This window comes from Paenibacillus sp. 32O-W (genome assembly GCF_007679495.1).
Classification (GTDB): domain Bacteria; phylum Bacillota; class Bacilli; order Paenibacillales; family NBRC-103111; genus Paenibacillus_L; species Paenibacillus_L residui.
Genome location: NZ_VEGP01000003.1, coordinates 1 through 115,343, shown reverse-complemented (window position 1 = coordinate 115,343; position 115,343 = coordinate 1). Strand labels below are relative to the sequence as shown.

102 protein-coding genes and 1 pseudogene are annotated in these 115,343 nt (G+C 50.7%); 16 read left to right on the top strand and 87 right to left on the bottom strand.

What is annotated here, in order from left to right; all coding sequences use genetic code 11:
• Positions 1–77: 77 nt before the first annotated feature.
• From FS806_RS02210 to FS806_RS02165, 10 genes are all read right to left on the bottom strand, one after another.
• Positions 78–773: a hypothetical protein gene (locus tag FS806_RS02210; RefSeq protein WP_144932732.1), complete on the bottom strand. Its 696-nt coding sequence runs from the start codon at positions 771–773 to the stop codon at positions 78–80.
• An 841-nt stretch (positions 774–1,614) separates the two neighbouring features.
• Positions 1,615–3,153 carry an ABC-F family ATP-binding cassette domain-containing protein gene (locus tag FS806_RS02205; RefSeq protein WP_144932730.1) on the bottom strand — a complete coding sequence of 513 codons (1,539 nt, stop codon included), beginning with the start codon at positions 3,151–3,153 and terminating at the stop codon, positions 1,615–1,617.
• Between the two features lie 429 nt (positions 3,154–3,582).
• Positions 3,583–5,808 (bottom strand): glycosyl hydrolase family 95 catalytic domain-containing protein, encoded by a 2,226-nt coding sequence (locus FS806_RS02200; protein WP_144932728.1) that lies wholly within the window; start codon positions 5,806–5,808, stop codon positions 3,583–3,585.
• 124 nt (positions 5,809–5,932) lie between these two features.
• Complete coding sequence (locus FS806_RS02195) at positions 5,933–6,949, bottom strand: glycoside hydrolase family protein (protein ID WP_144932726.1); 1,017 nt, start codon at positions 6,947–6,949, stop codon at positions 5,933–5,935.
• Positions 6,950–7,491: 542 nt separating this feature from the next.
• A complete protein-coding gene (locus FS806_RS02190) occupies positions 7,492–9,480 on the bottom strand; it encodes an alpha-L-fucosidase (RefSeq protein ID WP_260981949.1) in 1,989 nt (662 codons plus the stop codon).
• 190 nt (positions 9,481–9,670) lie between these two features.
• Positions 9,671–11,314, bottom strand: coding sequence for an ABC transporter substrate-binding protein (locus tag FS806_RS02185; RefSeq protein ID WP_144932724.1), 1,644 nt, complete (start codon positions 11,312–11,314; stop codon positions 9,671–9,673).
• Positions 11,315–11,351: 37 nt separating this feature from the next.
• Positions 11,352–12,248 carry a carbohydrate ABC transporter permease gene (locus FS806_RS02180; RefSeq protein ID WP_144932722.1) on the bottom strand — a complete coding sequence of 299 codons (897 nt, stop codon included), beginning with the start codon at positions 12,246–12,248 and terminating at the stop codon, positions 11,352–11,354.
• Positions 12,249–12,282: 34 nt separating this feature from the next.
• A complete protein-coding gene (locus FS806_RS02175) occupies positions 12,283–13,251 on the bottom strand; it encodes an ABC transporter permease (protein WP_144932720.1) in 969 nt (322 codons plus the stop codon).
• Between the two features lie 85 nt (positions 13,252–13,336).
• Entirely contained in the window at positions 13,337–15,286 is a 1,950-nt protein-coding gene (locus tag FS806_RS02170; RefSeq protein WP_144932718.1) for a cache domain-containing sensor histidine kinase, read from the bottom strand.
• On the bottom strand, positions 15,286–16,305 hold the full coding sequence (locus FS806_RS02165) for a response regulator transcription factor (RefSeq protein ID WP_144932716.1): 1,020 nt from the start codon (positions 16,303–16,305) through the stop codon (positions 15,286–15,288). The genes FS806_RS02170 and FS806_RS02165 overlap by 1 nt, the downstream gene beginning before the upstream one ends.
• A gap of 653 nt (positions 16,306–16,958) precedes the next feature.
• On the opposite strand from FS806_RS02165, the gene FS806_RS02160 reads away from it, so the two are divergent.
• Complete coding sequence (locus tag FS806_RS02160) at positions 16,959–17,825, top strand: AraC family transcriptional regulator (protein ID WP_144932714.1); 867 nt, start codon at positions 16,959–16,961, stop codon at positions 17,823–17,825.
• A gap of 46 nt (positions 17,826–17,871) precedes the next feature.
• Here FS806_RS02160 and FS806_RS02155 read toward each other — a convergent pair whose 3' ends face one another.
• Together FS806_RS02155 and FS806_RS02150 are read right to left on the bottom strand one after the other, a co-directional pair.
• Positions 17,872–18,888, bottom strand: coding sequence for an HD domain-containing protein (locus FS806_RS02155; protein WP_144932712.1), 1,017 nt, complete (start codon positions 18,886–18,888; stop codon positions 17,872–17,874).
• 73 nt (positions 18,889–18,961) lie between these two features.
• Positions 18,962–19,867, bottom strand: coding sequence for an AraC family transcriptional regulator (locus FS806_RS02150; RefSeq protein ID WP_144932710.1), 906 nt, complete (start codon positions 19,865–19,867; stop codon positions 18,962–18,964).
• A gap of 240 nt (positions 19,868–20,107) precedes the next feature.
• Between FS806_RS02150 and FS806_RS02145 the strand changes: the two genes are divergently transcribed.
• The gene (locus FS806_RS02145) at positions 20,108–21,259 is read left to right on the top strand and encodes a Gfo/Idh/MocA family protein (protein ID WP_144932708.1); all 1,152 of its coding nucleotides are present in this window, start codon (positions 20,108–20,110) and stop codon (positions 21,257–21,259) included.
• Between the two features lie 178 nt (positions 21,260–21,437).
• Here the strand turns inward: FS806_RS02145 and FS806_RS02140 are convergent, their stop codons facing one another.
• Positions 21,438–21,557, bottom strand: coding sequence for a sporulation protein YjcZ (locus FS806_RS02140; RefSeq protein ID WP_144932706.1), 120 nt, complete (start codon positions 21,555–21,557; stop codon positions 21,438–21,440).
• Between the two features lie 277 nt (positions 21,558–21,834).
• On the opposite strand from FS806_RS02140, the gene FS806_RS02135 reads away from it, so the two are divergent.
• Positions 21,835–22,281: a hypothetical protein gene (locus FS806_RS02135; RefSeq protein WP_144932704.1), complete on the top strand. Its 447-nt coding sequence runs from the start codon at positions 21,835–21,837 to the stop codon at positions 22,279–22,281.
• Positions 22,282–22,419: 138 nt separating this feature from the next.
• On the opposite strand, the gene FS806_RS02130 is transcribed toward FS806_RS02135, so the two are convergent.
• Entirely contained in the window at positions 22,420–23,127 is a 708-nt protein-coding gene (locus FS806_RS02130; protein ID WP_144932702.1) for a glycerophosphodiester phosphodiesterase, read from the bottom strand.
• A gap of 5 nt (positions 23,128–23,132) precedes the next feature.
• Entirely contained in the window at positions 23,133–23,954 is an 822-nt protein-coding gene (locus tag FS806_RS02125; RefSeq protein WP_144932700.1) for a Cof-type HAD-IIB family hydrolase, read from the bottom strand.
• A gap of 352 nt (positions 23,955–24,306) precedes the next feature.
• Between FS806_RS02125 and FS806_RS02120 the strand changes: the two genes are divergently transcribed.
• Positions 24,307–25,068, top strand: a complete 762-nt coding sequence (locus FS806_RS02120; protein ID WP_144932698.1) for a DeoR/GlpR family DNA-binding transcription regulator — start codon at positions 24,307–24,309, stop codon at positions 25,066–25,068.
• Positions 25,069–25,085: 17 nt separating this feature from the next.
• Here the strand turns inward: FS806_RS02120 and FS806_RS26030 are convergent, their stop codons facing one another.
• From FS806_RS26030 to FS806_RS02105, 4 genes are all read right to left on the bottom strand, one after another.
• Positions 25,086–25,229, bottom strand: coding sequence for a hypothetical protein (locus FS806_RS26030; RefSeq protein ID WP_222126574.1), 144 nt, complete (start codon positions 25,227–25,229; stop codon positions 25,086–25,088).
• A 42-nt stretch (positions 25,230–25,271) separates the two neighbouring features.
• Positions 25,272–26,105, bottom strand: coding sequence for a carbohydrate ABC transporter permease (locus FS806_RS02115; protein ID WP_144932696.1), 834 nt, complete (start codon positions 26,103–26,105; stop codon positions 25,272–25,274).
• Positions 26,106–26,115: 10 nt separating this feature from the next.
• On the bottom strand, positions 26,116–27,051 hold the full coding sequence (locus FS806_RS02110; RefSeq protein ID WP_144932795.1) for a carbohydrate ABC transporter permease: 936 nt from the start codon (positions 27,049–27,051) through the stop codon (positions 26,116–26,118).
• 105 nt (positions 27,052–27,156) lie between these two features.
• Positions 27,157–28,464, bottom strand: coding sequence for an ABC transporter substrate-binding protein (locus FS806_RS02105; protein ID WP_144932694.1), 1,308 nt, complete (start codon positions 28,462–28,464; stop codon positions 27,157–27,159).
• A gap of 764 nt (positions 28,465–29,228) precedes the next feature.
• On the opposite strand from FS806_RS02105, the gene FS806_RS02100 reads away from it, so the two are divergent.
• Genes FS806_RS02100 through FS806_RS02090 form a run of 4 tightly spaced genes read left to right on the top strand, consistent with a single transcriptional unit; the run spans position 29,229 to position 32,983 of the window.
• Positions 29,229–30,323 carry a GerAB/ArcD/ProY family transporter gene (locus FS806_RS02100; RefSeq protein ID WP_144932692.1) on the top strand — a complete coding sequence of 365 codons (1,095 nt, stop codon included), beginning with the start codon at positions 29,229–29,231 and terminating at the stop codon, positions 30,321–30,323.
• Positions 30,320–30,856 (top strand): spore germination protein, encoded by a 537-nt coding sequence (locus tag FS806_RS26515; protein ID WP_260981948.1) that lies wholly within the window; start codon positions 30,320–30,322, stop codon positions 30,854–30,856. The genes FS806_RS02100 and FS806_RS26515 overlap by 4 nt, the downstream gene beginning before the upstream one ends.
• Entirely contained in the window at positions 30,765–31,829 is a 1,065-nt protein-coding gene (locus tag FS806_RS02095) for a spore germination protein (RefSeq protein ID WP_260981952.1), read from the top strand. Before FS806_RS26515 ends, FS806_RS02095 begins: the two co-directional genes overlap by 92 nt.
• On the top strand, positions 31,826–32,983 hold the full coding sequence (locus FS806_RS02090) for a Ger(x)C family spore germination protein (protein WP_144932689.1): 1,158 nt from the start codon (positions 31,826–31,828) through the stop codon (positions 32,981–32,983). Before FS806_RS02095 ends, FS806_RS02090 begins: the two co-directional genes overlap by 4 nt.
• A 116-nt stretch (positions 32,984–33,099) precedes the next feature.
• Here the strand turns inward: FS806_RS02090 and FS806_RS02085 are convergent, their stop codons facing one another.
• Both FS806_RS02085 and FS806_RS02080 read right to left on the bottom strand, forming a co-directional pair.
• On the bottom strand, positions 33,100–34,524 hold the full coding sequence (locus tag FS806_RS02085) for an MBOAT family O-acyltransferase (protein ID WP_144932687.1): 1,425 nt from the start codon (positions 34,522–34,524) through the stop codon (positions 33,100–33,102).
• Positions 34,525–34,539: 15 nt separating this feature from the next.
• Positions 34,540–35,619, bottom strand: a complete 1,080-nt coding sequence (locus tag FS806_RS02080) for an SGNH/GDSL hydrolase family protein (protein WP_144932686.1) — start codon at positions 35,617–35,619, stop codon at positions 34,540–34,542.
• Between the two features lie 210 nt (positions 35,620–35,829).
• Here FS806_RS02080 and FS806_RS02075 point away from each other — a divergent pair, with 210 nt between their 5' ends.
• Positions 35,830–36,234 carry a hypothetical protein gene (locus FS806_RS02075; RefSeq protein WP_144932684.1) on the top strand — a complete coding sequence of 135 codons (405 nt, stop codon included), beginning with the start codon at positions 35,830–35,832 and terminating at the stop codon, positions 36,232–36,234.
• Positions 36,235–36,407: 173 nt separating this feature from the next.
• Here FS806_RS02075 and FS806_RS02070 read toward each other — a convergent pair whose 3' ends face one another.
• The 8 genes from FS806_RS02070 to FS806_RS02035 form a co-directional block, all read right to left on the bottom strand.
• Entirely contained in the window at positions 36,408–36,839 is a 432-nt protein-coding gene (locus tag FS806_RS02070) for an OsmC family protein (protein WP_225312687.1), read from the bottom strand.
• A gap of 71 nt (positions 36,840–36,910) precedes the next feature.
• Positions 36,911–37,627: a prolipoprotein diacylglyceryl transferase family protein gene (locus FS806_RS02065; RefSeq protein ID WP_144932680.1), complete on the bottom strand. Its 717-nt coding sequence runs from the start codon at positions 37,625–37,627 to the stop codon at positions 36,911–36,913.
• A 13-nt stretch (positions 37,628–37,640) separates the two neighbouring features.
• Positions 37,641–38,186 (bottom strand): TlpA family protein disulfide reductase, encoded by a 546-nt coding sequence (locus tag FS806_RS02060; RefSeq protein ID WP_144932678.1) that lies wholly within the window; start codon positions 38,184–38,186, stop codon positions 37,641–37,643.
• A 170-nt stretch (positions 38,187–38,356) separates the two neighbouring features.
• On the bottom strand, positions 38,357–39,220 hold the full coding sequence (locus tag FS806_RS02055) for a M56 family metallopeptidase (protein ID WP_144932676.1): 864 nt from the start codon (positions 39,218–39,220) through the stop codon (positions 38,357–38,359).
• A complete protein-coding gene (locus FS806_RS02050; protein ID WP_370451772.1) occupies positions 39,217–39,645 on the bottom strand; it encodes a BlaI/MecI/CopY family transcriptional regulator in 429 nt (142 codons plus the stop codon). Before FS806_RS02050 ends, FS806_RS02055 begins: the two co-directional genes overlap by 4 nt.
• A gap of 175 nt (positions 39,646–39,820) precedes the next feature.
• The gene (locus tag FS806_RS02045) at positions 39,821–40,711 is read right to left on the bottom strand and encodes a glycine betaine ABC transporter substrate-binding protein (RefSeq protein WP_144932672.1); all 891 of its coding nucleotides are present in this window, start codon (positions 40,709–40,711) and stop codon (positions 39,821–39,823) included.
• 2 nt (positions 40,712–40,713) lie between these two features.
• Positions 40,714–41,547 (bottom strand): ABC transporter permease, encoded by an 834-nt coding sequence (locus FS806_RS02040; protein WP_144932793.1) that lies wholly within the window; start codon positions 41,545–41,547, stop codon positions 40,714–40,716.
• Complete coding sequence (locus tag FS806_RS02035) at positions 41,547–42,752, bottom strand: quaternary amine ABC transporter ATP-binding protein (RefSeq protein WP_144932670.1); 1,206 nt, start codon at positions 42,750–42,752, stop codon at positions 41,547–41,549. The genes FS806_RS02040 and FS806_RS02035 overlap by 1 nt, the downstream gene beginning before the upstream one ends.
• A gap of 343 nt (positions 42,753–43,095) precedes the next feature.
• Here FS806_RS02035 and FS806_RS02030 point away from each other — a divergent pair, with 343 nt between their 5' ends.
• The 3 genes from FS806_RS02030 (at position 43,096) to FS806_RS02020 (ending at position 46,497) form a co-directional block, all read left to right on the top strand.
• Positions 43,096–43,674, top strand: a complete 579-nt coding sequence (locus FS806_RS02030; protein WP_144932791.1) for a GbsR/MarR family transcriptional regulator — start codon at positions 43,096–43,098, stop codon at positions 43,672–43,674.
• A gap of 236 nt (positions 43,675–43,910) precedes the next feature.
• Positions 43,911–44,759: an AraC family transcriptional regulator gene (locus FS806_RS02025; protein WP_144932668.1), complete on the top strand. Its 849-nt coding sequence runs from the start codon at positions 43,911–43,913 to the stop codon at positions 44,757–44,759.
• Positions 44,760–44,985: 226 nt separating this feature from the next.
• Positions 44,986–46,497, top strand: coding sequence for a HEAT repeat domain-containing protein (locus tag FS806_RS02020; protein ID WP_144932666.1), 1,512 nt, complete (start codon positions 44,986–44,988; stop codon positions 46,495–46,497).
• 81 nt (positions 46,498–46,578) lie between these two features.
• Here FS806_RS02020 and FS806_RS02015 read toward each other — a convergent pair whose 3' ends face one another.
• The 11 genes from FS806_RS02015 to FS806_RS01965 form a co-directional block, all read right to left on the bottom strand.
• Positions 46,579–47,445: an amidohydrolase family protein gene (locus tag FS806_RS02015; protein WP_144932664.1), complete on the bottom strand. Its 867-nt coding sequence runs from the start codon at positions 47,443–47,445 to the stop codon at positions 46,579–46,581.
• Positions 47,442–48,269, bottom strand: coding sequence for an HAD family hydrolase (locus tag FS806_RS02010; protein WP_144932662.1), 828 nt, complete (start codon positions 48,267–48,269; stop codon positions 47,442–47,444). Before FS806_RS02010 ends, FS806_RS02015 begins: the two co-directional genes overlap by 4 nt.
• A gap of 487 nt (positions 48,270–48,756) precedes the next feature.
• Positions 48,757–49,347 carry a 50S ribosomal protein L25 gene (locus FS806_RS02005; RefSeq protein WP_144932660.1) on the bottom strand — a complete coding sequence of 197 codons (591 nt, stop codon included), beginning with the start codon at positions 49,345–49,347 and terminating at the stop codon, positions 48,757–48,759.
• A 94-nt stretch (positions 49,348–49,441) separates the two neighbouring features.
• Complete coding sequence (locus FS806_RS02000) at positions 49,442–51,274, bottom strand: SulP family inorganic anion transporter (RefSeq protein WP_144932789.1); 1,833 nt, start codon at positions 51,272–51,274, stop codon at positions 49,442–49,444.
• A 305-nt stretch (positions 51,275–51,579) separates the two neighbouring features.
• Positions 51,580–52,215 (bottom strand): DUF1266 domain-containing protein, encoded by a 636-nt coding sequence (locus FS806_RS01995; RefSeq protein WP_222126573.1) that lies wholly within the window; start codon positions 52,213–52,215, stop codon positions 51,580–51,582.
• Positions 52,212–53,072, bottom strand: a complete 861-nt coding sequence (locus FS806_RS01990; protein WP_144932656.1) for a J domain-containing protein — start codon at positions 53,070–53,072, stop codon at positions 52,212–52,214. The genes FS806_RS01995 and FS806_RS01990 overlap by 4 nt, the downstream gene beginning before the upstream one ends.
• Before the next feature lie 339 nt (positions 53,073–53,411).
• Positions 53,412–56,057, bottom strand: a complete 2,646-nt coding sequence (locus FS806_RS01985; RefSeq protein WP_186328155.1) for a winged helix-turn-helix domain-containing protein — start codon at positions 56,055–56,057, stop codon at positions 53,412–53,414.
• Positions 56,058–56,236: 179 nt separating this feature from the next.
• Positions 56,237–57,220, bottom strand: coding sequence for an ABC transporter permease (locus tag FS806_RS01980; protein WP_144932653.1), 984 nt, complete (start codon positions 57,218–57,220; stop codon positions 56,237–56,239).
• Complete coding sequence (locus tag FS806_RS01975; RefSeq protein WP_144932651.1) at positions 57,217–57,966, bottom strand: ABC transporter permease; 750 nt, start codon at positions 57,964–57,966, stop codon at positions 57,217–57,219. The genes FS806_RS01980 and FS806_RS01975 overlap by 4 nt, the downstream gene beginning before the upstream one ends.
• 11 nt (positions 57,967–57,977) lie before the next feature.
• Positions 57,978–58,916 carry an ABC transporter ATP-binding protein gene (locus FS806_RS01970; RefSeq protein ID WP_144932649.1) on the bottom strand — a complete coding sequence of 313 codons (939 nt, stop codon included), beginning with the start codon at positions 58,914–58,916 and terminating at the stop codon, positions 57,978–57,980.
• A 93-nt stretch (positions 58,917–59,009) separates the two neighbouring features.
• Positions 59,010–60,023: a hypothetical protein gene (locus FS806_RS01965; protein ID WP_144932647.1), complete on the bottom strand. Its 1,014-nt coding sequence runs from the start codon at positions 60,021–60,023 to the stop codon at positions 59,010–59,012.
• Between the two features lie 249 nt (positions 60,024–60,272).
• On the opposite strand from FS806_RS01965, the gene FS806_RS01960 reads away from it, so the two are divergent.
• Entirely contained in the window at positions 60,273–60,908 is a 636-nt protein-coding gene (locus FS806_RS01960) for an SAP domain-containing protein (RefSeq protein ID WP_144932645.1), read from the top strand.
• A gap of 219 nt (positions 60,909–61,127) precedes the next feature.
• Here the strand turns inward: FS806_RS01960 and FS806_RS01955 are convergent, their stop codons facing one another.
• The 3 genes from FS806_RS01955 to FS806_RS01945 all read right to left on the bottom strand — a co-directional run bounded on the left by FS806_RS01955 (position 61,128) and on the right by FS806_RS01945 (position 66,923).
• Positions 61,128–62,777, bottom strand: coding sequence for a SagB family peptide dehydrogenase (locus FS806_RS01955; RefSeq protein WP_144932643.1), 1,650 nt, complete (start codon positions 62,775–62,777; stop codon positions 61,128–61,130).
• A 226-nt stretch (positions 62,778–63,003) separates the two neighbouring features.
• Positions 63,004–64,950 (bottom strand): TOMM precursor leader peptide-binding protein, encoded by a 1,947-nt coding sequence (locus FS806_RS01950; protein ID WP_144932641.1) that lies wholly within the window; start codon positions 64,948–64,950, stop codon positions 63,004–63,006.
• On the bottom strand, positions 64,947–66,923 hold the full coding sequence (locus FS806_RS01945; protein WP_144932639.1) for a putative thiazole-containing bacteriocin maturation protein: 1,977 nt from the start codon (positions 66,921–66,923) through the stop codon (positions 64,947–64,949). Before FS806_RS01945 ends, FS806_RS01950 begins: the two co-directional genes overlap by 4 nt.
• A 246-nt stretch (positions 66,924–67,169) precedes the next feature.
• Between FS806_RS01945 and FS806_RS26025 the strand changes: the two genes are divergently transcribed.
• Positions 67,170–67,436, top strand: coding sequence for a hypothetical protein (locus FS806_RS26025; RefSeq protein ID WP_222126572.1), 267 nt, complete (start codon positions 67,170–67,172; stop codon positions 67,434–67,436).
• Between the two features lie 510 nt (positions 67,437–67,946).
• Here the strand turns inward: FS806_RS26025 and FS806_RS01935 are convergent.
• From FS806_RS01935 to FS806_RS01830, 22 genes are all read right to left on the bottom strand, one after another.
• Positions 67,947–68,381 carry a Fur family transcriptional regulator gene (locus FS806_RS01935; RefSeq protein WP_144932635.1) on the bottom strand — a complete coding sequence of 145 codons (435 nt, stop codon included), beginning with the start codon at positions 68,379–68,381 and terminating at the stop codon, positions 67,947–67,949.
• Between the two features lie 132 nt (positions 68,382–68,513).
• Positions 68,514–69,764 carry a metal ABC transporter substrate-binding protein gene (locus FS806_RS01930; RefSeq protein ID WP_144932633.1) on the bottom strand — a complete coding sequence of 417 codons (1,251 nt, stop codon included), beginning with the start codon at positions 69,762–69,764 and terminating at the stop codon, positions 68,514–68,516.
• Between the two features lie 69 nt (positions 69,765–69,833).
• Entirely contained in the window at positions 69,834–70,718 is an 885-nt protein-coding gene (locus FS806_RS01925) for a metal ABC transporter permease (protein WP_144932631.1), read from the bottom strand.
• Positions 70,664–71,371, bottom strand: a complete 708-nt coding sequence (locus FS806_RS01920; protein WP_144932629.1) for a metal ABC transporter ATP-binding protein — start codon at positions 71,369–71,371, stop codon at positions 70,664–70,666. The genes FS806_RS01925 and FS806_RS01920 overlap by 55 nt, the downstream gene beginning before the upstream one ends.
• Positions 71,372–71,750: 379 nt before the next feature.
• A complete protein-coding gene (locus tag FS806_RS01915; protein ID WP_144932627.1) occupies positions 71,751–72,764 on the bottom strand; it encodes a TIGR03943 family putative permease subunit in 1,014 nt (337 codons plus the stop codon).
• A gap of 57 nt (positions 72,765–72,821) precedes the next feature.
• Positions 72,822–73,844 carry a permease gene (locus FS806_RS01910; protein WP_144932625.1) on the bottom strand — a complete coding sequence of 341 codons (1,023 nt, stop codon included), beginning with the start codon at positions 73,842–73,844 and terminating at the stop codon, positions 72,822–72,824.
• Between the two features lie 201 nt (positions 73,845–74,045).
• Entirely contained in the window at positions 74,046–75,260 is a 1,215-nt protein-coding gene (locus FS806_RS01905; protein ID WP_144932623.1) for a GTP-binding protein, read from the bottom strand.
• Positions 75,261–76,378: 1,118 nt separating this feature from the next.
• On the bottom strand, positions 76,379–76,834 hold the full coding sequence (locus FS806_RS01900; protein WP_144932621.1) for an Hsp20/alpha crystallin family protein: 456 nt from the start codon (positions 76,832–76,834) through the stop codon (positions 76,379–76,381).
• Positions 76,835–77,542: 708 nt separating this feature from the next.
• The gene (locus FS806_RS01895; RefSeq protein ID WP_144932619.1) at positions 77,543–78,397 is read right to left on the bottom strand and encodes a CPBP family intramembrane glutamic endopeptidase; all 855 of its coding nucleotides are present in this window, start codon (positions 78,395–78,397) and stop codon (positions 77,543–77,545) included.
• A 108-nt stretch (positions 78,398–78,505) separates the two neighbouring features.
• Positions 78,506–79,420, bottom strand: coding sequence for a polysaccharide deacetylase family protein (locus tag FS806_RS01890; protein ID WP_144932617.1), 915 nt, complete (start codon positions 79,418–79,420; stop codon positions 78,506–78,508).
• Between the two features lie 10 nt (positions 79,421–79,430).
• Positions 79,431–80,720, bottom strand: coding sequence for an MFS transporter (locus FS806_RS01885; protein WP_144932615.1), 1,290 nt, complete (start codon positions 80,718–80,720; stop codon positions 79,431–79,433).
• Between the two features lie 279 nt (positions 80,721–80,999).
• Complete coding sequence (thpD, locus tag FS806_RS01880; protein ID WP_144932613.1) at positions 81,000–81,905, bottom strand: ectoine hydroxylase; 906 nt, start codon at positions 81,903–81,905, stop codon at positions 81,000–81,002.
• A gap of 136 nt (positions 81,906–82,041) precedes the next feature.
• A complete protein-coding gene (locus FS806_RS01875; protein WP_144932611.1) occupies positions 82,042–82,428 on the bottom strand; it encodes an ectoine synthase in 387 nt (128 codons plus the stop codon).
• 109 nt (positions 82,429–82,537) lie between these two features.
• Positions 82,538–83,830, bottom strand: coding sequence for a diaminobutyrate--2-oxoglutarate transaminase (gene ectB, locus FS806_RS01870; RefSeq protein ID WP_144932609.1), 1,293 nt, complete (start codon positions 83,828–83,830; stop codon positions 82,538–82,540).
• 17 nt (positions 83,831–83,847) lie between these two features.
• Positions 83,848–84,351, bottom strand: a complete 504-nt coding sequence (gene ectA / locus FS806_RS01865; protein ID WP_260981947.1) for a diaminobutyrate acetyltransferase — start codon at positions 84,349–84,351, stop codon at positions 83,848–83,850.
• Positions 84,348–85,223, bottom strand: coding sequence for an ectoine/hydroxyectoine ABC transporter ATP-binding protein EhuA (gene ehuA, locus FS806_RS01860; protein WP_144932605.1), 876 nt, complete (start codon positions 85,221–85,223; stop codon positions 84,348–84,350). Before ehuA ends, ectA begins: the two co-directional genes overlap by 4 nt.
• Positions 85,224–85,301: 78 nt before the next feature.
• Complete coding sequence (ehuD, locus tag FS806_RS01855) at positions 85,302–85,952, bottom strand: ectoine/hydroxyectoine ABC transporter permease subunit EhuD (protein ID WP_144932603.1); 651 nt, start codon at positions 85,950–85,952, stop codon at positions 85,302–85,304.
• 2 nt (positions 85,953–85,954) lie between these two features.
• Positions 85,955–86,608: an ectoine/hydroxyectoine ABC transporter permease subunit EhuC gene (gene ehuC, locus FS806_RS01850; protein ID WP_222126576.1), complete on the bottom strand. Its 654-nt coding sequence runs from the start codon at positions 86,606–86,608 to the stop codon at positions 85,955–85,957.
• A 29-nt stretch (positions 86,609–86,637) separates the two neighbouring features.
• On the bottom strand, positions 86,638–87,555 hold the full coding sequence (ehuB, locus tag FS806_RS01845) for an ectoine/hydroxyectoine ABC transporter substrate-binding protein EhuB (RefSeq protein WP_144932601.1): 918 nt from the start codon (positions 87,553–87,555) through the stop codon (positions 86,638–86,640).
• Between the two features lie 871 nt (positions 87,556–88,426).
• A complete protein-coding gene (locus FS806_RS01840; protein WP_144932599.1) occupies positions 88,427–89,095 on the bottom strand; it encodes a spermine/spermidine synthase domain-containing protein in 669 nt (222 codons plus the stop codon).
• Between the two features lie 155 nt (positions 89,096–89,250).
• Positions 89,251–89,523 carry a small, acid-soluble spore protein, alpha/beta type gene (locus FS806_RS01835; RefSeq protein WP_144932597.1) on the bottom strand — a complete coding sequence of 91 codons (273 nt, stop codon included), beginning with the start codon at positions 89,521–89,523 and terminating at the stop codon, positions 89,251–89,253.
• A gap of 142 nt (positions 89,524–89,665) precedes the next feature.
• The gene (locus tag FS806_RS01830) at positions 89,666–90,040 is read right to left on the bottom strand and encodes a c-type cytochrome (protein WP_144932595.1); all 375 of its coding nucleotides are present in this window, start codon (positions 90,038–90,040) and stop codon (positions 89,666–89,668) included.
• Positions 90,041–90,218: 178 nt separating this feature from the next.
• On the opposite strand from FS806_RS01830, the gene FS806_RS01825 reads away from it, so the two are divergent.
• Positions 90,219–91,010, top strand: a complete 792-nt coding sequence (locus tag FS806_RS01825) for a protein-glutamine gamma-glutamyltransferase (protein WP_144932593.1) — start codon at positions 90,219–90,221, stop codon at positions 91,008–91,010.
• Between the two features lie 33 nt (positions 91,011–91,043).
• Here FS806_RS01825 and FS806_RS01820 read toward each other — a convergent pair whose 3' ends face one another.
• The 6 genes from FS806_RS01820 to mug all read right to left on the bottom strand — a co-directional run bounded on the left by FS806_RS01820 (position 91,044) and on the right by mug (position 96,334).
• Complete coding sequence (locus tag FS806_RS01820) at positions 91,044–91,913, bottom strand: ROK family protein (RefSeq protein ID WP_144932591.1); 870 nt, start codon at positions 91,911–91,913, stop codon at positions 91,044–91,046.
• Between the two features lie 179 nt (positions 91,914–92,092).
• A complete protein-coding gene (locus FS806_RS01815; protein WP_144932589.1) occupies positions 92,093–92,803 on the bottom strand; it encodes a PIG-L deacetylase family protein in 711 nt (236 codons plus the stop codon).
• 41 nt (positions 92,804–92,844) lie between these two features.
• Positions 92,845–93,792: a GNAT family N-acetyltransferase gene (locus FS806_RS01810; RefSeq protein WP_144932587.1), complete on the bottom strand. Its 948-nt coding sequence runs from the start codon at positions 93,790–93,792 to the stop codon at positions 92,845–92,847.
• 73 nt (positions 93,793–93,865) lie between these two features.
• On the bottom strand, positions 93,866–94,966 hold the full coding sequence (locus tag FS806_RS01805) for a serine hydrolase domain-containing protein (RefSeq protein WP_144932585.1): 1,101 nt from the start codon (positions 94,964–94,966) through the stop codon (positions 93,866–93,868).
• Positions 94,967–95,280: 314 nt separating this feature from the next.
• Positions 95,281–95,787, bottom strand: a complete 507-nt coding sequence (locus tag FS806_RS01800; RefSeq protein WP_144932583.1) for a metallophosphoesterase family protein — start codon at positions 95,785–95,787, stop codon at positions 95,281–95,283.
• A 46-nt stretch (positions 95,788–95,833) separates the two neighbouring features.
• Positions 95,834–96,334 (bottom strand): G/U mismatch-specific DNA glycosylase, encoded by a 501-nt coding sequence (gene mug, locus FS806_RS01795; protein ID WP_144932581.1) that lies wholly within the window; start codon positions 96,332–96,334, stop codon positions 95,834–95,836.
• 344 nt (positions 96,335–96,678) lie between these two features.
• Between mug and FS806_RS01790 the strand changes: the two are divergent.
• Positions 96,679–97,353 (top strand): annotated as a pseudogene (locus tag FS806_RS01790) (MgtC/SapB family protein).
• 193 nt (positions 97,354–97,546) lie between these two features.
• Here FS806_RS01790 and FS806_RS01785 read toward each other — a convergent pair.
• The 16 genes from FS806_RS01785 to FS806_RS01715 form a co-directional block, all read right to left on the bottom strand.
• Positions 97,547–98,884, bottom strand: a complete 1,338-nt coding sequence (locus FS806_RS01785; RefSeq protein ID WP_144932579.1) for a purine/pyrimidine permease — start codon at positions 98,882–98,884, stop codon at positions 97,547–97,549.
• Between the two features lie 91 nt (positions 98,885–98,975).
• A complete protein-coding gene (locus FS806_RS01780; RefSeq protein ID WP_144932577.1) occupies positions 98,976–99,428 on the bottom strand; it encodes a YlbF/YmcA family competence regulator in 453 nt (150 codons plus the stop codon).
• Between the two features lie 40 nt (positions 99,429–99,468).
• Positions 99,469–100,953: a tRNA (N6-isopentenyl adenosine(37)-C2)-methylthiotransferase MiaB gene (miaB, locus tag FS806_RS01775; protein ID WP_144932574.1), complete on the bottom strand. Its 1,485-nt coding sequence runs from the start codon at positions 100,951–100,953 to the stop codon at positions 99,469–99,471.
• 179 nt (positions 100,954–101,132) lie between these two features.
• A complete protein-coding gene (locus tag FS806_RS01770) occupies positions 101,133–101,999 on the bottom strand; it encodes a 2-oxoacid:ferredoxin oxidoreductase subunit beta (protein WP_144932572.1) in 867 nt (288 codons plus the stop codon).
• The gene (locus tag FS806_RS01765; RefSeq protein ID WP_144932570.1) at positions 101,987–103,732 is read right to left on the bottom strand and encodes a 2-oxoacid:acceptor oxidoreductase subunit alpha; all 1,746 of its coding nucleotides are present in this window, start codon (positions 103,730–103,732) and stop codon (positions 101,987–101,989) included. The genes FS806_RS01770 and FS806_RS01765 overlap by 13 nt, the downstream gene beginning before the upstream one ends.
• A gap of 301 nt (positions 103,733–104,033) precedes the next feature.
• Positions 104,034–104,972: a dipeptidase gene (locus FS806_RS01760; RefSeq protein WP_144932568.1), complete on the bottom strand. Its 939-nt coding sequence runs from the start codon at positions 104,970–104,972 to the stop codon at positions 104,034–104,036.
• Between the two features lie 119 nt (positions 104,973–105,091).
• Positions 105,092–105,352, bottom strand: coding sequence for a stage V sporulation protein S (locus tag FS806_RS01755; RefSeq protein WP_006286829.1), 261 nt, complete (start codon positions 105,350–105,352; stop codon positions 105,092–105,094).
• Positions 105,353–105,468: 116 nt separating this feature from the next.
• Positions 105,469–106,263 carry a TIGR00282 family metallophosphoesterase gene (locus tag FS806_RS01750; RefSeq protein ID WP_144932785.1) on the bottom strand — a complete coding sequence of 265 codons (795 nt, stop codon included), beginning with the start codon at positions 106,261–106,263 and terminating at the stop codon, positions 105,469–105,471.
• Positions 106,264–106,336: 73 nt separating this feature from the next.
• Complete coding sequence (gene rny, locus FS806_RS01745) at positions 106,337–107,887, bottom strand: ribonuclease Y (RefSeq protein WP_144932566.1); 1,551 nt, start codon at positions 107,885–107,887, stop codon at positions 106,337–106,339.
• 388 nt (positions 107,888–108,275) lie between these two features.
• Positions 108,276–108,956, bottom strand: a complete 681-nt coding sequence (locus FS806_RS01740; RefSeq protein WP_144932564.1) for a regulatory protein RecX — start codon at positions 108,954–108,956, stop codon at positions 108,276–108,278.
• A 323-nt stretch (positions 108,957–109,279) separates the two neighbouring features.
• Positions 109,280–110,326: a recombinase RecA gene (gene recA / locus FS806_RS01735; RefSeq protein WP_144932562.1), complete on the bottom strand. Its 1,047-nt coding sequence runs from the start codon at positions 110,324–110,326 to the stop codon at positions 109,280–109,282.
• 639 nt (positions 110,327–110,965) lie between these two features.
• A complete protein-coding gene (locus tag FS806_RS01730) occupies positions 110,966–112,216 on the bottom strand; it encodes a competence/damage-inducible protein A (protein WP_144932560.1) in 1,251 nt (416 codons plus the stop codon).
• A 63-nt stretch (positions 112,217–112,279) separates the two neighbouring features.
• Positions 112,280–112,864 (bottom strand): CDP-diacylglycerol--glycerol-3-phosphate 3-phosphatidyltransferase, encoded by a 585-nt coding sequence (pgsA, locus tag FS806_RS01725; protein WP_144932558.1) that lies wholly within the window; start codon positions 112,862–112,864, stop codon positions 112,280–112,282.
• Positions 112,861–114,189, bottom strand: coding sequence for a 30S ribosomal protein S12 methylthiotransferase RimO (gene rimO, locus FS806_RS01720; protein WP_144932556.1), 1,329 nt, complete (start codon positions 114,187–114,189; stop codon positions 112,861–112,863). Before rimO ends, pgsA begins: the two co-directional genes overlap by 4 nt.
• A gap of 39 nt (positions 114,190–114,228) precedes the next feature.
• Positions 114,229–114,360: a hypothetical protein gene (locus FS806_RS26510; RefSeq protein ID WP_260981945.1), complete on the bottom strand. Its 132-nt coding sequence runs from the start codon at positions 114,358–114,360 to the stop codon at positions 114,229–114,231.
• Positions 114,361–114,459: 99 nt separating this feature from the next.
• Positions 114,460–114,951: a YajQ family cyclic di-GMP-binding protein gene (locus tag FS806_RS01715; protein WP_144932554.1), complete on the bottom strand. Its 492-nt coding sequence runs from the start codon at positions 114,949–114,951 to the stop codon at positions 114,460–114,462.
• Positions 114,952–115,343: the final 392 nt, after the last annotated feature.

The following is a 115,343-nucleotide window of genomic DNA, read 5'->3' as shown; positions in this document are numbered from 1 at the left end:
ATGAACCCTTAGAAGAAAGGGGTTATCCGCCAAAGCCATGACCGGATGAGCAGCTTCTTCGAAATCAGCTAAAGTGTTTAGGGTACGGAAATATAATCAATCATCTGCTGATACAGCCCATCTTGAAAATACCATCGGTCTTGAGATTTCATCCCATCCGATTCATAAATCTCGAACAGGACTTGCCTATTGTCGTCATAGATCGTTGCCACCGACTGGCCGTCATTTTTAGCAGCAGGCTCTTCGGATTCCGGCACTTCCAACAGCATTCGCCATAATTCATCGAGGCGATTCGGATCCTTGACCTCGATGATCGTTCCATCCGCTTCGATGTTGATCCGGTTATATTCAAATAGCCCTTGCCTTTCGAAAAGAGCTCCATACTGTTCCAGTAAACTATCTCGAAAAGTGGTGTCTCTCACTTGGTTCCATCCACTTGTATAACCGTCATTAAAATCAACTCTCCACATGTCAGGGGCTAACCACGTTAACGTCAATGCATCATCGATTTCAATCCCAACATAAGGGTAAGGCGTACCATAAATCTTTGGCGGATCGGTCAATTTCTTCGCAGATGCCAGAGCTTTGGCGAGCCACTGTTGTTGCTCTTCATTAAGATCAAAAGTCTGTCCCCAATCACGAAAAAAAACTTTGGCATGTTCCAACTGTTGGTTGCTTAGCTCCAGTTTTTGTAAATCGGCGAATGTATCATACAAAGCATTAAGTAGCGAATCGAGATCTTCAACAGCATAAAGCGATGAATCAACGGCCATCCCATTCTCATAAATAACGAAAGATCTATGATCGCAAGCCTGTAAGCGGGTAATCTTTTCATTGCATGCTCCTCGTACTAAACTAAATCGAGATCACTTATTTCATCGGAAAAGGGGAAGAATAGACCGCCAAGTGACTTCTCATCGTTATCCTGACGTCGCTCCCACTCGATGACTCCATAACAACTCCCTTGATAATCCGTCTATTTCACCGCCTGCCGTTGCCTGCCGGCGACGTTGCAAGCGGAATGGCACTTCTACCTAGAAATCCGTCTATTTCACCGTCTGTCGGTACCAGCCGGCCCTGTTGCAAGCGGAATGGTGCGTCTAACTGTATTTTGGAGGCTGTCGATTTAATGTGGAAAAGGTGTTCAACTGGATGATTGTAATAGTAAAAGCAAAATTGTGTAGCATCAATGAAAAGCGAAAATTGTAACGGAACTGAAAGACTCTATTTCGTCAAAATAGGCGGTTTTTTTAGACTAACGGAACCAGACGCGCTTATTTCATAGAATTATCCTACTTTCGCCTGCATTTCTTGGGAATAAGGTCATCTAGTTCCGTTAAAATGACCGAAAGGCCCTTTTGGAGCGATTAAGGTCGTCTGGTTCCGTTAAAACCAAATCGTGCAGGTTTCCATGATCATAATCGTACACCATTAATCGACAGCCTCTGAAATCCATTTAGTTTTCAATTTTCACATAATGGTGTTTTTGGGGATTTTCCTTTATCTATAAGGGATCCCCGTCAACCTGAGTCTGCGAAAGTTGAGTTACTTACTAAAGAATTATCTTATTTGAAGAAAAATACCGCCTAAAAGCTCCAGCCTGCTTTCCCTTCCCTACAATTTACTCCAGCTCTGCAGCTGCCAAACCTGGGTTATCCAATGTTGATAAAACTCCGGTTCGTGCGATACCAGCAGGACCGTTCCTTTATAGCTGCAGAGCGCTTCCTTGAAGGCTTCCTTGGAGCGCGTATCCAGATGGTTGGTCGGTTCATCCAGGACAAGAACATTGCTTTCCGTCAGCATCAGTTCGCATAAGCGCACCTTGGCCTGCTCCCCGCCACTTAAGGCGCAAAGCGGCTGCCGGATATGCTTATCCGTCAGACCGGACTTGGCCAACGCCTGGCGGATCGCTTTATTCGTCAAATCCGGCCTTAGCGCTCCCAGCCGTTCAAGTGCTGTTTGGGCCGAAGCTGGCGACTCCTGGGCGAAATAGGCGGCTTTAACTCTTTCGCCAAGCTGCATGGTACCGCTGTATGGCTGCAGAAGCCCGAGCAAGGTTTTCAGCATCGTCGATTTCCCAATGCCGTTATGGCCGGTAATCGCGATTTTGTCGCCGCGCATGACCCGCAGATCAACGGGGGCAAATAACGGCTCCGTATAGCCGATCTGCAGCTGCCTCGCCTCCAGAATCCGACTCGACGGTTCCGAGAATACCGCGAATGAAAAGCGTGGCCTCGGCCCTGGCGCCGGTTTGTCCATTCGTTCCATTTTTTGCAGCACCTTTTCCCGGCTCTTCGCCTGCTTCGCCTTACGGTTCCGGTTCTTCTGAATGAAGCTCTCCAGTCTGGCCACTTCTCTCTGCTGCCGATTGTACGCTTGCATAAGCTGCAGCCTGCTCTGCTCATAGCTTGCCAGGAAGGCGGAATAATTACCCGTATAGCGCTTGATGGTCTGATGGTCCAGATGAAAAATGGTCGCCGTCACTTCGTTCAGAAATCTCTCGTCATGGGAGACCACCAGATAGGCATGCTCATAGCCTTTCAAATAGCCGGTAAGCCATTCGATATGGGGCGCGTCCAAATAATTGGTCGGCTCATCCAGCAGCAGGACATGCGGCTCCTGCAGCAACAGCCGGCCCAGCAACAGCTTGGTTCTTTGGCCGCCGCTGAGCTTCTCGACATCGCGGTCCATGCCCAGCTCCATAATACCCAATCCGGCCGCAACCTCTTCTATTTTTGCCTCCAGTGCATAGAATCCGGAATGCTCCAGCTGATTCAGCAGCTCTCCGTATTGAATCAGCTGCTGCTCCGCATCCTCCGAAGAAGAAGCCATTTGCTCCGCCAGCTCCTGCATCGCTGCTTCGATTTCATAAAGCCGGGCGAAGGCTCCCTGCAAAAATTGCCTGATGGTTGTTCCCGCTTGCAAATCCACATGCTGCTGCAGATACCCGATATTCGCATGCGGATGCCATTCCACCTTCCCTTGATCGGGAAGCAATTCTCCCGCCAAAATTCGCAGCAGGGTCGATTTGCCGGCGCCATTGCTGCCGACCAGCCCCGCATGCTCGCCTCTTAACAAACGAAAGCCAATCTTTTGAAACAACATCTTATCCCCGAACATATGGGACAAGTTTTCCACCGATAGCATACTCATTGTATTCTCTCCTTTTCGCTTCGCTTTCGAAGCCAACCGGGAGAACTACAAGGATAAAGATCGTATTCGATTCATATCTCATTCTATAAATTTGATTCTTCGAACTACGCGCAAGCTTCATGCTCACAGCAAATAAAAAATGGGCAAGGCGAACTCCACCTTACCCATCGAAATATCGTCTGTGGGAATAAGGAATAGGTTCTTTATCTCCTGTTCTTCGGTTGGCGTAACCTTAAAAATGGGCAGACTTCTCCCGTATTAAGCCAAATCCCGAATGAGAACAGTCGACAAAAAGAACATTATCCTTTCCACCTCATAATAAAAAAATATACAATCCCATGCCTGGAGTATACCCAACACATTCCTCTTTTGTCAAGAATCGTATAGGATTCCTCAGCAATTCGGGGATATTTCAGGCCTTCGCCTACATTATTCCTGAAGAGGAAGCCCGTAAAGCCGCCATGGCTTGTATCCGCCAAAATATTGGCACAGGCCGGGCTCGGCAGCTACCGGCCTAACGGTAAAGTCGGCTGCCTCCCCCTTCGGATAAAGAACCGCTTCCTCCCCTTTACGAAGATCAAGCTCTATGATTCCGTCTCCGCATGGCTTGATCACAAGCGGACGGCCGCTGTCCACGGCGATGCCGTCGACCGGCCAATCGGTCCGGATTCTGCAGGGCTCGCCCGCTAGACTCTCCACCCGGACCCACTGCGTCCGGCTTCCCCGCCGCTCGGCGCTGACCAGGAAGGCCCCCTCGGCCCTCAAATGATGAAACACGGCCGCATCCCATTCATCCGGCACTGCGGGAAATACGCGGATCACTCCTCCCCAGCTTTGCAGGAGCAGGTCATGAATGGCCTCCGCCCCGGCGAGCGGCGATTCGATTACCGGACCGGCCTCCCGGTACATCGTATTCGGCTTGATGAGATGCATCAGCGTATGCAGGTAACGCAGCGCTTCGCTTCCGCTGCCCAATATGGCGGCAACGGAGGCCGCCCCCGTAAAGCTGAATCCGCGCAGATCTCCCTCCCGGCCGATCCAGTGGCGCAGTGTCCGCCGGATCTTGTCTTTATCCTCCTCCGTCTCCCCGATGAGATGAAGCGGGAAAGCTGCCAACAGATGGCTGAAATGTCTATGGCCGAATTCCATAGGAGTGTTCTGACCGATCAGAAATCCCTGCTGTTCGTCATAAGGATAAGGAGCTAGCCTGTCCAGTACTTCCTCCCAGCGATCGGACAGCTCATCCTCAATGGATAAGCGATCGCAGATCGCAAGCAGCGTTGTACAGCCCCAGCGCAGCAAAGCCAGGTCATAATGACAATTCCTGACCGTCAGCCGCTTGAACGAGCCGTATTCCGGGGATATGGTCGGAGGCATATGGCAATGGCCATCCTCCCCTTCTTCCAGGATATGCAAGTAATAGTTGACGCTTCTCCGTAAGAGCGGATAGAGCAGGGTTCGCAGCATTTCGTCGTCCATTGTCACCCGGTAATGCCTCCAGACGCTGTGAAGAAGCCAAGTCAGGTTGCCGACTTCGTCCTCTACGTTGCTGGCCAGATCGTAGCTGCAGCTCCGGCCCAAGCCGGCCGAATCGTGCCGGTAGGGCTCGGGAACGTTGCGGATCAATTGTTCCCGGCTGCGGTCGAGCGCGTTCAGGAGAGATTGGCCGATATCGAGCCGATTGGATGTATAAACCGGCGAATAGCTCATCTGCACATTCATATTGAACCAAACCCCGGGCCAAGGCGTAGTCGTCAGCCAAGGCCCCTGATTATCGATAATGAGACGGTGGGCTCTGGTCGCCGATGCGAGCTTGTACATTTGAATCCAGTAGAACCCTTCCAATCTAGTATCCGGAATCGAAACGAAGCTCAGCGGATAATAATGATGCCACCAGCTGCGATGAGTCACGGCATAAGCTTCTACCGATCGGTTACTGGCGGATTGAATGCTGCCGACCGCTTGCTGAATGTCGCTTTCTCCCGCTCCTCCGGCGACGGTCAAGTACAAGACGCGATGATCGGAAGCCGGCCGCTTCTCTTTCCAGGCGGTCAGACAGCCTTCTCCGGACGGATAGGTTTGCTTTCCCCATTGTACTCCTTCCCGCTCGCCAAGCTGCACATCCGTCTTGGGAAGATACTGGTTGAAATTGATCCCGTCCGCATTTTTGAGTACCGGATCGACATCCGGGTACGCATACCACTGAAACCTCGCGTTTCTTTCTCCCGAAGAGGTATGCAGCTCAATCAGCAGAATGTCTTCCTCGCTATGGATAAACGCCCGCAGCCGGACTTCGCCCTTCGTTGTCGGAAGATGGGCCCGCAGCTCGGCATTCCACAGATCCAGCCGGATATCCGCCGGCTGATAAATCATTCCTTCCAGCTCCAGATCAAGCTCCCCGATCGGAACCCGTGGAGGAAAGCCGCCGCCATCGGCCCTTTGAACCGTAACATCCGTACGTCCAAGCACGAAACGGAGCACATTCCGCTTGCTTCTGTGCTCCTCCCCATAGACCATCGCTCCCAGCAGCCCGTTGCCGATAAAAGCTCCCTCGTTCCACGACAGCGGTCGGACACTCCAGGTCATGTCATGGCGGGACAAGAATTCCGCCCAATCTGTCTCCACCTTTACTCTTCCTTTGCCATTCCAAGTCATCGGCACATTTCTCCTCGCCCGATATATTTTGATATACTCCGCTAAAGGACTGACCTGTATTATGTCAGAGATAAAGATTTCACCTATTTGAAGCTTTGTTGCCGCCGACCGACGATACGGCTGCTTATTCGCTTGCGATCGGAATCACCATATTCCACGTCTCGGTGGCGTCGTAGAACCCTCTGGTTCCATTGGACGTTGCCGCGAACAGATGGGTCGGCTTTCCATCCTGGAATAGCAGGAACGGCCTTTCCAGATTGCCCATCAGCCTCGTCTGACCGTCATCCCACAATATTCGGCGCGAATAAGCCTGCGGCTCTTCCGCCAGCCTCCAGTCGAGACCGTCCGGGGAATAGGCGTGGATCCCCCCGTACTTCTCTCCGCACACATGACCCTCCATATCTTTGGCTATCATCTCGTAACCGGCCGGAGTTTTCCAAATGAAGGGGTCTTCCAGATGGAATTTCTCCGGAGGGAAAACCGGATGCTCGCTAACGACCTTGTACGGTCCGTTGTAATGGGCGGCGCGGGCGCTTCCCAGCGTCATTTTGCCATGGGTATTACCTTCGTATCTCCTCGCTTTATAAATAAGCAAAACCGAGCCGTCCTCATGGACGCAAGGAGCCGGATTGGACGTCAGGAAGCTGTCGAATTTGCCCGGGCGGGTGGACAGAATGGGCGTATCCTTTCTTTCCCATGGCCCGAAGACGCTTCTGGACGTCGCCAACCCGATTCGTTTGTTGGCACGGCCGACAATGCAGCGCGGATCGTCCAAGCCCAGAGGGCCCCCCGGTTCGGGGTCGGCCAACGGATGGGTTGAACCCATGTAGTACAACAGATAAGTATCCCCATGCTTCGTAATATGGGGGTTGTGAGTGCTTCTTCCATCCCAGTACTCGGCACCGCGTGCCGGCAGTACGACCTCTTGAAATTGATAAGGCCCTTCCGGAATATCCGATACGGCCCGAACGATCTCTGAAGCGACAATCCAGCCGGGGTGCATAGGAAGCGACTTCGGCCACCTTGACGCAAACAGGTGATATTTGCCGTCTTCCCCCCGGATGACAGAACCGCACCATACCCAATAGCCTTCCATTCTGAAGCCTCCGTTCACAGGGGCGGGAAGCAATTTGTTATACATTCCGATTGTCCTCCTTAAAAGCATATAGTTCTATATCGGTCATTGTCGAATTTGGCGGCAACATCAGCTTAGCGGCTTAGACGGCCTAACTAATGGTCGAGAAATCGGCCGATTGACCGTCCTGGCTACCATCCCTGCCGTGTAGTTGCACAAAGACATACCAAAGTGCAGGTCTTTTTGCAAATATTTGCTAAATATCGAAAAAGACGTGCAATTCTTCAGTTGAATCGGCCTAAAAATCCGAAAATCCGCGAAAACGCGAAAATCACCTGCACATTTGCTTGTCTTTGGCTGATTTCAGCTAACTTGGCCTCAAAGACCTGCATTATTGACGGTCCTTCGTGGTAGCACATCAGGCGGCAGATGGCCAGACCGTACCTGCACTGCTCGGCAGGGGGCCAGATTTGCTCCGCTCGGCAGGCGCTGACCTACTCGCCTAACTCGACAGGCGGCCTGACACACTTGCCCTGCTTATCTATGCGGCAAAGAGTGAACCCGTCAAGGTTCACTCTTCGATCCTTCTCATCCGAGGCCGTCATTCGCTACTCATTATCGGCCACTAAAGCTACCTGCCTGAGGTTCATCAGCGTTCCGCCTTCCAACCTGCCGGCCCGGACCGCTAGCGAATAAACTCCCTCCTGCTCCAGGCGGAATTCTCCGACCTCGAACGTTCGGTATTCGTAAGGTCCCCCGGTCTCCTGTACCTCTGCCTCCAAGGTCAGAACCGTTTCCGTTTCTCCGGCAGTGCCTGCAGAAGGAGTAGCAGATAGCGAGCCTATCATTCCTTCCGCACCTGAGGAACCGACCGTGCCCGCAGAAGAAGTTGGAGATGGGGCTCCCGCTCCCCTCTTGCCTCCCGTACCGGCAGAACCAACTGTGCCAGCCTCCCTATTCTCACCGATCCTGCAGGTTTCCACGATGAAGGAGCCTCCCGACTCGCCCGGCGCAGCCCCATACGTGACCCGTACTTTGTAGACCCCCGGCTCAGCGCATCGATAGGTCCATCGGATCCAATCTCCGGGATCGTACCAATCGGTCACAATGTCGCGATCCTTCTTACCGGTATCGTACCTTAACGTCTCTCCGTGAATTTCTCCGTCGAACACAGGAAATACGTTGTCATAGCCGGAAGCATACAGCCGTTTGACCGGATTGGCGTCCACCGTCCCGTCCAATTCGACCGACAGGACCGTTACAAGCGGGTCGGGGGCTTCCGCCGGAACGCGGATGAGCCAATCTTCTCCGTTCATCCGGATGACCTCCAGTGGCTTGCGATGCGGGTCGGCCAGCAAGGAAGCCTGTCTGATCCTATTGCGAATCCCCGGAACAAGCAGCTCACCGTTATCCGGCCAATGGAAGACATGCAGATACAGCGTGCTTCCCTTCATCGTGCATCGTCCCCACGGCGGCTTGCCGATAGGGCTCTGAACCGAGCCGTAAACACTCTCTCCGTTAACGCGCAGCCAATCCCCAATGGCCTTGAGAAGCTTCCGGGACATCGGATCGAAATCCCCTTCGCCGGTAGGCCCGACGTTGATCAGAAAATTACCGTTCATGCTGACGACGTCTATCATATTGTGCAAAATATCCAGCGGCGACTTCCAGTTATTGTCCAGCTTCTTGTATCCCCATGAATCGTTCAGCGTTACGATAGATTCCCAATCCGGCCTGGACACCCGGACATGGGGCTGATTATCCATCGTATTGCCGTAATCGCCGAGAGGGTCCTTCCACACCCTCCGGTTAACCAGACAGGCCGGCTGTTCCTTGCGGACCGCCTCCACGAATCTTTCGCCCTGTTCTCTGGTCAGCTTCTGGCCGCAATCGAACCATAGGATCCCGACCGGACCGTATTGTGTCAGCAGTTCCCGGATTTGCGGGAACGCCTTCTGCTGCAGATACCGCTCATAGCGCGATGCCTTGTCCTCATCGTCTATCCAAGACTCCACAGGGTGATAGGCCCCGATATTCCCGGGAAAATCTAATGTGTTCCCTTGCGAATCCGGATGATGCCAATCCATCGCATGAGAATAGTAAAAACAGAGCTTCACCCCATGCTTGGCACATGCCTCCGCCAGCTCCGCCATCGGGTCCCGCCCGAACGGAGTAGCCTTGACGATGTTGTAGTCGCTCACCTTGGAATCATACATGGCGAACCCGTCGTGATGCTTGGCCGTCACAACCAAATACTTAAGGCCGGCATCCTTGGCGGCCAGCACCCATTCCTCGGCATCGAATCGGACCGGGTTAAATTCGCCCGCGATCGTTTCATATTCCTTAACGGGGATTTCCGCCTTTAGCTGCAGATGCTCGGCATAGGCCGCCTTGACTTCCTCTCCCCGCCAAATTCCGGCAGGGAGCGAATAAAGCCCCCAATGGATAAACAGCCCGAGCCTAGCCTCCCGCCACCAAGCTATTCTCTCATCATGACCGGCATCGGCCGGGGCAGCTTCTCCGCCCCGGCTATGCCGACTTTCCCTGGCTTCCTGTTCCGCATTATCCATTAAATCTTCTCTATCTCTCATAGCCATAGCCTTTCCCTTCCTTCTTGGTTAGAAGTTGTTCGGATCGCTGCGGGTCATCCCCATTCTATTTGCATTCCCAATCCGATCCTCGCCTTCCCGGATACTAATGTGTGCACTGTTCCAAGCGTATCACATGGGAAGGGAGAACCGATGGCTTTTTTACAGATAAAATTGGGTTTTCTTATGCTCCCCGAGCCTACTTTTTGAAGGAAGATACCTCATAGGCTTCCTGGAAGATTTCCAGATACCTCGGAAGCTTCATCTTTTCCAAAGTCTTCACATAATTATCCCATTCCTTGTCGATGTCGATCTCTCCTATCACCGCCTTCGCCAGCATTTCATCCTTGTAATCGGTAATCGTCTTCTGAATGTCGGCCAATTCCTCAGCCTGCTCGTTAGTAAAGAACAGGGGAGGAACGACCAGCCCCGGATCCATTCTATAAGGCTCATAGTTGTTCTTCGTTTCGTTATACAGAATGACCTCCAGCGGGTTCTCCGGATCGGCCACCTGGCTCAACCGGAATTCATTCGTGCGAAGCGAAGGGCTGGATTGCGACCAATGTACGTTCTGCACCCCGCCAAACGTCGAAAGCTGCTTCCATTTCCCCGGCTTCCCGTCAATGCCCAACTCACCTTCCGCCGCTTCTACCCACTCCTGGCCAGGTCTTCCAATATTCGACCGCATCGTTCCTTCTTCACTGTACAGGAAGTCCGCCAGCCGGAACGCAGCCTCCGGGTTCTTCGCCTTATTCGTAATCACGAAATATCCGTTACCCGTCGCGCTATATGGATTGTAGTTCGCCGAGCGGATGCCTCCAGGGCCTTCCAGCGGCGGAATCGTCACATAATCCTTCGCCCGGTCGGAATCCATCGACACGAAAACAGTAGGGTTCTGAGAGGCAACCGCTCCCAGAATTGGAGCCTCCGGATTCTCCCCCATTTGCTTCAATTGGTTCCGGTCCTGGGTAAAGCTTTGCGGCGACAGAAGCCCTTCCTCGAACAACGAATGCAGATACTTCAGGCCTTCCTTCCATTCGGGCTTGTTATAGGCCACATCGATCTTGCCATCCTTCAGGAACATGCCGGAGCCGTCGAATTCGATGAACGAACGCATCAGGAACAAATCGATCTTGCTCTGCGGTCCGTTAGTCGCCCCGACCAGAGGAATTTCATCGGCTTTGCCGTTTCCGTTCGGATCCTTGTCCTTAAATGCCCGGAGTACTTCGCGGAACTCCTCCGTGGTCTGGGGCACCGGCAGATTCAGCTTATCGAGCCAAGCTTTGTTAATCCACATCTTCGTCCCCATGGAGCAGTGGTAGCAGTCGTTTACCATGGGCAGGGCATAGATGTTGCCATCCGGTGCGGTAATCACGTCCCGCGCCGTAGGAGCCGCTTCGAACATCTGCTTCGTATATTCCCCGTATTTCTCAATCAGATCGTTGAGCGGCAGGAAAACCCCGTCCTTCCCGTACAGCGCCTGCTGGACCGGTTTGACCGCAAAACCCATAATGACCTCGGGATAATCTCCGCTGGCCAGCGTAATATTCAGCTTCTCATCGGCCGTTTTGTTCGGCGCCACCTCCCATTCGATGTGAATGTTCGTCTTTTCCTCCAGCCACTTCGTAAATTCGTTAGTGGCGAAGTTCTCTACCGCATTGCTCCCTTTCATGAGCACCTTGATCGTTGTTTTTTCATTGGTAATAGGAAATACACCCGTCGGATTGACGGTCGCCGCTGAAGCAGGATCCGCCCCGGGCTCCTCTTTACTGCCGCAAGCACTCATAACCAGTGTTGAACCGAGCATCAGACACATACCGGCGGACACATATTTTTTTAACATATTAACCCCTCCCTACAGCCTTTGTGATCTATGGCGGTTATCCCTTCAGGGAACCGATCATGATTCCTTTGACAAAATGTCTTTGAATAAAAGGATAAATAACAAGAACAGGTATGGTGGATACAACGATCAAAGAATATTTCAGCAATTCCCGCAAGCTTTCCCTGGCGGCGGCATCGGCCACGTCCGACATCATCTCCGCGTCCACCTCGTTCTGTATAAGAATGTCCCGAAGGACAAGCTGCAGCGGATACAGCTCCTGCCTCTTCAGATACAGAAGAGCGCTGAAGAAGGAATTCCAATGGCCGACCGCATAGAACAAGGTCAGAACGGCGATAATCGGTCCGGAAAGCGGAAGCACGACATGGAGCAAAAACTTGAAATCGCTGCACCCGTCCAATTGTCCCGCATCCAGCAGCTCATCGGGAATGGTCGTCTGGAAGAACGTTCTTGTGATAATGACGTTCATTACGCTCAGCGCGCCCGGGAAGATCAGGGCCCAACGCGTATCGATCATGCCCAGATCCTTGACCAACAGGTAAGAGGGGATCAGACCGCCCGAGAACATGATCGTGAACACAAACAGCGCCATGATTACATGCCGGATATAGAAATCCTTACGCGACAGCGGATAAGCCGCCATCAAGGTAAGAACGACATTGACCACCGTTCCTACGACGGTATAGAACAACGAATTGGCAAATCCGGTCCAAATCAGCTTATGTTTAAAAACAGCCTCATACCCGGCCAAAGAAAAGTCCACCGGCCACAGCCATACCTTGCCCGATACGACAGCAAGCGGAGAGCTGAAGGAAGCGCTAACAATATAGACAAGCGGATAAAGGATCGTGATCGTAAACAGAAACAGGATGGTATAGTTAATGAGATTAAATAATCGGTCTCCTCTGCTTTCCACTACTCGATTCGAATTCATCTTTCTTCACGCCTCTCGTTCATTAAGCTGGATCTTACCATAGGCTTGTCTCTCCGACCTTCCTGGCGATTCTGTTGACGAGCACCAGCAGGATCAGATTGATAACCGATTTGAACAGTCCGATGGCAGAGGAATACGAATAGTTGATCGCCGTGGAAGCCAGCCCCACTTTGTAAACGTAAGTGTCAATGACTTCCGATGTGCTCAGGTTCAGCGGATTTTGCATGAGGAGCACCTTCTCGAAGCCGGTATCCAGAATGTTGCCGGTGTTCAGAATAAGCAAAATGACGGCAACGGGTACGATTCCCGGCAAATCGATATGCCACATTCTTTGGAGCTTGCTCGCTCCGTCAACGACAGCGGCCTCGTGAAGCGACGGATCAATCGATGAAAGCGCCGCCAAATAGATGATGCAGGAAAAACCGACATTCTGCCATATTCCCGACCATACGTAAATGGATTTAAACAAATCCGGGCTGCCCATAAAATTGATCGGTTGAAAGCCGAAAAACTGCAAAATCATATTGACTACCCCGATGCGCGGATCGAGAAGCTGCAAAATAATCCCGACCATGACGACCACCGATATGAAATGGGGGGCGTAGGTAATCATCTGCACTGATTTTTTGAAAAACCGCTGATTTACGTAATTCAGGCACAAGGCCAACAGAATGGGAAACGGAAACCCTGCAATAAGGCTGTACAAGCTTAGAATCAGCGTATTTTTCATAATTCTCCAGAACTCGTAGGAGTCGAAGAATCGCACGAAATGCTTCAGTCCTACCCAATCGCTTCCCCAGAAGCCCTTGGTCGGGACGAAATCCTGAAAGGAAATCAGTGCTCCGTACATCGGCCAGTATTTAAAAATAACCAAATAGATAAACGGCGCCAGCATCAATAAATAGAGCTGCCAGCATTTCCTTACATTCTTGACGAGCAACACCAGCGGGGAGGCTTGAGCTGCACGGTAGGTTTGTTTGCGTCTGGTCAGTTCCAGAACCATCCTCCTCCTCTATTCAAAAATCGTTTCAACGGAACCTCATTCCCCCTCGTCTGTTGGTTTCTAGTGATTTCATAGATTTGTCAAATCATAGATTCATCATAAATGAATCGGAAAAAAGCTCATTATATTGATTTACGCTCCTATCTTCTATCTTAAGGTGACGCCCGGCCATCCCGGCGAATCCGACGGCATCGGTATCCGGCATCGTCAGCGTAACGGCCGTCCCTTGGCCCGGCGCGCTCTCCACACTAAGCCCATACTGCGCCCCGAACACCATTTGAATACGGTTATGCACATTAATCAAACCGATTCCGCCATGCTCTCCAGCTTGACCCACTTCGACCTGCTCTTCCGCGGATAACTGTTCTCTCAGCTGCCTCTCTTTAGACCTCTGCGCCTCATTAACGGACAGCTTCATCCGGAGCTTAAGCAGCTCTTCCTCCGGCATTCCCTGGCCATTATCGGCAACGGTAATTTTCAGCCGCTGTCCCTCCGCCTCGGCGAGAATGCGGATGTAGTGGTAATCCTTAATCCCATCCGGAAACGCATGCTTAAAGGCGTTCTCCACCAAAGGCTGCAGCGTAAGCCGGACCATCTTCTTAAGCAAATATTCGGGAGGGATATCGACCTGAAGCTCGAATGGCTGTTCAAACCGGTAATTCATGATGGTCATATAATGAAGAACATGCTTCAGTTCATTCGCTACCGTAATTTCCTCCAAATCGGTCTGTACGGAATAACGGAGCATTAGCGACATGGCCCGGACTATATCCTTGATCTCTTCGGACTCCTGAACGACAGCATAGCAGATAACCGTTTCCAGCGTGTTATACAGAAAATGCGGATTGATCTGCAGCTGTAGCGCCTGAAATTCGGCTAACTGCCGTTTGAATAAATTATCCTGGTTCTTCAGCTCGCTTTCGTACACCCTCTCGACCAGCTCCGACAGTCGCGAAACCATGATGTTGTAGCTGTGAATCAGGCGATCCATCTCGTCCTTCTTGCCGCGCAGAGGCACCTTCGTCCAATCTCCCTTCTCCGTCCGGCGCATCCCTTGTTCGATCATTCGGATCGGAGAGATGATCGACCGGCCGAATCGGTAAGCAAGAAGCAGGGCCACGACAATGCTGATTGCACTGGCCGCGAGTGTCGTCTGCCGGATGGTCTGTACCGGCTTCCTGACCGCTTCCAACGGCATGGAAGATACAAGCGTCCACCCGGAATAATCCGACCTCCTGCTGAAATAGATTCGCTGAAGGCCTTCTTCGCCTGCCTCTTCATCGATAAAGAAGGCTCCCTCATGATCCCGGACCTGCTCGAATAGACGGCCCTCCAATTGCTTGCCGATCTTCTCTTTATTCGGATCGTAAACAATTTCCCCCCGATCGTTGACAATAAAAAAATATCCGCGATCCCCCAGCCTAATCCCTTTCCAGAGCGTGGTTAATTCTTCAATTCTCAACTCGATGCCCACGATTCCTTTGAAAAGCTTTGACGTCTGGCGTCCGGATATTTTGCGAGCCAGCGAAAGCTGGCCATCAAGAAAGCTCCAATCTATCAACGACAGAGAACCGTCATCCTTCGTCTGCTCCCGCAAATCCTCCAGACTATCCTTCAACACGGACTCGCTAAAGGGAGGATGATCAATATTGAAGTCATGAAAGGTCATGCCGTTATAGCTGATTAAATAAATCATGCTGATTTCCGGGTTGTTGATAAATATCGGCTTGAACAGCTCATCCTTGATTTGAGCCGATAAGGAATAATACGTAAAATATTGATTCTGCTCGGCATCCAGAAACTGTTTTACTTGACTGGAGGTAAGCAGCGACAGCGTTGCCCTCTCGTAGCTTTTAATATAAAGATCGGTGTGATGCAGGGCGTTGTCAACGATTTGCGTCAGCATCTCTTCGTGCAGCAGATCGAGCTCCCGGGACGAGGTTACATACATGGATATGCTCACAATGGAGAAGGAGACGATGATGACTATAACGAACGACATAAAAACTTTGACCGCCAGGCTTCTTCTCCACATTATCGAATGCCCAGCATCTGCCTGTACTCCGTAGGAGACAGTCCGGTAATTTTTTTGAATATTTTGGTGAAATGGGGATAATTCTGATAGCCGATTTCCATGCCCACATCGACAATTTTGTAATGCGGGAGCTCCAGCAGCTTTTTCGCCATTTCGATCCGTTTCTTCATCCGGTACTGCACGAAAGTTTCGTTGGTCATTTTTTTGAAATAAAAGCTAAAATAAGTCGGGGCGAGACCGACCTTCTCCGCGACGTCCTCCAAGCTTATTTCTTCCGTAATATGCTGGTCTATGTAGGCCTTCGCCTCCTCGAACAGATTCTTCTCCATGCCTCCCCGCCAATGATGCAGTTCATTACACAGACGATGCAGCTCCTGCTTCAAATAATCGATCACTTCCGATCGCGAAGCGGCTGTTCTGCCCGCAGGCCCCATTTCAAAACGGTACACGCTGCGCGAGTTCAGCTTCTTCACGAGCAGCGCGAGCCCGTCTTCCACAATTTGCTGAAGCTGAGCCGTCTTCAGATGAGCATAACCGCTCTCCACCCACTGCTCCACCAAAGCGTAAACTTTGTCGATATCTACCGCCCATATGGCCTGCTCGACGGTCTCCAGCCATTCCTCATAGTGGATAAGAGACAGGGAATAGGCTCCTTCTTCCTTCAGCAGCCTATCCAGCACCGGGTATAGCTCTTTTTCTGTAATCGGTTTCAACAAATACTCTTTTACGCCGTAAGTGAGGCATTTCTGAGCGTAGAAGAAATCACTGTATCCCGATATTACTACCATTTTGACCTGAAACCGGTTCTCGTCGATCTGCCTGCACAGCTCCAGACCGTCCATCTTCGGCATACGGATATCGGTTAACACCAAATCCGGGATCCGCTTGTTGATTTGCTCTAACGCAGCAGCGCCGTTCGGCATTGCCAGCACCTCGCAGTCAGGATCATACTGCTTGATAAGCTTCACCAATCCGGCACGAATGATGGGCTCGTCATCTACAACCAGCAAAGTAGCCATTCGTTTTCACTCCTTTGTCCACATTTACAAAGAGATACCACTGGCGGTTGGATGATCTTACCACAAACTCCTTCCGTTGTCTCATGGCTAAATTAAGATAGGATTGGTTTTTTTAAGCTGGAAGCCTTCCGGCTACCCCAGCTCTCGGAATCTCGCGCTCCTCGGCTTGGACGGCTATCCCTTCTAATCAGAATCACGGCACCATTAGCCGGTCCTTTCTCTGAATTCCATCCATCTTCTCCCAGGTATATTACTTTTCTCTTCTCGCTTTGGACTGCTATCCCGTCTAATCAGAATCATGGAATCCTGGGCCTGAGCCCCTCCTTGATCTCCATGGTGCATCCAACCTTCCTCTACCCGTCGCTATTTCCCGCCTTCATACGCCTCCTGATCCAAGGGGATAATGGTCAAAAGGCGTCAAAACAACAGGTAAGCTGAGGAGGAGCGGTCACAAATGCGGACTTTCCCGCAAACGAAATGGCTAGAGTCTAATTGAAGCTTTATTATTTCGTGATTGAGTGGAGTAAGGAGAGTAGGCTAAGGAAAGAGCTGTAAGACATGAATGTAAGCTGAATGAGGATTAAAGGCCCTGCTTGTCATTTTGTTAGGTTTCTCCTATTTTATAAATAGAGGATTTTAGAGGGGGATAATCGATGAGGGACATGCAGGAATACTCTCACGAGTATGCGGAGTATCATTATTACAAGCCGTCCGAGGTGGAAAGAATGGGCGGCCTGTGGCTGGTCAGGGCCGGAAGGAACCAGGCCAAGCCCAATTACCAAGTCGGCTCCCGCTTTATCGAGTGCTACAGTATACATTTTGTGCTGGGGGGTCAGGTGAAGGTGGAACGGGGGAAGCTGTCCCTGATTTTAAAGCAAGGGGATCTGTTCTGCCTATATCCGCAAATCGCCTACTCCTATCAGGTGGTTCCTTCATCATCGCCGCTCCGCATGTGCTGGATAGCGATGGACGGCGGGCAGGTTCCGCACCTGCTGGAAGCGGCAGGGCTCTCTCCGGAACGGCCCTACCGGGAGCAAACGGTCGGCTCTCATGTTCTTTCTACGTTAGAAGGATTGATGGACGTTCTGCGCAAGCAGCAAGGAGCCGGGTCCGCTGCGGCCATTCTGTCGCTCATCTACCAATTGTTCAGTCAGATGACTGTCCGCCATTCGGAGATTCCTCCCGCTAAACGTTCCGCGTGGCTGCAGCAGAGCGTCGACTTCCTGAAGCTTCATTTCTCCGAAGGCATTTCGATTCAGGATGCAGCGGATTATGCCGGAGTCAACCGATCGTACTTCTCCTCGGTTTTTACCGAACAGATGGGCATTTCACCGCTGCGCTACTTGCAGAAGCTGAAGATGGAGAAGGCGGCCAAGCTGCTGCAGGACACCTCCATGCCTGTAACGGAGATTGCCTTGTCCACCGGTTATCCGGATCTATTTTCATTCTCCAAGGCCTTCTCCAAATATTATGGCCAGCCGCCCAGCAAGTACCGGCAGCCGCCGGTCCCCGACACTTGACGTTACGGTCGGAAGAACTTCGCGGAACAGCCGCCGGGGTTAGCGCCTAGTCCTGCCAATAGACGTAGTACTTGCCCTTTCGATGCTGTACATCTTCTATCCTGCCGCGCGCCCGCTCCGAGATCTCGGTTATTTTCCGGCCTTGGACCATGGGGACGGACAAATATAATTTGTTCACCTCTACCTCCAAGGCATCAGCCGGGGCCTGATCCCGGTCCCGGGTAACCCTAAGCCGCCAGGATTCCAGCAGCAGTCTTCTTAACCGGCCACTCGTACCGGGATGCCTGAGCAGCTCCTGCTCCAGCATGGAGTCGGTCATTCCGATAAGCTGCCGTTTATCCGGACGGGCCTCCCTAATCCATTGGAAGACGATCTGCCGAAGCTCCGAATTTGCGGCAATGTTCGCAGGTGAGGTATGGAATTTGGCCTCTTCCACTATGAGGTCCACCATCAGCTCGGCTGCCTCCCTATCCGCCTGCACTCCATCGGGAGCAGGGAACAACCGGTCCAGCAGCTCATTCGGCTCAACGGGCAGATAGCCTCCCGCCTGCGCGCTGCGCGCCCAGGAATCCAGGTGGTCCAGGTGCAGAACTCCCGTAGAATTTCTTAGCAAACTCGGGACTTCTCCATGGACATAAGCCCAGATCTCCTCCGGATGGATTCCGTGCTCCTGCAAAATGCCGGATAATTCCTCTCCAAACAACATATCCCGGGTCCACTGGTGATGATCTATCCCTTCGATTCCTTCCAGCGAATGGCTGAACGGGCCGTGACCGATATCATGCAGCAGGGAAGCCGCCCTCAGCGTCCCGTTATCCGGACAGTAATGGGCAATTAAAGAGAACACGCCCAAAGTATGCTGCAAACGACTGAACGTATGATGCGTATTGATTCGTGAAGCTCCGCCGTGATGAACGTAATGCAGTCTTCTCAAGGCGGATGATTGCAAAATCCGCTTCTCCACAGGCAGCAGAGGTGTGGCGATCCGCCATAACGGCTCCCATAAAGTATCGGAGGCCGCATCGGTTCTGGCTATGTAATCTTGTTCATTTACGAGTACCATCGTATTCCCTCCCTGGAAGACATTAGAATGAATAGCGTCATGGTCAAAACGGTGAATCTCACTTTTATGGAGTTTATATTTTCCCTACGGGGACCCTGGCCTTGACGGATTTTGCATATTCCGTCGGACTCATGCCGGTCGTTTTCTTGAAGGCTTTGGAAAAATAATGAACGCTGCTGAAGCCGAGCCGGTCTGCAATTTCCGTAAAATTGGCCGATTCCTCGCGAATATACGATTTGGCACGATCTATTCTTAACTGCCCGAAGTATTCCATCAACGAGTAACCTGTTCTTCGCTTGAACAGCTCTTTCAGCTTCGTTTTGGACATATGCAGGGTTTCACTCATCTCGGCCAGGGACAGCTTGGAGCCCAATCTTCCTTCCAGGTAGGAGATGATGTCTCTCACCATCTGGGCTTCCTTGTTCTCTTTAGCCGTGGAAGATAAGGGGACCGGTACGGACTCCCCTGTGGTCCGCCTGGATTGTTCCTTGCGAAGGAGACGCAGCAGGAACGTTTCCAGATAGAGCTTGATCAGCTGTTCGGAACCGACGGGAGCATCGGCTCTTCGTTGAAGAGGAATCCGGAACGGGAAATGAAACGCATTCATTCCTTCCCGAACGATCTCAGCCAGCAAATTTCGCTCCTCGTCCCCAAGCCGGATAATTTTGTTCTCGAACATCTTCATCATATCCGAATGGCATTCAAAGCTCATAACGATCAAATTCGGCGCGACCACCCGGTTCGCATAGATGCTGTGGAATTCATTAGGCTTATGAAAAATAATCGAGCCCTGCTTTAGAAGATGCAGTGTTTCATCGGCCCTTACAGCTACTTCCCCTTTATCAATGTAAAGAAACTCCCAGAAATCATGTTCTTCACCGGGAAAAACGAAATCCTTGGCGAACTCGAAATAATATAAGGAAACGATCCGGTCAATGACGACGGACTGATGCAGGACCGTTCTCGGGTATTGCTTCATGGTGATGCACGCTCCACATAGCTGTTTAGTATTACTGTACCTTTCCATCATACATGAACTGGAGATTTAAGGAAACCGCCCATACGAATTATACGACGACGGCAGGGTCATCGGGAAGAAATGTCCGACATGGCGCAAAAGTACAAATAAACGGGCTTTCAGAACAAAGAAAACTCGGAAGGTTCGTCTTATAATGAAGCCATTATCTTATATCGCATTAATTATCGGAGGGACATAAGTATGAAGCTTGGCGTCATTGGTTACGGAGCAAGAATCTCGCATGTGATTGATGAAATCATCCGGCAGGACCCTTCCTGCCGAATAGCTGCCATTACGGACATTCGCAAGGATAAGGTCAGACAGGAGCATCAGAAGTTACAGGATGTAACCTTCTATGATTCTGCGGAACAGATGCTGGATAGCGAGAAGCTGGACGGCGTCCTGATCGGAACCCGCTGTTCCCTGCATACGGAATTAGCCTTGAAGGTGCTGCCAACGGGGCTCCCTCTGTTTCTCGAGAAGCCGGTTGCCACAACCCTCGAGGATTTGCACAGGCTGCAGGAAGGCTATCGCGCCTCCCGTTCGCAAGTCGTCGTCTCCTTCCCGTTGAGAGTAACGACGATTGTACAGAAAGTGAAGGAAATCATCGATTCCGGCCAATTAGGCACGATCGAACATGCTCAGGCGATCAACAATGTGCCTTACGGCGGTGTCTATTATCATAACTGGTACCGGGATGAGGCGGAGACAGGCGGATTATTTCTGCAGAAAGCAACGCATGATTTCGACTATATCACCTATCTGCTGCAAAACCAGCCGGAAAGCATTGCTGCCATGACCTCGAAACAAATCTTTAAGGGCTCGAAGCCGGCCGGGCTGCAGTGTGCCGATTGCGAAGAAAACCGCACCTGTCCGGAAAGCACCGCATTCCGCTCCGATCTGCCGGATACCTGGAAGTATTGCTGTTTCGCCGAGGATACCGGAAATGAGGATTCCGGAAGCGCACTCATTCGCTTCAAATCCGGCATGCATCTCTCCTACTCCCAGAATTTCTTCGTGCGTAATGAGGCGGGGGCGCGCGGGGCACGCTTTATGGGCTTCAAGGGAACCGTAGAATTTGATTTCTATACCAAACAAGTAAAAGTGATGATGCATCATGAAGATACGGTTAAAACTTATGAGATTAACCCGGCCGAAGGTCATTTTGGCGGTGACACGGTGCTCGCCCGCAACTTTATCGATGTGATGCGCGGGCAGGCAGAATCGGTCAGCACCCTGGATGACGGACTGCTGAGCGCCCTAATGTGCTTGAAAGCCAAGCAATCCGCTGAAACGGGAACCTTCCAAGCGATCGACTGGATACCTGTCAGAGCAGCAGTAGCCCAGCCGTAAACAACTGGATGGAAGATCCCGTCCGGACTTACTCCTTCGCAGTTATTAGCCGTCCTCTAAGTTCCTTCCGCTGGAGGACGCCCATATCCAGCCTGTCCGTTGACAGGCATGTAAAAGGGCAGGCGCCTAATAAGCGCCTGCCTGTTACGTAAGCGTACCATTGTCGAAGTCAGAAGACTTAGATCCAAGCGCGGCTGACAATAACCAAAAGGATGAAAAGAACTAAGATGACTCCTGTGCTGGTAAACAATCCTCCGACTCCACAGCTAAAACCTGCTCCTCCAACAAATCCACCCATAGTTGAGTCCTCCTTTCTTCGCCAACTAATGACATTATATGACCCTCCCCCAGCCGTGGTCTGGACTAATCGGCAAATGACAAATAGTCATCCGCCCGTTTTTGCGGCGATTACCCCCTTGCCATGGAATTCGGATCTATACCTCCATGTCGGCATTTTCAGTTCGTTATATACGGCAGTCTTCCAGACCGACGGCTTTATCCCCGGCAAGCATGTTTTTCTATTCTGCGGGAATAATGAAAGAAGCTGGAAATTACACATGGAGGTTATTTTAGCCATGAAAGTACAAGAACTCAGGGATCGGGTGGAAGAGCTATCCGAGCAAAATCAAACAGTTCTTAATGAAATTGATCAACTCAAGAAGCTGATCCGTGAAGGCCTTTCCCAGCAAGGCGATAAAGGCCAATCCAATCCCCAATCAAGCAGTCAACGGGGCGGCGGGGCTTCCGGTGGACAACAACAATCAGCCGCTCCCAAGGGAAGCTCCTCCGGCTCCGGACAGGTATCCAATTTGGCCAACGAGCTAATGCAAATCAAAGATATGATAACCCATCTGGAGACGAAAACAAGCCAATATGTATCCAATCAAAGCGGAGGAAGTCTGAAGGAGCAGGATGTCGTTAATCTTGTGCTGACCTTGATGGATGGGATGATCGATTGGACCGCAGATTTCGTACAAAATAACAGTCAAAGCAATGCCTCGGGAAATTCTCCGTCCGGTTGACGGCCCTTAATCTCCAGTTAGGAGGTGTACGACAATAAAGCCGTCTCCTGACTCTATGGCAGGAACACAGCTATATTTTTAACCGCCGGCATGCTGGAACCGATGGACGAGTCTATCGATTTGAAGGAACCGGTAAGCTTATGGAACGGGATGGCCGCTGACCTCCGCCCACCTGCTCAATTCATTGGTACATACGAGCAGAGACGGATAACGGCTGATCATCCGCATGTGCTCCTCGTCATCTACTGTCCAGGCGATCAATTGAATCTCGTTCTGTTCACACTCCCGGATAAATTCCGGTGTTAGATAGCGGTAGCCTACAGCCAAATAACGAAGATTCCGTTCCTTCATCAGAGGGAAGAAAGCCGGTGAAGCCCCGTGGTTAATCCAGCCTAGCCCCACTTCGGAATGCAGCTCCCGCATTCTTAGGACAGAGTAATGATCGAAGGATGTGAAGAAAACCTGCTCCTCCATTCCCAGCTTCCGAACCACTTCAAGCGAAGCCTCCTCCAAACCGGGATAATATCGGCCTAGCTGCTTCAACTCGATATTGACGATAATCCGGTCTTTCAACAGGGTTAGCGCTTCTTCCAGCGTTGGAAGCTCCTCCTGGCCGATTCGCAGCTTCTTCAGCTCTGCCAAGGTTAAATCCTTGATTCGGCCCGAGCCGTCCGTTGTGCGGTCGACAGACAGATCGTGACAGATGACCGGAACTCCGTCCCTGCTCAGCTGCACATCAAGCTCCAGATGAGAATAAGAATGGTTCACCGCCGCTTCGAAGGCGGACAAAGTATTTTCGGGAAAGCGCACCGGATCTCCCCTATGGGCCACTCCGCGTATTGTCATTCTCTTCACTCCTTGCCGCTTCTCATTCTTTTAGTACAGAAGGTTTCGATAGCTTCCACGACCCCATCGCCGCAGCTGCCGGAGCACACATAGTCCGCTCTCGACTTCAGCTCCGGATGGCTGTTCGCCACTGCCACTCCGATCCCGGCATACTCCAGCATGTCCAGATCGTTCATCTGATTGCCGATCGCCATCACTTCGGAGCGATCAATGCCGAGAAGGCCCAACAACGTCTGCAAGGCTCTTCCTTTACTCTGATTGGCCGGAAGCACTTCAAAAAAATCATCCTCCGATTGAACCGTAGAATAAGCTTCCTGTAATTCGGACGGCTGATTCTCCCACAAGCTTCTTATTTTCCCCATGCTGCCAATGACCAATATCTTCTGCACCATGCTTTCTACCCATGCAGAGGACTCCAGATCCGCTTGCCGGCAATGGACATTCTCTCTCTCTTCGAAACGGGCTACGTCCTCCGTCCTGCGAACGGTGCCCATGCCCGTCTCCTGAAATAAAATGACAGACAGACCTTGACGATCGGCTTCCAGCAGAAAAGGAATCAGTTCCTTGACCGCCAAGGTCGCTTGCTGCCACACCTTATGCCGGTCGGCAATCACGGAGCCGTTGCATAAAATCATGGGGAGAGTGAGATTCAACTGCTCGATCGTCTGACGCGCAGATATAGCGGTCCTTCCCGTTGCTATCGTAAACAAGCCGCCGGCTGCCGTAAACGAATTCACTGCACGCAATACCGATTCGGTCACGCGATGTTCCTCCGACAGCAGTGTTCCATCCAAATCGCTGACTATCAATTTGATTGTCTTGTCCATCCAATGCCCTTCCTTCCAAACTTCAGCCAGATATTCAACACCGCTTTCCGGCGGCCTCCTGCTGAAAAGATAATTATGAAATGATGAATTCAATCCCCTCAAGCTGTTTCAATCGGGGGTAACTTCATTCTCACACCACTTTCAGTTTTTGTCAACGTTTTCTTGTCTTTTGCTTTCGTTTTATTTTGTATATCAACGTTTTACCGTTATATTCATTTGATAATTTACATATATATTGGCAATCTGTATTCCGTTCATTGTTCTTTATTGTTGTTTCAACAAACTTTTTATTGTATGGAGAAAATGGCTTTGCTATAATTTATTTAAAATGAAACCTAGGAGCTGTGCTAAGATGCTGGCACCCCAAAGAAGAAATCAAATCATGCAAATATTGAACGAGAACAAACAGATTTTGGTTAAGGAAATATCACAAATCCTCAATGTATCGGAAGGTACGCTGCGCAATGACTTGAAAATATTGGAGGAAGACGGCCTGCTTGAACGGACCCACGGAGGGGCTGTGCTTCCCCAGCCGCCAACGTATGAAAATACATTTCATTCGCGCAGCCAAATCAATCAGCCGGAGAAGATGAAGATCGGCCGGGCGGCAGCCGAGCTGGTACAGAATGGGCAGTGTATTATTCTGGATGCCAGCTCTACCTCTCTGGAGCTGGCCAAGCATTTGTTTAATCACGAATATTTAACCGTTGTCACTAACGGCTTGGCAACTGCCCAGGAATTAACCAAAAATCCGCGAATCAATGTTATCGTCGTTGGCGGTGTACTCCGTCCCGGCTCCAGCTCATTGGAAGGATTGCTTGGCAAAGGGCTTCTCGGGCAAATTCATGCGGATGTTTTCTTCACTTCCGCCCAAGGGTTCACCTTGAATGAAGGACTGACCGATTTCAGCGTCTACGAAGCGGATTTGAAGAGACATATTGTTGCCAACGTTGGCCAGGTCGTTGCACTGCTTGATCATACCAAGCTGAATCGCCGATCGATCGCTACCTTCGCAGAGCTGCGGCAAATCGATACATTGGTGACGGATGATCAGGCTGACCCTGAATTCTTGCGTTCACTGGATGGAGTCCGCGTAGTGGTTGCAGGTCCTTAATACCGCCCTTGTATGCTTTACGCCCGAAGATATCCCGCCTGGTTCGGGATAGCCCTCGGGCGTTTATTCCGTCTAAAAGTTGGTCCCGGGGATCCGCATCCGGACAATGCCAACAGCGAAACCCCGAGCACGACGGCACTGAATTTATTAACTGCTTTCATTCCTTACCTCCAGCTTTGGGATGATCTTCCGACACCGATAAACTACTTGAACGTAGAATTAGCCATGGCGCTAACGATATGTTTCTGAGCGAATACAAACAGCATAACGATAGGAGCAATGGCAACTACACTTGCCGCCATCACCAGGTGAAAGCTCATCATTTCCTGCCCGGGGAAAGAATCCTTAAGCATTGCAATGCCTACCGTCAGTACGCGCATGTTATCGGAATTGGTCATGATGAGCGGCCAGAAGTAGGAATTCCAGCTCCCGATAACCTTCAAAATAATAATCGTGATCACTGTCGGCAGAGCCATCGGGACCAGAATCAGATAGATGATCCGGAACCGCCCCGCCCCATCCACCTTCGCCGCTTCTATCACATCATTATTGATCGATTTGAACGCCTGACGCATCAGAAAGATGCTGTACGCCGATACCCCATGAGGGATGATTAGTGCCAGGAAGGTGTTCAGCCATCCAAGTTGAGACATCATAACATAGACGGGAACAAAGGTAACTTGTTCAGGGACCATTAACGCGGCCAGAACGAGAATAAACCATTTGTCCCTTCCCCAGAACTGCCCCTTGGAGAAAGCATATGCCGCCAGCAGCCCCAGATTCAGCTGCAAAACCACCAATCCGACGGTTTGAATCAGCGTGTTCAGGGCATATCGGGTGAACGGCGCCGCATGGAAAATATCGCGATAATTCGTCCAGGCAAATTTCTTCGGCCAGAATGTCGGCACCGCCGAGCTCAGCTCGGCCGGAGTTTTAAACGATGTGATCAGCAGCCAATATAATGGAAAGAACATTATTAAAGTGACAAGAATAGCCGTAACGAGTCTCGTCGGTCTCCAAAGCAACCTAGCTGTCATCGTATCCCACCTAACCTTCGTAGTGAACCTTTTTCCTGGAAAGCACAAACTGCAATATCGTCAATGTAATCAGGATCAGGAAGAAAATAATGACCAACGCGGACGATCTGCCTGCCCTGAAATCATGGAAAGCCATCTGATAAATCCAATAAACCATCACTTTGGTTGACTCCAATGGTCCCCCTCCGGTCATCACATCGACCGACTGGAATACCTGCATCGACGAGATAAACTGCGTGACAAGCAGAAACAACAGGGTTGGAGAAAGCAATGGAATGGTAATCGATTTAAACTGCTGCCAGCGGCCGGCTCCATCGATACTGGATGCCTCGTAATATTCGTTCGGAATACTGCGCAGCCCGGCGATAAAGATCAGCATGGTGAAGCCGACGCTTTTCCATATTGCTACCATTATTAATGCCCACAGGGCATTGGTTGTGCTATCCAGCCAGCGAACCGGTTCCATTCCGATGGCTTGCAGAAGCTGGTTCATAATTCCATATTGGTTGTTAAGAATCCATATGAAGACCATGGAAGCAATGACCATGGATATATAATGAGGCATGAAAATAAACATCCGCAAAAATCCAAACAATCTGGACTGGACATTAAACAGCATGGCCAGCAGCAGCCCGATAGCCAGGGTAAGTACAACATCCAGAATCGTATACGTGAACGTAATCTTCAGCACATGATAGAACCGCTCATCGGTCAGCAGTTTTTCATAGTTTTGAAATCCGATGAATTTTTTGACGGGCTTCACTAAATTCCAATCCGTAAAACTGATATAGACCGAGAACAGCAAAGGATAGTAGGTAAACGCAGCCAGTAAGACAAGTGCGGGCAGAGCAAACGAGAAGTCCTTAAGCTTTTGGATGGTCTGAAATTTTATCCTCTTCCCGGCTTTAAGCGGAGTTCGCTGCCGGAGAGTCTTCTCTGTATCCATATCATCCCTCATTTCTATAGAACACGCATCCGTTTTTCCGTATTCCATGTGGTCCTTCCTATTGGAACAGACACGGGGGAGATCGCTCCCCCGCACCTGCAACGATTAATAATCATCAAGCACTTCATTCATCTTCTGGGCGGCCTCTTTAAATGCAGCTTCCACATCCATATTTTCCAGAATGATCTTCCCAAGAGCCTCGGTTAGATTGGTGATCGCTTCGGGATAAGGCGGATACTGCGGACGTGCCACTACATTGTCGATATTATCCAGAATAGCTTTGTACTGCGGACGCTTCTCGAAATAATCCTTGCCCTCCTGCGAATTGATCGCCGATTTGCGTGTCGGCAAATATCCGGAATAATCCGCCCAGCGAATATTGTACTCGGAGGATGTCATGAATTGGACAAACTTCCATGCCGCTTCCTTCTGATTGTCCGGGGCCATATCCATAATCGCTATCCCGGCGCCGCCAATTTGTGAAATGTGATTTTCGTCCCCAGGCGGGAAGGAAACCCCGATTTCGAAGCCGGCATTTTCGATATACCATTTCAATTGTCCCGACGTATGATGAACCATGCCGATCTTGCCATCGAAGAACATCTGCCTCATATCGGCGGATGCCCCTTTACCATAGCCCATTTGCATGTACCCTTTATCCATCCACTCTTTGAACTTTTTAATGAACTTCAAGCTCTTCTCCTGATCCAGACCGGATTTGTGATCTTCGGTCAGAGGCGTCCCGCCGCCGTTGCGCATCCACGTCTCGGAGTACCATACATCCCAGCCCGGCACAGCAAAAGCATATCTCGTTACATTATTGCCTTCCTTCTGCGATACCTTCTGGGCGAACGGCTCGATCTCATCCCAGGTCTGCGGAGGAGTAACCCCTAATTGATCAAACATCGTCTTGTTGTATATAAAAACATTGGAGCTTACGATCAGCGGAAAACCGTACTGCTTACCTTCATAGGAATAAGCCTTAAACATCCCTTGAGCGAAATCTTCCGTATCCAGCTTATCCCGTTTAATGTACGGGTTCAGGTCCATGAAGATTCCCCCGTCCCCGAACGTCGGCAGGGAAGCGACCTCTACATTAGTGACGGCTGGAACATCCTTGGCTGCCACAGCGGCCATAAGCTTCTTGTGCAGATCTCCATAAGCACCTTGATACACCGGCTCTACGGTTATCCATGGATATTTCTCCTGGAACTCTTTAATCATAAAATTGAGGCCCTCCATCTGATTATCCGCATGGGCATGCCAATATTGGATGGTTACCGGTGTCCGATCCTCCTCGGCCGGAGGAGCGGCCGGCGCTTCACCCTCCTCCTTCCCGGAAGAACAACCGATAAGGCTAGTTGCCGCCAGTGCTGCTACCGTCATGGTCTGCAATACTTTTTTCATCTTCATAACGATTCCCCTCTCTCTTATTTCCTGTCATGACTGTTCATATCTTGCACATCCCAATGGCCGTTTCCGTAAACAAACCTCGATAGGTGCGGAATGACTACCTTTCATTTGGATGCGCTTACAACACACTATGGTTTACTATGAAGCCGTTCCACTCTAAGCCGAAATAACGAAAGGAAACGAAATTTAACAACATTAAACGAAAACAAATACAGCCTAATTCATTGACTATTCTTACATCCAAACCGCTATTTGTCAATGTTTTATTTTGATTTTTGTAGTCGTTTATTGTCGTATATTGATATTTCGTTTTACATCTACTGATACCACCTTCCGTTTCCTTTGGTTTTATTGCTCGTTGTTAGCAGAACGCCTACCCTCTTTGGGAAATGACTACCTTCATAGCTTAGCTGACGAATGTTAACGGGACATAATCGACCTGCTAACTTTTTGTAAAGACGACAAAAAAGACCGTAAGAAAACCGCCAAGAAACAGACGAAAGCTATGGCTTCGCGTACTGTTCCAAAGGTTTTCTCACCGTCTCCACCTTTGTCGATATTTTGTTGTTTGTGTGGAAATAACCGAATTTTTAAATCCGAATGCTTGAAATTTGATCATGGAATATTGCTTTATATTTCATCCTATGCTCAAAATTTGAGCTTATGCATTTCTTGCGAACATGTTGTTCATCCGTTTTTTGTATGATTTGTTAATCATCGGCTCACAATGTATATACTGGCTTATTTACGAGGAGGGCTCGGGATTGAACGTAAACAAAACCATCAGCGTATTCCAGGCTCTTACCATCATCATTTTGGCTGTCGGTTTTTCCAACCACGTCACCATCATCCCACTGCTTTTGCATGTCGGAATGCGCGACTCCTGGGTCAGTGTTCTGCTTACGTATCTTCTGTCCAACCTTTGGCTGCTCCTTCCCTACTACATTGCCAAAACGACCGGCCAACAGTCATTATTCGACTGGCTGAGGCAGCAGTACGGCAAGTGGGCAGCCCGCTTTCTGATCTGGCCGGCGGCAATATATGTTTTATTCATCGCCGCATTGACGATCCGGGAAACGACGAAATGGGTAAGCATCACCTATTTGCCCCGAACTCCCGGCACAGTTGTAGCAGGCAGCTTGATCCTCCTATGCTTGTTCATTGCCGGCTCCGGAATCCGTCCAATCGCAATAACAACCGGCATTCTTCTTCCATTGGTCTGGCTGCTCGGCTATTTCGTTATGTCCGCCAATTTCCAGTACAAGGACTATTCCAAGATCTTCCCGATATTTACCGACGGGCTGGAGCCCGTCTTGAATGCTATGGTCTATGCGGGCGGGGGATTTATTGAAATCATCATCCTGCTGTTGTTTAAACATAACATAGAGAAGCCTATCCGACTGCTTTACTGGTTTATCCTGGCTTTTATTCTGGCGGGCCTGACCATGGGTCCCCTGATTGGTTCCATGGCCACTTATGGACCGGTGGAATCCGCTAACCAAAGATATCCCGCCTTCGAGCAATGGCGGCTGGTGACTATCGGCAAATATATAGCCCACGTAGACTTCCTGGCCTTGTTCCAGTGGCTTTCAGGGGCATTTATACGTATATCTCTTGCGATATATATCCTGCTGGATTTTTGTAAGCCCGATAGCCGGTTGTTGAAACGATTCATTCTCTTCATACTGCTCTTCATATTACTGGGAATCGCCGTCGCCCCTATAAGCGACATGAACTTCATAAACTGGATCAAAACCAGGTACTATCCCTACAGCTTCTTTGCCGTGCTCGCTTATTCCATCTTGCTTTCGCTGCTTGTGTTTGCTAAATCGCATCTGAAGAGGAGGAAGCCGAGTTGAATTTTTACCGTTATTTCCGACAACAGCTCCTGGGAAAATCAAAAGGAAAGGAACGAAACCGGACCGGCTGGCTCCCGAAACAATGGAATGAACAGGCCATCCGGATGCTGTTCGGCTCCAGCGCGGACATTACGATTCAAGTCTACCGGTTCGGCTGCCGTCAACAGATCAAAACGGTGATCGTATATTGTGAGGGAATGGCCAATATACAGCAGGTTAACGAGTTTGTACTCCCTCAGCTTAATCGCATGCTGGCCAGCTCCGAGCGCCTCGAGGATTCCTTCGTATCCAATCCGTTGCTGCAATTAAACGAAATCAAGGCGGCAGAGGATTTGCTTCATCACTTATTCGATGGAAATATGATCATCGTGTTCGAAGAGCAGGAGAAGCTTTATTTCGTCGATGTTGCCGACTCCGGAGGAATCAAATACGGAAGTTTCGATCAAAGGGCCGAGGGACGGCTTTACCGAGGATCTCTCCACCAATATCGCCCTGATTCGCAAACGGCTCAAGACCCCTTCGCTGCATCATGAGCAATTCCGCCTGGGCAGGAGAAGCCATACGAAGGTATCTTTGCTGTACCTATACGATGTAGCCCGTCCGGATGTCGTGGATGAGGTTCGGACCCGGCTTAACAAAATTGAAGTGGATGGTCTGCTCAGCAATGAACAATTGGAGGAAGCACTGTCGGATTACAGTCATTCCTTGTTCCCGTTATTCGATTATATCGGCAGGCCGGACCATGTCGCGGCCGGTCTGTTAAGAGGCCGTTTCGTCATTCTGATAGACGGCTCGCCTATGGCCATTATTGCCCCTATCAACCTGACCACGCTTCTGAAAACACCGGAAGATATGCATCTTCCATTCTACTATGTTGCACTCGAAAGGTTTTTCCGTCTGATCGGAATCAGCATTTCCATCTTTCTTCCCGGATTTTGGGTTGCTTTGACAGCCTACGATATAGACCAGCTTCCTTTCCACCTATTGGCTACCGTCAGCAACTCCAGAATCGGGCTGCCGCTTTCTTCTCCCATGGAAGCGTTCCTGATGATCGGATTATTTGAAATATTCCGCGAGGCCGGGGTCCGGCTGCCTAAGGCGGTAGGCCAAACGGTGACGGTCATTGGCGGGCTCATTGTCGGGGATGCGGCGATCCGGGCGGGAATTACTTCTCCAACGATGCTGTTCGTCTGTGCCGTTACAGCCGTTGCCACGTTTACGCTGGTCAATCAATCCCTGAGCGGCAGCGTTAGCGTCATTAGAATATTTGTGCTCATCTGCACCTCGATACTCGGAATGTACGGCTTTTTCATTTCCATGTTTGTTATCATAACGTATTTGTCCAGACTGGAATCCTTCGGGCTGCCCTATTTGGCACCTATTTCCCCATTATCCCCGCGCGATGTGTTATCGGGGATGCTGATCAAACCGCGGGACCATATCGATCACCGGCCTAAAATGCTCCATACCCTGGATACGACCCGCAAGAAGGGGGACTCTCCTTGAATAGGAAGCTGCTCATCTGCTTGCTTATGCTCACCCTCTTATCCGGCTGCTGGGACATTAAAGATATGCAAATCGTTAATTACGCCGTTTCCGTCGGACTGGATTATAAAGACGGCAAATATCTGATCTATGCACAGATGATTGAATTCACCTCGATAGCGAGACAGGAATCGGGCAAGCAGAGCAATCCTCCCCAGCAATGGGTTGGCAAAGGAGAAGGGGAGACCATTAATCAGGCAATCAATGATTTGCTGGATACGGCGCAGCAAAGAACATACTGGAGCCATGCCACCAATATCATTATGACCAAACGATTGCTCGAACAAGGGGTGGACCATATCGAGGATACGCTGTTTAGGTTTTGGGAGATGCGTTATACTCCCTGGATTTATGGGACAGAGGAGGAAATAGAGGATGTCTATACGACTCCCGGTTTTTTTAATCTTCCCTCACTGGCTACAATTCTTAACGAACCGATCGAGCTTTATAAACAGAAATCATACATCGCTCCGATGCAGTATTTCCGTTTCGTTTCTCTATTGCGCGAGCCCGATCAGACTATACTGCTGCCATCCATCTCCATCAATAAGGAGCAATGGCATAAAAACAACAAGGTCGACAAAAAACTTGAAATGAACGGAGTATATGCCCTGCAAAATTACGAGCTTAAAGGCTTTTTCGATAAAAACCGTCTAGCCGGGTTAAGGTGGTTGGAATCCAGAACGGAAAGAACGCCCCTCGTCATCCGCAAGGAAGGAAAATCCCAAGCGGTGCTTTCCATGAACAAGCCTGAAATTGATATCAAGCCGCACGTTGACAAACAAGGACCCGTCTATTCCATTCATGTGAAAATAACCGGGGACATAATCGAGCTTACCAGGGCCATGCCGGAATCAAAGCTTGTTGAAGAGGCGCAGCGGCATATTCGAGGGGAAATCATGACGACCTACAGGAACGGGCTGGAGAAGAAGGCAGACCTCTTTTCACTGCAGCATGTCCTTTATCGCAAGCATTATGGCCGATGGAGAAAGCTTCAGGCCGACCGTCCATTTCAGCTTAAGGAGGACTCCATTCAAGCAATTGAAGTCGAAGTCAAACTAAAGCATTCGGGAATGCTGAGAGATTCGATCAGGACACAGCCGGCGGTAAAATGAGAAAACCGGCAAAGGCCGTCAGTACAGTCTTTGCCAGTTGGATACGGGAAGATTCCGGTTTAACAGGCAGCACTCGGTACACGTTATCGCACCCCGCTGCCCTTCTCCCCTCCATACTAAAATTGAAAATAGATGAACGTATTCTGCTCTGTTCGTAACAGCAATGCTAACACGGCAATCACGAGCGTATAAACGACGGCGCGAACCGGCGCAGGAAAACGGTTATGCCAAGCCTTGGACCATTTGGCCGCATTGGCGAACAGATAATATTCCACAATATGCAGCAAATATAAGACGGCAACGAGGAGCAGGTACTTGTGTAATTCCTTCGGGAACAGGAAGGCTTCCGGAGTAAGCATGCGGGACAGCAGCGAGATGGCGTTCTGAAATCCGTCCACCCGGAAGAATATCCAGCCGATACATGTAAGATGAAAGAACACAATGACTGCAAACACGTGATAGATTTTGCTGGAATCGAGCTTGGCCAGTCCCAGCCGTTCCTTGCCTTTGCTGTACAGCTTATGGCCGATCAACAGCGCTCCGTGAAACATTCCCCAGATCACGAACGTCCAGGCGGCACCGTGCCAGATCCCGGAAATCGTCATGGCAAGGAACAAATTAATGTATTGTCTCACCTTGCCGTTCCTGGATCCGCCTAATGGAATATAGATATAATCCCGGATGAACGTGGATAAGGTGATGTGCCAGCGCCGCCAGAATTCCGTTGCATTCGAGCTCAGGTATGGAGTCTGGAAGTTGTTAATCAATTTAATTCCGAAGAAATAGCCGATCCCTACAGCCATTTCACTATAAGCCGCAAAGTCGAAAAAGATTTGAAACGCGAACAAATAAATGGCAACCCAGCCTTCGGCCCCGGTAAGCTCGGCCGTTCTGGCAAAGAAAGAGTCCGCATAACCGGATATATAGTCAGCCAGAACGATTTTCTTAAACAGCCCGAGTCCGAGGAAGGCGGCTCCTATTCTCATATTGCGACGGTCAAAGCGGATGGAGCGAATGCCCTCGATTTGCGGCAGCAGCTCCTGTCCCCGCATGATCGGACCGGCGATCAGATTGGCGAAGAAAGCGATGAATACCCAGAAGTCGAGCAGGGTGCGGCTCGGCTTGATCTTTCCTTTATAAATATCGACGACATAAGCAATCATCTGAAAGGTATAGAAGGAAATCCCGATAGGCAGCACAATTGTTAGCCAGAAAGAATCCTCGGTCAGCAGCTTCACGGACAGGAACTGCTCCATGCTGCGGATAAGAAACACCGTATATTTAAAGAAAACGAGATTTAAAATATTGACGACAAGTGCAATGGCCAGAATTAATTTGGCATACTTTCCGCGCAGCATTTTGGAGCAGTAATAGGTAAAGATGGATACCGCAATAAAGACAAATAAATGGCCGATACCCGCCACCCCGTAGAAGATTACGTTGGCGACGGAAAGCAAGAAGATCCGCCGGTTCGGCAGCAAATAATATAGAAACATCGTTATGATCATCAAGACCATAAATTCCGGAGTATGGAAAAGCATGTATCTGATCTCCCTTTATTTAGTGTAAGCTTCCCACAACAGGCCGCTCAGCGCTTCATGGCCTTCGGGCGTGAAGTGAGTATGGTCTGTAAACAAAGCATCGTCTATTTTCCCTTCCAGATTAATGTATTTAAACGGAGTGCTTTCCATCATTCGATCAATCCTGGCTATGTTCTGCCGATATCCTTCCTTGTTCACATAAGCTTCCATCAGCGTCTGATTGACGCCGTTAAAAACCACCATTGTGTTGGTGCCTTGTTGGTGCTTGATAATCTGGTTGAGGAAGAATACATCCGGACTGGCATCCGACAAGTCGAACGGCTTGTCCGTATAGCTGTTCACAATCTCATCCGATTTCAGATACTGCTCCAGCCCTTCCTTCTGGTGCCAAGGACGGGGATCACCAAGAGCATCATCCGGGATGGGAAGCCCCTTAGCACGCGTGTACGTATGCTTGACGGATTTAATAATAAAATCTTTATAACGGAACAACGACATACTCGGAAGCACATCTTCATGGAGCCAATGCTTATATTTCTCATAAAGCCCTTCCGGGACGCTGTAGCCGGTCGATTCAAGCTGCGGACGAATATGCGCGAATGTGTCGGGATCCAGCTTCCTGAGTTCATCCTTCAGCCAGAATACAGCGGGAGGCCAAGGGTTCCGCTCTACAAATGAAGCATAGCGAATATTGAAGATGACCCGCTCGGTCGATATGTTATGCTTATCCAGCATCAACAGCATCGTATAGATGTCTCCCAATTGCATAGCCGGCATCGATAGATTATAGATGGCCGGCGCTTCTTCTCCCATTGTTTCGCGAGCCAATCTCTCCATATAAACATTTACGGGTTGATCCGAGTTACCGGGACTTCCATAAATAATTGAATCTCCCAGCAGAATGATATAATTATCGGATTTGCTGCGGGAGATTTGCCGTTTGATCTTGTCCAGCGCCGCATCGATGTCATGCAAATTGCTCTTCGTCAGTTCGTAATCTATCCGGTTATGATAGACTTCATGATCCGGCACCAGCAAGGGGACCGCGAGTTGCAGAATAATCAAATACAAGATGACATACTTAAGTGCTTTCATGAGTAAATTTCACCTATTCCTTCATATTAAATATGGTAGATGATATTCTACCATAGAGGCCAAAAAAAGACAGGAATCCAACTAATTATACCTATTAAGACATAAGCTGTACAAGCAAAAAAAGAAAAGAATCGGGAACGGCGCATAATTTTGTCGGAGGGCTCCAAACTATAGGTAAAGGAAATGAATAACAATAAAGGTGGAATTATAATGTCTCAATCGGTAACCCGAATTCAGGAGCTGCTGGACGCTTGCCAACAAATTCTGGACCATATGGAGCTTCCCTCCTCCTCCCAATTTCAGGTAGAGGAGCTGCGCCATCTGATCAACAGCGAAAGAGAAGAGCTGACACACTATTCCGATGAACACGATACAGCTATCCATCTGAACTCCTTAAGGAACAGCGTGGAAAAGATGGAGCAGTTAAATGAGCAATTAATCGCTTATGCGGAACAGCGTTATAGCTATGCCTCCGGTGGAGCAGCGATGAGCTTTGAAGCACAGCCGTTGGAGGATCAGCTTCACCAGGAAGAAGCCTACCATGGCAAAATCGACTATAAAAGCTGCCTGAAGCTTAAGGAAAATCTGGAGAAAATTCATCAAGAACTTGGATGACTGAACCTGGATAAAAATTCGAGGCGTCCGATAGGGTTCCAAAGCGCTTAAGCCCGCCGGGACTATGACGTTTACCGGCGGGCTTCATAAATGATATGGGATATATAAGAGACTAGGACCTGTAACATTTGGCAGGAGCTGTGACGAAAATAGACTCCTTGCCCAAGGCTCCGTTAGGACTGTCCGGCGGGGGGCTCCTCCTTCCCGTTCAACAGCAGTCGGCTCGCCACCTTCGAGTTGAGGGAATGGGCAACCGAACAATATTTCTGCTCACTTAAGCGGATTGCCCTCCATATTTTGTCCGGCTTGATATCGCCGTCAACGTGAAAAGTCAGATGAATTTCCACAAATCTGCGCGGAGGCTCTTCGGCGCGGATCCCCGCAGCTTCTATTTCCAACCGGTCCGGAGCGAGCCTCATCTTCTCCAATATCATCGTCACATCAATCCCCATGCAGCCTGTAAGCCCCATCAAGACCAGCTCCATGGGCGAACTGCCGGCATTCTCACCGCCCACATCCGGCACGGCATCCATCATCACTTCGTGATTTCTGGAGGACAAGCTCTTGAATTTCCTCTTGCCCTGCCATTCTGTACGGATTTTCATTTCAATAACACCCCTTTACGTTTTCCGCCAAGCTCATCTGAGTCCATCATCCTCTAGTCTTCCCATGCCTGTCAAGAAGTCTTCTCTTTACTCTGAGGGAAAGCCAAAACACCTGCCAGGGCCATTCCTGTGGCGAGTAGCTGCTCCGCAGTCAAGCCTGCCCACAGCGGGTCATTCACCCGGAAGAAGGAGCCTGCAAGCAGCGCAATCCCATAGAAGGTTAGAAAGTGGGAGAATAGCTTGCCGCTGCCGAGCCGGCCTCCTTTCCGCCACATCCAGATATAAGAAGGGAGAAGAATGAGAACGATATAAAGATTAACCGGATGATATCGATAATTCGAATATCCGACGGCTATTCCCCAAGGCCATTCCGTCGCTTTCCCGTACTGCCAAATAAACAAATAATAGACGACCGCAATAAGCCCCGCCCAATAAGCCATCGTATCAAGCAGGAAAGGCCGGTCTATCCCCCGTTTTCTCCTCGCGGCCTCCAGATAAACCAGCGCCAGCCCTAAACCCAGCCATAGACCCATGCCGGAGCCGTTAACAAACAGCAGGCTTGCCGGATTGGTCCATAGGACGGAAGGGTTGAAAATCGCCGGACTGAGCTTCCATGTCAGCAGTATAATCAGAATGGCGTTTCCGATCAGATCTGGAAGCTCGCGCCCCTTATCCCCGACCTTATTCAATTTCCAGCGGACGAGCAAATATCCGGCTATGGCGGCAAGCGCGAGCAGCAGCCAGCTGGTACGGATCATCAACGGACCCGCCTGAAGCACTTCCGGCATACAGCCGCCTCCTTTACTTCGATTTGATCATTTGTTTCACTTTTTTCTCCAGTGTGCCAGGATCGACCAAGCCGAGAACCTTGTCCACTATGACCCCGTTGCGGTTGACGAAGAAGGTTGTCGGATAGGCTTGTACCTCGAATAGATCAATCACTTTATGTTTCGAATCGTCATCGAGCAGAACAGGGAAATCGAATTCGTGCCTTTCGGCAAATTCGCGAGCATTCTTTTCCTTGTCCAAGGTGGTGGCATTGACCGCATATATTTCAATCTCATCCCGGTATTTGTCATACAGCTTCACCAGCTCGGGAGCTTCCAGTTCGCAAGGACCGCACCAGGAAGCCCAGAAATTGATGATGGCCGGCTTCGTTTCCTCGGCCAGAGAATACATTTCGCCGTCCATACCTTTCAATTGGAAGATTGGTGCCTTGAAGCCTACAAGGGGCTGCACCTCCAGATCTGCGGCAGACTGCTTGTTCTGACCGTCGCTCCCATTCTGATAAACCGCAAGACCGATCAGAAAGGCAATCATAATTATGATCCAAGCTTGTTTTTTCATTGCACCGTCTCCTTTCCATCTTAGCTGCCTTCAATTTGCCGCGGATGACTGAACAGCTCAAGGCAAGTATCCATTGCATGCACCCCGTCCTCTGCACACAAGCTTGCAGCGTTTGTCAATAGTATTCGCACTACATACAATAGTGTAAATTATATGGTGAAAGGACGGGCTTATACACACCCGCCCAGAATCAACAGCAAATAGGGGGAAATGACGAGCATGAGGAACGAAACAAGCACTGCGGGAAAGCGGACGGCGGGGGCTTCTACCTTGCCGCCGGGTTCTATGATCTGCTCGATCCGGTAATTGATGGCCGTGTCGGCGAAGGATACTCCGATACCTCGCGGAGCTGGGGCCGCGCGCTTCGTCATTTTCAACAGCACATTTCCAAGCTCATAAGGCGTATTCATCTGCTGGATGACAAACCGGTCCGCCAGCAGCTCTTTCATGACCCGATAATAATGTGCGAGCCCGCGGATAAGCGGTATGTATCCGAAGGCATCCCGGCAGATCGTGACCACGAGCATCTTCAACGGGTCCCGCCTCATACAGTGATGTCTTTCATGCAGCAGAACCGCTTCCATTTCCCTGTCGGAAAGCATATTCAGCAAACCCGTCGACACAAAGATCCGCGGCTTGATAAGTCCTGCAGCCAGAGCAAACAAAGAGTCGTCACGAATCACTCTAATTGGAACGCCCCAATGGCTGTATCGCCGTTCAAGCATCATCGAGGCCTCGTGATCCGTCCGGGCTCTGAAATGTGCACCCCATTTGCATGAAAGATAGAACTGTGTCGCCATCCGCAGCGCTATTCTGCCGAACGTCACGAAGATCAGCAAGTTAACCGCGGCCGATATCAGAAAAAAGATAAAGGGCGCTTCCTTAAAGGTAATCAGACAGAGCTTAAGTAAATTCCATCGCCCTTCAGCCCCCGAAAACTGCTGGACAGCATGGAGCCCCATCTGTAAGAGCAGAAGCAAGGACGCCGAACCGACAATAACAAAAGCCATTTTCGTCTTCAAGCTGCCGTTCACGTCTCGTTCCTTCTTCTCATCTCATGCAATTTTTGCTCCAGACGTTCAATCAATTCGGGGTCGGCTTGATCCAGAGAATCGATTAAATGATTGACGACGAGCGGTCCGAAATCGGTTATTAATCCGTTAGCCAGTTCCTTGGTCTGTTCACTCAGAAATTGCTCCTTCGTCTGAACGGCGGCATAATAGGAAACTTCTCCACGGGACCTCTTGGCCAGCCGATTCAAGTGGCCTTTCTCACACAGTCGGTTCATCACCGTCATAACCGCATTGAACGAAATGGGGGCTTCCTTGCAAAGCATTTCCTGAACCTCTTTAATGCTGGCCCTCCCCGTTTGCCAAACCCGCTCCATAATTCTCGCTTCCAGCGGGCCAAAAAAACGGTTGAGCCCTTCCTCGTTCATATTATACTTGTCTACTTTCAGTTTTGATCACCCCTAACACTATGCATTGTAGTATAGTTGGCAATCCGCTGTCAATGAATGAAGAAGCAATTCAGCGGCCGGGATTATAAAGGAAAACCGCCAGGCATGGGGTTCTCCCGCCTGACGGCCAATTCACTCGTAATATTTCATTAATCCGCTTATCTTACGGGCTTGCTTACTTCTTCTTCAAATCTTCAATGGAGTTAATATCGACGTAGGACGGCACAACCAGCCCCAGCTTCGTACCAATCAAATTGGGACCGAGATCCTCGATTTTATCTTTGTGAGTCTCGAAATGTCTCTGGTGGGTAGTCGGAAGCCAAGCCGCCACAATGGCGTCTACGTCTCCATTAGCCACTCCTACCCACATGGGGGCAGCCTCAACCTGCAGTCCCTCCACTTTATAGCCAAGCTTGGATTCCAATACATGCATAACCACATTCGTGCTGGCGATTTCCGAATCCCAGGCCACGTAGGCGAGCTTCAGCTTCTTGCCGTCCGCTTGCGGCACATCCTTGATCCAGGCTTCCACTTTGTCCGCGTTCTCTTCCACCCACTTAGCGGCGGCTTCCTCCGGCTTCATTCCTTCATAGACATCTACCATCACTTTCTCCATATCGGCAGGTGTCCACTCGAAACGGTCAAGGAACTCGTAGGCCGCCGGGTCGTCTTCCTTCAGGCCCTTGCGGACGATCGTATGAATTTCTTCATCTGCACCGTATACCCCTTTAGGATCTTCGAGATATTTCAGATCATATTTGGCGAACTTCCAGTGTGGAGTCCATCCGGTAATAATGATCGGCTTCTTCTCCTTATAGGCCTTCTCCAGGGAAGCGGTCATGGCGGTATCGGAGCCTTCAATCAATTTCCAATCCGTCAATTCATATTCCTTAAGCACCTTCTCGGTCGCTTCCATGAGACCCGCACCCGGATCAATACCGATAATCTCATATTTCACCTGATCGCCGATAAAATCGGACTGCTCTTTCTCCCCGGAGGAGCAGCCTGCCAGCAAACCAAAACCTAATGCAGCGGATAGAACAACCTTTATTCCTTTTTTAAACATACCTATCTCCTTTTTTTATCTTTTTTCATCATCCCTTGTGACAGCCGATCCAGCAATATAGCCAGAATGACAACGGCCAATCCCGCCTGAAAACCTTCTCCAATTTTTAGCTGGGTAACGGCTTTATAGACATCTGCTCCCAGTCCTTGCGCTCCGATCATGGATGCAATAACAACCATGGACAGAGAAAGCATCACGGTCTGGTTAATTCCCGCCATAATCGTCGGGGCTGCGAGCGGAAGTTGAATCTTGAACAGCTTCTGTCCCGGGGTGGACCCGAAGGCATCGGCCGCCTCTACCAACTCGGCGGATACTTGGCGGATGCCCAGATTGGTCAGCCTAATGGTTGGCGGGACTGCGAAAATAACCGAAGCGATGACCCCCGGAACGACTCCGAGCCCGAAGAAAGTCACCGCCGGAATCAGATAGACGAAGGCCGGCATCGTCTGCATGAAGTCCAATATCGGCGTCAGCACATTGCGCACTCCATCGCGTCGGGCGCACCAGATTCCCAACGGCAGACCAACGATGATGGAGATCAGCGTAGAAGTAACAACTAGTGCAAGTGAATCCATCGTATGGTCCCAATACCCGAGATTCTCTATCAGCAGCAGCCCTATTACCGTGAAGATAGCCAGCCCCCAACGGGACACTAAGTAGGCAATGACGGCGAATATGCCGATCCACACATAGAACGGAAGCAAATGAAAGACCCAGGAAAAGGCGCCTACGGCTCCGCCGATGACCATCTTAAAGAAATCAAACAGAAACTGCAGGTTATCCGCCAGGAAAGACACCAGCTTCTCAATCCATTGATCCAAAGGGATTTTGGGCATCATGCTTCACCCCCTTTGTAAGAATGCGTCTGGTTGCCGGATAAAGCTCCCAGCACAGCTCCCCTGACGATTACACCCAGCAGCCTTCCATTCTCTCCAACGACGGATACAGGGAATCGCGACGTGCTGCACAAATCAAACAGCTCGTTCAAGTGTTTATCCGGAGGAACGACAGGCACTTCACGAATGATAATATCTTCCAATTTCTTGCCTTCCTGGACAGCAGCCGATGCATCCTCTGCTGTAATAACTCCGATCAGCTTCCGGGATTGATCGACAACGAACAAATTCGAAACCCCGCTGTCCCTCATCAGCTGCAGAGCCACCCTCGGCCCGCCTTTATCCAGGGTAATCGTCTCCGGCCTCCGCATCACATGCTCAGCGGTCAACACCTTGGATAAATCGACATCCTCCACGAACTTCTCTACGTATTCGTCCGCCGGCTGAATCATAATTTCTTCCGGTGTTCCAATTTGTACGACGGAGCCGTCTTTCATCAGAGCGATCCGATCGCCGATTCGCAGCGCTTCATCCAAATCGTGGGTTATGAACACGATCGTTTTCTTCATCTTCTGCTGAAGCTCCAGCAGCTCATCCTGCATATCCTTGCGGATAAGCGGATCCAGAGCGCTGAAGGCCTCATCCATCAGCAGAATGTCGGGATCGTTGGCCAGCGCTCGGGCCAGTCCGACCCGCTGCTGCATCCCTCCGCTAAGCTCGTCGGGATAACTGTTCTCCCATCCCTGCAAGCCAACCAGGGAAAGCGAGCGTATCGCTTTCTCACTTCGCTCGGCTTTAGTCCAGCCCTGAATTTCGAGCCCAAACTCCACATTCTGCAGGACCGTCTTATGAGGAAATAAAGCGAATTTCTGAAAAACCATGCTGATGGTGCTGCGGCGAACATTTCTTAGCTCCTCCTGCCCCATCTTCACGATGTCCCGGCCATGGACTAACACTTCCCCCAATGTCGGCTCGATTAACCGGTTCAATAATCGGACAAGAGTAGACTTACCGCTTCCCGACAGTCCCATGATGACGAAAATCTCCCCTTGTTGGATATCGAAGCTGATCCGGTTAACCCCTACGGTTATTTTCGTTTTTTCGTATATTTCCTTCTTTGATAGCCCCTGCTCCAGCAGCGGAAATGCTCGTCCTACCTCGGATCCGAACATTTTGGTCAAGTTTTTGACGGATATGACAGCCATCTTATTCCCCCCTTCCCTACGCTCATCTTTATACCCGTTAAGTTTACTCAAAGGACAAAAGAAAGGTCAACGCTAATAAACGTTTGTCTCGTACGTTCGGAAAAAACTTTACATACGATACATTCCATATACTCTGTTTTCCTCAATAATCCTTCCCTTGGGGTTTCTTTACTTTTGCAAGCCAGTTCACTACAATAACGTTATATCTTGTAGTGCGGTGATGTAAGGTCACTGCCCGCCAAGTCAAACATCCGTTGCTGTAACCCTTACGATAGGAGATCCTAGCGGGATGGACAGCCGATGAATATAAGACGAGACAATCCTTCTCGATGAGGTGTTGATGATGAACCAATGGGATCAATTAACCGACGAGCAGGCAGAGATCATCCAAAAGGCACGCGAGCGCGTAATCGAATCCGTCGGAAATAATATGGATTTGTACGGGATCACCGTCTCCACCGGGCGCCTTTATGGAATGATGTTCTTCCAGGACAAGCCTATGACGCTCGACGAAATGGGACAACAAATGAAGATGAGCAAGACGACAATGAGCACGGGTGTCCGTACCCTGCTTGATCTGAAGATGGTGAAGCGGGTATGGGGGAAGGGATCGCGGAAAGATCTCTATGAGGTGGAGCAAGACTGGTACCAGAACTTCGCCGACTTTTTCGTGATCAAGTGGCGCCATTCTTTGGAAATGAATATTCAGGTATTGAAGAAGTCCATCCGCGATCTGCAGAAATTGGCGGAGCAGGAGCCCGACAATAAGGAGCTGGCCGATATCATCCGCCACGATATAGATAAGATGGAGGGAGCGATCCAATACTATTTGTGGTTGGACCGACTTATTGACACGCTGGAATCCGGGGAAATCTATAACCTGGTGCCCAAGGAATTGCCATCGACGGAAGCCGCCAAGTAAGAGACGCTTCTGCAATAACTTACCGATAAGCTGCTTTTCGATCTTCGGACGAATGGCGGCTTTTTTTGTATTCCATTGGGCTTTTCGCCGGTGCAAAGGCAGGATTTCCGGTTCGGCTAATGAACTATATATAAATGAAATGAGGCTGGTTGACGGAACTGCTTATCCAAGGCGGGCCCTATCCCGATCGAGCAGCATCACCCAAATACAGGCCCCTGTTCATGGAGGCGATCCCTATGCTGAAACCGGAAAAACAGCTTGCCAGACTAAGAAATGTAATGGCCAATCTGCAGGCTCACTTGTCTCTTGCTGCCTATACGAAGGTAAATACGAAATGGCGGCAGATGAACTATATTCCCGATTTCAACCGTTTTTATTACATCTGTGAAGGCGAAGGCTGTCTCATCATCGATGGGCGGACCTATTATCCGCAGCCCGGCCAATTATTCATTATGCCTGCGGGTGTGGAGCAGTCTTTTTTCCCGATTAGCGAGCATACCTTCGGCAAGTACTGGTGTCATTTTACCGCCAAGATCGGCGATCTCAATCTGTTTCAACTGCTCGGGCTTCCTCATTATATAGAGGTCCGGGACCGCGCCGGGCTGGTCGGCCTGTTCGAGCAGCTAATCCGTCATTATGAGAGCGACCGGTTCACCGCCTATATGATGCAGAAATCGGTTCTGCTGGAAATCATCAGCCTGTTCGTAGAAGCTTCTCTGCAAGACAAGTACGAATGGAAGCCATTAAATGGCGACGAGCGAATGGGCAAAATTCATACCGTGCTGAAATACATCGACCAGCATCTGCATGAGAATATAACCGTTCAGGAAATGGCCGGTCTGCTCCATTTTCATCCCAACTATTTTATCCGCCATTTTCACGAAATCGTCGGCACCTCCCCCATTCAATACGTTCAGCAGCTAAAAATAGACCGGGCGAAAGCGCTGCTCTCGGCAACGGACCAGCCCGTCTCGGACATCGCGCGATCCTTAGGGATGGAGCCCTATTATTTCTCTCGCCTCTTCAAGAAGCACACTGGACTTGCTCCATCCGACTATCGTGTTTTGTTCTATCCGATTGTATAGCCGATCCATTAACGGTGCAGATTAGGCCCCAACGATTCAATAAACATCCTGTCACGAAGCTCTAATCCAATAAACCCGATTGCTGCAACGAGTCAGGCAACTGTTAAAAGGTTAGTTTTGTGCAAGTAGCGGTAAGCTTCTTCCATTTCATTCAAGCCGGCGGTCACTAAAATAAGAAGTAGGTTTGACAGCAAGCTGGAATGAATAAAAGTATGGAGGGACGTCCATGAACAGCAAACCACAATTATTAACCGATGAACAGATGAGAAAATTCATTGCCGAAGGCTTCCTGATTCTCAAAACCGATCTGTCCAAGGAGTTCCATCAACGGTTGTTGGAGCAGCTTAACGAAGTGTATCAGGATGAAGGGAACCCGGGCAACAATTTGCTTCCCCGCATCCGCGAAGTGCAGAAGGTGTTCGAGCATCCGGTCATTACCGGAGCCTTGACCAGCGTCCTCGGACCCGACTATATGCTGCATGCCCACCGTCACGGGCACTACAACAACTCCCCCCAGCCGGGAGGCTGGCACAAGGACAGCTATTGGGGATACCGAAGAATGCGCAATCATCATCCATGGTGGGCCATGATTATGTATTTTCCCCAGGATACTCCCATCGAGCTGGGGCCGACCGGAGTGCTTCCGGGCTCGCAGTATTACGATACCCGCACCTTCGAAGAAGAGAATCCCGCCGCGGAAGCAACCGCTAACGGGGAAGCCGGAACATTCGCCCTCATTCAATATGACATCTGGCATCGTTCGACGGCCAATAAGCTTGGACAGCACCGCTACATGTTAAAGTTCGAATTTATGCGTACCCAAATTCCGCAAGCCCCGAGCTGGGACCATCAAGAAAAGGAGTGGATCACCCCCTCCTCCTTAAGCCCCGCTGTCCGGCCCCATGAGGTTGTTTGGCGCGAGACATGGAACTGGCTGTCGGGTAAGCTGGGTCCGGACTCGACTCCCATCGGGGACGGAGCTCAAGCGCAACAGTGGATCGGTCAGCTGCAGATGGAGGATCCGGAGCTGCGTGCGGCCGCCGCGAACCGGTTAGGGCTGCTTGGAGCGGATGCCCGGGAAGCCGGGGCTATTCCGGTGCTCGCCCGGGCGTTGGAGGACTCCTTCGAGCCGGTCAGGCTGAATGCCGCCTATGCGCTGGCACGGATGGGCGAGCCGGGAACCGCCGCGCTGCTGCAAGCGCTGCAGCATGAAGATAAGCTGATCTCCCGCAATGCCGCTTACGGGCTGTCTGCCTCCGGGGCCGGTGCGGTTGCCGGTCTGACCGAAGCATTGAAGGGCGGCCGGGAAGAGGTCACGGTTCACGCTGCCTTCGCTTTGGGAGAGCTAAGGCATCTCGCCGAACCGGCGGTTCCTGCCTTGATCGGGCTGCTTGATCATCCTTCCGAACCGGTCCGGTACAGCACGGTGGAAGCGTTGTGCAATATCGGTTCTCCCCGTGAGGAAATCGTTGCCGCGTTGAAGCAGGCGCTGAATGATCCGGACCCGCAGGTGCGCTTCATGACCGGACTGTGCATTTCCAGGCTCGGCCCCCAAGCGGAAGCAGCGGTCCCCGAGCTGATTCAAGCGCTGGACGACGATAATCGCTATGTGCGTGCTCATGCCGCCGAAGCGCTGTATTATATCGGCACCGACACGGCCAAGGAAGCGCTGCTGCACTTCTTGCGCCAATCGCGCTGGTGCCCGTCGACGACTCCGGCCAGCACGTTCTACCCGTAAAGCTTTAAACCAAAAAACCGGCGGCTCCTCCAGGGAGTCCGCCGGTTAAATTATGGCTTTCGCATCAACGGAGATTTCATGCTATCGATCCAGTCTATAAAATCTCGAAGCATTCTCGCCGAAAATCCGTTCCTTGTCCTGTTCTGTTATATATGCGGGGAGACATTCATTCAGCAGCCCGGTCACTTCTTGGTAAGAGGCCGCCAACAAGCAGACGGGCCAATCGCTGCCGAACATGACCCGCTCCGCCCCGAAGCATTCCACTACATGATGCACATACGGGATAAAATCGTTCGTTCGCCACTGCTCGTGATCGGCCTCCGTCACCATTCCGGACAGCTTGCAGTACAGATTAGGGAATTGGGCCAGTTCCTTGATATGGGTTGACCAAGGCTCCATAACACCTTCCTTAATATTGGGCTTGGCCAAATGATCCACCACTGCCCGAAGCCCGGGCACCTGCTTCATCAACTCGAGAATATGCACGAGATGTCTGGGCTTCACTAACAGATCAACGGGAAATTCGTCTCGAGCCAACTTCTCTAACGCAGAGATGACCTTGGGCCGCAAAATCCAGCGGTCATCCGGCAAATCCTGCAGCATCGGCCGGATCCCGAGGAAATATCGGTTTGCAGCCAATCTTGCGTACTGCTCATGAAAATCGTCCGCTTCCAGGTCGATCCAGCCGACGACACCGGCCAGCGTCTCTTCTTCCTCGCATAAGGCAAGAAGATATTCCGTCTCCTCTATCGTAGGCGCCGCTTGAACGACGATCGTCCTGTCGATCGACTGCTCCCGCAAGTGCTCCTTCAAATCGCCGGGCAAATAATCCCGATACAGAACTCCGGAATCCGGAGTAAGCCAGCCGTAATCCCCCCGGCTCAGCTTCCAATAGTGCTGATGAGCATCTATGCGCTTGAAGCCCGTTTTATAAAGCTGCTCGCTCATTCGTTCCTCTCCTCCCCTTCTCCATATTCAATCCATTGTTCCAATATCCTGGCCACGCCATCACGGTCATTCGTATCCGTTACGAGAGCCGCTTTAGCTTTTAATTCCTCTACGGCATTCCCCATTGCGACCGGGATTCCGCACAAATCGAACAGGCCCAGGTCATTATGATCATCGCCGAATACAATCGTATTCTCCGCTTTGATCCCTGACCGGTCGAGAACCTTGCGCAAGGCATTCTCTTTGGAGACCTGCTTATTCATGATTTGGATGAGCTCTTGACCATCGGTGCATATGATGTTCACTTTGCTCCGAAAGACCGCTTTCAGCTTGCTATAAATTCCATCCACGTTGGCGAGCAAAATTTTGGACGGAGAGACCGTCTCCATCTCGGTACCGGAGATGACTTCCAGCGGAGGAACATCCTCGGGAATCCCGAATATCCGACGATGTTCATCTGTCAAAATACAGTCCGCGTAAGCCGTGTCCTCTACTTCTATCGTCACGGGAATGGAGCCGTTCTGCTCCTTGATAAACCGGTAAATTTCCGCAGCCGTCGCTCGAGGAATCGCCAAGTGCTCATAGACATCCACAGCTTCATTCACCGTAAATGCACCGTTGTAACAAATCTGATAACCTAAAGTAAGCCACTCCGCAGGAAGCAGACATTTCACCGATCTTAGCGGACGCGCCGTAGCAATGATAACGGCAATCCCCCGGGCATGCAGCGCCATAACTGCCGCCTGATTACGGGGAGACACTTGCTTGTGCGAATTCAATAAAGTACCATCCAAATCCAAAACGATCGCTTGAATCGGCTTCATTCGTTTCTCCCTTGCCTGCCGTTAACGACTGCATAGCTGGCGGCTTTTCTATCCTGTTCTATACTTACCTATTATTATAGTAGAAAGACGGTTGAGATGGTAGATTTAACTAAAATTGTAGAATTGGTAGGATACCGCTCGAACGATTTCATTTCCGAAAATAACAGATTAAATCCAACTATAAGCCTAAGGGCATGGAAACCCATTATAGACATATCAACAATCAATGGGGACTCGTATTATCAAAGGGAACGAATATACTATATGTTTTCACCTTCCAGATTCAACGAAATTGTATTCAGGCAATAGATGTAATAGCCAATCCGGCAAAGTTGACCTATATCAAACGACAAAGAGACACATGGAGGGTAACGCCCCAAGACGGAGAAGCCCCGACTTCTAATCATCCCGGCAGAATGATCTCTTCATAAAGAAACGAGGCATCTCCCGGATAAGGAAATGCCTCGTGATCATAAGATATAATAGATCAGTTCGCAGCCTCTACTTCTTCATCCGTCGCCGATTTATCCAATCTCGGAGCTACAATGGAAACCAGAAGCTCATCTTCCGGGGACAGCACGGTCACGTTCTCCGGAAGCTTCAAATCGGAAACGTGGAAGGTCTCTCCCACATCCAGATGTTCAATATCGGCGGTGATGGCGGTCGGCAGATTGCCCGGCAGCCCTTCAACCTCAATGCTCGTTCCTTGGGTTTGCATGATTCCGCCTGTCTTCGTTCCTTTAGGCGTTCCTTTAAACTCAATCGGAATCCGGCTCCTGACCGCTTCATCCATCTTCACCTGCAGAAAGTCGACATGGAGCCAATCACCCGAAACCGGATGACGCTGCACTCCTTCGAGCAGAACGGGAACCGTCTCCCCTCCATCAATGTTCAGTTGAATAATTTGCGATGCTCCGCTCTTCGCCCAGCGTTGAAATTCCCTCGAAGAGACATGGATCATCCGATTGTCCGTATGCTTGCCGAATACAATGCCCGGCAGCCGGCCGGCCTTGCGCAATTCTTTCATCCCGGAACGGGACATTTTAGTTCGAACAGACGCTTGCAATGGTTGACTCATGTTCATTAGCTCCTTTAATTAAATATTCCTGATTCTAGGGCATATTCTCTTAAACGGTCACCAACATAACAACTTGCCATAAACTCCATAACAACTACGTCCCCATCGGCGGTCCGGCAGACGATTGACCATATCGCCGGCTTTGCGCCGCCTCATCACCCATGGTCGGCCGTTTGGCCCAAAGGGGTCGATTCCTCTGCGCATGAAGGATCGCTCGCGAGGAAGACGGAGGCCCCTCTCTTCCAACGCCAGATCTCCATACACAAGAAGAACACTGAACACATGGGCTCATATCCTGCCGCGCCAGTACATGGTCGACAGCTTCCTCCCACCGGGCAAAAAAGTTGGATCTCCCGATTCGCGAGTATAATCCTGATCGGACCAGCATTTCGCGGGGCTGAGACTGGATGCCCGCCACAAGCACCAAACAATCCTTCTCCTGAAAATGACGGACAAGCATATGCAAATTGGCTTCTCCGGTAGCATCGATAAAAGGCATTCTGCCGAGTTCCAGAATAAGTGCCTTCGGGGTAGATTGGACCGTGTCCATAAGCGTATTTAAGAGATACTGTGCCGCCCCGAAAAACAGGGGCCCTTCCACAGAATAGATCCGCACCAGAGGACAATCGCCTGCCGCAGGCGATCCGCTTCCCTCTCCGTCATCCGTTGCCCGCAAAGGAAAAACTTTGTTAACGGTCAGCATTTCACTCATCCGTTTAATGAACAGGAGAGCGGCCAGCACAAGACCGATCCCGACAGCGGCGGTTAGATTAATGAAGACGGTAAGGGTAAAAGTAACCAGGGCTACAACCGAGTCACCGTTCCTCATTTTCATCAATTGGATAAAATGACGGCGCGAGGACATGTTCCATGCGACAACCATCAGAATGGGCGCCATACCGGCCAATGGAATTTGCGAAGCATAAGGAGCAAACAGCAATAAAACCGCGAGAACGGTCAATCCATGAATAACGGCCGACAACGGGCTGACCGCCCCGCTCTTAATGTTGGCGGCGGTACGGGCTATCGCTCCGGTGGCCGGAATCCCGCCGAACATCGGTGTAACGATGTTAGCCACCCCTTGGCCGAGCAGCTCGCGGTTGCTGTTGTGCCTTGTGCCGCTCATTCCGTCCGCGACTACCGCCGACAGCAGTGATTCTATCGCGCCTAATAGAGCAATCGTGAAGGCAGGGCCGAGCAGCATGATTATTTTCTCCAGTGTCAACTCCGGCATCTGGAACTTGGGCAATGTGCCCGGTATGGCTCCGAATTCCGACCCGATGGTAGCAATGCCGTCGCCAAAGAAGAAAGCTGCGAACAGAGCAGATCCGATCAGAGCAACCAGAGATGCGGGAAGCTTCGGAAGCCATTTCCCAATAGCCAGAAGCAAGCCCAGACTGACGGCGGCTGTAGCAACACTGCCCCATTGCACGGTATGGAGGCTGCGAGCCAGCTCGAGCACTGTCCCGACGAAGCTTTGCCGCTGCTCCAGGCCGGTCAATCCAAGAAAGCCGGCGATCTGCCCCGTGAAGATAATGACCGCAATTCCGGAAGTAAAGCCGATAGTGACAGGCCGCGGAATATACTGAATCACGGTCCCGAGCTTGAGCAGCCCGAGCAGCACCAGAATGATTCCCGCCATCCATCCGGCGATCAACAGATTCTCGTATCCGTATTGCAGCACAATGGCCAGCAAAATCGGGATAAAGGCTCCCGTCGGACCCCCTACCTGATACTTCGACCCACCGAGAAGCGCGATGATTATACCGGCCACAATCGTCGTGTACAATCCGTATTCCGGCTTGACTCCGGAAGCTATGGCGAAAGCCATTCCGAGAGGAATTGCAATGACGCCAACCGTCATTCCCGATATGAAATCCTTGCGCAAATCCGCAAGCCGATAGCCTTCCCACCGACTGTTAATCATCCACTTCAAGTTATTTCACATCTTTTCCAGTCATTATGTCCAACCTGCTATCAGCTAATGCCCTCTGCTAGAGAGGGTGAAAGAGAGAAACATGGCATCACCACCTCCGAAAGCTGACGACAATCCATTAAATGTAAAACAATCTATGAATATAGACGAAGGCACCCCGCTCCAGGAGCGAAATGCCTCGTTGCCATCACCTTATCATATGAGGAACCGACTGTCAACATTCCCTCTTTTTTTCCACCGTTCCCGTTTCTATGTTTCTACTACATGAACGTCTTCAAATGCTGGCTTGGGTTCCTTTAGTCCAGTCTCGTGTCCCAGTCCAATCGCCGCCAGAGACTGCTTTCATTCCAGAGCAGGGCTTCGGCGGTGTCCAACCGTTCGTCCGCATGACGGCCAGACAGCTTCTTGACGCTGAACTGTTCGCCGACCAGGAAGCCGATGCCGTATTCAAGCCAGTCGGAGTACGAATGCTGAGCCATGTGCGCCACCCTTCTCATCAGGCTTCGAGCTTCCGCCTCTGTCAAATATCCGGCAAGCGCACCTTCCCTGCACAAGAAGACGTACCTTCCCCAATCCCAGGCTGCTATTCCGGCACCCGGCAGCTTATGATCGTAAGTCTGGACGATTTGATACTGGACATAGGATTCATGAGTGTTCCCAAGCGAATCGTTATAAGCGGATGGATCCGATTCCGGCAGCGTGGAAAGAAAGGAACGAAGTTCCGTGAACGACCGGTTATCCCCGGCCACCATCAGTTGATCGAGCCGCTGCAGAAGCTGCTCTCTGCTATGAATAGCCCAATCACACTCCAAGGAATGCTTGCATTGCGAGCGGGTTTCCTCCTTGAATTCCTCTGAATAGAACTCGTCCGGCTTGAGCCCCTTCCTTTCGAATAATATAGCACCCAGAGCCAGACACCATGTTTCCGTCACATTCTCGAAGGGCGCATCCATACGCTTCCATGCCGTTTCGTCTGATCCGGCAGGCGTGTCGCAAACCGCTGAAGACGGTCGAGACCACTGCCCCTAAACCATCCCCGATTCCGCTCCGGCAATTGAGGCCGGTATACCTCCGTTTGCATCTCGCGCTCCCCTAGCCGGCGGCTAACATCCAGCAGCCTGACACGGGCATCTATATCATGCGGATACCGCTCTACAATCCTCACATATATCGATCGCGCGTCTTCCATCCGTTCCTCGAGGCAGTAGCTTCGCGCCTGACCGCTTAATGCCTGAAGGTGATCCGGATGATCCGCCAGAATATGCCCGTAGTCGGTCCTTGCCTTCTCCGGATTTCCCAGCTTCAAATATAAATCCGCCCGGTGCAGCAAGCCGTCGATATCCCCCGGTCTCACCCGGAGAAGCCGGTCGAAAGCAGGAAGGGCATTCTCCCAATCTCCCTGTATCACATAATAGAGGCCGATGAGTCTAAGCAGATCGGGATCTTCCTCATACAGTTGAAACGCCACCGCCAAATACGGTTCGGCCTGCTCCAGATCTTGCAGCATTAATGCCCGGCGAGCTTCCTCCCGGAAATCGAAGAACGCATCGAAATCACAAGCGGTGTCCTTCTTGACGGGTTGCCTGCGGACAGAACGATTCCCGTTGGACGCTGAACCGGGCCAGCTTGCCCGGACTTCCTTAAGCGCCTGCTCATAAGCCTCCCTTAAGCGTTGAAACCCTTCCGGATCGTCTTCGGGATGATGAATCTTCGATTTTCTGGCATAGGCTTTCCTGATGGACGCAACATCTTCCGTCGGTTCGATGTCCAAAATACTCCATATGATCATAGTCTTAATACTCCTGACATTGTTCCAATTCATCTTAAACCGCCTTCAAGCTCTCGGCTTCGCGACCGATTTCCCGCTCATTCTGGCGATTCAAGGCACCTAGTACTAATATACTATATTCATCGGAAGAAAGTGATCCTTTCTTTAGTAGGAAGTATGGCGATTTATTGATTCTATGGAACCATACCCGGACTGCCGGAGCGGCACAAGGATAAACGGCTATCGCCGTCCTTAGGACGGGCGCGTTTACCGATGAAATATGAGATCAGGTATAAGGTGAAACTTATACTTTCTTAATATTTTGAAAATAAGCCGTTCCTTGATGGGGAACGGCTTTTCTCACAGCAAGCCCAATTGGCGCCCTTTCTCTACGGCTTCCGTCCGGTTGGAGACCTCCAGCTTGGCATAGATTTTGATCATGTGCGTTTTAACCGTGGCAATGGAGATGCACAGCCTCTCCGCTATTTCTTTGTTGGACAAACCGGAGGAAAGCACCGTCAGCACCTCCAGCTCCCGTTCGCTTAACAGACTTTCCGGTTTGTTCCGGTCCCACAGGGAAAGCACTCTATGGACAAACTGTCTCTCCCTGGCGAGCAGGTCGTCCTCCTGTTCTTTCACAAGTTCGATTAATGCCCGCCGGATGGCCTCCCCCTCCAATACAAACGGGGAAACCATCTCATTGGCATAGCTGTAATGGACTGCCTCGCGGATCAGATTCAACCGCTCCCTCTTGCTTCCCGTCCCGTCCATATCGAGAATAGCCAGCTTCAGCAAAATGGCTTCGACCAGAATCAGTTTGATCTTGTGCTTGCGGGCATCCTTCAAAATATCATCCAGTTGAGCCAAAGCTTTCTCCTTATCGCCCCGCGAGAATAAAATCCGCGCATACAGCAGCAGATCTTCATATCGGCGAGGACGATAATCTTCACCCTGTTCTATCCATTGGGTAAACGAATGGAGCAGCTCGGGGTCCGTTTCACCGATCAGCCATTGGAACTTCAATATCGAAGAATAGTAGAGCGGGTGCTGATAATAAATTCGAAACGCAGCCAGTTGCTTCATCCAATCGGCCGCTTCCGGCTTGTCGTCGCGAAGGAGACACATCTCAATTCGATTGTGAATATAGCTGACCTCCATGGAGATGTATTCTTTAGGCAGCATATCCTTCGCCCGTTCGAATAATTGATCCGCTTTATCCAGCTGCATCCTTTTGATATAAATGCCGCCCTCTCCAATCAAGCAATTGGCGGCCAGAGGGGTCAGATAGAGGTGGTCTTCCATCAAGCGGGTCAACGATTCATAGATCCGCTCGCACTCTTTCAATTCGCCGAGAGACTCCAGAAGCTGGCTTTTGCTGGTCCATGCAAAGTAACGAATGTAAGGATTATTGAACCGGTTCTCCAGTTGAATCGCCTTATCTATACATTCAAGCGCTTTCGCATATTGATCCCGCAGGCCGAGCAGCAGGGAACTGGACAAATAGATGATGGCCTTGGTCGCCTCGCTTAAACCCATCCGCTCGATCTCGTCTATCGAATTCGGATACATTTCCAGACCTTCCAGACTCTCATCTATGAAAAAACGCGTAAATTGGAAAGCATTCCAGAAAACATCGTCTTTCGGCTTGTCTTGCAGGCGATCCAAAATTTGTCTGCACTTCTCCATTTCCAAATTGCAGAAGTGGTAGAACAGCCTCTGGAACAATAGATCCCGGCTTTCGATAAGGTATTCCAGAGGAATTTGGCGCAAATAACCCCAGCCCTTAACCGTCTGGCGCATCCTGCCGATCAGTCCGAGCGCTTCCCGGTATTCGCCCGCCTGAAAATAATGCTTGACGCCTTCCTCCAGATCGCCAGACTGTTCATAAACGATAGCGGCCTTCATATGCCAACTGCGTTTCGTCTCCTCATCCCATTCCGAAAATTTCCACCGCAAAAATTCCCCGAACAAGTGGTGATAGCGATAAAGCCCTTCGTCTTCGTCTATCGTCACCAGGAACATGTTTCTGTCGGCCATCCTGTGAATGATAGAATTGGCGTGACCTATCCCCAACAGACGGTTACAGATCGCTTCGTTAAAATAGCTTAAAATGGAGGTGCGAATCAGAAATTGCTTCTCCTCGGGACTTACGGAAGATAATATTTCGTTGGACAAATAATTGATCATATATTTGTTAAGTCCCCGGTTCTGGCCGAACGGCAGCTCCTTCCGATGAGACCTGGCCAGCGCTATAAGCTGCAATCCGCCCACCCAGCCCTCCGTCCATTGGTTGAGCCGTGCGGCCGACTCCTCATCCACACCCGATTCCAACGTATGCTGAAGGAAAAGCACCGCTTCTTCGGCAGAAAATTTCAAATCTTGTTCGTTGATTTCCACATAGCGTCCGGAGACCATCCACTCGCCCAGATACAATTTCGGGGCTTCGCGGGTTAAGAGAATAAAGCGGATCTGGTCCGGGCTGTATTTCATAAACAGCTCAAAGGTTTGCAGCAAGGACGGATCGTCCAACGTGTGAAAATCATCCAGAACAAGCGTCAATCCTTGCACGGACCCCAATTGATTAACAAGGAAAATGAGCAGCTTCTCGATCTCCTGCTTCTGGGGCAGCGCCTCAAAAACGGCGTACAGATCTTCCATCTGCCCGCCCAAATCAGTCTTGATCGCTTCCAGCAAATAATGCCAGAACGAGAACAGTTCGTTATTGTCCGCATCCAGGTTGATCCAGCGAAACTCCTGCTCCGGATGCTCCTTCATGAATGAAGCGACCAGAGTGGTTTTACCGCTTCCGGCAGCACCCTGCACGACGGCTACTTTCCCTTCCTCCAACTGCTCCAGCTTCCGGAACAGAGCTTCCCGACGAATGTAATTTTTGCGCGGAGGGGGCGCTTTTAATTTAGCAGGTATCAGCCTTATGCCGTCCATCCTTATCCCTTCCGAATCCTGTGAATGTTCGGGTTGCAGCGAGCCGCGTCCCCCTCTTATCATGCCAGACCTCCCCACTAACATCAATATGCTTCCGAGTCAGAAGAACCGTCCAAATCCGTGATTTCCAGCCCTCCGAAGCCAAGCCTCCCGTGAATGCGGGAGGTATCCATCCGGCTGGCGGATGAAAAACCCTGCCTTGCTTTTATTAGCGGGCAGATATTCGGACAGGATACCACGGTTCAATACCTTCCTTCCGCCAGTCTCTTCCGGCAGAGCCCCCAGCCCGCGAGGAAGAACAATCCGGACAGCAGAAGCAGATAGCCGACAGACCAAGCCCAATCTTCCATAGCCGCCTCTCGCTCGAGAGCCTGCACGACGGTCAGGAACTGCTTTTGCGGCAGAACGGCTACAAGCCATTTCATCCCGCCTTCGGGCGTGAAGCTGTAGAAGCTGCCTGAAAGCAGCGAAGTCAACAAAATGAGGCTTCCTGCGAGCGTCATCATCTGATCGCTGTTCTCGATCCACGACGACATGAAAAGGGCGAAGGCGGTAGCAACCAGTGCCAGCAGGCCAAGCAGCCAGGCATATTGAAGCAGTCCAAGCCCGATATCGATATGGAGCAGTTGGGAGGCGGCGGCCATCAAGCCGAAGGTAGGAACGTAGACGATGATCCAACAAAAAAGGCACTGCGCAAACAGGTAGCTGCCTGCTCGAACTGGGGAAGTAAGCATTCGGCGGAACGTCCCGTTCGCCTTGTCCTCCGGAAAGAAGGTCATGAATAGAAAGCCTTCCAGCAAAATAACCATAACTAGAAATCCCAGTATATTGGTGCCTACCCCCCTCTTGCCATCCGCGGTCACCAACCGGTCGGGATGTGCCAGCGCCTGCTCCAGCTTCGCGGTAATTGGTTCGCCCTTGATCGCCTCGATGGAATAGCTTCCGTTCCCTTGGTCGGTCAAAACAGCGTCATACTTATTGCGGACTAGCTGCGACTTCGGTGGAGCGGCATCCAGCGGCTCCACTTTGTAAGCTTGGCGGACGTTCGCCGGCAGGGAATCCGGTTCGCCTACCACCGCGATTCTACCCTTCATTTCCAATGCCGATGTCAAATAAATGGCCAGCGCCATAACCGCTATCGTTATGCTTAACGTGAGCAGCAGATAAGCTTTGCGGTTCATCATGCGATAAACGTTATTTTTAAATACTTGTGCCATTCCGTTCATACATAATCCTCCGCTCTAAAGGAAAGTTTGCAGCCCCATGCCAAGACGAGCGAGCCAGCCAGACAGATCGCCAACGTCGGAAGCAGTATCCCGAGGTCGTAATCATAGATGATTCGGAAGACGCCTTCCGCCACCCACTTGACCGGAGACAGGCCGGAGATCGTCTCGGCGACCTTGCCCAATCCGTCCCATGGAAAGAACAAGCCCCCGGCCAGAGCGGATACATTGTTGATGATACTGAGCAGTTTGTTCGCCAATTCCTCGCTTTTGAAAATACAGCAAAACAGGATACCAAGCGAACAGGAAAACAAATTGAACCCGATCAGCAGAAGCAGAACGTATCCCATATTGGCTCCCCCGATCCCGATGCCGCAGACGGCTAACACCCCGGCGATTAAACAGAGGCAGGCGGTAGTGAATACGAAAGTGGCGGCTATTTTGGACAGGTAGATATAAGACCCGGGCAAGGGAGCATACAGAATCCGCAAATTGCTCGGCCTGATGCTTCTTTCCATAAAGCTGTTTGCAGCGGTTATCGAAACGTTAAGCACCATGAAAATCATTATGGTAATTCCGTAATAGTCATAAGAGGATACTTCTCCGCCGGCATAGATTCCGCTTCCTATATAGCCAAGCACCAGCACCAGCAGCAGAGGAAATATCGTATTCACGGAAACCAGAATCGGACTGAGCAGCAGGTTGAGCAAATCCCGTCTGAAGATGGCATAGAAGCCTCGTAGCCTCATTGCAAGCCCCCCTAATTCCGCAGCGTTCTTCCGGTCAGCTTGAGAAACACCATCTCCAAACTGGCCGATGAAGTAGCCATATTTTGAATTCTCATACCTGCATGGATGAGAGTGTGGATGATTCTGTCCAAATTTTCAATTCCCTTTAGCGTCGTCACGCGAATATGATTCTCGCCGACCTGCACCCGCTTCACCCCGTCAATCCGGTACAGCTCGTCTTCGTTCAGGCCGATCGTATTCTCCACGTCAATTTCGTAAAGCTTCTCCTCCTCCAGGCATTCCTTCAACGACTCCTTCGTCCCGTCCGCTATGATGCGCCCGTGATCGATGATGACGATGCGGGTGGAGATCTCCTCGACTTCTTCCATGTAATGGGTCGTATAAATAATACTGGCCCCCTGCTCCTTTAGCCGGACGATCGATTCCAAGATATGATTGCGGGACTGCGGATCGATGCCGACCGTAGGCTCATCCATAATGATGACCTGCGGCTTGTGAGCAATAGCGCAGGCGATATTGAGCCTTCGCTTCATCCCTCCGGAGAAGGTTCTCGGCTTGTCCCGCTTTCTCTCCGAGAGGCCGACGAAGGCCAGCGCTTCATCCGCCCTCCGCTGCAGCTCCTGCCCCCGCAATCCGTACAAGGAAGCGAAAAATTTGACATTCTGCTCGGCCGTAATTTCCTCGTAAATGGCCAAGTCCTGCGGGACGATTCCCAATTGCCGCTTGAAGCGGGCGGCATTCGCCCCCACCTTCTCCCCCTGAAAGAGGATCTCTCCGCGGTCGTAACGGAGTGCCGTCGACAAGATATTAATGGTCGTGCTCTTCCCTGCCCCGTTGGGGCCGAGGAAGCATAAAATTTCCCCCGGATAAACCTCGAACGATATATTCTGCAGCGCTTTGCGATTTTTAAAGCTCTTCTCCAGCAGCTTCACTTCAATAATCGGCTTCATCTGCACTATCACTCCTTCCGGAACCTATCGTACCGCGAAGGAATAAAAAAAGAATCAACCGAATGGTTGATTCTGAAGGTTGATTCTATCCGTTCATTCCGTTCCAAGGTCCGAAAGAGGAACGACCAGGGACTCTTCGAACGCGAAGAAGGCCGATCCCAGCTTCCATTCCGTATCCTCCTCAAGATCGTAACGCCCATTCGCGTTCAAGTCTGCGTAGAACACGACCGAGCCGAAACCGTTCGTCGGCCGCTTGAGAGGAATGGCTGCCGAGAATTCACCGTTATCCCGGACTTCGATTTTCCCTTCCGCCAGAAAATGATGTCCGTCCTCGACCTGGTAGAAGAAGTAAGGCAGGCTTACCCCTTTGATCTTGCCCGACAGCTGCAGCGCAAGCTCCGAGACGGTCTCGGGCAGAGGATCCAGAATCACTTCCGTCTCCCTGGTTACTTCTGCAAAAGCCCCGTTCTCCCACTTCAAAGTTTTGGAGGCTGTTTCGCCCATAAGCTGATCATAGGCCTGGTACGACACTTCTCCCGGCCCCGTCCGCTCCAATCTTACGGAGTAACGGCTTCCCTCCCCGCCGCTTATGTATAGCTCCGACTGACCTTCAACCGGAAGTTCACGAATCCGGTCATCGTCTCCAACGGAAAACAGCTTGTACAGCTTGCCGTTGCTGTTCATATTCTGGCCCAGTGTAAAATCCGGCAGGCCGTCGCCATTGTAATCCTCCATAACGAGCTCGAAGGGATCGACGAACGTCAAGGTTTGCCCGTTGTAAAAATCGTTGATACCGGTCGTACCGAGCACTTCGCCCGCCTCATCGCTGATTTCAAATACGAAATCTCCTTCATAATTGGCCCCCTGGTAAGGCCCGGGATTCCGGTCTTCATAATACTTGCCGTCTACCAGCTTAATCTTTAATATTTTGCGGCTCTCGGGAATCGGAGTCTCTGAAACCGTCATCGGAGTATCTACCGTGATCTTGTTATTATCGGCTTCCGGAGTGTTCGCGGGAACCGGCATGTCGCTGCGGGGTCCCTGTACCGGGTTCGAACAAGCGGCGGCTAGAACAAGCATTGCCATGGATAGCATCAACTTCTTCATATTTCTCCTCCTCGATCTGGCTCAAGCGAAGTTGTCGTTCCTTTCGGAAATAAGTATTAAGATCATAATACATTTGCTTTGGTATCATGTAAATGTTTTCCTTACAAAAAGCGGAGGCATCCCCTCACCGCGTTCAACAAAGCACCGCACAGAAAGTATGTTCGCCAACGAACAACTATGGTACAATTTTGATTAATGTGACTAAGGGGCAAGCAATAAACGAGCACGGTTAAAAGGGGAGGAGCAAATATGAATCCATCACGTCCGGAATTTTCCACTGAGCTTACGGTAGAGGAATTCGATAGACATTATTGGTATAAAGAGGAACTGGAGAATATCTGCCGCCTGCATAACATCCCCGCAACAGGGACCAAAGCCGAATTGCTATTCCGAATCAAGAAATGGTTGGGCGGAGAAGTTACCACCGACCAGCGGAAGGCCAATAGTTCCATTCGAATGGAGAAAGAGCCCGTAGAAATATCGTTGGATACCCGGCTCATACCGGATGGCTTCAAATTTAATCAGAAGGCCCGGGAATTCTTTGCCCGCTACTATAAACAGCCCCGTTTCTCGTTTACCAAGGAAATGGCGGCGGCATTAAGGGAAGCAGAGCGCCGCGGGGATCTGGACATGACTGTCGCCGATTTGATCGATATCTATGAAGGAAAGAAACAAGCGGGCGGCCCGGAGGAAAGCACCTACCAGTGGAACCAATTTGTTAAAGACTTTAATCAAGATCCGAATTCGAAAGCGATCCGCAAAGACCGAATGAAGGTGGCTGCCCATCTGTGGAGGCAAGTGCGGGACCAGCCCGGACGGAAAAAATACTCTCCACGCCTACTGGAGAATTATTTGAGAAATAACTCTGAAACGACTTCAAAATAATTCCTATCCGAAGACACCTGGAAATACCCCATGTTCAGAGCCCTATAATCGCGATACAAGTCGGATAGCGCTATTGGCTATGAAATAAAGACAGCGACACCAGGTTGCTCTTTATGGAATTGCTCGATTGGAGCCGCGAAATCATCCTATCGGGCAGCCGGCTATTTGAGGTCGAACCGAATCTTTCCTGTACTAGAGGCTGGACTGGCCGCCCGGCATTCAGCCATGCAGCCCTCCCGTCAATCTCAGGCGGGGGCGATAAGCCCCGATCGGCACCTGGATCAGGCTGGTCTTCCTCTGCCGGGCCAGGAAATAGATTTCGTCCACCAGGTTCACGTCATAACCGAGAAGCGGGTGTCCTCCCAAGCCGAGTGCGGAAGCTGCCAGCAGCAGCCGCTGCACGAGCATGCCCGCCTCCATCTGCTGAATCCGGTATCCTCTATATCCGAACGTATTCATAAGATGGTCTTTGTCTCCGACGACATGCAGGCAAAGAGGCACCTGGGACAGATTGACGTTATGCCAGGTCATCCCCTGCTGCAGCCAAAGCCGGTGATCCCCGGGACGCAGAAGCGTGAGAGCATGTGCGGCCGGATCATATTGATAAGCGCCGTCCGCCACCCCCTCAACGCCCTTCAAACATCCGTAAATGGAAATCCGCGAGAGGACGGATTCCGGCGAACCGTTCAGGTCGTGGGCGTACACTAGAGAAGCGGCCGCTTCCTGGAGCAGAGCGGCCAATTGCCGCAGACTCACGGGACGCATGACGAAATCAAGATCCGGCGAAGAACGGCGGCGGCAGGCCGCCGCCAAATCGTAGGACAGCCTCTCCACCACCGGCAGTTCTACCCGTTCCTCTGCCATCACGCCGCCGATATTACCTTTGGCCTTAGGTGCCGGGGTCGGGGCCGAAGCCTGATGAACCGCAGCCTCGCGCCGTTCCATCCCTCTCTTGAACATTCGAAAGGCCGCTGCCGTGTCCTGCCACGAAGCCTCGTTCATCTTCACCAGCTTCCGGCATTCCTTGATCGTTCGCGACCGGCCATAATGTTTCGGCTGGATGGCGGGCAGCTCCCGGCATAATTCAGCGGCGGAGTCTATGTTTTCATGCTTCCGCCGGACGGAAAACCAGGTACGGGAGGGAGATGAGGACAGTGGAATGACCGCGTAAACACTCTCTTCCTCTCCCTTAAGGCCGAGCAGATGATGGATCGCCCGATCCAGAAACTGGAGGTAGACTCCCGGAACGAAACCGAACCGTTCGGCCGTCTCCAGAAGCTGCCCGATCACCACCCCGGTGTCGAGCCCGTGCAGACGGTAAGCAAAGCAGCTGTATTTGTATACATTTTTCCAAAAATGGACGGACAGAAAAACGGCGCCAAAGCAAGCCGACAGATCGCTGCGATGGCCGAGCGCCCTGGCCAGATAGCAGTCCATAAGGCCTTCACGCAGCAGCACCAGACGATGATGGGCCGCATCATAATGATAAACCCCGATCGGCAGCCCTGCGGTTTTCAGATACAGGTATAATTCATTTGGATACAGAGCCCCTCCGGATGGGGCAAACCTCCTGCGCAGCCAGATGGCATCCGCTCCTTGTTCCCCGGAACGAGACCCTAGCAGAGATTCGCTGAATTGCGTCAACCCGAAGACATACCAGAGAAAATGACCCAGCTTACACAGGTCGGGAAGGGCCGGCTCTGCCCGCTTTTCCAAATTTAACGGGATAGCCGCAAACAGCGGATAAGCGGGCAAGCCGCGATACAGCTTATACGGCAGCGGGGCGTCGGCCCAATCCACCTCCCAGTCCGGAGGCCGGACCTTGTCTGTATCCTTCTGCAGTTGATGAACAAATTCATCCAGATTCATTCTATCCCCCCTGTCCGTTCCCGTAGTGATATAGGATTTTATACATCTCTCTAAATCGTTCGTACCATTCAAGGATAAACGGCTATCGCCGTCCTTTGGACAGGCGCGTTTACCGATGAAATATAAGAACAGGTATAAGGTGAAACTTATAATTTGCTTATATTTTAAAAAGAGACCTGCTCTATTATGTCCGGCTTGTAAAGCACGAAAACGAACTATTCATCGCTTAAGGAAAGGGGTGGGGATAAGGGTTCAACTGCTCCTGGGTGAGAGGCTGCTCCGCATGTCCAAGCTGAACCGGAACCCGCCACAATCTGTCCAGCCCCGTCAGACGTGCAAGAGAATGGCCGAACGTCATCGGCAGCATGCCCGGAACTAGAACCTTCACACAAGAGAGCCCGTTGCGCGCCAATTCCGGCGCGGTCTGATCCACGACAATGACCTCCAGCTTCAAGCGCCGGAAGTTGTCGAGGATCTCCCGCAGGTCTTGCGTCAGATCGGCATGTCTAGGCACAGGCTTGAACTCCTCCTTCACCGTTCGCGGCGTCTCCCTGTTATCCAGCAGAAAATGAAGCCGCGGCTCCGCCTCCGGCAGGCTGTACAGCATCGAATGATCCTCCATGTCCCTGACCAGAAACGGGTCCTGCAGCATGGGGATATATCGCTCCCGGTTCTCCTCGAACTTATCGCCAAGCGTAAGCAGCATGCCGGCCAACTCGTGAATCGAGCCTTTCATCGCCCGCACCGGATCGGGATGCGCTCCGGCCGCGCAGACGAGATTTCCTCCCTTGCCGGTCCGGTTCTTGGCTATGGCCCATACGCTGGGAATGCCGTGCTCCATGGTGGAGTTATACAAATAGACGTCATAATCGGTGACCGCCTGCAATCGATCGATCATCAGCGACAGCTCCGGGTCCCCCGCAGAGTATGGGTCCAGACGCGGTAGGGGCAATCGGGCATACCAGGTCATAAGAAACGAGTCCCGTTCCACCACTTCCAGCAAACCGTACAGAACGGCTTCCTCCAAGCTTCCTCCCAAGGCGCAGCCGTTGGAGGTTTCATGCACGAAGCGCTCCCCGCAGCCCGAGCTGTAATAGGCTAGCGATTCCGGCACCAGAAGCGGCCGCTCCTGCACAAAGGAGTAACCCCATACCCAATCCAACGGCTGATCCGGATCAAACGGCCGCATGGGAAAACCGGGCCGCTTGTACTGTTCCTCCGAGTATAGGCCAACCTTAACCGGATCCAGCGCCTGCCCCTCCAGTTGGCGAAAGCTGCCGCGGACCACAGTCCGCTTGCCGCGCGGAGTCATCCCGCAATAACGTTCCAGTCCCTCCAGAATCGCCGTTAATTCACTGATCTCATAAGAGTGGGTGCGGCCGGCGCAGCCCTCGTTATCCGCGAACAGAGGCAAATTCACGCTTGCATCGGCAAAAGGAGATACGAGATCCCGCATCGTTCCATTCAGGAAACCGCTGCGATGATCCAGGTAGTCGTTGCGCAGCCTATCCTTCAGCTCATTCAGGGAACGGCAGCGATAGCTGTCCGGATGCGGCTTCGGCCTGGGCAGAAGAGAGACCCGGGCCCCCTCTTCGGAATCATCCGGCGGCTGCGAACAAAGCGGGCATAACGGATCCGGGAGGAAGAAATGGCTGGAGCTTCTCAAAGTTTTCAGATGGATCAGATAGATTCTTTCTTCCCATCGGCTTTGTCCGCCCTGCAGAACATTATGGACGGCATCTGCCAATATAAGCGCCATTTGGCGCAGGCCCGTTCTTGAGGACCACGCATCGATCCCGGTCCTTCCCTCATCCTTCTCCCATTTCTGCTGCAGCTCCCACATCTCCCGGCGGTCACGGCCGGCCATATGCCGCCGCGTATCCGCGCACAAGGAGCAGCCCGGCCTTCCCGGACGAACGAGCGGGCCGATGACGCCTTCCCCGAAGGCGACGAAGCCCCGCAGCCAGGGGACGCCCAGCCTCTGGAGCGCCTTCCCGGTTTCGCGATGAAGGGCGGGTCGCCATGTATCGTGCAGCAGCAGCACTATGTCCGTCTCTTCAAGAATGGCCGTCTGCCCATCGGTCCGACGAATCGTTTCGTACCGGGGGCTCAGCTCGTCGGATACGAAGTCTGCCAATTGACCGCTTCCGATTATCGTAACAACCGCACTCACAGCGATTCCTCCTTTCGAAGAAGCACTCCGAATACCCCCGTCGGGCCTTCTTTCAGGAAGGGCTCCAGCGCCAAATCGCAGACCAGGAGCGGCCGTTCATGCTCTTTCAAGGTCCGCAAAGCATTAAGCAGCATCCCTTCCTCCTCCGAATCCACTGCGGGAAACTCCGTCCACTGTAATATCCTGTCTCCTTTCCGTACGGAAGCGGCTTCGAGAATTTGACCCGAAGGAAGTTTCCCGTCATTTTGCACGGTCATTAATGCCTGCTGCAGTGCCAGGCGCAGGGCCATCGTCCGATTCAAGCCGACTCCGCCGTACCAATGCCCGCCCGAGCCGACCCATACAACGGGAAAGCCGGACAGCCCTTCTCCCAAGGCGATTTCCGGCTCGCCCTGCATCGTCGTCAATGCCTGATAATAATAACGGCTGCGGCCATCCTCGGTCCCGTTCCACTGTATAGGATAGACTGTAGTTGGTCCGTTGGCCGTCCGGCTTCGCAGCATCTCTCTCAAACAAGCTTGCAGCCCCCGGCTGATCCCGGCCGTCGGCGTTTCGCCGGCCCCTACCCCGAGAACCAGCTCCGGTGCCTCCATATTCATCCCCTCGCGGCGATGGAGATAAAGCGTCTCCAGGAAGGGCGCGGCCATTCGTGCCGTATAGGCCTCCAGTCCGGCCAACCCCGCCTCCCGCCGTGCCTCCTCATGAGTAAGGCCGGAGCAAATGATCTCCGGAAGCAGCTCAGCCGGTCCCTCCGACTGAGGATCCGCCGCCTGCACCCGGCATTGGGAGAGCGGCAGCTGGATCAAGTCCCCCTCGTCCCAAATACGTAAAATCCCGGCTTTATCCGATGTTATCCGGGTGAAATAAGCGAAGAGCCCGCTCGTCCCCGAGCCTGCTCGATCCTTGGCCGCGCCTCGCTCCAGGCGGGCTTCCACATCATGTATCCATTCGGCGCCCGCATACCCTGTCACCTGAGGGTGGGGAAGGAACGGATAATAGTCTCCTTCCAGGGTTTCCAGATCCAGCAGGAACAGATGCTTGTTCAGCTTCGCTTCGGATATTCCCGCCGCCGTCTTCAGCCATTCGAACACGATCACATTGGCAAGCATGGCCCCTGCCGGGATCGAGAAGAGATGATGCTGCGGCTCTTCCTTGCACAGAGCGGGCCGGTGTATTCGGCGGATGGCCGATTCCCAGCAGCCGTCCGTTTCCGGATGAATGAGCGGTCCGGCCATACCCGTCTGCTGAAGGATAATGGCGGGGAGCAGCACCTTCTTCTCCTCTTTGCACACGGCATGGAGAAGCCGCAGCTCCCCTTCCCCTCCGTTCTGCGATACATACAAGACAGCATCGAAGGTCCTTACCAACTCCCGCCAGCCCTGCGCCCCTTTCCGCTTAAGCGACACCTCCTCCACCGCTACCGAAGAATCCCACTTGCGGGCATGCTCAACCAGCTCCTCCAGTCTGCGCCGGTCGGTCGGCACCGAATCCGTAACCAACAGGCGGAATCCGGGCAATCCGGATTCGAGCAGGGCCGCCGCCAGCGAAACCAGGAGCGGTCCGCACCCGACCGCCAACACATTGGATTGCCGGAAGCTTTGAAAACGGTAGCCCCCCGAACCGCCCAGGCTGTCCAAAAATTCAATCTGCGAAGCATACTTATCCAGAACCTCGTCAGGCAGCTGATGCGGGCGGTCTTCGCTGAGATCCCGTATGAAACCGTTCTGAAGCAGCACCCTGGCGATTTCATAGACCTGATCCCGATGCGCGTCCTGCAGCCCGTCGGTCAATTCCGCCAATGTATATTCGCCGCTGAACATGGGGATCAGCATTTCGATCCACTGGCGAATTGCCCTGCCTTCCATACGGAACGAAACCATGTTGTTGCGAAAATATACGCCTCCGTCCGATTCGGGAAGATAGAAGGTGTCCCGATTCACCTTTAAACGCATAGAAGGGTTCAAAACCGGCATTTCAATCCTCCTCATCGAGCCTTTTCATATCTACCGACATTCTATTCTCATTCCGTCTATCGCCATACTTTAAATCCTATGTAGAGAAAGATGTCCGACATGACTTTCTTGTCGACTTGTTGCACAGCTCTATTGAAGCTATTTCGGTTCCGCAGAGAGAAGCCATCCTTCCGGTCCGGACAGGGCGGCATCGGGCGGCTCCATTATGTATAGTCTTGGGCCTCTTTCCCTTCATGTACTTCCGGGATGGAGAGAAAGAAGCCGTCGGACCGCGCAAGATTCCTTGTGATGCCATATAGCCTCGCGCGGATCAAACCTCCAGACGGTCTTGATGCTTACGCACTTGACCAACCGGCCAAACTAACGGCAGCGAGCACAGCTTTGACAGCGTGCACAATTAAAGCAGCGAGCGCAATTATGACAGCGGAAGCAGTTGCTGCAGCGGAAACAGTTAAAGCAATTGAAGCAATTGAAGCAGTTAAAGCACTGAACAAAGCAAAATCCGATGCATAGTCGGCCCGGATCCTGGTTCTGGGTCAGGGTATCCCACGAAGTGACCTGACCCGTCTGAAACCCGGTAGCCTCCAAGTTCTGGAGTTGATTTTTAAACTCGTTCATTCCGTTTCCTCCTAATTTTAAATGTCGGATGAGACCCAAGGATAGACTCGGTACGGGAATAACCCTGGGCTGCAGATATACCAACATATGTTAAAAATCCGCTTTTGTTACTCTTTCATTCGCCCGAATAGGCGTAACGGATAACTTCTCTTTGGAAGTAAGCATTGCATAGAATAAACCCACTAAGTGACGCTTAGCTCTTATAGCAAGCGTATTCCGTCCGCACACAACGGAGTCGGTGTCTAAACCTTCCTCTAAATGCGGTCGATCTTCTTGCTTTGCTTCGATAAAGGTTTATACAAGTACTTAGCGAGGAGCCCCGGGACTATAATTTATACTCATAGAAAAAGGGCCGCCCTGCTGCCCATCGGCTACAGAGAGACCCTGCTGTCAATCCATTTGTGTTCAATTGGCCGTCGTCTTGCATTCGTTGCAAATTCCGTAAATTTCAAATCGGTGATTCAGAATGTCAAACTGCTCCGGAAGTCCGGAAACATGCCACATGGGACAATAGTCAAAGGTGACCGTTTTCTCACAATTGACGCAGATTAAGTGATGGTGGTGATGGGTGGAGCAATTGGCCTTGAACTTCAAGCCGCTGTCCAAAAAATAAAACTGCTCGAGGATCCCCATTTCACTAAGGAGTCGCAAATTTCGGTAAATTGTATCGAAGCTTACGCTTGGATATTTTTGCCTCATATACTCGTAAACATCTTTGGGCGACAAGTACTCATCAGTAGTGGAAAACAATTCGGCCAGTCTTCTGCGCTGGTCGGTTATTCTCCAGCCCTTCTTGGACATCGCATCCAGCATCGTTTGAACTGTTTGATTTTCCGCCATTCGACTACCCCTTAAACAACGTAATATGTCTATAGTGCACGAATGAGGAAAGCTAGTCAAGCGGCTGCCAAGCTTCGGCTTCGTCTCTGATTTCATACGCGGAGCGACTTTTCCTAAACCTTAAGGCGAGTGCTATTCGTTCAAGGCATCTTGAAGGGCGCTGAGGTTCTCCTTCATGATCGCGATATAGTCCAGGTTTTGCCCGGCTTCGTCCGCGGTCAGCCCCTCGATCGGGTTAAGCACGGCTGTTTTGGCCCCGGTTTCCTGCGCTAGGACAGCCGCAATTTTCGCATCCGCCAAAGTTTCGAAAAATAAAGTTCCCACTTCGTTTTCCTTGACAAATTTCACGATGTCAGCCATTTGTGAAGGAGAAGGCTCCTGTTCGGGAGAAAGTCCCGCTATGGGAAGCTGAATCAATCCGTAGCGCTCCGCCAAATAACCGAAGGCTGCATGCTGGACGACAAATTCCTTGCGTTTCGCATTAGCGGCCATCTCACGGAAGGCTTTGTCCAAATCCTGAAGCTTGGCGATATATTCCTCAGCGTTCTTCTGATATTCATGCTTATGGTCCGGATCGGCCTGGGCCAACCCCTCCATAATATTCATCACCTGCTTTTGAGCCAGAACCGGATCGGTCCAAACATGAGGATCCAGCTCTCCTTCGCCATGTCCGTGGTCATGATCGTGACCATTTTCTTCATGGTGAGCGTCTTGGGCATGCTCCTCGTTATGTGTGTCATTGTCCTCGCTGTGATCATGGACATGAGCTTCTCCATGTGCTTCTTTGTCATGGCCATGCTCTTCGGCATGGGCGTCATGGGCATGCTCGTGGTCATGATCGTGGTCATGATCGTGAGCATGGTCGTGAGCATGGTCGTGAGCATGGTCGTGAGCATCCCCTTCAACCGATTTTTCTTGGTCATGGTTATGTCCGTGATCGTGTCCGTGAGAATGGTCGTGGAAATGATCGTGGGAGTATGGCATCAGCTCCAGACCCGCGATAGCCTCCACTTTAATCAGCTGAGGATGATTAATGCTGTCCAGAACTTGATCGACCCAATATTCGACCATGCCCCCGTTATATACAAAGACATCCGCTGCTTGAATCACTTTCAAATCCTGGGGTGTAGGCTCCCATCCATGCGGCTCGGCTCCCGGCGGGATCAAGGGGATGACCTCCGCATGCTCCCCGGCAACATTGCGGGTAAAATCATAAATCGGATAGATCGTCGTAACCACCTTTAGCTTCTCCGGCAGGTCTCCCACGGCCGGAATAGTCTCATCGTTATTCAAATCCTTCTTCGCTCCGCAGCCTGCCAAAATCAACAGGAGAGCAGCGGCAATGACTAACGTTTTATTGAATGCAGATTTTGAACTCATCATCTTCCTCCATAAAATTCTGCGCAACGCAGACCCCGTCTTGTACGTTGCCAGTAAGTTGTAAGTTGTTTATTAGGATTGAGAGGAGCGAGAAGCCGCCCCTGCCTGCAAAGCTGTATCTTGCCCGGCCGATTTACGTTTTCTGATCTTTATAAATTGATGCCAGCCGCGCTTCGCCCCTAATCCGATTAACAAAAACACCAGCAGAACCAAGGCAATGGTCCCTCCGGGCGGCGTGCTTAGCTGATAGGCCAAGGTCAGCCCTGCATATACCCCGGTTAACCCGAAAAGCATGGACAGCACAACCGCCGAGGCAAAGCCCGCAGCAATCCGAATGGCGAGGGCGGCGGGCAGCACGATTAAAGCCGAAACCAGCAGCACTCCGACAATCGGCATCGCGGCCGCGACCGTCATTCCGGTCAATACGCTGAACGAAAACGACAGCAATTGAACGGGAAGGCCGTTCGCCCTGGCCGTCTCCTCATCGAAGGTCATCTGATACAGAGGGCGGCGCAAGAGCCATAGGTAAACCCCGCCCACTACGGTGACGATCAACATAAGCCAAAGCTGCTGCTGATTGACGGCGACCACGGAGCCGAATAAATAGGCGGAGAAGCTTTTATTTATACCTTGATTCAAGCTCATCAGAACGACAGCGGTCGACAGCCCGCCGGTCATAATAATGGCGACGGACATTTCGCTGTAGGATGGATAGAACCGCCGGATGATTTCTACCGCCGCCGCTCCGGCAACCGCTACGGCAAATCCCGCCAGCGTAGGATTGATTTGCAGGATCGTGCCGGCGGCTACGCCGGCTAACGAAACATGAGACAGCGTATCGGCCATTAAGGCTTGTCTGCGAAGCATCAGATAAACCCCCAGCACGGAAGCCAGCAAAGCGATTAATCCGCCAGCGTAAAATGCCCGCCGCATGAAATCGAAGTGCAGCATTTCCATCTCCCGTACTCCTCTCTGTGCAATTGGATGATGCGGTTGGTATAGCCGTTTACCTCGGCCAAATCATGCGTAACTATAACGACCGTTCTTCCGAAGGCCTTGACTTGACGGTCCAGCAGCTCATAGAGCTGTTTCCTGCTTTGGCTGTCCAGACCCGTGGCCGGCTCGTCAAGGAACAGCAAATCCGGTTCCTGCGCGAGAGCGCGGGCAATGCAAATCCGCTGCTTCTGTCCTCCGGACAATTCGCCGATTTTCCGGTCCCGAAGCTCCCACAGGCCGACTTGGCGCAGCGCATTTTCCGTCTGCTGCCGATCTTCTGCCGTCCATCTTCTCGGCCATATTGTGTTGGCGAAGCGTCCGGAGCCGACTAATTCCCAGACTTTGCTGGGAAATCCGCTGTTAAAGGAAGCGATCCTCTGCGGAACATATCCGATAGACAGCTTGTGGCCGCCAACCCCTCGCTCCGCCAGCCAGACGCGTCCGCTCCACGGCTTCAGCAGACGGAGCATCAGCTTGAGCAGCGTTGTTTTGGCAGCACCGTTAGGACCGGTAATAACGACGAATTCACCGGTATCAAGCTCCATACTGGCATCTTGCAGGCATGGCGAGTCCGTGTAACCAAAGGTGACCTTCTCCATCGCAGCCAGCAGCATATTCTCCCTCCTTTTCAACTATACGTAATTATTACGATTAAATTTTATAGTTTTATATACTACATTATGTTCTTCGATTTGTAAATAGTAATACTTATTATTTTCATAAAGTGTCATGATGAGAAATCTATATAAGCTGTAACGGACATGAGAGACTCTATTTCGTCAACCTAGGCCGTTTTCTTAGACGGACACAGACACGCTTATTTCATGGAATTCTCCTGCTTTCGCCTGCATTTCCTGGAAATGAGGCCATCGGAGTTCGTTGGGATTGCCGGAAGGTCCTTCAGAACCGATTAAGTGTGGTGTCCCTTTTATCCTCATAAGAATCTTGAAGTTGGTTTAAAAACAAATACCGGGAATCGCTCCGCTTATCCCTTTAAAGATCGTCAAAGTAGTAATAGTCGGGATAGACATAAGGGGATTCCGGTGCATCTATTTTTTCGATGTTTTCAGCATCGATTTGGACAATTTCATTATCATTGTACAGAGTTTTACCAATGGTTCCGGTTATCCTCACCCACGTATCCTCCGCATAATTCCCGGCCGAAGAAGCTTCCACCATGACACCGTAAGGGGAAGCATCCGCCGCGCAGCAAGAAATTGCAAGCCGCGCCACAGCGAACTGGTTAGGCGACATTTCGTTCTCCCGATATACAAAGCCGCTGATTTCAACAGGTTTTCCAATAAAATTGTCCATAAAAAGGTCTAGCGTGGAAAGGATCTCCATAAAGCCTTCCGCTTCAATATCAATCTTCTCCTGCAGGTACAGCTTCATCCCCAATTTAGCCAAGTCGTCGAAAAATTCCTCCGCCCGGAACAGCTCCTGCAGCTTCTCTTCGTCTACCGCAGCCTGCGACCCGGCTTGTTCCTTCCGCTCGCTCCCGTTAGAGGAATCGTTATTCCCCGGACGGTCAGCATTCGCTTCCATCCCTAGACCGGATGGAACATCGGTCATCCCCATCGGAGATGGCGTCGTTACGGGATTTGCTGAACCAGCCGGCCTGGAAGAAACGTTGTTCGCGCCGCTGAAATTCATTCCTTTCACAGAAGCCACACTGCTCCCCATTACCATGTTTGGCATAAGAAAACCGAGAAGAAGAGGAAATAAAAACAATCCGTAAATCATGCCGTTCATCAGCATGGACCGGGGAGGAACATGATCACAACCGCAGGACTCCGCTGTGCCGAACAGAGATTGCACCGCTGCAAAGGCCTGATGAATGGCGAGAGCAGTCAAACCGAAAGCGGCATATTTCACATAAGGCTCCATTCTCGGGGCTATGTAATACATCATGTCTCCCGAGCGGACAAGGTGAATGATATAGAAAGAGAAACCTGCAAGAATAGCGGACCGCAGCAAATAATGAAGGGTCATGGAACGTTCTCCCATCCTTAGCAACCTCACTTTGAATAGAGATGATCAATTTCCGCGCACTTTATATCCCGTTTACAAGAAAAGCTGGCTGAATATATTAGACCCGATAAAGACCGAAAACGTGATAAGAACGATCAGCAGCAGCACAAACCGCGTTCTGAAAACGGAAAGGAACATCAGCGTTGTTTTCAGATCAAGCATGGGGCCAAACACCAGAAAAGATAACAAAGAGCCCGCCGAGAATGTACCGGCAAAGGACGAGGCGACAAAGGCGTCGGATGTGGAGCAGAGAGACAAAATATATGCATAGCCCATCATAAACAGGTGAGAGCTGTATTCTCCCTGGCCGATGGCCAGCAGTTCACCTCTCGGGACAAAGGTTTGAATAGCGGCGGTTACCATCGTTCCGAACATTAAATATTTGCCCATCTCAAAAAATTCGCTTGCCGAATGCTCCAGCATGGAAAATAGCTTGCTGTTGCCATTATGAGGGCGGTGCTTGTGGTCACTGCCGGAATCCGCACAGAGGGTAGCCGGACTGTTTTTGAGCGGATTTTTCTTAACAAAATGGTGCACGAAGAGTCCAATAAAGGCACCGACCAGGATCGCGAGTCCCATCCGGGAATAGAGAATGTCCGGCCGGGTGCGGAAAGCGTTATACGTGGAGGCATAGACAATCGGATTGACAATCGGCCCTGTCAATATAAAAACAACTCCGACATACAGCGGCATTCCTTTGGCGACGAGCCTGCGAATAATGGGGATTAATCCGCACTCGCATACCGGAAATATAATGCCAAGCAGGACAGCAGACATAATGCCCATCATAGCATTGCGAGGAATGAAGCGCTGAATCATGCGATCCGAAACGAAGGTTTGCATAAAAGAGGACACGAGAACCCCGATCAGAATAAAGGGAAGCACTTCCAAAATCAAACTGATTAGCACTGTTTTAAAGGACTGGAGTTCCACAGAGCCGAATACGGGAACAGCCGCGGCCAAAACTTCCGGATTCATCGCCAGCACGAGTAAAAAGCTGATCAGGACGATGATTAAACCATTTAAGGCCAACTGAACGGGATTAGTACGCAACATGGAGCCTCCTTTAATGTTAAAGCGGCGGATTCTCTACTGCAGCGATACACAAACGCTCGAGCATGGCCTTTCCGTGACCGCTGCAGGACATGCATTGCTATATTATATAATAAATATGTGTAAATATTACAATTAAAGGCGTAAAAAAACAACTACAACACGAGATTTTCATGCAGTCTCTGTCTGAATGACATATCTTAATTACCGTCCGGGCCTTTCCGCTGCCATCTCTCCGACGTTAGGAAATTCATCCGGGAAATCGCTCCAATCTTCGTTCATCTCTTCGTCGGACAGTAGACAACGGTCCAAGGAAGCGATCAGCTTATCCTTATCCATATCGATCCCGATGAAGACCACTTTATTGACCCTGTCCCCATATGCCGGGTCCCAGTCTCGGGCCAGTTCGGCTTCTTCCTGCAAGATTTCACGCCTTTCTTCTTCGCTTAAAGCCGCAACCCAATATCCGGCCGGCCCGAATCGGATCGAAGGACCGGCCTGGCTGATGCTTTGTGCGTAATCGTTACGGGTAGCGAGCCACATAATTCCCTTGGCTCGAACGATCTCTACGGGCCAATCCTCCATCCATTCCATCAATCTCCCCGGATGAAACGGCCTGATTCGTTCATATACGAACGAAGAAATACCGTACTCTTCCGTCTCCGGCGTATGGAAGCCGTTCCCCAGTTCCCGAATCCAGCCGGCAGACTGGCTGGCCTTCTCAAAATCAAACAAGCCGGTATTCAGTATCTCCGCCGGATCGACCTTCCCCTGAACGGTTCGAATGAGTCGGGCACGCGGCTGAAGCTTGCGCAGCACTTGCTCCAGCTCTTCCAGGTCCTCTTCCGCCACCATATCACATTTATTCAGGATCAATACATCGCAAAATTCAATCTGATCGATCAATAGGTCGACAACATCTCTCGTATCGTCTTCATTTACAGCTTGTCTGCGCTCCAGAAGAGTTTCGCCGGACGAAAAATCATGCCAGAAGCGATTCGCGTCAACGACCGTCACCATGCAGTCCAATCGGCAAAATCGGGACAGGTCTACCCCCTGATCCTCGTCAATATATGTAAATGTCTGGGCCACAGGAACCGGTTCGGAAACGCCGGTTGATTCGATAAGGATGTAGTCGAAACGGTTTTCCATAGCCAGCTTCTCCACTTCTCGCAGTAAATCTTCCCGCAGCGTACAACAGATGCAGCCGTTGGACATTTCCACCAGCTTCTCTTCCGTCCGGGACAGGCCTCCTCCATCCTTCACCAACCCGGCATCTATATTCACCTCACTGAGATCGTTGACGATAACGGCCACACGCAACCCATGGCGATGGTTTAGAACATGGTTTAAAATTGTGGTCTTCCCTGCACCCAAATATCCGCTAAGCACAGTGACCGGAATTTTCTGCGCATTCATTGAATACCCTCCTTTATTTATAGCACATGTTTAATCGTAATGATTACGATGATTTGAAGTGTATCATGATTGATTTCGTCATGTCAATCCAATTTCGGGAATTGCTCTGCTCTTTATAACTCAGCTTTCGCAGAGCGAAAATCGATTCAAAGCGTTGGCTGGACGGGCGAAATATAAGTTAGAAACCCATTGCTTTCTAATGGGTTCGGGACGATTTAACTGTATTTATACAGGTAAATTCAAGTGAATGGCGGAAAGGGATTGAAGTAAATGGAAACTCTTCCATTTTGACCCTATGCCGCTGACCGCGACACCATCAGATGATGAAAATGGATGGATTTTCAAGGTAGAATATAGTTGAATGGCTTCAATAGTGTGAAATTTGAAAACTAAATGGATTTCATACAGTTAGATTTCTATATTCAGAAGAAATATGGAAACTAACTGGAAAACCTACAGCTAGTTTGCGCCAAAACAGCCGTTTCGCCCAAAGTTGCCCATTTTAACTGTAGTTTATCCAGTTAGTTTGATCATTTTCGCCCATTCGCTTGAATCTACCTGTACAAAATACAGTTAGACGCGCCATTCCGTTTGCACGGCACCAGCAGACGGTGAAAATAGACGGATTTTCAAGGTAGACGTGCCGCTCCGCTTGCAACGATGCCTGCAGAAGGTAAAATAGACGGATTTTCAAGGTAGTTTCCATATTTCGCTTTCAGAGGAGCATACTAGCTGTAGGAAATCCAGTTAGACGCGCCATTCCGTTTGCACGGTTCCAGCAGAAAATGAAAAATAGACGGTTTTTTCAAGGTAGAACTCCAAGTCGGAAAAGCGCCACCGGTACCCTCAAACGGGCGCCATCAGACGGTTGAAAATGACGGTTTATTTTCAGAGGAGATGCCCTTCGATGGCTGTGTTAAGAGGTTTTTAGGCGGGGGCAAAACCAGCTTGCTTCTTCATTTAGTGGAGAAAGTCCGAGTTGTTTTTCATAAATGTTGCGGCGATACATAGTGCATGGCCGAGATGAAGTGAAGGCAGGCCGGCAGGGACTGCAAGTTACTCCGGGTAAGCAGTCACCGCCGGTCCTAAGTGTCCGGTTGTTGTTCGGGCTTGAGCTCTCAATATAGATTGAGATACAATTCTTTTCCTTTGCCTTTGCGCGAGGTTTTGGGCATACGGATCTCGACAATTCCGTCCTTCATCACAGCTTTGCTCCGGTTTGCAGAGACAAGAGCAGGCAGCTTGACTTTATATTCACGCTCTCCCCAGCCTTCCATTTGCAATGATGCGGGGTATACACGAATTTTCAACATATACGGATCAATTTCCTCCGGCAGCTCGAACCTTACGAAGACGGAGCGGTGGGTCTCGAATACTTCCGGTTGCGGATTCCATTGAGCCGGGACCGCCTCGGGAATACGTTCTTTCAGCAGACTTTGAACGTAATTTTGAATCCAATTCGAATCCGGGAACAGGGAAGCCGTCCCTTGCTCCGAGGAGAAAGGAAATTGCCCCTTCGTCAGTTGATCCAACAGCTTCTGCAGCTCCAGCGGCTCTTTAAAAAAGCTCTCCATCTCACATCCCCCCACTTCTCTTCGTACATTATACGCATAAGCGGAGAATTAGGTACGGACCCGGATTATGGATGGGGCGTTCACAACTTTTCCTCACTATTCATACAACAGCTTACTTCCGGGAACGGTGATCCGCACAGAGTAAGTAACCTTTTCTCGGGGCAAGAGGCTTCATGTCTGGCGTCCGCCCTATACATTTATTTGCTTAAGACTGTCATAACTCTGACAATTAATGATGATGCTGACGGGACCAAAGTGAAGAAGGATCGCTGCGGCGGACAGCATTCCATTGAATGGCGATTTTTTATCTGACTTGTTGTAGTTTATTGGATTAGAGCTCAGGGAAATTTTACAGAATCGTTGGGCCTAATTCTGCACTGTTTAAGAAACTTGCGAAGGTTCGTGCGTTCTGGTGAGGTCCGCTGAAAAGCTCGTGCTGATTTTGTTGGAGGAAGAAAAATGCCCCAGCCTGGATAGCTTTCCGACCGTGCATACAGATAAAATATCAAAGCCCGTCCGGCCAAAATCACGGGAGTTCCGATCGGCGACGGGCTGACAATTATGAATTACGATGTAGCCAAGCTGACATTCTGTGCTGTTTCCGGTCTGGGCGAAGGAAAGGCTGCACCCGCGACACGGTCTCTTACCCGATGAACTCCAGGTTAATCCGGACGTATGCCGGCTTGTACCTCCTAGCTTGAACTCGGTTTACAGGATCATACCGCTGAATACCATTAACAGATTGATTACTCCGTGCCATAGGATCGCGGGATAGAGGCTGCCTGACCGGAGGACGACCGCTCCGTAGAAAATACCGCCGCCGGCGAACAATAGGCAAATCCACCAGTCGAAGCCCAGGGAGTAATGCTGAAGTCCGAAGCCGAGACTCGTGACCAGCAGAGCCGGTTTAGCCCCTATCGTTTCTCCAAATCTCCGCAGCAGCACCCCTCTCCAGATAACCTCCTCCAGGAAGGAATTAATCACGGCGAAGGATATCGCGATAAGGACAAAGCTCAGATCGAGGAATGCGGTCCGCTGCATGACAAAAGGAGCAAACACCAGCAGATTAATAAGAATCGCCAGCATCAAAAACATCTTCACGCTAACTTGATGAAAACCGGAATCGATCCATGGAAAAAACAGCTTGGTTCGAAGATCGGGCTTGTTCAAATAAGGAATCGGCTTCTCCCGAAACCATAACGAAAGCAAAACCATTGGGGCGACTAACAAAAGAAGGGACAGCCGATTCAGCAGAACGGTGCTTTCCTGTCCTAAGGCAAGGCTTTCGAGCCAATGATTGAATACCCGGTATAGCAGAAAACCGGCCATATACCCGAGAATAGTCGTATGAAGAGGATAATACCGCTGATTGATCCGGGGCAGCGCCGCTGCAAGCAAAACAGCCAACCCGGCCAAATAGGGCCTACCGCCTTCCAGTTGGGTGAATATGATCATCAGTACGAACGAGCCCGATAACAGAACCTCTGGAAGGAACCGCCTCTCCTTCCCTTCGGTGCGATAAGAATGTGCTTCATTAGATTTATCGTATTTTAATCCAGTCAACGGATGCCCCCTATACGCTTCGGCTTTGCTCCAATTTATTCATTGTACCGGGTTTGCCCTGCCGTGACAATCCCATCGTTGTTACGGACAGTCGCTCGGATGGGCCCATCATTTTTTGACAAGCATCTTTAACAGCGAAGCCGCCGAGCGGAACCGGGAGCTTCCGCCTATCGGCCGTATGGACCGGTAGGTCGTTAGCGATACTTTGGCATCTCTAAGCGCGTATGAGAAATCGTCGTCCAGCATGAGACGGTGCTCCCACACCCTCTTGGGCCAGGAGGGCAGAAAGCTCTTGAGCTCGTCATCCTCTACGGCCGGATGAATATACGTCTCGCTTATCCCTTCGGGAAGCTCGTATACTTTCTTCACCAGCATTTTCTTGAAGCTGTCATACGTCTCGCCCTCCTCTACATGGTAAGGATGGGTGAGCAAATAATCCGGCATCCCGACGCCCAGCGTATCCGCAAGAGCGACAATGCCGGCCAGCGTCTGCTCCGCGTTGGGAATGGAGGCCAGGAAGTCATCCTTGGCGTAAATCTTGCGAAAGATGCGGAAGGGCAGTTTTCTCTTGGCGCATTCCCAGAAGACGACCGGGAGATAGGTCTTACCGGTGGCCAAGCCGTAAAGACTGCCCATGTGGTTGTCCACATGCGATATGTTCAGGCCGGCCTTGGCCACGGCCTGGAATTGGGCGTTGATCTCTGCTCTAACCGCTTTCGGTTCGGCGTTCCTTTCGAATTCCTCGATCGTCCTGTACATATAACCACTCTCGTCATGAAGAGAAGGCAGCCCCGTCAAGCTGCGCCAGCGATGCCCGTCGTATTCGCTGGTCAACGTCAAATGCAGACCGACATTGACCTCCTGCCTGCTGCGGCACCATGCCGCCGCCTCTGCAAATTCCGGTGCCGGGGGCATAATCGTCGCCGAGGAGACCCTGCCTTCTTCAAGAAGCTGGAAAATGGCCTGATTCGCTGCCTTGCACTGGCCGAAATCATCGCAATTGATGATTAAAGATCGCTTCATGCTTTCCCTCCTATTCCGTGTGACGGGTTGGATTGTCGCTGGCTTTAAGCAATAAAGATACCAAGTACGAGATAGTAAGCAGAAGGAAGGGAATCACGCTGATCAAGGTCCGGAACGCCTGATCCGCATTCGGACCGGGGTCGTTCCCGCTGACATAGCCGAACAGCAAGCCGACGCACCAGAAGGCGAGGGCCGACAGCAAGCCGCTGGAACGGGTGATAAATCCCCCCACCGCATTATAAATGCCCTCTCTTCGGCGTCCGGTTTTCTCATAATCGCGGTCCACAATTTGTCCATTCAGGACAGCAGGAGTAACCAGAAAACCGGACATTCCCAGCCCAACGACAATTCCCGCCGCAATGCCTCCCCCGAGCCCCTTCGCAAACCATAACGGAATAACGGATAGCGCATAGACAAGCAAGGCGAAGCGCCAGCCTCTGAGCCCGCCGAGCTTGCGGACGACCCAATACCAAAAAGCAACCAGAGGGATAACCGACAGAAAAACGGCCGCGAGCAGCACAGAAACCTGAGATTCGGGAATATGAAGCGAATATTTGGCATAGAAGGGGATCGCCGAGCTGAGGAGACCATTGACGGTTTGGGCGAAAGAGTTGGCGATATTAAATATCCAAAACGTCTTGTTCTTGAAGGTTTCGCGGAAAGCGGCCAGCATCTTGAGCGGGGGTTCCTTCCGCGCTTCTTCATCTTCCTGCACAGTCATCATGCAGAGGAGCATCAATACAGCGAAAACAGAGGCATAGATCCAGGCCATACCGGAAAAACCGATCCAGGCAAATATGACCGGAGTAAGCGCTGTGCCTATCAGGATCGCCACAATCTGATAGCCTTGCTGAATCGCCGAAGCTTTGGCCCGCAGCCGGTCTCCGCGAAACAGCTCCGGAAACAGGGCGCCGTAATTTACCCACAGGATGGCGGCAACGCTTTCATAAACAATAAGAGCAATGAGAAACCATGTAAAAAGCTGCCGGTCCCCCATCCCCTGCGGAGCGGAAAAAATGAAGACAAAAGAAGCCATAAATAAAGGGATGGCCGCCATAATCCAGGGCTTGCGGCGCCCCCAACGGGTTCTGGTGCCGTCGGACAAATACCCGAGAATCGGATCATTCACCGCATCCCACACCATATAGATAGTGCGGGCCAAAGTAGCCAAACCTACTCCCAGTCCCAGCTTGTCAATATAATAATAGCTGTAGAAGGAGCTGAACGCCTGAACGGGAATCATCATGGCCAGCATTCCAAGCGCATAGGTGTAAGGGGAGTTGATCCCAAGCTTCTTCATGGTTCTTTCCTCCAAGTCCTTATCGGGTAGCCTTGCAGGTACTTCGGGAGGCGATCAATCACAGGAACTATTTTCCAATTATTATACGATTCTCCGATGCTTCCGGTCAATCATTCCCTTACTCGCAAGGATAAACGGCTATCGCCGTCCTTAGGACGGGCGCGTTTACCGATGAAATAGAAGAACAGGTATAGATGAAAACTTATACTTCTTATATTTTCAAAAAAATCCGGACAGAAATGAATTTTCCGTCCGGATTATGCTGTGCGTGCGCCTTATCTAGTCGCGGGTCGCTATGTAGTCGGGCCTCGGCTTCTGGCCGGAATACGGCGCAACCAGCTTGTTTTCCACGCTGTTATACACCATGAATACGTTGCTTCTGGGATAGGGAGTAATGTTGCTGTTGGATCCGTGCATAATGTTGCAGTCAAACAGCAGTATGGAGCCGGCTTTGCCGGTCGGCATCTCAATGCCGCCTTGTTCGACAAGCCACTTCAGGCTGTCGTTGTCCGGCACCCCGTAAATTTGCTTGCGCAGGGAAGATTTATAATTTTCGTCCGGGGTTCGGCCTACGCACGAGATGTAATGCTTATGGGAGCCCGGAACGACCATAAGCGCACCGTTATACGCATAATTGTCTTCCAAAGCGACGGAGCAGCTAAGCGCTCTCATTCGAGGCATTCCGTCCTCCACGTGCCAGGTTTCAAAATCGGAGTGCCAGTAAAATTCTTTGCCTGTAAAGCCCGGCTTGAAATTGATCCGCGATTGGTGGATATAAGCTTCGCTGCCGAGAATTTGCTGCACCGCTCCTACAATTCTGGAATTTCGCGACAGCTCCCGGAAGATCTCATTGTCACGATGTACAGCGAAGACGGAGCGAACTTCATCCCCTCCCGGCTCGCGAATGACTTCCGGTACACGCCGGTCGGCGCTTTCTTGCCAGACTTTATTCAGCTCCTCCTTCAGCCCGGCTGTCTCTTCCTCCGAGAAGAACGAATCCAGGAACAAATAACCGTTCCGCTCGAAGAAATCAAGCTGTTCCTTGCTCAAAGGCCCGGTAAACCCGGCATCCGGATAGACGACCGGATCCTTGCGGCTCGTAATGGTTGGTTTATCGTGAATCCTCGATGGATAAAGGTCGATCTGGTTATCGTTACGATTTAAGGCCGTATTCGTGTTACTCATCACAATCTCCTCCTTCGAAATAATCGCGATAGACGACTCCCTGGCTAGCGGCGCAGGCAGGGCTAACAGTATGGTCCCCGCCTGCTTCCTCTGCCCTTTCTTTTCTCCTGAACAGCGATTCCCCACAAATTATTTTTTAATCGGCAAGCACCGGGTATGTTCCTTCTTCATCATGCACTTCACGCCCCGTACAAGGCGGGTTGAATACACAGACCATCCGCATATCTTTGGTCGCCCGCAAATAATGCTTCTCATGGCCATCCAGCGCATATAAGGTTCCCGCTTTCAGCGGGTACACCCTCCCGGTTTCCTTCACCTCTATTTCGCCTTCCCCTTCAATGCAATAGACGGCTTCCACGTGATTTTTATACCAAATGAACGTTTCGGTTCCCGCCTTAATAATCGTGTCATGCAGCGAAAATCCCATTCCGTCCTTCTGCAGCAGCAGCCTGCGGCTGTTCCAAGTAGGAGTATCTACGTCGTTATCCGTTCCGATGATCTCATCCAATTGGCGTACAATCATTATCTCCGCTCTCCTCTCTTTATTCCGATATCAAGAAATATAGCTGCATAATCCGATTGAAGTTCACCCGCTGTTCTGTTGTCCGAAGTCCATTCCCGGAATTCCGGAATTACTTCACATGACGTCGTGAAACGGCATCCACACTGTCCCGGAAAATATCCAGCCCCCGCTCCAGAGCTTCATGGCCAACCGTTAGCGGAGGCATGACCTTCGCCACTTCGCTGTCCGGACCGGACGTTTCCATTATGAGGCCTCTTTGGAAAGCTTCGGCGCAAACTTCCTCGGCCATTCCAGGCTGTGGAAAGGCAATTCCTTGAAACAGCCCGCGGCCCCGTCTTGCCGCCTGCAGCGATGGATTCGAGCGGACGATTTCCTCCAGACGCTGACGGACCCGCTCGCTCTTAGCCGACACTTCCTTCTCCAAGGAACCGCTCTCCCAATAATCGAGTGCTTCCGCTGCCGCAATGAATGCCAGATTGTTGCCCCGGAAGGTACCGTTATGCTCCCCCGGCTCCCAGATATCGAGGTCGGAGCGGAACAGGGTGAGGGCTAACGGCAGGCCGAAGCCTCCGATGGCCTTGGACAGGCAGATGATATCCGGCGTAATTCCGGCTTCGTCGAAGCTGAAGAACGTCCCGGTCCTTCCGCAGCCGGCCTGAATATCGTCGACAATAAGCAGAATTTCATACCTGCGGCAAATGTCCTCAATTCGGCGCAGCCATTCGAAGCTGGCCACATTAATGCCGCCTTCCCCCTGAACGGTCTCCAGAATAATCGCGGCCGGCAAGGAGACCCCGCTGCCGTTGTCCTCCAGATACCGCTCGATATACTCCGTCGTATCGACCTCTTCTCCGTAGTATCCGTCGAACGGCATCGATACCGTATAATGAAGCGGGACACCGGCCCCCTGCCGTTTAAACTTGTTGCCGGTGACGGCCAGGGCACCGAGGGTCATTCCGTGGAACGCGTTGGTGAAGCTTATGACCGTCTGACGTCCCGTTATTTTACGGGCCAGCTTCAATGCGCTTTCGACCGAATTCGCTCCGGTCGGCCCGGGGAACATCACTTTATAGTCCATCCCGCGCGGAGACAGAATCATTTGCTCGAATTTCTGCAGCAACCCTTCTTTGGCTTCCGTCGCCATGTCGAGGCTATGAGTCACTCCGTCATTCATTAAGTATTCGATCAGCTTCTGTTTGATCCGGGGATTGTTATGCCCGTAATTCAATGTCCCCGCTCCAGCGAAAAAGTCGATGTACTCTCGTCCTTCCCGGTCCCACAGCTTCTCGTTGCGCGCCTTGGCAAATACTGTGGGAAAGCTTCGACAGTAGCTCCTTACTTCGGATTCCAGCTTTTCAAATACATGCAATTCCGGCTTCTTTTCATCCGCAACATGGACCATAACGGCGGCATTCCTCCTTATGATTTTAAAATAGTCGTTGCAATGGGGCCGATCCGGTACAGCTTCTCCTCTTCATGCTCCTCCCCCGGGAACATCTGGGCCGGAAACCCTCCGGCTTCCACCATTTTCGTTTCCAAACTGTCCGTTAACCGGGCGAACAGCGCTCTGGAGGGACCATTGGAAGGGGAAATGGTCGTTTCCAGATACCGGATGTCCCGGCAGCTTTCTCTCTTCAGAAGTTCCTCCAGCAGTCTCCGGCCGACCCCCTGGCCCCTTTCGGACTCGGCCACTCCGATCTGCCATACAAACAGTGTGTCCCGGCTCCCGGGTACGGGGCAGGAAGTAACAAATCCCGTCAGCTCACCTTCCTTCTCGGCAATGACGCAGGTTTCCGCAAAATAGCGGCACAACATGATGTAGCAATAGACGGAATTAACATCGAGCACCCGGCTTTGGCGAACCAATTCCCATATTCTTGCCCCGTCCTCTGCCTGCGGTTTCCTGAAGCGGACCTCGCTCACGCGGACGTCCCCCCGCTGTATCCGTTGCGAAACCGGCTAAGGAAAGCTTGCAGCCGATCGCTTTGCGGGTTTTCGAACAGCTGGCGGGGCGGCCCCTGCTCAACGATGGAGCCTCCATCGGTAAACACTACGCGGTCGGCAATGTCTCTGGCGAAGTCCATCTCGTGAGTGATCAGCAGCATGGCCATCTCTCCCTCCAGGGCGATATCCTTGATCACCTTCAATACCTCGCCTACCAGCTCCGGATCAAGCGCGGATGTCGGTTCGTCGAACAGCATCACCTTGGGCTGCATGACGAGGGCTCGGGCAATCGCTACCCGCTGCTTCTGCCCTCCGGACAGTTGGGCGGGATATTGATCCGCTTTATCGGCCAGGCCGACCTTATCCAGCATTTCCATCGCCTTCTGTCTGGCTTCCTTCTTCGGAACCTTAAGCACGTGGATCGGGGCCTCCGTCACGTTGCGCAAAATCGTCATATGCGGAAACAGGTTGAAGTGCTGAAATACCATTCCGATCTTGCTTCGCACCCGGTGCAGATGCTTCTCATCCGCCCTTACGAGGCGCCCTTTGACCTCCTTATGCCATAATGGCTCCCCTTCCACCTCGATCACCCCGGAGGTAGGCTCCTCAAGTGTCATCAAGATTCGGGCAAGCGTCGTTTTGCCCGAGCCGCTCGGCCCGATTACCGCGACCTTCTCGCCGGGGGTAATATCCAGATCAATCTCGTTCAGCACTTGATGATCCCCGAACGATATGCTGACCTTGCGATAGCGCACGATGGGAGAAGACGTCTCCGGTCCAGCCGGACTTTTCCCTTGCAGGGCCGAGAGACCGTCCCTTTCGATTACTTGAATCCCGGAATCGGATTCCATTTCTATCACCGCCTTTTTCAATATGAATACTTGGTTAATGAATAGTACAACCCCTTATTTCCTTACAGATCTTCTCTTCTATCTGCGATTCAGCTTGAGCTCGAATGTGCGAACTACAAGCGATGAAGCATAGCTCAGAACGAGGAATAACAAACCGGCCAGCGTGAAAACCTCCACATAACGGAACGACTGCGAGCCAAGCGATTTGGCGGTCGTCATCAGCTCGACAACGGTTATCGCGGACAACAGCGGGGTTTCCTTGAACATGACGATCAGATAGTTTCCCATTACCGGAATGATCGGCGGGATGGCTTGTGGGAGAATGACCCGCAGCCATATCTGACCCTTGGTAAAATTGAGAGCGGTCGAGGCTTCCCATTGCCCCCGGTCTACCGCTTCAATGCCGGACCGGTACACCTCGGACATATATGTGCTGTAATGCAGTCCCAGTCCAATGACTCCACAGAAGAAAGGGGACAAGGCGATTCCAAATTGCGGCAATGCGTAGAACAAGAAAAACAACTGTACCAATAAAGGCGTATTCCGGATAAATTCCACAAAACCGATGACCGGATAGGATATGAGCTTATACCGGGAACGTCGCATGACGGCGAGCAGCAATCCGAACAACGAGGCAATGGCGAAACCGGCCAGCGTAGCCGCGATGGTGATCGGAAGGGCATGCAGCATCTTCGGCAGGATATCCAGGGCATAATCCCAGTTCCACATGATTATGACCTCCCTGCAGCCGCTCTTTTTTCAAACCAGCGCACGATGAGTGTCAGGACATACGCGATTATGAAGTAAATAACGAGCAGCATGATAAATATTTCGGTGGTGTGGTAATTGGAATAGGATCGTAAGATCATTCCTTGATAAGTCAGGTCCATCACCGTGATAAAAGATACGAGCGAAGTCCCTTTTAACAGCTCGATTAACAGATTCCCGAACGCCGGAAGCATGCGGACAAATGCCTGAGGCAGGATCACGAGCCTCATCCGCTGTCCCGGGGTCATGTTAAGAGCAATCGTCGCTTCCGTCTGTCCCCGGGGGACGGCCAGAATAGAGCTCCTTACCACTTCAGAGCCATAAGCTCCGGAATTCAAGCCCAGTGCCAGCACGGATGCCATAAGGGCCGACACCCTGACATCGATAAGCATCGGCAGAGCGAAATAAATCCAGAACAATTGAACCAGCAGAGAGGTTCCGCGAAAAATCTCCACATAAATTACTGTAACCCATCGAATGATACGAAATTTCGACAATCTCCCGAAGCCGGCAATAAACGACATAACAAAGGCAAAGATCGTAGAATAGATCGTGACCAGCAGTGTTATCTTGACACCGCGCATTAATGTCGGGAGAAAGTCCGCCCAATAATCGATAAGGACCACTCCTTTAATGTTCCATAAACTTACGGTTTAGCCGCTTCCTCAGCAGTCATGTCTCCAGGAAGCTCATCTTCTGTGAAGCCGAAGGGCTCCAATATTTTCAGCAATTCCCCGGATTCCTTCAGCTTTTCGAGTTCAGCGTTGAAGGCTTCGCGGAATGCGGTATCTTCTTTACGGAATGCAGCCGCACCATACCCCCGGACACTTTTACCATCAATGACCGGTTGTTCGAAATCGGCGACTCTTTCTATGTTGGGATCTTTGGTCGAATCGAGCATTGCCTGAAGGGATGGCCCCGTCATCGTAACGGCTTGGACTCGATTGGACTGAAGCGCGGAAATAGCAGAGGGTTGATCAGGTACAGTTACGATCTGATTGTCAGCGACGCCTACTTTCTTCAAGTAGTCTATTTCGATTGCGCCGACCATGACCGCCACTTTTACCTCTGGATTTTCTTTAATATCTTCATAGCTATGGAGGTTATGAGGATTGCCCTTGGCAACGGCAATCGCCTCGCCAATACTGTACTCAGGATTGGCAAAAGCAACTTCCTTGCTCCGCTCCTCGTTAATGAACATGCCTGCGGTAATGATATCGAACCGCTTGGCCTGCAGACCGGGAATCAATGACCCGAATTCCGTCAGAACGCCATCCATCTCTTCAATTCCCAGATTGTTGAGAATGACTCGGGCGACCTCAACGGCTTCCCCCGTCAATTGCCCGTCAGGGGTTGCATAAGCATATGGATTCTCGTTAGCAAACCCGATACTGACATAACCTTGGCGCTGCGCCTTTTCCAACGTGTTTTCATTCTGAGCGACATCCTTATTCCCGTTCCCTCCGGCTGTCCCGGACGCGTGGGGATTATCTCCGCCGTTCCCGCACCCTGCCGTCAGTCCCAGACAAGCGGCCAGCAGCAGAGTGCCTAACTTTTTTCTCATATCTGTCTCCCTTCTATTAATTTTTTGTACGTGTCTTATGGTAACATTCCCCCCCGGATATCTCATCCTTCATATCCCGGGATTATCTCTCCAGAGGCCGGCTCATGCGGGGTGATGGAAGATTACCTGACCTATTCCTTTTATTCAACCCATATCCTCCCAAATCCTCATAGATCCGGCAGGATGGCTTTTCCAATTCGGGCAATTGTCTCAGTATTTCAGTTATTTCATGTCAAGTTCTATGACAAACCATCGATTTCCATCCTCTTCCCGTTCCGGCCAATATCCAGCGAAAGCAGAACCGAAGGGAAAGAAGTTTACTGCTAATTTCGTCCGAATATCCTTTTTTCACCCGGTTTCTGACCGTTATCCCGTTGCCTCAGAATGAATAGATGTCAGATGTCCCCTATCGTTGATCAATCCGCCTACTTGTTCATACTTCCCCATCTTAAAGACTGGTTCTTCCTCTTTAAAGCTTCCAGATAAAATAAAACCCCGACCTTATCACTAAGTCCGACGGAAAACTGAGCGAAGGGGATAACAGTCAAAAGGACGCTAGAATGAAAACGTTTGGTTCCAGCACAGCATGAATATGACTGAGCCGTTGGAATAACAGTCAAAGAATCTGAAGCGGAGTGTGACTCGGTTAAAGAAATGCTGAGCAATGGAGCTGCGGGGAAGTGAACAGATACCGTTCCGTCATGAAAGATCAAGGATAAACGGCTATCTCCGTGCTGACATCAGACGCGTTTACCGATGAAATATATGAACAGGTATAAAGTGATACTTTCTTAATTTCAACAAAAAAGACAGAGAATGTTAGACATCCTCTGTCTCGCGTGTTTTTCGGGAGCGCCAATCTATTGCGCTATTATTCTTTCTTCGCCAAATAGATGTAATCGGGTTCTCCCTTCTGTTGATCGACCGTCATTCGCTGGACGCTGGGGAAAAACTCTTTTAGCCGTGCTTCGAAGTCCGGCGCGGAGGAAGCGCTCCAGAATGTAGCGACCCCGCCGGGATTCAGCCTGCTGCCGAGCAGCGCCAGCCCGCTATTATTATAGAGTGCCCCGTTCTCCTCATATACCATCCAATCCGGTCCGTTATCAATATCAAGACAGATTACATCAAATAATCTCCCGCAGCTGGCCAACCATTCGATCAAGTCGGCGTGAATAGCCTCCGCTCTTGGATCGTACAAAGCATTATGGTTAAACTCCATGAGGTAGGAGCGATTCCAAGCCAGAACAGCCTCTTCGATCTCCACGACGGTCGCTCGCTCGACCCGATCGTCCCGCAATGCTTCCGCCAGAGAAAAACCGACTCCGAGCCCGCCGATCAGCACCTGAGCCGGTTTCTCACAGCAATCAAGAGCGGCTTTGACCAACAGCCGTTCCGATGCTCCGTTATAGGTCGCCATCAGGAAAGTTCCGTTGCTGATGATTTCGAAGTGCTGCCCTCGCTTTTGCAATTGAATGTCGCCTCGGGGCGAAGAATGGCGCTCCAATCTTTCCAGTATTCCCGCCGATTGATTTCTGTTCATACCCTGCTCCCTTAACCAAAGGATTCCATCCTTTGTTTTCCTACCATTGTATATAGTTATTCGCAAGGCTTCAAGTATCATCTGGCGGCGCCGTCTAAATCAGGTGGAGTAGAGTCTCCATCTGATTACTCGATGTTCAGCTAAGCTGAACGAGTTCACTTTCGGTTCAACTGCTCCTTCGCTTTCTGAATCATTTCCTTAACCATAGCCCCGCCAATTTTTCCTCCAATTTTGCCCGCGTCCTCAGTTTTCATTTGTCCGTTGCCGTCCCGGTTCATTTGAATCCCAAGGGAATCAGCCACCTCATATTTCACTTCATCGGGCCTTGCGGGATTGACCCGGTAGCCTTCCTTCCTCATTACCTCAGACTTTAACTGGTTCAATCCTTGTCCCGCTTCCGGAACCAGCAGCCGCCTTCTTCTAGCCATAAATCATTCCTCCTATTGCATATTTGAGTGTATTCTTTAGCGTTAGCTTTCCCGCTTATAACAAAAAAACAACGCAGGTCCATAAACCCGCGTTGCTTTTTAATAACTATGTTTACTATAATGCCCACTGCATGTCACGCATCTATTTGTGCTCTGCCAACCAGCCAGCCAAGTTCGCAATCTCCGCGTCTTCCAGCTGACCTTTGAAAGCAGGCATCATCGGGCTTACGCCATTCATAATTTTCAGGCGAATTTTGTTGCGATCCAACTTGGCTCCAACGGTTTCCAGACTAGGTCCGGCTCCGCCTTCCAAGTTGCCCCCATGACAGCTCAAGCACGTTTTCTTATAAACTGCTTCAGCAGCCTCCGCATCTACCGGTGCGTTATTTTCCGGAGCTTCTGCTTCCGCTTTTTCTTTAGCGATCTCCGTTGCATTCTGGTTTACCGCATACACAAGACCGGATAAACCCAGTACGACCGCACAGGCGCATAATGCAGCCATGGCCCATTTGTACATGTCCTCGTCCCTCCTTACTGTAATCATACCACCTTTATCCAGGCTCTGTACAGTGCTCCGTTTGAGCCAGCCATAAAGCGCGATTGAGCAATCGCGTAAAACATATGGAAGGAATGAATAAATAACGGTCCTCCACATATGATTTGTTAAACACTATCATTATATCCGGAGGAAGCCCATGATTTCAATTGCTGGAGTACATGTTGATCCAAACCGTCTGCCGGCGCACTGGAGCCAGACGGCTCCCGCACACCATATTTTGTCCCAAATGGCTGCTCACCAAACGGTCTATTCGTATACCAGACCGGAAGAACTGGAGTTTGAAATCCGGCTGAGGATTTCCATTATGGACGAATCCATCGGCATGGAACAAAGCAATGTCAGCTTTGCCGACTTCGACAATTCCCGCTGCAATCCGGCTTATTGGATACTGACCCCGCAAGGAGGATTCCGGCTGCGCGGCAATGTCCGCCCCTCCGCAGCCATTCGGGATATTTATTGGAATGGTCATCTGTACTCATTCGAATGTGCAACAGCCATCATCATTCTATACTACAAAGCGGTACTGAACGTCATTCCGGACGAGTTGTTCGATCGGCTGTTTGCCAACCTCTACCTGTTTAGCTGGGAATACGACAGAGATTTGGCCGTCCGCACCGTGCGTACAAGCGAATTCCTCCCGGCAGACGTGCTTTATTTCGACAATCCCGATGTTGACCCCTTGAAGCCGGAGTGGCAGGGGGAGAATGCCGTCAATCTCGGCAACGGGCTGTATTTCGGCCATGGGATCGGGATAAGAGATGCGGCCGGTATCATTATGTCACTGAACCGGCATCGCCGGCGCGGGGCCACCCGCAGCGCTCATTTATTGAACCAGGCTACCAACCCCGGATACTTATACTTGTACCGGGTCTCGGCAGGTTATCGTCCCGCGGTCGCCCGAATCGGCAGAAATACATATCCCATTTGATTAGTCATTGCCGATTGCGCTCCTGTCTCCAGGTCATGCTTGCGCAGCGAGAGCCAATGCTCCACAGAGGCCCGCGTTATCTCCCAGACCAGGCGGCACAATGTAATCCTCCGCAGCGTTCAGAACGGCCTCATGCTGGACATAGCCGTTAAGCCATTCAAGAAGCCGGCTGCGGACAAGAGGAAATAACTGCTGCTGCTTCATGACGCCGCCTCCCATAATGATCTTCTGCGGGGCCAGTATGAGAATGTAATTAACGAGGGCCTGGGCCAGATAATCGGCCTCGATAGCCCAAGCCAGGTGATCGGTTCCCAGCTCCGATCCCTTCACACCCCAGCGCGCCTCTATCGCCGGTCCCGCGGCTAATCCTTCCAGGCAGTCCTTATGATAGGGACAATGTCCTTCATACTGGTCCTGCGGGTGTCTGCGTACGATAATATGCCCCATTTCCGGATGCGACAGGCCATGGATGAGCTGACCGTTGACCAAAGCCCCTGCCCCGATTCCCGTTCCAACCGTTATGTACAGGCAATTATCCAGCCCCCGGGCCGCCCCGAATTTGGCCTCGCCTAGTACGGCTCCATTCACGTCCGTATCGAAGCCTATCGGAACATCGAAATGCTTGCGGAGCTCTCCCAGAAGATTAAAACCGCCCCAATGCGGCTTCGGGGTGCTTGTGACATAACCGTAAGTCGGGCTTCCCGGACGCGGGTCAATGGGACCGAAGGAACCGATTCCAAGTGCGGCTATAGTCTTGTTACGGAAATACTCCTCCACCTGAGCCAAGGTTTCATTCGGAGTAGTCGTCGGAAAACTGACCTTGTCCAAAATTTCCCCGGACTCGGTACCGATCCCGCAGACAAACTTCGTCCCCCCCGCTTCTATTGCTCCTAGAATCTTCATTCTCCAACTCTCTTCCTTTCCAGTTAAACAATCCGCCTTTAATATTATACAGAAAAAACGGCCCCTATGAAGAACGGAAAATGGGCCGTTTTTTGACTTTTCATTGCCAGTTCCCGGGAGCAACCTTTTATGTCTGGAAAACGCTTCTATCTTTAGTACTCCATAAAATTATAAGCTGATCAATCCAGCCATTGGGAACGTCTGTTCAAAGCTCCTTTGGGCACGGCGAACGCCTGGGCCCGTTTGAAATTGACCGGGGCTCCCCGCACGATCGTTAACGCCTTATAATATTCAATGTATGGGAATCCGTAGGTTTCACCCCGTGCAAAAGCGTAGGCATTCATGCCCTTGACCCACGTCTCGAAAGCATCCTCGGGAATATCGACGAAGACCTCCGGCTCGAACCCCTCCATATCCTCCCAATTCTCGGCGAAATACATGCGTCGGGTATAGTGGGCCGGAAGCTCTCTTTCAATCGTTTTTAACGCGGCGTAAAAATGCGCATCCTGTACGATGGAATAAGTGTTGGAATGATCTTTATGTATGCTGTCTTTCCAATGGGTAATAATGATGTCCGGCTTCACCTCCCGTATAACGTCCGCTACCTCGTATTTAATTTTTTCGTCCACCGGCAGCTCGGCATCCTTATAGTCAAAAAAACGCACCTCAGCACCAATAATGTCCGCGAATTGATAAGCCTCTTCGATTTTTTGCTTGCGGTATTCATCGGGGGTAAGCCGGGGATGCCCCTTCTCCCCTGGTGTCAGGTGCAGCATCGTCACTTTATGGCCTTCCTGGGTATATTTGGTCAACACCGCGCCCGCCGTCAGATCCATATCCCCCGCATGTGCGCTAATCGCCAAAATATGGGATTTCTTCTCACCGCTCATCGTTCTCATTCTCCTTTACGATATATTATTTGGATAATGTCCTATAGAGGTTTGGACATGACATGGAAGGTTCGGGTGACCGTAAAGCCCGTTTTTTTATACAAATGGCCTGCGGCGGTTTGTTCTCCCGTCCAGAGAAACCACGCCCCATGCAGTCCCTGAGCCCTCATGGATACCAGACAATCGTACAGCAGAATTTTGCCCAAACCCTTGCCCTGCTGGCCAGGGTCTACCCCGAAAGGACCGAAGCGCTCGGCGACGCCCTCATACCCGCCATGCATGCTGAAACCGACCAGCTTGCCGCGGTCTCGCACAATATGGATATTGGACAACGGAAGGCCGCGAAGCACCCCCTCCCGAATCGCTCTTCCCCAATCCGGATTGAAAACACCCGTGGCGAACTGAATAAGTTCATATAAGTCCCTGTCCTGCGCCTGGCGGAACACATACCCTTCCTCCATCCGCTTCTGCTTCAGAACCGAAACGTCCTCCGGCACGCTCAGCCCGACCAGCGAATAATCCATCGCCACCGGCGAATAGAGCCGGGTAAACCCGTTGTGCAGCAAGAATGCATAGCCTTCCGGATAATGGGCTTCATCCAAGCCCGGAACGATATAATTGGGCGCATACGACGCAAAATAGACCTGCGTCCGCTGCAAAGATTGCAGCCATAGCAAGCCTTCATTCAACAGCCGGGTCCCGACCCCTTGCCGCCTGGCCTCGGGAGCCACGAAGAAGAACGGGATCCATCCGGAGGAAGGCTCCAAATCCGTTCCATGCATTGGGAGAAGACGGCGAACGGCATAGACGCAGCCGAGCAGGCGGTCGCCGGATTGTGCCACTCGCAGGCCTTCGGGGTCAAAATTGGCGTCAAGCAGCACGAGATTGCGAAATCTCTCGTCGGTCACCGGGTCGCAAGTCAAACACCGGTTCCAGAGTTCAACAATGGACGATTCGTCTCCAGGCTTATAGCTTCGGTAAGCGATCATAGGTTATGGCCTCCTATTATTTCCGAACCTCTTCTGAAAGACTGTGGGGTAAGAATGTTCCGCGAATGTTGGGTCAAAAGGATGCTGCAACCGCATTATGAAAGCATGCTCTTAACCGGGCCACCGATTTGTCTCTTCCGTAATGCACCCGGTTGGTCAGCAGAATGGCGCTGATGTCACGCTCCGGGTCTATCGTCAGGCTGACTCCCGTAAATCCGGTATGGCCATAGGCGGAATCCGAGAATAGATCACCGGATACATCCATTTTGTCACCCTTCAACACCCAGCCCAGCCCTCTGCGGCCGGATAATGCACGGGTATGGGTCCCTATAGATACTTGGACGCAAGCCTCGGGAATCACCGCGCGGCCGTCTTCCGTTCGTCCTCCGTTCAGCCACATCATGGCGTACTTTGCCAGATCGCCTGCGGTGGAGAATAAACCGGCGTGACCGCTAATTCCTCCCATCGCATAGGCGTTCTCATCGTGAACCTCGCCTCTTTTGCATCGTTCCAGCAGCTCAGTGTATTCGGTAGCCGCTATCCGCGGCTTCCAATCTTCCGGAGGGCAGTATGCGGTGTCCTTCATGCCCAACGGATTGAAAATCTGCTCGCTGGCCACCCGATCCAGGGAATCTCCAAATACTTGGGCAGCGATATGCCCCAGAAGCATATACCCGAGGTCGCTGTACACGATTTTCGAATCGGACTTGTATTCCAGAGGGAGTCTGCAAATGGCTCCGATGATCTCCTCCGGTGTCCAGCCATGCAGGTAAAATTTCTGATGCGCCGGCAGTCCCGAGGTATGAATCAACAGATGCCTGATCGTAATATGCTCTTTCCCGTTCGTTCCGAATTCGGGCAGGAACCGGGCCACCGGATCATCCAGCCGAACCAGTCCATAACCTATGCTCTGCAGCACTAAAGGAAGGGTTACCGTAACCTTCGTCAAGGAAGCACAATCGTATATCGTCGTTTCCTCGGCCCTTACCTTCTCCCCGCCATGATCGACGGCATATCCGGCGGCATAGGAGCCGGCTACTTTGCCCTGATGAGTGACCAGAGCGACCCCTCCTGGAATCTCCCCTCTGTCCACTTCATCGTCCAACAGGCGAAAAGCGGCCGTCAACCCATAGATTGTGTTCGGCTGCGCGGAATAACGAAGATGCGAATTCATTTTCTGCCACATCCTTTTCTTACAACTGGTCTTAACCAATGACTTGAAGCAAGAAGCCGTTCTCGTAAGCTTCCGGTACCGTTTTGTCATCGCTTTCAGTTGATACAATTATAACACCGGGAAATAATATTTCAATATAAAATATCAACTAAGAATATTATTTACAATTTTTCTTTTCCCGGTGAATATCGGCCGTAAAACAGGCCTACTCTATAACTAATATTTGGCAGGACGAGATTTTATTCATATCGGAAATGGCAATAGGTTCTATGTTGTCATCGCCAAATAGAATAGCCCCATCCGGATTGGCCGCCTTAGTTCTTATAATCCTTGCTTTCAAAAAAGACGTGTTCGGCCTTGATTTCTTCCCCGAGCGTCATTAGTCCGAACGAATATAACGGCTGCCTGCGCTTGTCCGTCGGGGAACCGGGATTAAACAGCAATACCCCTTCATGCCTAATATTGAGTGGAACATGCGAATGTCCGAAGATGACCGCATCGACGGCATCTTCCTTAAAAGCTTCGAATGCCCGGATTTCCGTCGTCTTGCCGACGCCGTCCCCGTGAACGAGACCGATCTTGAATCCGCCAAGCTGAATAACCTTCCGGCGGCCAAACCGGTCATAAATATCCCAGCCGTCCGTGTTGCCGGCAACTCCTTCCACAGGCGCGATCAGGCTTAATTCGTCATATACCCACATCGATTGCCAATCCCCTGCATGGAGGATTAAGTCTACTCCTTCGAGTCCTTCTCTTACCGCTTTCGGCAGCTGCTTCGCAAAACGGGGCATATGTGTGTCGGAAATGACTCCTACTTTCATTTCTCTTCTTCCTTTCTTTTTGGCGTCTTTGGATTTTTGTTCAGTGCTATAGGTGCTTCTTCAACTGATGGAATACTGCGGTCAATTCCTCCAGGCTCATTCGTACAAGCCCGCTCGTTGAAGGGGCTACGAAATCAACGACTCCGGGGACAGACGCTTCCGTCTGGACTCCCCAGGAGACGCTCTTTTTCCCGCTGTATTGCTGATAGACCCCTTTGCCGACAAAACAAACGATCTGCGGCCGATATTTTTCAATTTTGACACGCAGCTTAAGACGTCCTTCCTCATACTCCTCCTTCCCGATTTCCGCCGCCGTCCTGGTCGGCCGCTCCACGATATTGGTAAAGCCATACCCGAGCTCGAGCAATTTTCCATCCTCTTCCGGGGAATATAATCTGGAAGTTAACCCGGCGGCAAACAGCACTCTCCAGAAACGGTTATTCGGATTGGCATAATGGTGTCCGGTTTCGCCTGATTTCAGGCTCGGATTATATCCCACGAACAGAATCTTCAAGCCATTCTGCAAATGATCCGGAATGGTATCCACCTTGCGGCCTCCTTCATTAAATAGTTTTGGAACGAGTTCCGGAAAACAATCGAATAGAAGAATTTCCCTTTATTTGCTATATTGTGTATGAATATCGATCTCTTGTAAACACGGTTGCAAAAATAGGCTTTGAGCCATAATAGAGGTTGCCGTTATTTCTTATTATAGCTTATCTGTGGTATAGCTCTCACACCAAGCTGAAGAAGCCAACCCTTTTTCTTTCCTTTATTCCTTTTTACATTTTATAGTATAATACTAACCATTCCTTCGTCATCGCCCTGTCTGTTCTTTTTCTGACCCGTCGGACGTATATTTGAATTCTATATCTTGTGCAAAAGGAAGTGATGAACATGCTGGCAGCATCCCTCCTCCGCCTTACGGTTGCCGGAATATGCGGGGCTCTCATTGGATATGAGAGGAAAAACCGGATGAAGGATGCGGGGATACGAACTCATTTTATGGTATCTGTAGGCGCTGCATTGATGATTCTCGTCTCCAAATACGGGTTTCAGGATCAGATCGGCTGGGATAATTTAAGTCTGGATCCTTCCCGTATTGCCGCCCAAGTCGTTAGCGGCGTCAGTTTTTAGGGGGCCGGAATGATCTTCCTTCAGCGCCAAACCGTTAAGAGCTTGACCACCGCGGCCGGCATCTGGGCTACCTCCGGAATTGGCATGGCCATAGGGGCGGGGCTGTATTGGATCGGAATCAGCGTAACCGTGTTGATTCTCATTGCGCAGGTTCTGCTGCACGGCCGCTTTAATTGGCTGGAAGGACCCAAGACTGAGCAATTGGTGGTCCGTATGGAAGACCAACCGGGAGCTGTTGAATCCCTGCAGCGGATTCTGGCCGACAAGAGCATCGCCATTCTTAACTTCCAGGCCGAGAAATGGTCCAAGAAAGAGGACCCGGTCATCGAGCTGGAAATGGTGGTCCGTCTTCCGAGCCACCTTACTCTGCAGCAATTAATGACCTTGATTCAGGAAGTGAATGAAGTTAGAACCGTTAGCATGCATTGAATGCCTTACTAAGTGTGGCATAGCCTTCGAAATATTCTTCTGCAACCTGACAGTGTGTCGGCTAACCTTTTTCGCGCGGCCTCTCTCACAAGAAGGACCGGGATGTGATGATCCCGGTCCTTCTTCATTAAGGAATAAAATCTGTCTTTAAATCGCTTCAGCACTACACTGAAATACGATAAGCGAGTAATAATTACTCCGCCTGTTGTTTTCGTTTAAACACAACGTGCTCCAACACTATGGACAGAGTGACTCCAACAATCAATCCGTTTCCAACAATATAGCCGAACACCGAAGGCAGATTCGCCCAAGCCGAACCCGGCACGAACATAAGGCCTACGCCTGACAGCAGAGAAAATCCAATGATGAACAGGTCCTTCAAGTTCAATTCCATCCGTTTATAATCTCTAAGTCCGAACCCGAGCAACTGCCCGAATACGGTAAACAGAATAGCGTAGCCTACCGGCTGCGGAATGGTGCTCAGCCATTGCCCCACTCTGGGTAGAAGGCCCAGCACGATAAATCCGATGGACGCCAGCAGGAAGGGCAGCCTCGAAGCAATACGGGTAAGAACGACCATACTGGCTGCGGCCGTCAATGGCACCGCCGCAACCGTGCCGAACAGGCCGGCCAGCAGCGTTCCGATTCCTGTCATGAAGGAGCCTCTGTTGATCATGGAATCGGTCACCTTCTCATCAGCGGCCGAGGCGAACACCTGTATACTCGCGATCAGGTTGGACAGCAAGATCGCCGACGTAATGACGCAGGTTATGACAATTCCAGTATTCCATTGCGGGACCCCGAAGGGGAATACCTGCGGCAAAGCTGCCCATGGAGCCTGCTCCTCCGGGAATCGCACCATCCCGAGAAGGGCGTATAGCAGCCAGCCGGTGCCTAAACCGATCAATACCGCCATGCTTTGAAGCATCCCTTTAGCCTTCATCATGATTCCGACCGTGAATGAAATCAGCAGAAGAGAGAGTAGAACGATCTTCGGAATCACCTGGTCGCTCCCCTCGTATCCGATTCCGAGAACTCCCTCCACTAATGATTTCGAAACCTGCATACTCAGCAATACAAGGAAAGTGCCGGTAACGACAGGTGTAAACAACGCCCTTAACCGGTTAAGCAGCCGGAATACAGCCAACAGGATAAACACTAATGAGCTCACGATAAGGCCCATCTCCAGCTCGGCCAGCAAAGTTTGCGTCGTGCCTCCCATCTGCATGTTCATAGTGATTAGCACCAGGAAAACTCCCCACCACATTCCGGCAGGCCCCTCTATAATCGGGAGCCGGTGTCCGAACATGACCTGGATTGCCCCGATCAACCCGCACAGAAACAGCGTCCGGCTGGTGTAGAACGATATTTCCTCCCCGCTTAAGCCCAGAGTAAGCCCCAGAACAAGCGGAACGGTAATAAAATTTGCCAGCATGAAAATAAACCATTGAATGGCGGACAACCAAAGCACCGTTCCTTTGGGGCGTTCATTCAATTTGTACAGCAGGGCTTGTTGATCCGCGCCGCCCATCCTTCCACTCCTCTCCAACAATAGAAAACAGCACCTAAAGAGAAGGGCAAACCTCCTTTAAGTGCTGTCCGGTTCATCCGGAAACTTCTTCTTAATCACTGCAGTTAGCAGGCTCCTCCGCTTGCGCCTGTTCCACTTCAATTTTCTGGGATACCGTGTCTCTGACGACCCCCATAATCATTTGAAGCAGGTAGTTGATATCATGCTGAGTTTGTTGAAATTGACTTACGATAGGAATCCCATCAAGCTCATTTTGCAGTGCTTCGATTTCTCCTTCGATTTTCTTGACCATTTCCGGGTTGCGAAATGTCTTTTCGAAGGCTACGGCCTCTTTTTGTTTTTTCTTGATTTGTTTAATCAAGCTCTGCACATGATCGTTATTGCGGATTTGCATCTCTGCTTTTTTGTAATATTGAACCTCTGTTGATGTGGAGATCAATGCGGCCAGCTCTTTGGCCTTCTCCATAATATCATCCCGTATAATCAAATCTTTAGTATCGTATTGATGCATCCCGTTCTTAAGAACACGAGCCTTTCCGCTCATCAAATTCATCCCCTTGTTCGTAATAATGCAGGCACATTATCTATATGGCGGTGCGGACGGAATCGGGCACCAATTCCCCTTTAACCAGCCATGTCTGTGTTTCGACCACGCGAACGTGAACCCGTTTCCCAATCAGATCCCGGGTTCCGGCAAAATGCACAAGCTTGTTCGTGCGTGTCCGGGCGGAGAGCACATCCGGATTCGTCTTGCTTTCTCCTTCGACAAGCACCTCTACAACTTGACCCAACAGCTTGTCGTTGCTCTTCTTGCTAAGCTCCGTCATGAGCTCGTTCAAACGGTAAAGCCGCTCTTTCTTCACGGATTCAGGCACGTCATCCTTCATGGCTGCGGCCGGAGTCCCATCCCTGGGGGAATAGATAAACGTAAATGCGGAATCAAAGCCTACTTCTTTAACCAGAGACATTGTTTCCTCAAATTGCTCATCTGTTTCACCCGGGAATCCGACAATGATATCCGTTGTGAGAACTACGTCCGGAATAGCTTCTCTTATTTTGCGGACCAGCTCAAGATAGCCTTCCCGTGTATACTTGCGGCTCATCTTCTTCAAAATTTGCGAGCTGCCCGACTGAACCGGCAAATGGATATGCTCCATTAGATTTCCCTTCTGGCTCAGCACCTTAATCAGATGATCGTCGAAATCCCGCGGATGGGAAGTGGTGAAACGGACTCTGGGAATATCGATCTTATGGATATCATTCATTAGATCTCCGAATGAATACTCGATATCCTCAAAATCCTTCCCGTAGGCATTCACATTCTGGCCAAGCAGAGTGATCTCCTGGAATCCCTTCCGGGCCAGATCACGAACCTCGGCAAGCACATCCTGCGGGCGGCGGCTCCGTTCCTTACCGCGTGTATATGGAACGATACAGTACGTACAGAACTTGTCACAGCCATACATAATGTTAACCCAAGCCCGGACCCCTTCGCGTCTCTTCGGAAGGTTCTCGATGATATCCCCTTCCTTGGACCATACCTCCACGACCATTTCTTTACTGAAGGTTGCATCCTGCAGCAGGTTTGGCAAACGGTGGATATTATGGGTCCCGAAAATCATATCGACGAAAGGATGCTTCTGCATGATCCGGTTAACAACCGCTTCTTCCTGAGACATACATCCGCAGACTCCAAGAATAAGCGACGGCTTCTCCGCCTTCAAGGATTTCAGATGCCCCAATTCTCCGAATACCTTGTCTTCGGCATTCTCGCGAATGGCACAAGTATTCAGCAGAATAACGTCCGCCTCCAGCTTATCCTCCGTAGACTGAAAGCCCATCAGATCGAGCATTCCCTTCATCGTTTCAGTGTCATGCTCGTTCATCTGACATCCGTAAGTACGGATCATATAAAACTTGCCTTCCCCGAAGCCCTTCAACGATTCCGGAATGGAGAAATCATAGTGAACCTTGACTTCTTCCTTCCCGCGTTTCTTGGCTTCCTTCAAAGAGGGGGGCTGAAAGTATATGGAATAATCCTTCTCGGTTGCCTTCGGCTGGTTATTCATTATACAGCTCTTCCTCTCATCAAAATCTTATCCAATCCATTATACCATTGTACCGTATACGAAGACAAAAAAGGAACAAATTTTTTGCCAAAGCCGTGACATCGGAATGCTAAAAAAGGCTCATGATCGGCAAGCCAAATCATGAGCCCGGTAACCTTGTAAATAAATTATCCGTAAAATTATTTGAATTCCGCCAGCAGCTTGTCAAAGTCTTCTTCGCTAATTTTGAGGTCCTGATGCGCCAACGGCTCCTCTTTGAATCCGGTGACCATATCGGCATAGCTCTTCTTGTTGGTATCTTGATAGATCAGGCCCGTAAGCATGCCGTTCGTTTCCATCAGCTTCATCATGGCCATCGCCCGGTTGGACGGATCATAATCCGGAATATCATCAATCTCTACAATATTTTGCTTGAACCAATCGTAGGTATTGATTTTGTTGAATGTGACACAAGGGCTAAATACGTTCAGAAATGCGAATCCTTTATGATTGATGGCCTGCTCGATTAATGATGTCAACTGCTTCAAGTTGCTGGAGAAGGATTGAGCGACGAAGGTTGCACCTGCGGCCAATGCCAACTCCAAGGGAGCCAGCGCGATTTCGATAGCACCATGAGGGGCACCTTTCGTCTTGAAGCCTTCCGCGCTGCGCGGGGAGGGCTGGCCCTTGGTCAAGCCATAAATTTGGTTGTCCATTACGATATAAGTGATATCGATGTTGCGGCGAATGGCATGAATGGTATGGCCCATGCCAATGGCAAATCCGTCTCCGTCTCCTCCCGCCGCCACAACGGTCAGATCGCGGTTGGCCATCTTCAAGCCTTGCGCGATCGGCAGCGCCCTTCCGTGCGTGCCATGGAATCCGTAAGCGTTAATATATCCGGAGATCCGGCCGGAGCATCCGATCCCGGATACGATAGCCAGCTGCTCCGGCTCCAGCCCCAAATTGGCGGCAGCCCGTTGAATAGAGGCTTGTACGGAGAAATCGCCGCACCCGGGACACCAGTTTGGCTTAACGTTATTTCGAAAATCTTTTAATGTTGCCATGCGATCAGCCCCTTGCATTCTTTATGAATTTCCGACGGAAGGAACGGATTGCCATTATATTTCAACACGTTATGAATTTTGTCGGCGCAGCCAAAATGCAGCTTAATAAGCGACGCAAGCTGCCCCGTAGCGTTATTTTCAACGACGACGATTTTACTTGCCTTCTCAATATGTGGTCTGAGCTCATCAACCGGGAACGGATGCAGCAAGCGGACTGTTAAATGATTGCTCTTGATCCCTTCGGATGCAAGTCTGCCGCGAGCTTCGTCAATCGTTCCTCCAGTGGAGCCCATTCCGATGATCAGCATATCCGCATCTTCATGCGGCGCATCCACATGAATCGGCTGCTCCACCTTGATATGCTTCAGCTTTTCCATCCGTTTCTCCATCATCTTCTTGCGGTTGACGGGGCTCTCCGAAGGACGCCCTACCTCATCATGCTCCACACCGGTAACATGGTGAATTCCATTCTTGATTCCAGGCAGAACCCTTGGAGAAATGCCATCCTCCGTTACAGCGTAACGTTTGAATAGGGTGCCGTCTTCACGTTCCGGCACATCCCGGAGCAGGTTTCCGCGATCAATGACTATCCGGTTATAGTCCAGAGGCTCTGCGGATTGCTTACCCATGCTTAACTGCAAATCGGTCATGACAATGACCGGACACTGGTACTTCTCGGCCAGGTTGAATGCCTGAATCATGTCGTAGAAGCATTCCTCAACGGTGCTGGGAGCGATGACGATCTTCGGAATTTCCCCATGGGTGCCGTAGATCATCGCATTAACATCGCTTTGCTCCTGCTTGGTCGGCAAGCCCGTGGACGGACCGCCGCGCTGAGTATCCACAATAACAACAGGCGTCTCGGTCATGCCGGCCAGTCCGATCGCCTCCATCATGAGAGACAAGCCGGGACCTGCGGAAGCGGTCATGGAGCGGACTCCGCCGTAATTGGCTCCGATAGCCATCGATACGGCAGCTATCTCATCCTCCGTCTGGATGACCGTGCCGCCGAATTTAGGCAGTGCCTTGATCAAATATTCCATAATCTCGGAAGCGGGGGTGATGGGATAAGCCGGCATAAATCGGCAGCCTGCCGCCAATGCGCCCAAAGCGATGGCATCGTTGCCGATCATGAACAGCTTCTGCTTGCCGTCGGCCGGAGCTAGCTGAAATTCCGGCAGAGGACCTCCGGCTTGATCCAGAATGAAGTCGGCCCCACGCTTGACCGCTTCCAGGTTCTTCTCTACGACCGCGGCTCCCTTACGGCCAAACTCTTCTTCAACCGCTTTGTTGAATACGTCTAGCGGAAGCCCCAGCAGAGCCCAGGAAGCGCCGGAGGCTACCATGTTCTTCATCAGAGAGGTTCCCAGCTCTTCAGCAATCGCCGTTATCGGAACGGCAAATAAACGCGCAGAAACTCCGTCCGGGATAACCGGGTTGAATTTGGCGTCAGCCACCACAACCCCGTTCGGGCGAAGCTCCGCAGCGTTTAAATCAATACTCTCCTGATCGAAGGCAACCAGAATATCCAGATCATCCGAAATAGCCCGAATCGGCTTCGTGCTGATCCGAATCTTGTTATTGGTATGGCCGCCCTTAATCCGTGAGGAAAAGTGGCGGTATCCGTACAAATAATAACCTAGTCGGTTCAATGCGGTAGAGAAAATCCGGTCCGTGCTCTCCACGCCTTCGCCTTGTTGTCCCCCAATCTTCCAAGACAATTGATCAATCACAAGGTCCACCCCTTTTAGCTCATCACTGTATCATCACAAAATTATGACAAAAAAAGCATCCTAATGATGCTGTTTCTCAAGATGTCCCAACCTTTCCGGATCGGCCGTTCTCTGGCCATTAAACAGAGCAAGGTCGCTGTTAATATAATTTTAACTTTACAAGTCGGCAAAAAAGATTATAATGCGCTCACCCAATTTTACGCCTTTAATTGCCAAAAAGCAAGGGGCGACAAACAACGCTTTAAATAGTTATTTTCGATCAAATGCATATCGAAATTAGAACGATATTTCATTCTCTACTCTATTCCGGCAGGTTCTTGAGCAGATAGGTTTTCCAATTTCCGGACAGAAACCGCTCCGCCTGTTCGGTCGTGTACCGCTTATGAAGTTCATCCACCAGCTGACAATAATGCGCGGGATTCTCCAATCCGGGAATTTTAAGATCGGTACCGTCGAAATCCGAGCCAAAGCCGACGCAATTCTCCCCGCCCAATGAGCAAATATGCTCGATATGCAGAAGAAGATCCTTGATCTGGGGATGCTCTGCACGAACGAAGGCCGGTACGAAGGTTATGCCTATTCTGCCGTTCTTCTCAATGATTGTCCGAATTTGATCATCCTTCAGGTTACGCACATGTGGGCATATACGGTAGGCGTTGGAATGAGAAGCGATAAACGGGCGGGAAGACTGTTCGCAAAGCTCCCAGAAAGCTTTCTCCGACAGATGAGAAACATCCAAAATGATTCCAAGACGGTCACATTCGTTAATGAATTGCTTGCCACGGACAGTGAATCCTCCTTGCCGCGGTTCCCCTACTCCATCAGCCGCCCAATTGGCATGATTCCATGTAATTCCTATGCTCCGCACTCCCAAATCATAAGCCGTTCGCAAGTTGCCCATGTTGGCGGCGAGTCCTTCGACCCCTTCCAGCGTGAGCATGGCTCCCAGCTTCCGCTTATCTTTCAGCAATTTATCGAAATCTTGGCGGCTCTTGATAAATTCAACCTGGGGGCAGGCGGCAATTCGGGTGCGAAACAAATCAATGCAGGTCAATACATGATCGAACGAATAATACGCAGGGTTGTCCGGCAAATAAATGGCAAACCATTGAAGGACGACGCCCGCTTTAACCAGCCTGGTGTAGGAAACATCGGCGTCTCCATTCCCTTCCGCAAATTGCACCTTTCTATCCAAAAACATTTTGTATAGAAGGTCGCAATGCGTATCGATTATGCTCATCCGCTGACATCCTCCCCTTTTCTTAGAATGAATGTCCAAAATAATAGCTACAAAAAACCTGTCTACCGTAAGTAAACAGGCAATAATTTATCGCATGGCCGCTTTCCGTTAGCACAGGTTCACCTTGGTTCGACAATAAGCTTAATGGCCGTCCGGTCCTCGCCGTCAATGACAATATCGGTAAACGCTGGAATACAAATCAAATCCACTCCACTCGGCGCAACAAATCCTCTTGCGATAGCCACGGCTTTGATGGCTTGGTTCAAAGCTCCCGCACCGATGGCTTGAAGCTCGGCAGCCCCGCGTTCGCGAAGCACTCCGGCCAGCGCTCCGGCGACGGAATTTGGATTGGATTTTGCTGAAACTTTTAATACTTCCATGAAAAGTACCTCCTCAGGAATGATGGATTGATTCCAGTACCCATCTTATTCGAGAATGCTGTCAAAAATTCCTGCTATCGGAGGTTTAAATTTTCAAATTATATCGAATCGTTTGACTATTCCATCAAAAGCTGATCTTCATAGTAGCGGATGAGCTCAATACGGTCGGCTAACCCGGTTTGTGAATTTATTTCCAGGTATACGGCGTGGAAATGCCATTTCCCTTCATCCACTTGAAATCGAACCGGAAGCTGTGTCTTGAATTTTTGCAGCACGGCCGTTCGTTCCATGCCGAGAATTCCGTCCCGCGGGCCGACCATGCCGACATCGGTGACATATGCGGTACCTTGGGGCAATATCCGTTCATCATGACTCTGTACATGGGTATGGGTGCCGACAACTGCCGATACCTTGCCGTCCAGATGCCAGCCCATCGCTATCTTCTCAGAGGTCGCTTCAGCGTGAAAATCGACAAGAATATGCTTGGTCTTCTTGGCCACCTGCTTAACCAGCTCATCGGCCTTCTGAAAAGGGCAGTCCAAGGGAGGCAGGAACGTTCTCCCCTGCAGGTTGATAATAGCCAGCTCTTTCCCGTCCGCTTTCAGCACGGCCGTCCCTCTGCCCGGGGTCCCTTCCGGAAAATTTGCCGGTCTGACCAATCGCGGTTCATTATCGATAAAGTCGAAGATGTCTTTGTTATCCCAAGTATGGTTGCCCATCGTAATTCCGTGCACGCCCTGCTCGAACAAATCATGGGCTATCTGTTTAGTAATTCCCCTACCGCCGGCCGCATTCTCCCCATTGGCAATAATGAAGTCAGGACGCCATTTTTTTCTTACATAGGGCATCATTTCTTTCACAGCTTTACGACCTACGGATCCGACAATATCTCCAATAAAGACGACTTTGATAATATTTTCCTCCCTATTCTCCAAAATAATATGCAAAAAGTGGCTTTATATAGCCACTTTTTGCCTTTGCCATTTATTTGGCGTATTCCACGGCCCTCGTTTCACGAATGACCGTAACTTTAATATGCCCCGGGTAATCGAGCTCATTTTCGATTTTCTTCGTAATGTCTCTGGCCAGACGGAACGCTTCCGTATCATCCACGTTCTCCGGCTGAACCATAACCCGGATTTCACGGCCCGCTTGAATGGCGTATGATTTCTCCACCCCATCGAACGATTCCGATATTTCCTCCAGTTTCTCCAAACGTTTAATATACGTTTCGAGCGTTTCTCTCCTTGCACCCGGTCGGGCCGCGGATAAAGCGTCTGCCGCCCCAACCAGCATCGCGATGACTGATGTCGCTTCGCAGTCCCCATGGTGGGAAGCTATGCTGTTAATCACGACAGGATGCTCTTTGTACTTCTTACCAATTTCCACACCAATCTCTACATGGGAGCCTTCTACCTCATGATCCAGTGCCTTGCCGATATCATGAAGCAATCCGGCCCGCTTCGCCAAAGTTACATCTTCTCCCAATTCTCCTGCCATCAGACCAGCCAGGTAAGCTACTTCCATAGAATGCTTCAGCACATTCTGTCCATAGCTTGTTCTGAATTTTAACCGTCCCAAAATCTTGATCAAATCAGGATGCAGGCCATGTACTCCCGTCTCGAACGTTGCCTGTTCTCCGTACTCGCGGATGCGTTCGTCCACTTCCTTGCGGGACTTCTCAACCATTTCTTCAATCCGTGCCGGATGAATCCGTCCATCTGCAACCAGCTTCTCCAATGCCGTCCGGGCAATCTCCCGGCGAATCGGATCGAATCCGGACAAGATGACCGCCTCCGGAGTATCGTCAATAATCAAGTCGATTCCGGTCAGCGTCTCCAAAGCTCGGATGTTCCTTCCTTCACGCCCGATGATTCTGCCTTTCATCTCTTCGTTCGGAAGAGAGACGACAGATACGGTCGTTTCGGCTACATGGTCAGCCGCACAACGCTGAATCGCAAGCGTAATGATTTCCCTGGCTCTCTTATCTCCTTCTTCTTTGGCCTGAAGCTCAATATCCTTAATCAGTTGAGCAGTTTCATGACGAACCTCCTGCTCTACTCCAGATAGGATGATCGATCTGGCTTCTTCCATCGTCAAGTTGGAAATTCGCTCCAGCTCGGTCACTTGATCTCTATATAATTGATCAATTTGTGCTTGCGTTTCTTCGATCCGCTTTTCTTTGTTGGCAACCTGTTCCTCTTTACGCTCCAGAGATTCCAGTTTTTTATCCAACGATTCTTCTTTTTGCTGTAATCGTCTTTCCTGGCGAGACGTTTCGTTTCTGCGGTCACGAATTTCTTTCTCTGCTTCTGCCCTTAGTTTATGAATTTCATCCTTGGCTTCCAGAATCGATTCTTTCTTCTGGGCTTCCGCATCTTTTCTGGCGTTTTCCATGATCTGTTGGGCAGCGTGTTCAGCACTCGAAATCTTAGCTTCTGCGAGAGATTTGCGGACAAAATAGCCAATCCCAGCTCCCAGAAGAAGTCCAACAACGAGTGAGATCACGGCCCATAGGATCGTTGAAGAGCCCATCTTGTTCACCTCCTCGTTGATTCCTCCAAGGGATTAGCTTGGGGTGAATTCATTCGGTTTTTAACCCAATTGTTTCAATTCGTTAAGCGTGTTCATCCAGCTGTTGGTAGAGAGCATTCCCGAATTAACGGGGCTTTAATAATTGGTACAACATGGATGTTGTGGAATTCAAACGATTTCCTTTGGCAGTGTTCAAGTAAAATTGGCGGGTTTACTTTCCCATTTCCTGATTCGTTCTAGAACCAGGTTGAATAGAAAAATATACATAGTTATTTTATCTTTTGTCAAGAAAGCTTGTCAAGCAAGGAGAGCTCTCTTAGGCGAAGTATATTATGGTACTTTCCAATAAAGACGCCGGTTGCCGGATAAAAAAATATATTTAACTTCATTAATAATCATCATCATTAAATATAGTTTCTGTTGCTTCATCCTCTGAATCCCGATTAATTAATGTATTTACGACCCTCTTAACGATTGCGGAGGAATATCCCCTTCTTAATAAATAAGCCGCAACCTTTCGTTTTTTATCGCGAGGTTCTCCTTTTGTCTGCCGCCATTTCTTGTCTCCCAATTGCACAGCCGCTTCCCATTCTGCATCACGGTCCAAATCGGCCATTGCTTTCTCCACATTTTCTTGGCTGACTCCTTTTTGCCGGAGCTCGTGACGCACCCACCTTGCTCCTTTTTTCTGCATGCGAACTCTATGCTCTACCCATGCTTTGGCAAAGTCCAAATCGTTGACGTACCGCTGATGAATCAGTTTTTCCAAAACAGTGTTTGCCGTAACACCGTCATAACCTTTCGTCTTCAGCTTTTCCTTGATTTCATACGCAGAATGCGGTCGCCGGCCGATGACGCGAATCGCATAAAGATAGGCCTGATGCAGCTCCTCCTCCTGGATGATTTGTCGGATTAGCTCCGCCTCCAGGCTGGCTCCTTTAAGCAATCTATGTTTAATAACCAGATCCTCATGTGCGGCGAACGCATATTCTTCATTTATATATATGTTGTATCGCGGATGTCTCTTTTGCTTCTCGACCCGCGTTATGATCGAATGTTTCTGGTCCATCCCTGCCTCCTTATGAAATAACCCCACAAATAGCCTTCGAAGCTTATACAGAGTCCTTTGCGAAGCTCTCGGAAATTATGTATAAACATTCAGGTATCTTTGGACGCCTAGCCTAACTAATTCTCTCTCAAGCCAAAGTGATCCCCTCTTCGGAATTCAAGCCAAAGTGATCCCCTCTTCGGAATTCAAAATCATGGGGATCCTCCTTATGAAAAACACTAATGGCCAACTAAAGTTTTCTTTGCGGAATACTTTACGGATGGCCAAATTATAAAATGTCAACATTGCAAAGAAAACCGCACCCTTAAGGTGCGGTAGATGAATCAGTTTTCAAGTGTTAGTTCAAAGTCTTCATCGTCCTCTTCCTCTGAGGAGGAAATAACCGGACCTAAATTGCTGGAGTCGCGAATTTTACGCTCAATAGCCTCTGCAATCTGAGGATTATCCCGCAAGTACTGCTTTGCATTCTCCCGGCCTTGTCCAAGACGTTCATTCTCATAGGAGTACCAGGCACCGCTCTTATCGATAATATCCATTTCCGTTCCGATATCGATAATGCTGCCCTCCCGGGAAATACCTTCTCCATACATAATGTCGATATCGGCTTGTTTGAAGGGGGGAGCAACTTTATTCTTCACGACTTTAATCCGGGTGCGGTTCCCGATCATGTCGTTCCCTTGCTTCAACGTCTCCACCCGGCGAACATCAAGCCGGATCGTGGAGTAGAATTTCAACGCTCTTCCTCCGGGAGTAACCTCCGGATTTCCGAACATAACCCCTACTTTCTCACGAAGCTGGTTGATAAAGATGGCGATAACCTTCGACTTGTTAATCGCACCGGACAGCTTACGCAGCGCCTGAGACATCAGGCGGGCTTGCAGGCCGACATGGGAATCCCCCATCTCTCCTTCAATCTCAGCCTTCGGAACCAATGCGGCTACCGAGTCTACGACGATAATATCGACGGCTCCGCTGCGAACCAGCGCTTCCGCGATCTCCAGTGCCTGCTCACCGGTATCCGGCTGAGAAAGCAGCAATTCGTCTATATTAATTCCCAGCTTCTTGGCATACTGGGGGTCCAATGCATGCTCCGCGTCGATGAAAGCTGCCTGACCGCCGATCTTCTGTACTTCGGCAATGGCGTGCAGAGCTACGGTCGTCTTACCAGACGATTCCGGTCCGTATACTTCAATAATTCTTCCTCTCGGGAAGCCGCCTATTCCCAACGCCAAATCCAGTGCGAGAGATCCGCTCGGAACCGTCTCAACCTGCATGTGAGTCGATTCTCCCAACTTCATGATGGATCCCTTGCCGAACATCTTCTCTATATTTCTCAATGCCATGTCTAACGCTGCACGCCGATCTGACAAACCAATCACTTCCTTCTGTTAATATAGTTCTATGATACCTCTTTTTGGGCTCCCTGCCAAGTAGTTTTTCGAACATATATTCGTTTTTTTATTCAAGAAGAGTATCGCACATCTACGAGAGGACATGCCTAACTAAACAGTCAAGGCTTCTCTTTTCCGCATGACACTTGGTGATGTCAGTATGGTTCGAATGAAGTTCGGTACTTAATTGCAGTTATACTAAGCGGCCGTTATTACATGCACCTTGCGGGTAGTAACAATCATCATGCGTAGATGCGCTCAGAATGGAGCCCGATTAATCCTGGCAGGCCTGCCGAGCAGAAACAAAAAAAACCGCAGCAAAGAGTTAGACTCTCCCGCTGCGGTGCTTCCGCTCATAGACTATTACATAGAAGTATACAGGTAAATTGAATTGAAATCAACAGAAATGTTGCAGAAGCCGAGCTTGCACTTTGGAGCCAGTAATGACAGCTCCGGTCAAACGCGGGATAACTGGAACCAAAATGTTACCCTGCCTTGTTTCCAGCACCTAGTTTAACAAACGGACCGCAAGAACGCTATTCTCGAAGAAATCTCGTCTTTTTAAAACTAACGGAAGGCACAGTAACTAAACGCAAATCGAAGAGATTATGCACCCTCTTATCGCTCTTGAAGTCTTTGCCAGAGCAAATATAGAGCGGCTTTGGCAGCTCTTAATTTAATCAGCTCCCGGGTCCCGGAATAGCGGCCTTCCACGACCGTAGTCGGTTTCCCGCGCTCGGCCAAGCCGATATAGACCAGCCCCACCGGCTTCCCTTCCGCCGACCCGGGGCCGGCGATGCCGGTAACCGACAGAGCATAATCCGTACCCAACAGCTCCCGCACTTTCCCGGCCATCGCTTCTGCGGTTTCCTTGCTGATCGCACCCGGAGCCTCAGGCCCCTCCAATAAACCGGCGGGCACTTGAAGGATGGTTTCCTTGACAGCATTAGTGTAGCTGACGATACTGCCGCTAAACACCGAGGAGCTATCCGGTACGGAAGTAATCAAATCGCTTATCAAACCGCCGGTGCAGCTTTCCGCTGCAGACAGGGTCATTCCCCTCTCCTTAAGCTGCTCGTAGATGATCTGCTCAATCGGCTTATCTTCAGTTGCATAGAGATGCTTGCCCAATCGGCGGCGAATCTCTTCCTCCACCGGCTTAAGCTTCGAATTCGCTTCTTCCTCCGTAGCAGCACGGGTTGTCAGACGCACGGTGACCTCCCCTTCCTTGGCATACGGGGCAATCGTCGGATCCTGCTGAGCTTCAATCAGATCCAGCAGCTCCTTCTCCAAGGCCGACTCCCCGATTCCCGCAAATTTTAACATTTGGGAATATAATGCCCCTCTGCCGTCCGCAAGGCGAGAGAGCCAAGAGGTGCCGTAAGTGTCAAACATAAGCTTCATTTCACGCGGAGGACCAGGCAGCAGCATGTAATGGGTTCCCTCATGGGTCAGTGCGACTCCAACAGCCAGCCCGTTATCGTTGATCAAAGGATCGCTGTCCGTCAGCATCAGCGCCTGTCTCGCATTGCTTTCCGCCATGGCCAGGCCGCGATCGCGAAACATGGACTTGATTTTGTCCAGCGACGGCTCATGCATGATCAATTCTTTCCCGGTAAATGCCGCCAGCACATCCTTGGTCAAATCATCCTTCGTAGGCCCAAGCCCTCCGGTGCAAATGATCAGATCCGCCCTCTGTCTGGCGGTATCCAGCGCCTGCCGCAGCCGGCCCTCGTTGTCCCCTACAACCGTTTGGAAATAAATATCTATTCCCAAAGCTGCACATTGTTGAGATAAATATTGAGCGTTCGTATTTACTATTTGCCCTAATAAAAGCTCGGTTCCAACTGCAATTATCTCCGCTTTCATCCTTACTCCTCCTAACGCTGTATGCGTCCAATGGCAAAAGAAAGGCTCCCCAAGGAGCCTTTGTTATTCTTCCGCAGATAGCTCGAGGACATGTTTATTTCGAATGAAATAATGAATCCCCGAATAGATGGTGAGAATAGCAGCCACCCAACTGGCTATAACATCAAACGGAAAACCGATAAACGCAAACGGGAAGTTGTTAACGAGAAGTGCAATAATCGCCGTAATTTGGACTCCCGTCTTCCACTTTCCCCATTTGTCCGCCGCTACGACCAGTCCCTGAAGCGCAGCAATTTGCCGCAGTCCGGTTATCGCAAACTCTCTGCTGATGATAACGATCGCAATCCAGGCATCGAGCTTCCCCATCTCTACAAGAGAGACGAGCACGGCAGAAACCAACAGCTTATCCGCAAGGGGGTCCAGAAGCTTCCCCAGGTTGGTGACCAGCTTTCTCTTGCGGGCGATATAACCGTCCAAGCTGTCCGTACTGGCCGCTACTATGAAAATCAGGACAGCAATGATTTGGTTATAGGTGATGCTGAAGGATTCGATCTCGATTTGCGGCATTTTGATGTTAACCAACAGAAAAAAAACGATAATCGGGACTAGAAATATCCTAGCCAGCGTTATTCGGTTGGCTAAGTTCATGCAATAGCCTCCCCGGATAGATCATATTCCATCGAATGGGAAATGCGCACTTTAACCAACTCTCCGATATTGACCTGACAATTCGTGACAAAGACCTCTCCGTCGATTTCCGGAGCGTCATATTGGGAACGCCCGATATAGACGTCATTGCGTCCGTCATACCGTTCGATCAGCACGTCCAGTTCCTCGCCGATTCTTCGTCCGTTTCTTCGTTCTGAAATTCGTCTCTGTATCTCCATCAGCGTATTGGCTCTATATTCCTTAACATCCTCCGGCACCTGATCCGGCAGCCTGGAGGCTGGGGTATCCTCTTCCTTGGAATAAGTAAACACACCTAACCGGTCAAACTCCACCTCTTCAATAAATTTGACCAAGTTGGCGAAATCCTCTTCCGTTTCCCCCGGGAAGCCGACGATGATTGACGTTCTCAGTGCAACCTCCGGGATGCGGTCGCGGATCTTGCGTATCAGCTCGCGGGAATCCTTCTGTCTTCCCGGCCTTCTCATTCTCTTTAAAATCCTGTCTTCACTGTGCTGCAAAGGCAGATCGATATACTTGCATATTTTCGGATTGGTGGCAATCGTCTCTATTAATTCATCCGTGAAAAATCCAGGGTAGGCATAATGAAGCCGCACCCATTCAATCCCCGGCACTTCGCTCACCTTATTCAAGAGCTCCGGCAGCATGAATTGTTCGTACAAATCTGTGCCGTAATTGGTAGAGTCCTGAGCGATAAGGCTGATTTCTTTAACCCCTTGCTCGGCCAATTGAGTGACTTCCGCAAGAATGGACTCTATGCTGCGGCTGCGGAATTTCCCCCTCATGATCGGGATGCTGCAGAAAGTGCAAGCGTTATCGCATCCTTCGGCAATCTTCACATATGCGGTATAACGTGGAGTGCCGACCCGCCGCGGCAGAATCTTCTCATAATTGAAGACCGGATTGCCGACCATAATCGGCTTCTTGCCGGCCAGAGCTTCATCAATAATATCGTTTATATTGATAAAATCTCCCGTTCCGACAATACCGTCGATCTCCGGCATTTCTTTCATTAATTCTTCCTTGTACCGCTGAGTCAAGCATCCGGATACGACCAACGCTTTCAAATTGGCGGTATGCTTCAAATCCGCCATATCTAAAATCGTGTTGACGGATTCTTCCTTAGCCGCATCGATAAAGCCGCATGTATTGACAATGATTACTGTGGCTTCCTCTTTGTTGTCTACGAGAGAATAACCCCGTTCATGAACCAATCCGGACATAATCTCCGAATCGACCATATTTTTCTCACAGCCAAGTGTAACCACCATTACCTTCTCAGACATTCGTAAGCCTCCAGTACCTTTTCCTAAAAGTTCGGTGAGTTATTTACATTTCGGGCCAAGTTTGGTCATCCAACCTGTCTCTATCGTTAAGGACATGCTGTCGTATCGAAGCGCTTCCCGCCAAGCTGCGGCATCCGCCAAGCCCTGTTCCAAACTTGTTTCTCCGTTCATTGCATCACCGGACTTCCAATCCTTATCCTTTAAGTATAATATAATGTAATTTACGGTGTCAAAACGATACTTAACCGCTCTCCTCGCGGAAAGAGCGGTTTAACGGAAGTTTACAAATTGCAGATCCAGCGGCAGATCGGCTTGCTTCAGCAATTGAATGACCTTCTGCAAGTCATCCTTGTTTTTACCGGATACGCGAATCTGGTCTCCTTGAATCTGACTGCTTACCTTCAGCTTGGAATCCTTGATCATCGTATTAATCTTCTTGGCGCTGGCCTGATCGATCCCTTGCTTTAAGGCAATGGACTGACGTACGGTGCTCTGGGCGGCCGGCTCAATTTTACCGAATTCCAGATTTTTCAGAGAAATGCCTCTCTTCGCCATCTTGGATTGAAGGATATCGATAACCGCCTTAAGCTTAAACTCATCGTCGGAAATAACTACTAATTGATCCTTCTCCAGCGAAAGACTGCTCCTGCTTCCCTTGAAGTCGAACCGGTTGGCCAGCTCTTTCTCCGTTTGGTTAATCGCATTATTTAACTCCTGCATATCCATCTTGGAAGTTACGTCGAAGGAATGCTCTGATGCCATCGAAATGTCCCCCTTATCTTCTAAATCAATGAATTGAATACATTATAGCAACATTTGGTATTGAACAAAAGGGAATGCGACGAGAAAAACTCCTGTCGGAGCATTTTATGGACGAGCGACCGCTTGTTACGCCAACAGCCATCATTTTCACCTTCTGATGGTGCCTTCTTTGACAGTACCGGGACGCTTTTACGGCTTGGACGATTACCTTGAAAAGACGTCCATTTTCTGCTGATTCCGTGCAAGCGGAATGGAGCGTTTAACTGGATTTCATACAGTTAGTTTACACCTCTGTAGCGAAATATGGAAACTACATTGAAAATCCGTCTATTTTACCGTCTGCAGGCATCGTTGCAAGCGGAGCGGCACATCTAACTGTATTTTGTACAGGT

Coding starts and splice junctions, on each gene's coding strand:
- FS806_RS01840 (WP_144932599.1), bottom strand. CDS start 89,095: ATGAACAGAAATCAATCGGCGGGAATACTGGAAAGATTGGAGCGCCAT.
- FS806_RS02185 (WP_144932724.1), bottom strand. CDS start 11,314: ATGTTAAAAAAATATGTGTCCGCCGGTATGTGTCTGATGCTCGGTTCA.
- FS806_RS02145 (WP_144932708.1), top strand. CDS start 20,108: ATGAAGCTTGGCGTCATTGGTTACGGAGCAAGAATCTCGCATGTGATT.
- ehuA (WP_144932605.1), bottom strand. CDS start 85,223: ATGGAATCCGATTCCGGGATTCAAGTAATCGAAAGGGACGGTCTCTCG.
- FS806_RS01755 (WP_006286829.1), bottom strand. CDS start 105,352: ATGGAAGTATTAAAAGTTTCAGCAAAATCCAATCCAAATTCCGTCGCC.
- FS806_RS02020 (WP_144932666.1), top strand. CDS start 44,986: ATGAACAGCAAACCACAATTATTAACCGATGAACAGATGAGAAAATTC.
- thpD (WP_144932613.1), bottom strand. CDS start 81,905: ATGAGTAACACGAATACGGCCTTAAATCGTAACGATAACCAGATCGAC.
- FS806_RS01935 (WP_144932635.1), bottom strand. CDS start 68,381: ATGGCGGAAAATCAAACAGTTCAAACGATGCTGGATGCGATGTCCAAG.
- FS806_RS01965 (WP_144932647.1), bottom strand. CDS start 60,023: ATGAAGAAGTTGATGCTATCCATGGCAATGCTTGTTCTAGCCGCCGCT.
- FS806_RS02040 (WP_144932793.1), bottom strand. CDS start 41,547: ATGCCCAAAATCCCTTTGGATCAATGGATTGAGAAGCTGGTGTCTTTC.
- FS806_RS02110 (WP_144932795.1), bottom strand. CDS start 27,051: ATGGATACAGAGAAGACTCTCCGGCAGCGAACTCCGCTTAAAGCCGGG.
- FS806_RS01805 (WP_144932585.1), bottom strand. CDS start 94,966: ATGAATTCGCATCTTCGTTATTCCGCGCAGCCGAACACAATCTATGGG.
- FS806_RS02125 (WP_144932700.1), bottom strand. CDS start 23,954: ATGGACAAGACAATCAAATTGATAGTCAGCGATTTGGATGGAACACTG.
- FS806_RS01925 (WP_144932631.1), bottom strand. CDS start 70,718: ATGGAAATGCTGCACTTCGATTTCATGCGGCGGGCATTTTACGCTGGC.
- FS806_RS01780 (WP_144932577.1), bottom strand. CDS start 99,428: ATGAGCGGAAAGGCTCGTGTTCTTAAGAACGGGATGCATCAATACGAT.
- FS806_RS01900 (WP_144932621.1), bottom strand. CDS start 76,834: ATGGAGAGCTTTTTTAAAGAGCCGCTGGAGCTGCAGAAGCTGTTGGAT.
- FS806_RS01980 (WP_144932653.1), bottom strand. CDS start 57,220: ATGAACGGAATGGCACAAGTATTTAAAAATAACGTTTATCGCATGATG.
- FS806_RS02180 (WP_144932722.1), bottom strand. CDS start 12,248: ATGAATTCGAATCGAGTAGTGGAAAGCAGAGGAGACCGATTATTTAAT.
- ectB (WP_144932609.1), bottom strand. CDS start 83,830: ATGGTCCATGTTGCGGATGAAAAGAAGCCGGAATTGCATGTATTTGAA.
- FS806_RS01955 (WP_144932643.1), bottom strand. CDS start 62,777: ATGAATCTGGATGAATTTGTTCATCAACTGCAGAAGGATACAGACAAG.
- FS806_RS01905 (WP_144932623.1), bottom strand. CDS start 75,260: ATGAATGCGCAGAAAATTCCGGTCACTGTGCTTAGCGGATATTTGGGT.
- FS806_RS02160 (WP_144932714.1), top strand. CDS start 16,959: ATGAGGGACATGCAGGAATACTCTCACGAGTATGCGGAGTATCATTAT.
- FS806_RS01715 (WP_144932554.1), bottom strand. CDS start 114,951: ATGGCATCAGAGCATTCCTTCGACGTAACTTCCAAGATGGATATGCAG.
- FS806_RS02030 (WP_144932791.1), top strand. CDS start 43,096: ATGAACCAATGGGATCAATTAACCGACGAGCAGGCAGAGATCATCCAA.
- FS806_RS02045 (WP_144932672.1), bottom strand. CDS start 40,711: ATGTTTAAAAAAGGAATAAAGGTTGTTCTATCCGCTGCATTAGGTTTT.
- FS806_RS02015 (WP_144932664.1), bottom strand. CDS start 47,445: ATGAGCGAGCAGCTTTATAAAACGGGCTTCAAGCGCATAGATGCTCAT.
- FS806_RS01915 (WP_144932627.1), bottom strand. CDS start 72,764: ATGGGAGAACGTTCCATGACCCTTCATTATTTGCTGCGGTCCGCTATT.
- FS806_RS02200 (WP_144932728.1), bottom strand. CDS start 5,808: ATGACTTGGAATGGCAAAGGAAGAGTAAAGGTGGAGACAGATTGGGCG.
- FS806_RS02025 (WP_144932668.1), top strand. CDS start 43,911: ATGCTGAAACCGGAAAAACAGCTTGCCAGACTAAGAAATGTAATGGCC.
- FS806_RS26025 (WP_222126572.1), top strand. CDS start 67,170: ATGGAGAGAAAGAAGCCGTCGGACCGCGCAAGATTCCTTGTGATGCCA.
- FS806_RS01730 (WP_144932560.1), bottom strand. CDS start 112,216: ATGAAAGCGGAGATAATTGCAGTTGGAACCGAGCTTTTATTAGGGCAA.
- FS806_RS26510 (WP_260981945.1), bottom strand. CDS start 114,360: ATGAACGGAGAAACAAGTTTGGAACAGGGCTTGGCGGATGCCGCAGCT.
- FS806_RS01825 (WP_144932593.1), top strand. CDS start 90,219: ATGATTTCAATTGCTGGAGTACATGTTGATCCAAACCGTCTGCCGGCG.
- FS806_RS01985 (WP_186328155.1), bottom strand. CDS start 56,057: ATGATAAGAGGGGGACGCGGCTCGCTGCAACCCGAACATTCACAGGAT.
- FS806_RS02155 (WP_144932712.1), bottom strand. CDS start 18,888: ATGGTACTCGTAAATGAACAAGATTACATAGCCAGAACCGATGCGGCC.
- FS806_RS02105 (WP_144932694.1), bottom strand. CDS start 28,464: ATGAAGATGAAAAAAGTATTGCAGACCATGACGGTAGCAGCACTGGCG.
- FS806_RS02065 (WP_144932680.1), bottom strand. CDS start 37,627: ATGCCGGAAGTGCTTCAGGCGGGTCCGTTGATGATCCGTACCAGCTGG.
- FS806_RS02120 (WP_144932698.1), top strand. CDS start 24,307: ATGCTGGCACCCCAAAGAAGAAATCAAATCATGCAAATATTGAACGAG.
- FS806_RS02010 (WP_144932662.1), bottom strand. CDS start 48,269: ATGAAGCCGATTCAAGCGATCGTTTTGGATTTGGATGGTACTTTATTG.
- ehuB (WP_144932601.1), bottom strand. CDS start 87,555: ATGAGAAAAAAGTTAGGCACTCTGCTGCTGGCCGCTTGTCTGGGACTG.
- FS806_RS02170 (WP_144932718.1), bottom strand. CDS start 15,286: ATGTGGAGAAGAAGCCTGGCGGTCAAAGTTTTTATGTCGTTCGTTATA.
- FS806_RS02085 (WP_144932687.1), bottom strand. CDS start 34,524: ATGCTTTTCCATACTCCGGAATTTATGGTCTTGATGATCATAACGATG.
- FS806_RS01820 (WP_144932591.1), bottom strand. CDS start 91,913: ATGAAGATTCTAGGAGCAATAGAAGCGGGGGGGACGAAGTTTGTCTGC.
- FS806_RS01740 (WP_144932564.1), bottom strand. CDS start 108,956: ATGGACCAGAAACATTCGATCATAACGCGGGTCGAGAAGCAAAAGAGA.
- FS806_RS01810 (WP_144932587.1), bottom strand. CDS start 93,792: ATGATCGCTTACCGAAGCTATAAGCCTGGAGACGAATCGTCCATTGTT.
- FS806_RS02150 (WP_144932710.1), bottom strand. CDS start 19,867: ATGAAGCAATACCCGAGAACGGTCCTGCATCAGTCCGTCGTCATTGAC.
- FS806_RS02130 (WP_144932702.1), bottom strand. CDS start 23,127: ATGACAATACGCGGAGTGGCCCATAGGGGAGATCCGGTGCGCTTTCCC.
- FS806_RS01770 (WP_144932572.1), bottom strand. CDS start 101,999: ATGGCAACATTAAAAGATTTTCGAAATAACGTTAAGCCAAACTGGTGT.
- FS806_RS02005 (WP_144932660.1), bottom strand. CDS start 49,347: ATGAGTCAACCATTGCAAGCGTCTGTTCGAACTAAAATGTCCCGTTCC.
- FS806_RS01975 (WP_144932651.1), bottom strand. CDS start 57,966: ATGAGGCTACGAGGCTTCTATGCCATCTTCAGACGGGATTTGCTCAAC.
- FS806_RS02070 (WP_225312687.1), bottom strand. CDS start 36,839: ATGAAAATCCGTACAGAATGGCAGGGCAAGAGGAAATTCAAGAGCTTG.
- FS806_RS01990 (WP_144932656.1), bottom strand. CDS start 53,072: ATGATCATATGGAGTATTTTGGACATCGAACCGACGGAAGATGTTGCG.
- FS806_RS01910 (WP_144932625.1), bottom strand. CDS start 73,844: ATGTTGCGTACTAATCCCGTTCAGTTGGCCTTAAATGGTTTAATCATC.
- FS806_RS26030 (WP_222126574.1), bottom strand. CDS start 25,229: ATGAAAGCAGTTAATAAATTCAGTGCCGTCGTGCTCGGGGTTTCGCTG.
- FS806_RS01890 (WP_144932617.1), bottom strand. CDS start 79,420: ATGAAGCGATCTTTAATCATCAATTGCGATGATTTCGGCCAGTGCAAG.
- FS806_RS01945 (WP_144932639.1), bottom strand. CDS start 66,923: ATGCCGGTTTTGAACCCTTCTATGCGTTTAAAGGTGAATCGGGACACC.
- rny (WP_144932566.1), bottom strand. CDS start 107,887: ATGGGCTCTTCAACGATCCTATGGGCCGTGATCTCACTCGTTGTTGGA.
- FS806_RS01920 (WP_144932629.1), bottom strand. CDS start 71,371: ATGCTGCTGGCTGCGATGGAGAAGGTCACCTTTGGTTACACGGACTCG.
- FS806_RS02115 (WP_144932696.1), bottom strand. CDS start 26,105: ATGACAGCTAGGTTGCTTTGGAGACCGACGAGACTCGTTACGGCTATT.
- rimO (WP_144932556.1), bottom strand. CDS start 114,189: ATGTCTGAGAAGGTAATGGTGGTTACACTTGGCTGTGAGAAAAATATG.
- pgsA (WP_144932558.1), bottom strand. CDS start 112,864: ATGAACTTAGCCAACCGAATAACGCTGGCTAGGATATTTCTAGTCCCG.
- FS806_RS02135 (WP_144932704.1), top strand. CDS start 21,835: ATGAAAGTACAAGAACTCAGGGATCGGGTGGAAGAGCTATCCGAGCAA.
- FS806_RS02075 (WP_144932684.1), top strand. CDS start 35,830: ATGTCTCAATCGGTAACCCGAATTCAGGAGCTGCTGGACGCTTGCCAA.
- FS806_RS01970 (WP_144932649.1), bottom strand. CDS start 58,916: ATGAAGCCGATTATTGAAGTGAAGCTGCTGGAGAAGAGCTTTAAAAAT.
- FS806_RS02000 (WP_144932789.1), bottom strand. CDS start 51,274: ATGATTAACAGTCGGTGGGAAGGCTATCGGCTTGCGGATTTGCGCAAG.
- FS806_RS01785 (WP_144932579.1), bottom strand. CDS start 98,884: ATGGGCGGCGCGGATCAACAAGCCCTGCTGTACAAATTGAATGAACGC.
- FS806_RS01885 (WP_144932615.1), bottom strand. CDS start 80,720: ATGAAGAAGCTTGGGATCAACTCCCCTTACACCTATGCGCTTGGAATG.
- FS806_RS02035 (WP_144932670.1), bottom strand. CDS start 42,752: ATGGCTGTCATATCCGTCAAAAACTTGACCAAAATGTTCGGATCCGAG.
- FS806_RS01930 (WP_144932633.1), bottom strand. CDS start 69,764: ATGATGAGTTCAAAATCTGCATTCAATAAAACGTTAGTCATTGCCGCT.
- FS806_RS02060 (WP_144932678.1), bottom strand. CDS start 38,186: ATGAAAAAACAAGCTTGGATCATAATTATGATTGCCTTTCTGATCGGT.
- FS806_RS01815 (WP_144932589.1), bottom strand. CDS start 92,803: ATGAGCGGTGAGAAGAAATCCCATATTTTGGCGATTAGCGCACATGCG.
- ehuD (WP_144932603.1), bottom strand. CDS start 85,952: ATGTGGAACTGGGATTATGCCCTGGATATCCTGCCGAAGATGCTGCAT.
- FS806_RS01875 (WP_144932611.1), bottom strand. CDS start 82,428: ATGATTGTACGCCAATTGGATGAGATCATCGGAACGGATAACGACGTA.
- FS806_RS02140 (WP_144932706.1), bottom strand. CDS start 21,557: ATGGGTGGATTTGTTGGAGGAGCAGGTTTTAGCTGTGGAGTCGGAGGA.
- FS806_RS01835 (WP_144932597.1), bottom strand. CDS start 89,523: ATGGCTAGAAGAAGGCGGCTGCTGGTTCCGGAAGCGGGACAAGGATTG.
- FS806_RS02175 (WP_144932720.1), bottom strand. CDS start 13,251: ATGGTTCTGGAACTGACCAGACGCAAACAAACCTACCGTGCAGCTCAA.
- FS806_RS01830 (WP_144932595.1), bottom strand. CDS start 90,040: ATGTACAAATGGGCCATGGCTGCATTATGCGCCTGTGCGGTCGTACTG.
- FS806_RS02195 (WP_144932726.1), bottom strand. CDS start 6,949: ATGTATAACAAATTGCTTCCCGCCCCTGTGAACGGAGGCTTCAGAATG.
- FS806_RS02190 (WP_260981949.1), bottom strand. CDS start 9,480: ATGGCTATGAGAGATAGAGAAGATTTAATGGATAATGCGGAACAGGAA.
- FS806_RS01960 (WP_144932645.1), top strand. CDS start 60,273: ATGAATCCATCACGTCCGGAATTTTCCACTGAGCTTACGGTAGAGGAA.
- FS806_RS02205 (WP_144932730.1), bottom strand. CDS start 3,153: ATGAGTATGCTATCGGTGGAAAACTTGTCCCATATGTTCGGGGATAAG.
- FS806_RS02080 (WP_144932686.1), bottom strand. CDS start 35,619: ATGAAAGCACTTAAGTATGTCATCTTGTATTTGATTATTCTGCAACTC.
- FS806_RS02210 (WP_144932732.1), bottom strand. CDS start 773: ATGGCCGTTGATTCATCGCTTTATGCTGTTGAAGATCTCGATTCGCTA.
- miaB (WP_144932574.1), bottom strand. CDS start 100,953: ATGAATAACCAGCCGAAGGCAACCGAGAAGGATTATTCCATATACTTT.
- FS806_RS01760 (WP_144932568.1), bottom strand. CDS start 104,972: ATGAGCATAATCGATACGCATTGCGACCTTCTATACAAAATGTTTTTG.
- FS806_RS02165 (WP_144932716.1), bottom strand. CDS start 16,305: ATGGCTACTTTGCTGGTTGTAGATGACGAGCCCATCATTCGTGCCGGA.
- FS806_RS01800 (WP_144932583.1), bottom strand. CDS start 95,787: ATGAAAGTAGGAGTCATTTCCGACACACATATGCCCCGTTTTGCGAAG.